Annotated in this window: 101 protein-coding genes and 1 tRNA gene (2 of these 102 cut by a window edge); 35 read left to right on the top strand and 67 right to left on the bottom strand. The window is 71.7% G+C overall.

The window, feature by feature from the left end; translation table 11 throughout:
- Positions 1–3402, top strand: partial view of a YobI family P-loop NTPase gene (locus FJ657_RS05330; protein WP_181408873.1) — the 3' portion only. 294 nt of this gene lie to the left of the window's left edge; the window shows 3402 of its 3696 coding nt (coding positions 295–3696); its start codon lies off the left edge, out of view; the stop codon is at positions 3400–3402.
- Between the two features lie 145 nt (positions 3403–3547).
- Here FJ657_RS05330 and FJ657_RS05325 read toward each other — a convergent pair whose 3' ends face one another.
- From FJ657_RS05325 to FJ657_RS05290, 8 genes are all read right to left on the bottom strand, one after another.
- The gene (locus FJ657_RS05325; RefSeq protein WP_141162573.1) at positions 3548–4618 is read right to left on the bottom strand and encodes a hypothetical protein; all 1071 of its coding nucleotides are present in this window, start codon (positions 4616–4618) and stop codon (positions 3548–3550) included.
- A 3-nt stretch (positions 4619–4621) separates the two neighbouring features.
- Positions 4622–6070 carry a putative type IV secretion/conjugal transfer ATPase gene (locus tag FJ657_RS05320; protein ID WP_141162572.1) on the bottom strand — a complete coding sequence of 483 codons (1449 nt, stop codon included), beginning with the start codon at positions 6068–6070 and terminating at the stop codon, positions 4622–4624.
- Positions 6067–7524 (bottom strand): hypothetical protein, encoded by a 1458-nt coding sequence (locus FJ657_RS05315; RefSeq protein ID WP_141162571.1) that lies wholly within the window; start codon positions 7522–7524, stop codon positions 6067–6069. Before FJ657_RS05315 ends, FJ657_RS05320 begins: the two co-directional genes overlap by 4 nt.
- A gap of 197 nt (positions 7525–7721) precedes the next feature.
- The gene (locus tag FJ657_RS05310) at positions 7722–9056 is read right to left on the bottom strand and encodes a hypothetical protein (protein ID WP_141162570.1); all 1335 of its coding nucleotides are present in this window, start codon (positions 9054–9056) and stop codon (positions 7722–7724) included.
- Positions 9056–9757: a hypothetical protein gene (locus FJ657_RS05305; protein WP_141162569.1), complete on the bottom strand. Its 702-nt coding sequence runs from the start codon at positions 9755–9757 to the stop codon at positions 9056–9058. Before FJ657_RS05305 ends, FJ657_RS05310 begins: the two co-directional genes overlap by 1 nt.
- Before the next feature lie 4 nt (positions 9758–9761).
- Entirely contained in the window at positions 9762–10064 is a 303-nt protein-coding gene (locus tag FJ657_RS05300; RefSeq protein ID WP_255447152.1) for a hypothetical protein, read from the bottom strand.
- An 11-nt stretch (positions 10065–10075) separates the two neighbouring features.
- Positions 10076–11206, bottom strand: a complete 1131-nt coding sequence (locus tag FJ657_RS05295) for a MinD/ParA family ATP-binding protein (RefSeq protein ID WP_141162568.1) — start codon at positions 11204–11206, stop codon at positions 10076–10078.
- Complete coding sequence (locus tag FJ657_RS05290; RefSeq protein ID WP_141162567.1) at positions 11203–13083, bottom strand: type IV secretory system conjugative DNA transfer family protein; 1881 nt, start codon at positions 13081–13083, stop codon at positions 11203–11205. The genes FJ657_RS05295 and FJ657_RS05290 overlap by 4 nt, the downstream gene beginning before the upstream one ends.
- Positions 13084–13346: 263 nt before the next feature.
- Between FJ657_RS05290 and FJ657_RS05285 the strand changes: the two genes are divergently transcribed.
- Positions 13347–14171 carry a DNA-processing protein DprA gene (locus tag FJ657_RS05285; protein ID WP_141162566.1) on the top strand — a complete coding sequence of 275 codons (825 nt, stop codon included), beginning with the start codon at positions 13347–13349 and terminating at the stop codon, positions 14169–14171.
- 8 nt (positions 14172–14179) lie between these two features.
- On the opposite strand, the gene FJ657_RS05280 is transcribed toward FJ657_RS05285, so the two are convergent.
- The 5 genes from FJ657_RS05280 to FJ657_RS05260 all read right to left on the bottom strand — a co-directional run bounded on the left by FJ657_RS05280 (position 14180) and on the right by FJ657_RS05260 (position 17356).
- Positions 14180–14950, bottom strand: a complete 771-nt coding sequence (locus FJ657_RS05280) for a hypothetical protein (RefSeq protein WP_141162565.1) — start codon at positions 14948–14950, stop codon at positions 14180–14182.
- A gap of 283 nt (positions 14951–15233) precedes the next feature.
- The gene (locus FJ657_RS05275; RefSeq protein ID WP_141162564.1) at positions 15234–15638 is read right to left on the bottom strand and encodes a hypothetical protein; all 405 of its coding nucleotides are present in this window, start codon (positions 15636–15638) and stop codon (positions 15234–15236) included.
- Positions 15638–16279 carry a ParA family protein gene (locus tag FJ657_RS05270; RefSeq protein WP_141162563.1) on the bottom strand — a complete coding sequence of 214 codons (642 nt, stop codon included), beginning with the start codon at positions 16277–16279 and terminating at the stop codon, positions 15638–15640. Before FJ657_RS05270 ends, FJ657_RS05275 begins: the two co-directional genes overlap by 1 nt.
- Positions 16280–16700: 421 nt before the next feature.
- Positions 16701–17156 (bottom strand): hypothetical protein, encoded by a 456-nt coding sequence (locus FJ657_RS05265; protein ID WP_141162562.1) that lies wholly within the window; start codon positions 17154–17156, stop codon positions 16701–16703.
- Positions 17153–17356, bottom strand: coding sequence for a helix-turn-helix transcriptional regulator (locus FJ657_RS05260; RefSeq protein ID WP_255447151.1), 204 nt, complete (start codon positions 17354–17356; stop codon positions 17153–17155). The genes FJ657_RS05265 and FJ657_RS05260 overlap by 4 nt, the downstream gene beginning before the upstream one ends.
- 106 nt (positions 17357–17462) lie before the next feature.
- Between FJ657_RS05260 and FJ657_RS05255 the strand changes: the two genes are divergently transcribed.
- Positions 17463–18029: a hypothetical protein gene (locus FJ657_RS05255; RefSeq protein WP_141162560.1), complete on the top strand. Its 567-nt coding sequence runs from the start codon at positions 17463–17465 to the stop codon at positions 18027–18029.
- Between the two features lie 2 nt (positions 18030–18031).
- On the top strand, positions 18032–19120 hold the full coding sequence (locus FJ657_RS05250; protein WP_141162559.1) for a site-specific integrase: 1089 nt from the start codon (positions 18032–18034) through the stop codon (positions 19118–19120).
- A 129-nt stretch (positions 19121–19249) separates the two neighbouring features.
- Here FJ657_RS05250 and FJ657_RS05245 read toward each other — a convergent pair.
- The 3 genes from FJ657_RS05245 to FJ657_RS05235 form a co-directional block, all read right to left on the bottom strand.
- Positions 19250–19337: transfer RNA gene (locus FJ657_RS05245), tRNA-Ser, on the bottom strand.
- Between the two features lie 207 nt (positions 19338–19544).
- Positions 19545–20804, bottom strand: coding sequence for an MFS transporter (locus tag FJ657_RS05240; RefSeq protein ID WP_141162558.1), 1260 nt, complete (start codon positions 20802–20804; stop codon positions 19545–19547).
- Positions 20805–21046: 242 nt separating this feature from the next.
- Positions 21047–21712: a GntR family transcriptional regulator gene (locus tag FJ657_RS05235; RefSeq protein ID WP_181408872.1), complete on the bottom strand. Its 666-nt coding sequence runs from the start codon at positions 21710–21712 to the stop codon at positions 21047–21049.
- A 559-nt stretch (positions 21713–22271) separates the two neighbouring features.
- Between FJ657_RS05235 and FJ657_RS05230 the strand changes: the two genes are divergently transcribed.
- Positions 22272–22628 carry a hypothetical protein gene (locus FJ657_RS05230; protein ID WP_141162556.1) on the top strand — a complete coding sequence of 119 codons (357 nt, stop codon included), beginning with the start codon at positions 22272–22274 and terminating at the stop codon, positions 22626–22628.
- 173 nt (positions 22629–22801) lie between these two features.
- On the opposite strand, the gene FJ657_RS05225 is transcribed toward FJ657_RS05230, so the two are convergent.
- Together FJ657_RS05225 and serS are read right to left on the bottom strand one after the other, a co-directional pair.
- Positions 22802–23680 (bottom strand): HAD family hydrolase, encoded by an 879-nt coding sequence (locus FJ657_RS05225; RefSeq protein WP_141162555.1) that lies wholly within the window; start codon positions 23678–23680, stop codon positions 22802–22804.
- The gene (serS, locus tag FJ657_RS05220; RefSeq protein ID WP_141162554.1) at positions 23677–24942 is read right to left on the bottom strand and encodes a serine--tRNA ligase; all 1266 of its coding nucleotides are present in this window, start codon (positions 24940–24942) and stop codon (positions 23677–23679) included. The genes FJ657_RS05225 and serS overlap by 4 nt, the downstream gene beginning before the upstream one ends.
- Positions 24943–25026: 84 nt before the next feature.
- Between serS and FJ657_RS05215 the strand changes: the two genes are divergently transcribed.
- Positions 25027–26055 (top strand): diacylglycerol/lipid kinase family protein, encoded by a 1029-nt coding sequence (locus FJ657_RS05215; RefSeq protein WP_141162553.1) that lies wholly within the window; start codon positions 25027–25029, stop codon positions 26053–26055.
- 6 nt (positions 26056–26061) lie between these two features.
- On the opposite strand, the gene FJ657_RS05210 is transcribed toward FJ657_RS05215, so the two are convergent.
- The 4 genes from FJ657_RS05210 to FJ657_RS05195 are packed head-to-tail and all read right to left on the bottom strand — an operon-like array spanning position 26062 to position 28899.
- Positions 26062–26394 carry a hypothetical protein gene (locus FJ657_RS05210; protein WP_141162552.1) on the bottom strand — a complete coding sequence of 111 codons (333 nt, stop codon included), beginning with the start codon at positions 26392–26394 and terminating at the stop codon, positions 26062–26064.
- Positions 26391–27173 (bottom strand): hypothetical protein, encoded by a 783-nt coding sequence (locus FJ657_RS05205; RefSeq protein WP_141162551.1) that lies wholly within the window; start codon positions 27171–27173, stop codon positions 26391–26393. The genes FJ657_RS05210 and FJ657_RS05205 overlap by 4 nt, the downstream gene beginning before the upstream one ends.
- A gap of 4 nt (positions 27174–27177) precedes the next feature.
- Positions 27178–28239: a prephenate dehydratase gene (gene pheA, locus FJ657_RS05200; protein ID WP_141162550.1), complete on the bottom strand. Its 1062-nt coding sequence runs from the start codon at positions 28237–28239 to the stop codon at positions 27178–27180.
- Between the two features lie 33 nt (positions 28240–28272).
- Positions 28273–28899 (bottom strand): DUF2510 domain-containing protein, encoded by a 627-nt coding sequence (locus FJ657_RS05195; protein WP_141162549.1) that lies wholly within the window; start codon positions 28897–28899, stop codon positions 28273–28275.
- Positions 28900–29061: 162 nt separating this feature from the next.
- Here FJ657_RS05195 and pgm point away from each other — a divergent pair, with 162 nt between their 5' ends.
- Both pgm and FJ657_RS05185 read left to right on the top strand, forming a co-directional pair.
- Positions 29062–30702: a phosphoglucomutase (alpha-D-glucose-1,6-bisphosphate-dependent) gene (gene pgm / locus FJ657_RS05190; protein WP_141162548.1), complete on the top strand. Its 1641-nt coding sequence runs from the start codon at positions 29062–29064 to the stop codon at positions 30700–30702.
- Positions 30699–31355, top strand: coding sequence for a GNAT family N-acetyltransferase (locus FJ657_RS05185; protein ID WP_141162547.1), 657 nt, complete (start codon positions 30699–30701; stop codon positions 31353–31355). The genes pgm and FJ657_RS05185 overlap by 4 nt, the downstream gene beginning before the upstream one ends.
- A gap of 23 nt (positions 31356–31378) precedes the next feature.
- Here the strand turns inward: FJ657_RS05185 and FJ657_RS05180 are convergent, their stop codons facing one another.
- Entirely contained in the window at positions 31379–32278 is a 900-nt protein-coding gene (locus tag FJ657_RS05180; protein ID WP_255447150.1) for a M15 family metallopeptidase, read from the bottom strand.
- An 89-nt stretch (positions 32279–32367) separates the two neighbouring features.
- Here FJ657_RS05180 and FJ657_RS05175 point away from each other — a divergent pair, with 89 nt between their 5' ends.
- Entirely contained in the window at positions 32368–32655 is a 288-nt protein-coding gene (locus tag FJ657_RS05175; RefSeq protein ID WP_255447149.1) for a GNAT family N-acetyltransferase, read from the top strand.
- A gap of 21 nt (positions 32656–32676) precedes the next feature.
- Here FJ657_RS05175 and FJ657_RS05170 read toward each other — a convergent pair whose 3' ends face one another.
- The 4 genes from FJ657_RS05170 to FJ657_RS05155 all read right to left on the bottom strand — a co-directional run bounded on the left by FJ657_RS05170 (position 32677) and on the right by FJ657_RS05155 (position 35674).
- On the bottom strand, positions 32677–32934 hold the full coding sequence (locus tag FJ657_RS05170) for a glutaredoxin domain-containing protein (protein ID WP_141162546.1): 258 nt from the start codon (positions 32932–32934) through the stop codon (positions 32677–32679).
- A 188-nt stretch (positions 32935–33122) separates the two neighbouring features.
- Entirely contained in the window at positions 33123–33581 is a 459-nt protein-coding gene (locus FJ657_RS05165) for a hypothetical protein (RefSeq protein ID WP_141162545.1), read from the bottom strand.
- Between the two features lie 80 nt (positions 33582–33661).
- Positions 33662–34711 carry a lipoate-protein ligase LplAB gene (gene lplAB, locus FJ657_RS05160; RefSeq protein WP_141162544.1) on the bottom strand — a complete coding sequence of 350 codons (1050 nt, stop codon included), beginning with the start codon at positions 34709–34711 and terminating at the stop codon, positions 33662–33664.
- Positions 34712–34786: 75 nt separating this feature from the next.
- A complete protein-coding gene (locus FJ657_RS05155; RefSeq protein WP_141162543.1) occupies positions 34787–35674 on the bottom strand; it encodes an alpha/beta fold hydrolase in 888 nt (295 codons plus the stop codon).
- 95 nt (positions 35675–35769) lie between these two features.
- On the opposite strand from FJ657_RS05155, the gene FJ657_RS05150 reads away from it, so the two are divergent.
- From FJ657_RS05150 to FJ657_RS05140, 3 genes are all read left to right on the top strand, one after another.
- Positions 35770–36207: a MarR family winged helix-turn-helix transcriptional regulator gene (locus FJ657_RS05150; protein WP_141162542.1), complete on the top strand. Its 438-nt coding sequence runs from the start codon at positions 35770–35772 to the stop codon at positions 36205–36207.
- The gene (locus tag FJ657_RS05145; RefSeq protein ID WP_141162541.1) at positions 36204–37532 is read left to right on the top strand and encodes an MFS transporter; all 1329 of its coding nucleotides are present in this window, start codon (positions 36204–36206) and stop codon (positions 37530–37532) included. Before FJ657_RS05150 ends, FJ657_RS05145 begins: the two co-directional genes overlap by 4 nt.
- A gap of 247 nt (positions 37533–37779) precedes the next feature.
- The gene (locus FJ657_RS05140) at positions 37780–38733 is read left to right on the top strand and encodes an aldo/keto reductase (protein ID WP_141162742.1); all 954 of its coding nucleotides are present in this window, start codon (positions 37780–37782) and stop codon (positions 38731–38733) included.
- A gap of 187 nt (positions 38734–38920) precedes the next feature.
- Here the strand turns inward: FJ657_RS05140 and FJ657_RS05135 are convergent, their stop codons facing one another.
- The 6 genes from FJ657_RS05135 to FJ657_RS05110 form a co-directional block, all read right to left on the bottom strand.
- A complete protein-coding gene (locus FJ657_RS05135) occupies positions 38921–39328 on the bottom strand; it encodes a VOC family protein (RefSeq protein WP_141162540.1) in 408 nt (135 codons plus the stop codon).
- Between the two features lie 146 nt (positions 39329–39474).
- The gene (locus FJ657_RS05130; RefSeq protein ID WP_141162741.1) at positions 39475–39864 is read right to left on the bottom strand and encodes a GNAT family N-acetyltransferase; all 390 of its coding nucleotides are present in this window, start codon (positions 39862–39864) and stop codon (positions 39475–39477) included.
- Entirely contained in the window at positions 39864–40709 is an 846-nt protein-coding gene (locus FJ657_RS05125) for a transglutaminase family protein (RefSeq protein ID WP_141162539.1), read from the bottom strand. Before FJ657_RS05125 ends, FJ657_RS05130 begins: the two co-directional genes overlap by 1 nt.
- Positions 40706–41635, bottom strand: coding sequence for an alpha-E domain-containing protein (locus FJ657_RS05120; protein WP_141162740.1), 930 nt, complete (start codon positions 41633–41635; stop codon positions 40706–40708). The genes FJ657_RS05125 and FJ657_RS05120 overlap by 4 nt, the downstream gene beginning before the upstream one ends.
- The gene (locus FJ657_RS05115) at positions 41635–43362 is read right to left on the bottom strand and encodes a circularly permuted type 2 ATP-grasp protein (protein WP_141162538.1); all 1728 of its coding nucleotides are present in this window, start codon (positions 43360–43362) and stop codon (positions 41635–41637) included. Before FJ657_RS05115 ends, FJ657_RS05120 begins: the two co-directional genes overlap by 1 nt.
- Positions 43363–43453: 91 nt before the next feature.
- Positions 43454–43843, bottom strand: coding sequence for a tautomerase family protein (locus FJ657_RS05110; protein WP_141162537.1), 390 nt, complete (start codon positions 43841–43843; stop codon positions 43454–43456).
- A 217-nt stretch (positions 43844–44060) separates the two neighbouring features.
- On the opposite strand from FJ657_RS05110, the gene FJ657_RS05105 reads away from it, so the two are divergent.
- Positions 44061–44492 (top strand): hypothetical protein, encoded by a 432-nt coding sequence (locus FJ657_RS05105; RefSeq protein WP_141162536.1) that lies wholly within the window; start codon positions 44061–44063, stop codon positions 44490–44492.
- A 151-nt stretch (positions 44493–44643) separates the two neighbouring features.
- Here FJ657_RS05105 and FJ657_RS05100 read toward each other — a convergent pair whose 3' ends face one another.
- Positions 44644–45378 carry a FadR/GntR family transcriptional regulator gene (locus FJ657_RS05100; RefSeq protein WP_141162535.1) on the bottom strand — a complete coding sequence of 245 codons (735 nt, stop codon included), beginning with the start codon at positions 45376–45378 and terminating at the stop codon, positions 44644–44646.
- Positions 45379–45576: 198 nt separating this feature from the next.
- Between FJ657_RS05100 and FJ657_RS05095 the strand changes: the two genes are divergently transcribed.
- The gene (locus FJ657_RS05095; RefSeq protein ID WP_141162534.1) at positions 45577–47583 is read left to right on the top strand and encodes a 2-isopropylmalate synthase; all 2007 of its coding nucleotides are present in this window, start codon (positions 45577–45579) and stop codon (positions 47581–47583) included.
- Positions 47584–47670: 87 nt separating this feature from the next.
- On the opposite strand, the gene FJ657_RS05090 is transcribed toward FJ657_RS05095, so the two are convergent.
- The 3 genes from FJ657_RS05090 to FJ657_RS05080 all read right to left on the bottom strand — a co-directional run bounded on the left by FJ657_RS05090 (position 47671) and on the right by FJ657_RS05080 (position 51571).
- Positions 47671–48204, bottom strand: coding sequence for a GNAT family N-acetyltransferase (locus FJ657_RS05090; RefSeq protein ID WP_141162533.1), 534 nt, complete (start codon positions 48202–48204; stop codon positions 47671–47673).
- A 323-nt stretch (positions 48205–48527) separates the two neighbouring features.
- Positions 48528–49895 carry an aminotransferase class III-fold pyridoxal phosphate-dependent enzyme gene (locus FJ657_RS05085; protein WP_141162532.1) on the bottom strand — a complete coding sequence of 456 codons (1368 nt, stop codon included), beginning with the start codon at positions 49893–49895 and terminating at the stop codon, positions 48528–48530.
- Positions 49892–51571: an aminotransferase class I/II-fold pyridoxal phosphate-dependent enzyme gene (locus tag FJ657_RS05080; protein WP_181408871.1), complete on the bottom strand. Its 1680-nt coding sequence runs from the start codon at positions 51569–51571 to the stop codon at positions 49892–49894. Before FJ657_RS05080 ends, FJ657_RS05085 begins: the two co-directional genes overlap by 4 nt.
- A 211-nt stretch (positions 51572–51782) precedes the next feature.
- Here FJ657_RS05080 and FJ657_RS05075 point away from each other — a divergent pair, with 211 nt between their 5' ends.
- The gene (locus tag FJ657_RS05075; protein WP_255447148.1) at positions 51783–52607 is read left to right on the top strand and encodes a glutamine amidotransferase-related protein; all 825 of its coding nucleotides are present in this window, start codon (positions 51783–51785) and stop codon (positions 52605–52607) included.
- A 206-nt stretch (positions 52608–52813) separates the two neighbouring features.
- On the opposite strand, the gene FJ657_RS05070 is transcribed toward FJ657_RS05075, so the two are convergent.
- The 4 genes from FJ657_RS05070 to FJ657_RS05055 form a co-directional block, all read right to left on the bottom strand.
- A complete protein-coding gene (locus FJ657_RS05070; protein ID WP_141162531.1) occupies positions 52814–54367 on the bottom strand; it encodes a DUF6716 putative glycosyltransferase in 1554 nt (517 codons plus the stop codon).
- A gap of 26 nt (positions 54368–54393) precedes the next feature.
- Positions 54394–55266, bottom strand: a complete 873-nt coding sequence (locus tag FJ657_RS05065; RefSeq protein WP_141162530.1) for an N-acetylneuraminate synthase family protein — start codon at positions 55264–55266, stop codon at positions 54394–54396.
- Positions 55232–56695, bottom strand: coding sequence for an acylneuraminate cytidylyltransferase (locus tag FJ657_RS05060; protein ID WP_141162529.1), 1464 nt, complete (start codon positions 56693–56695; stop codon positions 55232–55234). Before FJ657_RS05060 ends, FJ657_RS05065 begins: the two co-directional genes overlap by 35 nt.
- Positions 56696–56895: 200 nt before the next feature.
- Positions 56896–63057, bottom strand: coding sequence for an Ig-like domain-containing protein (locus FJ657_RS05055; RefSeq protein ID WP_141162528.1), 6162 nt, complete (start codon positions 63055–63057; stop codon positions 56896–56898).
- Between the two features lie 374 nt (positions 63058–63431).
- Between FJ657_RS05055 and FJ657_RS05050 the strand changes: the two genes are divergently transcribed.
- From FJ657_RS05050 to FJ657_RS05040, 3 genes are all read left to right on the top strand, one after another.
- Positions 63432–63806 carry a glyoxalase superfamily protein gene (locus FJ657_RS05050; protein ID WP_141162527.1) on the top strand — a complete coding sequence of 125 codons (375 nt, stop codon included), beginning with the start codon at positions 63432–63434 and terminating at the stop codon, positions 63804–63806.
- 115 nt (positions 63807–63921) lie between these two features.
- A complete protein-coding gene (locus tag FJ657_RS05045) occupies positions 63922–64953 on the top strand; it encodes an ATP-binding cassette domain-containing protein (protein ID WP_141162526.1) in 1032 nt (343 codons plus the stop codon).
- Positions 64953–65720 carry an ABC transporter permease gene (locus FJ657_RS05040; protein WP_141162525.1) on the top strand — a complete coding sequence of 256 codons (768 nt, stop codon included), beginning with the start codon at positions 64953–64955 and terminating at the stop codon, positions 65718–65720. Before FJ657_RS05045 ends, FJ657_RS05040 begins: the two co-directional genes overlap by 1 nt.
- A gap of 138 nt (positions 65721–65858) precedes the next feature.
- Here FJ657_RS05040 and FJ657_RS05035 read toward each other — a convergent pair whose 3' ends face one another.
- Complete coding sequence (locus FJ657_RS05035) at positions 65859–69083, bottom strand: AfsR/SARP family transcriptional regulator (protein WP_141162524.1); 3225 nt, start codon at positions 69081–69083, stop codon at positions 65859–65861.
- Positions 69084–69378: 295 nt separating this feature from the next.
- Positions 69379–70002, bottom strand: a complete 624-nt coding sequence (locus tag FJ657_RS05030) for an SGNH/GDSL hydrolase family protein (RefSeq protein WP_141162523.1) — start codon at positions 70000–70002, stop codon at positions 69379–69381.
- Positions 70003–70279: 277 nt separating this feature from the next.
- Here FJ657_RS05030 and FJ657_RS05025 point away from each other — a divergent pair, with 277 nt between their 5' ends.
- Positions 70280–70969 carry an alpha/beta hydrolase gene (locus tag FJ657_RS05025; protein ID WP_141162522.1) on the top strand — a complete coding sequence of 230 codons (690 nt, stop codon included), beginning with the start codon at positions 70280–70282 and terminating at the stop codon, positions 70967–70969.
- Positions 70970–71401: 432 nt separating this feature from the next.
- Complete coding sequence (locus tag FJ657_RS05020; protein WP_255447147.1) at positions 71402–72031, top strand: nitroreductase family deazaflavin-dependent oxidoreductase; 630 nt, start codon at positions 71402–71404, stop codon at positions 72029–72031.
- Positions 72032–72318: 287 nt separating this feature from the next.
- Here the strand turns inward: FJ657_RS05020 and FJ657_RS05015 are convergent, their stop codons facing one another.
- The 3 genes from FJ657_RS05015 to FJ657_RS05005 form a co-directional block, all read right to left on the bottom strand.
- A complete protein-coding gene (locus FJ657_RS05015; RefSeq protein WP_141162520.1) occupies positions 72319–73596 on the bottom strand; it encodes an acyl-CoA dehydrogenase family protein in 1278 nt (425 codons plus the stop codon).
- A gap of 133 nt (positions 73597–73729) precedes the next feature.
- A complete protein-coding gene (locus FJ657_RS05010) occupies positions 73730–74095 on the bottom strand; it encodes a DoxX family protein (protein WP_141162519.1) in 366 nt (121 codons plus the stop codon).
- 210 nt (positions 74096–74305) lie between these two features.
- A complete protein-coding gene (locus tag FJ657_RS05005; RefSeq protein ID WP_141162518.1) occupies positions 74306–75484 on the bottom strand; it encodes a glycoside hydrolase family 1 protein in 1179 nt (392 codons plus the stop codon).
- 96 nt (positions 75485–75580) lie between these two features.
- On the opposite strand from FJ657_RS05005, the gene FJ657_RS05000 reads away from it, so the two are divergent.
- From FJ657_RS05000 to FJ657_RS04990, 3 genes are all read left to right on the top strand, one after another.
- Complete coding sequence (locus FJ657_RS05000) at positions 75581–76231, top strand: TetR/AcrR family transcriptional regulator (protein ID WP_141162517.1); 651 nt, start codon at positions 75581–75583, stop codon at positions 76229–76231.
- 152 nt (positions 76232–76383) lie between these two features.
- Positions 76384–77292, top strand: a complete 909-nt coding sequence (locus tag FJ657_RS04995; RefSeq protein WP_255447145.1) for an ABC transporter ATP-binding protein — start codon at positions 76384–76386, stop codon at positions 77290–77292.
- Positions 77293–77381: 89 nt separating this feature from the next.
- A complete protein-coding gene (locus FJ657_RS04990; protein WP_141162516.1) occupies positions 77382–77819 on the top strand; it encodes an Lrp/AsnC family transcriptional regulator in 438 nt (145 codons plus the stop codon).
- A 66-nt stretch (positions 77820–77885) separates the two neighbouring features.
- On the opposite strand, the gene FJ657_RS04985 is transcribed toward FJ657_RS04990, so the two are convergent.
- Positions 77886–78545, bottom strand: a complete 660-nt coding sequence (locus FJ657_RS04985; protein WP_141162515.1) for an FMN-dependent NADH-azoreductase — start codon at positions 78543–78545, stop codon at positions 77886–77888.
- 136 nt (positions 78546–78681) lie between these two features.
- On the opposite strand from FJ657_RS04985, the gene FJ657_RS04980 reads away from it, so the two are divergent.
- Positions 78682–79104: a winged helix-turn-helix transcriptional regulator gene (locus FJ657_RS04980; RefSeq protein WP_141162514.1), complete on the top strand. Its 423-nt coding sequence runs from the start codon at positions 78682–78684 to the stop codon at positions 79102–79104.
- Positions 79105–79114: 10 nt separating this feature from the next.
- Complete coding sequence (locus tag FJ657_RS04975; RefSeq protein ID WP_141162513.1) at positions 79115–79627, top strand: hypothetical protein; 513 nt, start codon at positions 79115–79117, stop codon at positions 79625–79627.
- 31 nt (positions 79628–79658) lie between these two features.
- Here FJ657_RS04975 and FJ657_RS04970 read toward each other — a convergent pair whose 3' ends face one another.
- Complete coding sequence (locus FJ657_RS04970) at positions 79659–81023, bottom strand: MFS transporter (protein ID WP_219995863.1); 1365 nt, start codon at positions 81021–81023, stop codon at positions 79659–79661.
- A gap of 95 nt (positions 81024–81118) precedes the next feature.
- On the opposite strand from FJ657_RS04970, the gene FJ657_RS04965 reads away from it, so the two are divergent.
- On the top strand, positions 81119–82015 hold the full coding sequence (locus FJ657_RS04965; RefSeq protein WP_141162512.1) for a LysR family transcriptional regulator: 897 nt from the start codon (positions 81119–81121) through the stop codon (positions 82013–82015).
- Positions 82016–82229: 214 nt separating this feature from the next.
- A complete protein-coding gene (locus tag FJ657_RS04960; protein WP_141162511.1) occupies positions 82230–82862 on the top strand; it encodes a hypothetical protein in 633 nt (210 codons plus the stop codon).
- A 160-nt stretch (positions 82863–83022) separates the two neighbouring features.
- Here FJ657_RS04960 and FJ657_RS04955 read toward each other — a convergent pair whose 3' ends face one another.
- From FJ657_RS04955 to aceA, 3 genes are read right to left on the bottom strand one after another with little or no spacing between them, the layout of a single operon-like run.
- Positions 83023–83580, bottom strand: a complete 558-nt coding sequence (locus FJ657_RS04955; protein WP_255447178.1) for an adenylate kinase family protein — start codon at positions 83578–83580, stop codon at positions 83023–83025.
- Entirely contained in the window at positions 83580–85310 is a 1731-nt protein-coding gene (gene aceB / locus FJ657_RS04950) for a malate synthase A (protein ID WP_219995862.1), read from the bottom strand. Before aceB ends, FJ657_RS04955 begins: the two co-directional genes overlap by 1 nt.
- A 44-nt stretch (positions 85311–85354) precedes the next feature.
- Complete coding sequence (aceA, locus tag FJ657_RS04945) at positions 85355–86683, bottom strand: isocitrate lyase (protein WP_141162509.1); 1329 nt, start codon at positions 86681–86683, stop codon at positions 85355–85357.
- Between the two features lie 160 nt (positions 86684–86843).
- Here aceA and FJ657_RS04940 point away from each other — a divergent pair, with 160 nt between their 5' ends.
- The 3 genes from FJ657_RS04940 to FJ657_RS04930 all read left to right on the top strand — a co-directional run bounded on the left by FJ657_RS04940 (position 86844) and on the right by FJ657_RS04930 (position 90273).
- Entirely contained in the window at positions 86844–88304 is a 1461-nt protein-coding gene (locus FJ657_RS04940) for a helix-turn-helix domain-containing protein (RefSeq protein ID WP_141162508.1), read from the top strand.
- 524 nt (positions 88305–88828) lie between these two features.
- A complete protein-coding gene (locus FJ657_RS04935) occupies positions 88829–89917 on the top strand; it encodes a hypothetical protein (RefSeq protein WP_141162507.1) in 1089 nt (362 codons plus the stop codon).
- The gene (locus tag FJ657_RS04930) at positions 89917–90273 is read left to right on the top strand and encodes a GntR family transcriptional regulator (protein WP_141162506.1); all 357 of its coding nucleotides are present in this window, start codon (positions 89917–89919) and stop codon (positions 90271–90273) included. The genes FJ657_RS04935 and FJ657_RS04930 overlap by 1 nt, the downstream gene beginning before the upstream one ends.
- 163 nt (positions 90274–90436) lie before the next feature.
- Here FJ657_RS04930 and FJ657_RS04925 read toward each other — a convergent pair whose 3' ends face one another.
- From FJ657_RS04925 to FJ657_RS04905, 5 genes are all read right to left on the bottom strand, one after another.
- On the bottom strand, positions 90437–94513 hold the full coding sequence (locus FJ657_RS04925; protein ID WP_255447144.1) for a bifunctional proline dehydrogenase/L-glutamate gamma-semialdehyde dehydrogenase: 4077 nt from the start codon (positions 94511–94513) through the stop codon (positions 90437–90439).
- A gap of 98 nt (positions 94514–94611) precedes the next feature.
- Positions 94612–95403, bottom strand: a complete 792-nt coding sequence (locus FJ657_RS04920) for an amino acid ABC transporter ATP-binding protein (protein ID WP_141162505.1) — start codon at positions 95401–95403, stop codon at positions 94612–94614.
- Complete coding sequence (locus FJ657_RS04915) at positions 95387–96049, bottom strand: amino acid ABC transporter permease (RefSeq protein WP_141162504.1); 663 nt, start codon at positions 96047–96049, stop codon at positions 95387–95389. The genes FJ657_RS04920 and FJ657_RS04915 overlap by 17 nt, the downstream gene beginning before the upstream one ends.
- A gap of 168 nt (positions 96050–96217) precedes the next feature.
- Complete coding sequence (locus FJ657_RS04910) at positions 96218–97057, bottom strand: amino acid ABC transporter substrate-binding protein (RefSeq protein ID WP_141162503.1); 840 nt, start codon at positions 97055–97057, stop codon at positions 96218–96220.
- Positions 97058–97240: 183 nt separating this feature from the next.
- Positions 97241–97789, bottom strand: coding sequence for an acyl-CoA thioesterase (locus tag FJ657_RS04905; RefSeq protein ID WP_255447143.1), 549 nt, complete (start codon positions 97787–97789; stop codon positions 97241–97243).
- A gap of 202 nt (positions 97790–97991) precedes the next feature.
- On the opposite strand from FJ657_RS04905, the gene FJ657_RS04900 reads away from it, so the two are divergent.
- On the top strand, positions 97992–98558 hold the full coding sequence (locus FJ657_RS04900; RefSeq protein ID WP_141162502.1) for an RBBP9/YdeN family alpha/beta hydrolase: 567 nt from the start codon (positions 97992–97994) through the stop codon (positions 98556–98558).
- Between the two features lie 52 nt (positions 98559–98610).
- Here the strand turns inward: FJ657_RS04900 and FJ657_RS04895 are convergent, their stop codons facing one another.
- On the bottom strand, positions 98611–99606 hold the full coding sequence (locus tag FJ657_RS04895; RefSeq protein WP_255447142.1) for a DNA-3-methyladenine glycosylase family protein: 996 nt from the start codon (positions 99604–99606) through the stop codon (positions 98611–98613).
- 140 nt (positions 99607–99746) lie between these two features.
- Here FJ657_RS04895 and FJ657_RS04890 point away from each other — a divergent pair, with 140 nt between their 5' ends.
- From FJ657_RS04890 to FJ657_RS04875, 4 genes are all read left to right on the top strand, one after another.
- A complete protein-coding gene (locus tag FJ657_RS04890; RefSeq protein WP_141162501.1) occupies positions 99747–100772 on the top strand; it encodes a 6-phosphofructokinase in 1026 nt (341 codons plus the stop codon).
- A gap of 29 nt (positions 100773–100801) precedes the next feature.
- The gene (locus tag FJ657_RS04885; protein WP_141162500.1) at positions 100802–101857 is read left to right on the top strand and encodes an acrylyl-CoA reductase family protein; all 1056 of its coding nucleotides are present in this window, start codon (positions 100802–100804) and stop codon (positions 101855–101857) included.
- Positions 101854–102255 carry a DUF1304 domain-containing protein gene (locus tag FJ657_RS04880; RefSeq protein WP_141162499.1) on the top strand — a complete coding sequence of 134 codons (402 nt, stop codon included), beginning with the start codon at positions 101854–101856 and terminating at the stop codon, positions 102253–102255. The genes FJ657_RS04885 and FJ657_RS04880 overlap by 4 nt, the downstream gene beginning before the upstream one ends.
- Before the next feature lie 295 nt (positions 102256–102550).
- Entirely contained in the window at positions 102551–104830 is a 2280-nt protein-coding gene (locus FJ657_RS04875) for an FG-GAP-like repeat-containing protein (protein WP_141162498.1), read from the top strand.
- 39 nt (positions 104831–104869) lie between these two features.
- Here FJ657_RS04875 and hemL read toward each other — a convergent pair whose 3' ends face one another.
- The 10 genes from hemL to FJ657_RS04825 all read right to left on the bottom strand — a co-directional run.
- Positions 104870–106210, bottom strand: coding sequence for a glutamate-1-semialdehyde 2,1-aminomutase (hemL, locus tag FJ657_RS04870; RefSeq protein ID WP_141162497.1), 1341 nt, complete (start codon positions 106208–106210; stop codon positions 104870–104872).
- A gap of 71 nt (positions 106211–106281) precedes the next feature.
- The gene (hemB, locus tag FJ657_RS04865; RefSeq protein ID WP_141162496.1) at positions 106282–107307 is read right to left on the bottom strand and encodes a porphobilinogen synthase; all 1026 of its coding nucleotides are present in this window, start codon (positions 107305–107307) and stop codon (positions 106282–106284) included.
- Complete coding sequence (locus FJ657_RS04860) at positions 107304–108059, bottom strand: uroporphyrinogen-III synthase (protein ID WP_141162495.1); 756 nt, start codon at positions 108057–108059, stop codon at positions 107304–107306. The genes hemB and FJ657_RS04860 overlap by 4 nt, the downstream gene beginning before the upstream one ends.
- Complete coding sequence (gene hemC, locus FJ657_RS04855) at positions 108056–109069, bottom strand: hydroxymethylbilane synthase (RefSeq protein ID WP_141162494.1); 1014 nt, start codon at positions 109067–109069, stop codon at positions 108056–108058. The genes FJ657_RS04860 and hemC overlap by 4 nt, the downstream gene beginning before the upstream one ends.
- A complete protein-coding gene (locus FJ657_RS04850; RefSeq protein ID WP_141162733.1) occupies positions 109066–110217 on the bottom strand; it encodes a ferrochelatase in 1152 nt (383 codons plus the stop codon). The genes hemC and FJ657_RS04850 overlap by 4 nt, the downstream gene beginning before the upstream one ends.
- Positions 110218–110267: 50 nt before the next feature.
- The gene (gene hemQ / locus FJ657_RS04845) at positions 110268–110933 is read right to left on the bottom strand and encodes a hydrogen peroxide-dependent heme synthase (protein ID WP_255447141.1); all 666 of its coding nucleotides are present in this window, start codon (positions 110931–110933) and stop codon (positions 110268–110270) included.
- Positions 110934–111015: 82 nt separating this feature from the next.
- Positions 111016–111252 (bottom strand): DUF3618 domain-containing protein, encoded by a 237-nt coding sequence (locus FJ657_RS04840; protein WP_141162492.1) that lies wholly within the window; start codon positions 111250–111252, stop codon positions 111016–111018.
- Positions 111253–111301: 49 nt separating this feature from the next.
- A complete protein-coding gene (locus tag FJ657_RS04835; protein ID WP_141162491.1) occupies positions 111302–111766 on the bottom strand; it encodes a phage holin family protein in 465 nt (154 codons plus the stop codon).
- Positions 111759–112082 carry a YtxH domain-containing protein gene (locus tag FJ657_RS04830; RefSeq protein WP_141162490.1) on the bottom strand — a complete coding sequence of 108 codons (324 nt, stop codon included), beginning with the start codon at positions 112080–112082 and terminating at the stop codon, positions 111759–111761. Before FJ657_RS04830 ends, FJ657_RS04835 begins: the two co-directional genes overlap by 8 nt.
- 74 nt (positions 112083–112156) lie before the next feature.
- Positions 112157–112936 carry the 3' portion of a protoporphyrinogen/coproporphyrinogen oxidase gene (locus FJ657_RS04825; protein ID WP_255447140.1) on the bottom strand. The gene runs 615 nt beyond the window's last position, so 780 of the gene's 1395 nt are visible here — the last part of the coding sequence; its start codon lies beyond the right edge, outside the window; its stop codon occupies positions 112157–112159.

Here is a 112936-nt window from a genome sequence, read left to right as displayed (position 1 = left end):
CGCATCCAGAAAGAGATCGTCAAACAGCTTCTATATGGTCAAGACCCGGTCAAAATGCCCGGTTCGCGCTACCGACGCATCACGCGCTTCCGTTTTTGGCGAGAGTTCGGGCTCGCTGCCTTGGTATCGGTGCCACTCGCACTCGTGTTTTTTCTATCGGGCTGGGCAAGCGCGCTCACCAAGTTCATCCACCTGCCGAGCGACTGGGCCTGGATGGCGGCGCCTGGTATCTATGTCGCGGGCGTTCTCTTCATCATCGGCGTGCGTAAAGTCGTTCACAACCGCATTTATATCGACAAGATCACGGCCGCGGGAACGACCTTCGCACTGTCCTCACGATCCGAAACTTTCTTCGACGAGTATCTAGACGAAATAGTATATTTCTTCGAGCGCAACAAAGTCGACCTTGTGATCTTCGAAGATATCGATCGATTCGACGATGCTCACATCTTTGAGGCGCTCCGGTCCCTCAACACTTTGCTGAATAGCGCGAAGCAGCTGCAAGGCCGACGGATCCGCTTCATTTACGCGATTAAGGACAGCATCTTCGAGGAGCTTGGCGACCGCGCCGCTGCGGAGGAGCTGTCCGGGGATGAGCGAGACACTAGCGAATCAGAGCGGACACCCCGAGATCACGTGATTGAGGGGCTAGCTCGCGCAAATCGTACGAAGTTCTTCGATCTGGTTGTCCCCGTGGTGCCCTTCGTCACCCACCGAAGTGCCCGCAATCTGTTGAAGTCAGCGCTCGGGCAAGTTCCCGATCATGGCGTCACAGACTCATTCATCTATCGCGTCGGACGACATCTCGCAGACATGCGCCTGATCCGAAACATAGTAAACGAATACGCCATCTTTCACGATCGCGTGATTAAGCCGAGGAAGCTGGATCTCTCGTCGGATCAAATGCTGGCGATGGTCCTGTACAAAAATACCCATCTGTCAGATTTCGAGAAGATCAAGCACGCAAGTAGCAATCTCGACGACCTATATGCTGTCAGCCGCAGGTTGGTGAACGAAAATATTGCTCGCCGACAACAAGGCATTCGGGAAAAGCGAAGAGCATTGCAAACGCTGCACCCTGCATCTGCGCGCAGCAAGGAGCTTGGCGCCGATCTCGATACGTATTTAAACGCTCACGTCCAGCACATCGGCGGCACCTTGGTGTCCAGAGGTTTCCCTAATACGGCACTATCGGACGAAGCGTTGAGATCAGCCCCCACGTGGACGCGAATTGCGGCGGGCGAAGATATTCAAGTGACCTTCACGCACCCCGTCTCGAACCAGCCTTATTCAGGTGTCCGGAACGAAACTTTCGTCTCCACATTTTCCCGCGAGCAGCTCGCGCACGCACTCAGGGACTCCCTGAGCCCGGACGACTGGGCCAGATCAGAGCGGGATCGGCTAAGCAGAGAAATTGATGAGGCGCGGGCCGAAATCGACTTCCTAAGATTCGCCACGATGGCCGAGCTTTGCGATCGTCCAGGCTTCAAGGTCGAGCACGGAGGCAGATCGCGTTCGTTCGAGGAAGCACTGAGGTCGATTATTGAATCGGAACTTGGCCAGGTTCTGGTCCGTTTCGGTTATATCGATCAGCATTTCACCCTGTATACCGCAACTTTTGCGGACGGCCTCCTCACCAAGGAAGCTATCAATTTTATCATTAAGTGCGTAGAACCCAATGAAGTTGACTTCAACTTCGCGCTCGAAAGCAAGGATGTGAGGGCGCTATTGAGCGACCGAGGGCGAACCATGCTGGAGGAGAGATCCGCCTACAACGTCTCGGTTCTGGACTACCTCCTCGCGAATGACCCCGAGGGAGCTGAGGCACTGGTCCGAAACTTCGTGCGTTACGGTGACGACGAGAAGGCGTTTCTGTTGTCATACCTTTCTTCAGGTAAAGCGTCCTCCGACCTGATACGAACGCTGACCCCGCTATGGCCGGGCGTCTTCGAATTTATGATCAACGATGCCGACCTCGCGGAAGATGAACGCGACCGCTTGGTCGATGTGGCTCTTGGAGCGCTCGGGCAGGAGCTGTCCTACGACACGTCCCCTGCGCTTCGCTCATATTTGGAAAGCGCCGCCGAACGACTACCAGCATTCGTGTCCGAGGGCGCGCGTGAGCTCGCTCGACTTATCGCGCGCTTCGCCTCGCAATCGGGTGCCGAGCTCCCTTCGCTGCACAGTCTCGGCACTCACCTCCGAGAGGCAATCGCGGCGCGAGGTGCCTACGCCGTCACTCGCGAAAATCTTCTACTTGCGATCGGCGGACGAATCGAGGGACTTGCTCTAGACGAGCTTCGGGGCGAGGTGAAATTCGTATACTCCCGCGTCCTCGACGATCTCGGTGCCTACCTCAGGTCCTTGGAAGCTGAAGAGGTCTCGATCGCTTCATCCGAAGGCCTCCTGCAGACCGTCAAAGACATCCTGGCAATCAAGCCCTTCAGCCTCAGCCATCTCAGCGCGGTGTTGCAGAAGGCAGCCAGCGGAGTTGAGCTCGCCGACATAGGAGAAACGAGCGACTCGGCGTGGCCGGCGCTTGCAGCGTCTCGGCGCGTCCCAGCGACGATCTCGAACGTGAAGCGCTACATCGACACATTCGGGCTTGACGAGAGCCTCGCGGCATTGCTTGATGCAGCCGAGGAGATCGAGCTTGACAGCGAAACAGACGAAGCGACGAAGCTGGCACTTGCCCTCGACGTACTCGGTGCTCGCGAACAGATCTCCTCCCCGACGACGAGATCTTCGCTGGTCGCGTCGCTATCGCTCGCGGACTACATCCCCGCCGGATCCGTCCCAGTGGAAGCCGGCGACCTCATCGCGCGACTCATTGCAGACGATGTGATCGATGACACGGAGGGAAGTTTCAGCCTGATCGGAGCGGCTGACTGGGCGGGTCGCGAAGCTACGATCATCGCCTCGAGCGCTTTCAGCAGCATCGTCACACCAGTCGTTCTCCCAGCGGCTGATCTCGGTCGCTTCTTCGCGAGCAACGCCATCCCGACCGAGCGTAAGTCGGCGGTCATTGGGCGCCTTACAGAGTTGAGCGCCGGTGCTTCCCCCGACTCCTTGTCGAAGGCCGCCGACTTTGCGATTGCAACCGACCTGCCGGTGGGCCTGGCTCACATCACGATGATGGCAGGGCTCGTTAGCTCTGACCGAGTCCTAGAGCTCTTGCAACCGCATCTTGCTTCGATCGGCCTTACTGAACTCGCAACGGTCTTGTCCGCGATGCGCGGCGAATTCGCGAAGCTCGCCGGCCCGACCGGTCTCAAGCCACTGTTCTCAACGGTCACGCCCGCACTAGCGGAGGTCGTCGCTCGGCTCAGGCAGCTCGGGGTGGTTGGCAAGACGACTCAGGACGCGATGGGACTTCGGGTGAACATGCGGCGCAGCGCCTGAGTCAGCCGGTCTTCCAGTTTCTCGACGTGCACGTGCGCCGGAAGCCGTACGGTTCGTCGGCCTAGCGCTCATACTGCGTTTACCCGGCGCTGCGGCTTCGAGGTCGTAGTTCGAGATCCACGCGAGCGGCATCGAACGAAGCAGCTCAATCATGCAAGCCAGCGACACTCGTGTACGCCACATCCACGTGGAGATGGTTGCAGGTGTCGCTGAATTCGGTGAAGTGCTCAGGCGCGAGCTCGACCCCGATCTTGCTGCGGCACTGCTTCTGACCGATGCGCGCCTTGGCTGCGACCACGGGATCGAGTGCACCGATGAGGCGGATGGCGTTGCCGTCGGCGCCGGTGGTGGGTGTGCCGGCGAGGCTGTAGAAGTCGACGGCGCCTCCGCCACCGTTGATCCAGTGGGATGACTTGGTGCCGCCGCCGAGGATCTGGCCGGTGCACTTGCGGTTGATGTCGGAGACGCCGATCTTGCCGAAGGTGTCGAGGGCGATGGTGATGATCTGCAGGATCCGGACGTCGATGTCGCAGTCGGGCACGCTCTGGCCTTGCGCGATCCAGCGGATCTCTTCGATGTGGTCGGGGGTGAGACCACGGAGTCGGCCTTCGTCGGCGGCTTTGACGAGGTTCTGGGCGAGCTCGAGCTTGTCGTCGGAGACGGTGCAACCGGGCCCGCCGGAGGTGGTGGCGAGGGCTTGGACGACCGCTGCGGCGGACTGGTAGTAGCGGGTGTAGTGGTCGGGGTCGGCGTTGTTCTGGACCTTATGCGCCGCGAGCGAGGGCGCGAGCTGCTCCCATCCGGTGATGGTCTTGAGCTTGGTGAAGAACAGGGTGGCGGACTGTTCGGGGTCCATCCTCTGGGCGAGGGTGCCCCAGTTGTCGCGTTGCTGGAAGAGACCCCGGGAGTCGGGGCCGGCGGTGTCGCCGTGGTCGAGGATCCGGAGGGAGGATTCGCCCATGGCGGTCATGACGCCGATGGTCTGTCCGGCGGTGTCGAGGCCGAGGGCAGTGGCGGCGTTCATGATGTGCGCGGCGTTGGTCAGCTGCGCCCCCTGATACCCGGACACCGCCGCCGCTTTCCCGGCGGCGTCGGGGTCGATGGTGTTGGTGGTGCAGGTGGAGGCTTGGCCGGTTCCGGAGGAGAGGGCGAAGCTCGAGCCGAGGAGGGCGAGGATCGCGGTGCCGGCGATGACGGTCTTGGTGATCAGGTTCATCGGTCAGGCCCGGGCGACAGCTTCGAAGGCTTCATCGGTGTTGGTGAGCTGGATCTCCCAGGGTGAGCGGATGTGCTCGACCCAGATCTCGGGCCGGGAGCCGATCTTGTCGTAGCGCTGCCCGTCGCGGAGTTGAGTGATGCGCTCGGCGGCGTCGGGGGCGAAGCCGAACACGCGCTGGCACCAGGCGGCGTCTTCATGGAGCGACTGCCGGTAGACGTGGACGGTCTGCGCTTCCTGGAGCATCGCGATCGACGGGGACCCGTCAGGGATGTCGGTGCCCTTGTGGAAGACGAACACGTTCGACAGCGCCAGGCCACGGGAGAGCTTCTGGTTGGAGCGCGCGAGCGCGGCGGAGGGGCCGGCGGCGATGTGCCAGCCCTCTTCGTAGATGCAGTTCGTCGCCCACCCTCGGTCGTTGCGGAGCCGCCCGAGGAGCCACATGTGCCCGATCGCCATCACGGCCGGGACAGCGGGGCCGTCTTCGTCGAGCTGCGAGATATCGAACGAGGTGAGCTTCCCGGTGAGGTCGACGCTCTTCGAGGTCTCGCCGTCGAAGAGCCCGGCGTAGTCCTGCAGGAGCGAGTTCAGGGTGAACCGGACCGAGAGGCCGGCGTGGTGGAGGGCGTCGATCGCCGCGGGCGACAGGTCCGAGTATTCGGGCAGGTCGGTGACACGGGACAGGTTCGGCAGCACGTCCGCGAGCACCGGCACCCGGTGGTCGCCGTGGTCGGCGCGGGTGCGGTTGAGGGCTGCGCGGAGGGCTTCTTCTTCCCATTCGGTGAGCGCGACGCCGTCGCGGGCGAGGCGGACGACGACGTTCAGCAGTCGCATCTGGCCTTGCCCTCCGGTCCCGTGGGCGATGAGGGGGTCGAGGAGGTTGAGGCGGGTGCCGGTGCCGTCGGTGGTGAACCGGATCGGTTCGGCGCCGAACCGGCGCGCGAGCTCGGAATATTCGCCCTCTCCCCCGCGGTCCTTGCGGTCGAAGACGACCGCGCGCCGCTTGTTCAGCAGCAGCGGCCGAAGAACGTAGGAGGTCTTGGTGTGGGCGGACTTGCCGGAGCCGACGTCGCCGACGATGACGACGTTCGGCGACGACACCGTCCGCGGGATCGAGTTGTAGGCGGTGACCGGGTCGTGGGCGATCGAGGTCTGCGAGAGCACGTCCCGACCGGTGACGATCCCGGACGTTCCGGTGGGTGCGCCGATGGTGGCGGTGTTGAGGATCTCCGCCTGCCGGGTCGTCGTCGGCGCCCCCGACAGCGCCGGCCCGTAGTGCCCGCGCCGAGCCCGCCCGACGGCGGTGCGCAGCTGACTGCCGGGACGGTTCCACGGAGTCTGCTCGACCAGCGCCGGGCCGGCCTCGCCGTCGGGCGCGGGCTCGGTGGGCGGCGCGAAGTTCCGCAGGACGGGGAGGTCCCAGACGGTGCGGCGGGTGGTGGTGTCGGTCATGAGAGTGCGTCCTTCTCGCTGCGGCCGGCCATCCGGTTCATCGCCCGGCCGGCGATCGAGGTTCGGCCCGGGGCGAGGCCTCGGGCGAGGGGCCAGGTGGTGCCGGAGGCGGCGGCTTGGTAGGAGTCGAGCCAGTCGAGGCGGTTCACGCCGAGCTGGGTCGCGGAGGTGTCCTCGAGGATCCGTGACGCGCGCATGAGGTCATCGCGGGTGCGTTCGGAGATGGTGACGAACCCGACCCACTCGGCGCCCTGGTGAGCGGTGCCGTGCGCGAGATCCGACGCGCGGCGCTTCGCCGCGGACATGTTCGACCCGGTCTCGTCCGCGACCAGCCGCCCCTTTTCTTGGGCGGAACGGATCTCAGCGGCATCGCGGACGACGTCCGCCCGCGCCGCGGTCGAGGCTTCGCCCTTGGGGATGAGGCGGATGTGGAACGAGAGGGTCCGCACGGTCTGGGTCTCGTTGCCGAGGAGCATCGGCAGCGCCCAGAGCGGGGTGCGGGAGCCCATGGCCATGTTCTCCGAGGTGATCGCCGCGGTGCGGTGCCACCAGGTCACCGGTTCTCCGGTGACTGGGTCGAGGTCGTCGATGACGGTTGCGGAGAACTCGTCGTGCGAGGTCAGCCCGATGCGGGTGGGGTCGACGTCGGCGACGTAGTCGATCGGGCGGGACGGGTTCTGCTGGTGCAGGATCATCGCCGCCAGCCGTCGTGCGGAGAGGACCTCGACCTCGCCCAGGCGGGCGTCGGTGAGGCCGGTGATCGTGGAGGCGATCTCCTGCCGCATGAGGCCGCGCCAGCCGTCGCGGCCTGCACCGTATTTCGCGGCCGCGTCGCGGAACTGCTCGGTCAGGTGCCAGCGGACGACGATGTAGTGCCGCTGCACCATCGCGTTCTCCCCCGTCAGGCGCAGTACGTCCTCGTAGGACGAGATCGCCTCCGCGGGGGCGGCGTCGTCGAGGGCGGACAGGACCCAGAACTCCTGCATTGCCGAATCCGGCGGCAACACCCGGGTGATCGTCTGCACGCTTGTGGCGAGGTTCGACGCGGACGCCTTCGACTCCAGGAACACACCCCATGCCGATGCCGCGCGGCGCATCGCCGCCGGCGACTCCAGACCGGCCGCCTGCCCGGTCACGGCGAACCCGACCGAGAGGTACTCCGGTTCTCCCGCCGGCGCGTGCCAGGCGATGCCCGGCTCCCGCGGCGTGAGCTGCAGCCAGCCGAGCCCGTCGGCGCCGTCCGGGACGGCGCGCATCGCCGCGACCTTCCGCGCCGCGGAAGCGCGGGCCTTCCGGCCTCGGGAGTTCCGGTGTTCGGCAGTACGGAGCTCCCACCCCCCCTCGTCGTAGGGGTCGAAGCGATCCGTGCCCGTGGCGAGGCGGCGGCGCCAGCGAGCGCGCTTGACGCGCCGGTCGGCGAACGAACCGCGGTGGGTGCGGGTGGTCAGCAGCACCGCCGCGACGCCGCCGGCGACGGGGATGATCACGCCCCACACGCCGAACAGTGGGGTGAGGATGAGCATCGCGATGAAGCAGACGCTGAGGGCGAGGATGCGGCCCTTGGGCTGTGTGCCGCCGAAGAAGCCGCGGTGCGCGGCCTCCCCGCCGATGTAGCGGTCGCTGTCGACGGTCGAGCTGATCGGCTGCGACATCACTCGCCCTCCCCGGCATCCATCGCCGCAGTGGCCTGCTGGCCCGCGGCCTCGGTCGCCTCGGCGACCTTCGCGCTCCCTGCGGCGACGCCGGCGAGCACGAGCGTCGGGACACCTATCGCCGCACCCGCACCGGTGGCGGTCTCCGCCGTCCCGGCGGCGGCGCCGGCCGCGGCGACGCCTTCGGCCGCGCTCGCTGCGCCAGCCGCCTCTCCGCTGGCCGCAGCGCCCGCGCCAGCACGTGCCGCGGCCGCATCGCCGAGTCCACCGCCGGCCGAGCGCGCCGCGGCAGGCGCTTCCTCGCTCGCCGACGAGAACGATCGCGACGGCATCGGCGCGTTGGACTGGCCGCCGCGCTGGTTGCGCGACGCGGCGTCGCTCAGGCTCGACGGGCCCCACGATCCCGGCGCGAGCGAGGGCCCGTTGGTGCCGCCGAGTCCGGAGGGGACGAGGGGTGCGAACTTCATAAGCAGCAGTGGTGAGAACGCGGCCATGAACATGGCGATCACCGCGACCAGGAGCTCGACGACCTTCTTCAGGGATGCGTTGTTGCCGAGCACGTCCATGCTCCCGGCGAGCATCGTGAACGCGACACCGAGCAGGAAGAACAGCAGCGGGTGTGCGGCCAGGATCCCGACCCAGACCGCGACGAGCTTCATGCCGAAACTGCGCCGCTGGGGGTCGAGGATCCACACCAGCGACAGCGGCACGAGGACGCCGACGAAGTAGAGCGTGACCAGCTGCACCACGAGGACCAGGAGGACGCAGATCAGGCCGAGGAGCATGAGTAGCATCAGCACCACTGCGACCGGGACGCCGCCGGCGATCGCCAGCGGGTCGGTCTCGTCGATCATCCGGGTGAACTGCTTGTTGACCTCGTCGACCGAGCTCGTGATCCCCCATGTCGATAGCGACGTCGAGAGCGCGTGGAAGAACTCCACCAGCAGGCGGCCGAACGCTGGCCCGAAGATCGCGCCGATCAGGAACAGCGGGAAGTAGAGGAACAACGACTCGAGCGTGTCCTTGCCCGACTGCAGGCCGCGAGCGGTTCGGATGATCTGCGGGATCATCAACGCGACTGCGGCGAAGATCGCCATAGCGAATGAGATCTTGTACGCGTCCAGGAACCACTGCAGGGACAGGTCCGGCAGCGTCGCGCTCGTCACCGTCGGCAGCAGCTCCGTCGACAGGCTCTTCGCCGCATCCTGCAGCGCCTTGAAGGTGTTGCCCCACGGATCCGACCAGTAGCTCGCCGCTCCCGCGATGCCTTTCGCCACGTCGGTCGCGCCGCCGACTGCGCAGCTGATCGGGTCGGTGCACGGATTGTCCGCCATCAGCAACCTCCGGTGAACGTGGTTCCGATCGAGTAGAGGTCGTCGACCGCGCGCTTGAATTCGCCGGACTCGAGGCGCCAGCTTCCGTCTTCCCACTTCCAGGTGGACGTCGTCGCGAATCGCAGCTGCGGGCTCAGCTCACCGTCGACGACGTAGCCTCCGCCGACCGACACCGTCGCGGTGGTGTCGGTGTACGACTCGAGATGCCAGACGCCCGGGATCGTTGAGATGTAGAAGGTCTTGCCGTTCTCGACGACGCCGGCGGACGGGTTGCTCGTCTTGGCGTAGGCCGCACTCAAGTCACGGAACTGAGCGCTGGCGGACGATGCGAAGAGCTTGGGCGAGGCACTGGCGATTTGATCGTCGCTGGGGACGGGGTACTGGTACATCCAGCGCATCGCTGCGGCGGCGACCTCGACGGCGCCATTGCTGGTGTGCGGAGCTGCCTTCTGCGCGGCGAGCAGCATGTCGGCGTCGCGGGTGTCGCCGCCGAGGCAGCCGGTCGGCTCCGCGTCGGCGGTTGCTGACGCGCTCGGCTTGGGGCTGGCGCTGGTGTCGGTGGGTGCGATGGTGGGGTCGCTTTCGCTGGCACGGATGGTGCCGGCGATGACCGCTGCGGCGATTGCGAGGGCGATGATCGCGACGGCCGCGATGAGGATCCAGAGGATGCGGCGGCGCGGGCGGGGACTCGTGGCGGTCATGGTCCTAGCCCACCACGGCAAGGACGCCGCCGACGATGACGGCGAGGGCTGAAAGCAGGACGAGTGCGATCGCGCACCAGATCGCCTGGGTACGACCGGTCTGGTAGGCCATCGGGTTGCTGTTCGCGGAGGCGGTCGCCATCGAGGCGAGGGCGACGATGAGGAACACGATCGCCATGACGATGGCGAGTCCCCAGATGCCGGCGAGGAGCTTCTGCCAGAGCTCGGTGAACTCGGTTCCGAAGATGGTGAAGTTCGGCAGGACTCCGTCGAGGGGGTTGTCGATGGTGCGGATGATGTTCGGCATTCCGGGGGTCCTTACTCGTTCTCGGTGATCTGCTGGTTCTGGAGGGTGGCGATGATCGCGGCCGTCGCGGTAACGAACGCGATGCGTGTCGTCGCCTGGAGCTTGGCGAGGGTGATCGGTCCTCGTTCAGCGATGTGGGCGTCGTAGGGGATCTCGTAGATCCGGGTCAGACGGTGCTGGCCGAGGACGGTGGTGATGTTCTCGGTCAGGGCCGGGTTCTCGGTGCGTCCGTCGGTGAGGCGGAGGATCGTCGCCTGGTCGGCGAGGTCGGCGTGGTGGCCGCCGAGGGTGCGGAGGTGGTCGATCAGCGCGATCGCTTCGCCGACGGCTTCGGCGGAGTTCAGGACCGGGATGACGAGCGCGTCGGTGACGGCGAGGGCTCCTTCGAAGGCGTCGGAGGAGGGTTGGTTGCCGGAGTCCATGACGCGGATGCCGTAGTAGTTGTCGACCACGCGGGCGGTTCCGGTGACGGCGTCGCGGTCGAGGCGAGGCCGGGGTCCGGTGGTGCCGATGATCGACGCGAACGAGGTCTGCGGCGCGGTGTAGGAGGCGAGCTGTCCGGCGGAGCGGATGCTGCCGGCGTCGGTGACGAGTTCGCCGATGCCGCGGGTCGGGGTGCCTTCGGCGCGGAAGGTGAGGGTGCCGGGGTCGTCGGAGACCTCGAGGATCGCGACGGAGCCGCCGCGGATGGAGGCGAGGACGCCGCCGAGGATGACCGAGGTGGGGGTCTTTCCGACGCCGCCCTTGCGGTTGGCGACGAGGATCCCGACGGCGCGGGGGAAGGTCGCCTGGCGGATGGTCGCTTCGTGCTGCTCGAGCTGCGCCGCCGCGGCGCGGTGGGCGAGCTCGCGGGCGCTCGGCTGCAGTCGCAGCCCGACCTTCCCGAGCAGCCCGCGGACGCCTTCGGCGGCCGGGGCGACCTGCTCGGGTCCGATGAGGTCGGCGAGGTCGACACTCACCGGTTCCGGGGCCGCTTCGACGCTCTCGGCCTCGAGCTCGACCGGCGCCGGCTCGGGCGCCGATGCCTCGTCGAACTCCGAAGCCTCGTCGACGATCTCCGGCTGGAACGGGGGTGGGGGTGCGTCGGTTTCGGTGTAGCCCGCGGCGCGGGCGGATCCTCGGAACGGGGCGGTGGTGCTCATTCGCTTCCTTCTTCCTGATCGGTCTCGATGTCTGAATTCCCCGGCTCGATCTCCGGCTCCTGCTCGTCGGCAGTTGCAGGCTCGGGTTCCGGGGTGACGGGTTTGGCTTGCGGGAGCGCCCGGAAGGGGGCGATGGCTCCGGCTTGGACGAGCCAGAAGGCGCCGTCGGCGGCTTCGCGGACGTCCTGGGGTGGAATGACCCAGGTGTGCTGGGCGCGGGCGGAGCGGAGCTCGTCGCCTTGGGCGCTGCCGGCGGCTTCCATCTGCATGACCGTGCCCGCGTACTGGACCACGTCCTCCGGGTCTTTGGAGCGGCCGAAGATCAGCGCCGCACCCGAGGTCAGCGCACGTCGGCGTCGGGTCTCGTCGTTCGACAGGCCCGCCGGCGACTGCGTCGCCAGCACGAGCCCGACGCCGGCGGAGCGGGCGGTCTCGAAGAGGGAGCCGGCGGTGTCGCCGGGGTCGGAGGTGTCGGTGACCAGCTGCGGGAACTCGTCGACAACGACGAGGACCGGGGTCTTGTCGCCACGGCGAAGCCGGGTGCCGAGGAAGTTCCGCAGATCCAGCAGGAGCAGGTCGCCGAGGCGGGCTTGAGCGTCGTCGACCGGGGAGAGGGGGACGATGGTGATGTCGCCCGCGGGCTGGTCGTAGGTCCACCCGGTCTCGCTGAGCCACGGCTCGAGCGGTCGGAGCGCGACGAGGAGCGCCTGGAGGGCGCGTTCGCCGGCGGTGGTGCCGTCGCGGTCGACGGGGTGGTTGACCATCTGCAGGTCGTACTGATCCCGGACATGTCCGCCGGGGTTGAGGAGGCGGTCGCGGAGGTCGTCGATGCCGGCCACGGGGGTCTGGTCTTGGACGGCTTGAAGGACGCCGCGGATCTCGTCGAGGTAGTGCTGGTTCGCGCCGTCCGGTGAGGGCATGAGGCGCATGAGCTTCGCGGTGATCTGGTCGGCGGTGCCGTTGAAGAGGTTCCACTCCCCCGCGACGCCGGCGGTCTTGCCCTGGGCGCGGGCGAGGGCGGCGAGGTGGGTGGCGTCTGCGGGGTCGCCCTTGGCGTCGAGGAAGAACACCGGCCAGCCGTAGTCGAGGGCGCAGAGGATCATCCCGTTCAGAAGCACCGTCTTCCCCGACCCGGACTCCGCGATCACCAGGGCACGGACGGCGGAGGAGGTGTCGGGGAGGACGATCATCCGGGCGGGGTCGTTGATCCAGTCGCGGACGGTGCGGATGTCACGGAACCGGTCCGCGGCGGTCGTCACCGTCGGGGCGACGGTGACCGCGAACGCGGCCTGATCGCCGAGCCGGTGAGGTGCGGTGAGAACGCGGTCGGTGGCGCCGGTGATCTTCCCGGTGACCGTGTTCAACCGGATGCCGATCCGGTGGGCGGCGGTAGCGTCGGCGGCGACCTTGCGGGCGGTCTCGATGCGGGCCTGGTTCATGACATCTGAGATTCGCCGCGTGCGAACCAGGCGGGCGATCTGCGTGCGGCGCAGCATCCACGCCGCCGGCAGCAGCAGCGCCCCGGCGAAGAAGTTCACCACCAGCCACGGGACCACCGCGTTCACGGTGTCCCAGGACTTGGTGACCGTCCCGTCCTCGACCCCGTGTACCACCAGCACCACCTCGACTGCGGTGAGGCCGACCACGGCGATCACGCCGGCGAGAGCGGTGGGGAGCTGCCAGCGGGGACGGATCCAGAACCAGGCCCGGGTCGCGATCCCCTCCCCCGCGATGCGGGTCGCAGCGACGGGGATGAGCAGCGGGAGGACGGTGAGGATCGCGGCCGCGGCGATCACGATCGCAGCGAGGCGTTCGATGCCGCCGCCGACAGGGTCGGCGTCGGTGCCCTGCCGGGCGGGCGCGGCGGTGCCGGTCATACCGTCACCGCGCTGACGGACGCACGGCCTTCGGCCGGTCGGCGCCTGACGGAGCAGGCGCGGGTGTTGATGCCGGCCCGGTGGGCCGGGGTTTGACCTTTCCGGCGGTCGATCGTAGCTCGGTCCTTGACTGCGCTCCTTGCGTTACGGGCGCGCCCTGCGGGCTTATTTCCCCCGAACGCGGCGGCGCTTCGCGGCGTCCCGTCGCACTCGATCTCGGTGCCGGAAGGCAAACAAAAAAGTTGATCCGAGAGGAGCGCGTGATGATCTCCCTTCACGCTCACGCCCGTCTGCCCGAACCCGATACCAGCGCCCGTGTCGCGCTCGCCTGCGCCGGGCTGAGCGGCAACCGCCACATCGGCCACGCCCTCAAAGCGGCGCCCGCTGACGAGGTGATCGGCCGCTGCCTCGACGGCACTGACACCGGTCTCCCGGACGAGGTCGCCTTCCGGGTGCGGACCCTGGTGAACCCGGGTCTCGTCGCCTCGGTACTCACCTCCACCGCCCACGACGGACTCACCCTCCTGACGCCGGTCGATGCCCGCTATCCGGCGGGGCTGGGTCGGCTCGGCGCTGCCGCGCCGCTGATCCTCTGGGTCGCGGGCGACGCAGGTCTGCTCGGCGAGGAACCGGTGGTGATCACCGGTGGGACGCGCCCGGATGCGCAGCTGCGACACGAGATCGTCGAGACCGCGACGAAGACCGCCCAGTCCGGCCGGACGGTCGCCGCCGCAGCGCGACGTGGTGTCGACGAGCTCGCCGCCGAATCCATCCGCGCCGTCGAGGGTCGTCTGGTGAGCGTCGCGACAACGCTCCGTCAGCTCGAGCCACGACCCGGCGAGGTGGTGGTGAGTGAGAACCCGCCCTACCTGCCGGCGGTCATCGCCGCACAGGTCCGCACCCCGGTGCTGCTCGCCGCGATCGCCGAGAAGGTCATCGTCGCCGACGCCCGCCCCGGCACATCCGCCTACCGCACCGCCGTCGCCGCGCACGCCCTCGACCGTCCTCTTGGTGTGCTCGGGAACCCCGAGCACGGGGTGCGCGGTGATCGGGTGTCGACGCTGGTCGATGTGGAGCGTCTGGTCTGAGGTAGCCATCAGGCGATCCCCTCCCAGAGCGCCGGCGTCCCCGCATCGTCCGGGGGCGCCGGCGGCATCAGATTCTCGGCCCACGGCGCATCCGGCTCGCCGCTCCAGGCGCCGCGGGCGTCCATCACGGGCGCCGCGACGACGCGGGGGCGGACGTCGCGGAACAGCCACCGGTCGGCTTCCTTCATCGCTAACCGGCACGCCCCCGGCGTCGCGAGATAGACCACCCGGGTGTAGCCCTCGCGGGTGAGGCGTTCGCCGTGGTTGGAGTGGATGGCCTTGTAGCGGATCGGGGTCTTCGGCGTCAGCTCCACCTCGACCAGCTCCGCCTGCCCGCCCAGGATCGCGACGCCGTCCGCCTGGTGATCGCGGCGGGTGATCGGGCGGCGGTCGCGACGCCATTCGTAGCCGCGGGCGAGGTACCGGGCCGACACCGCCGAGACCGCGAGATCGTGCCGCGCGGTCTGACGGAACAGGTCCGGAACCCGACCCGACGTCGTGTCCTTCGGCCACACCACCGACCCCTGCCGGAACGCCGGCCGGGCCCGATCGATCAGCCCCACCTGCAGCATCCGTGACACCCACAGCTGCGCCGCCCGCACGCCGACCGGGGCGCGCTCGACGGTGTCGAGACTCATCCCCACCAGAGCCCACCGGACGGCCTCCATGTCGGCCATCCGAACCACCCGCAGCCAGTCGAGCATCGCCTCATCGCGACTCGTCACCTGAACCATCGAGCTCACTCCGTTCGCCAGTTTTTTCTCTTCCATCGCTTGCATTTGTCTGTGTTCCCGGCCACCTGACCGGTCCAACCTCTGTCCCGAATCAACTTGTTGCTGAGGGGCGGAGGTTGGACCGCGAGCGCAGCGAGAGGTGGCCGGGAACACAGGCAAGTGCGCCCCGAAACCCTTCGTTCACCCCTTCGCACCCGGCGAACGACCAAACGAAGAAGCCCGGCACACCCGAGACACCCAATCGGTTCACCCCCATACGGGGGTAGACCGACACGCGCACCGTCCGACATGTGTCGCGAATTGACCTCAACTTCGGGTCGAAGGTTGCTCATGCCCAGATCCGCTTCGACCCCGTGCTGCCAGGCTGGTCGCGCTCGTACTGGTCGAGCGCGAGGTCGACACCGATGCGGATGATCGTGTTCTCGGTGATCCGCGGCCCCTCGGTCTTCGCCCGATTCAGGCGCCGGGCCAGGATCGTCAGCCGCTCGATCTGGTCCTCCCGCAGCCGAGTGTCCTTCCGGATGAGCGTGGCGTAATACGCGACCGAATCCGGCGCCGTCGGCGAGCTCTTCGCGGGCTTCGCCGTGGCCTTCTTCGGCTTCCCCTCGGCAGCCTCAGAGGCCACCTCGCCGGGTGCCTCCGGAGCCACCTCGGCGGGCTCCACCGGCGTCGCCGACGCGGGCTCTCGGGTGGGGAGGTTGCCGACGAGGTCGCCGAGGTTGCGGCGGGCCATCAGGGCGCCTCGTGGGCCCAGATCGACATCAGCTCGAGCGCGACCGCACGGTAGTCGTCGATCGCTTTCGCGGTCTGCCGGGACTCCGGGTACTGGGTGACGACGGTGCCGTCGATGGGAGCGTCCGCGTGGATCTTGTAGCGGCGGATCGCCCTCGTGAAGCGCGGCAGCCCGATGGTCTCGATCAGCTCCTCGGCGCCCTCGAGCTGCCCGGCCGTGCGCATGTCGACCTTGCTCAGCAGCACCCGGAACGGCGTCCCGGCCGGTTCGATCAGCTGCTGGATCGTGCGCACCATCGGCGGCACGCACAGCGCCTCCGCCTCAGTCGGGACGATCACGAAGTCCGCCACCTCGAGCACCGATTCCAGGATCGCGGAGTCGGTGAGATTGCCCGGGGTATCGACGAAGATCACGTCGTAAGGCAGGTCCCGCATCCGCGCCAGATGTGCGGCGTCGACCTCGGCGGCGAAGTCGAACGGCAGAGCGTCGCCGGCGGTGTCGGCCCACCAGGTCGTCGACTGCTGCGGATCGACATCGACCACCAGCACCCTCGAATGCTCCGCCGCGACCGCGGCGAGGTTCATCGTCGTGGTGGTCTTCCCCGCGCCGCCCTTCTGGTTCGCAACCGCGACGATCCTCATCGCAGCACCCCCGCGATCACCAAGAACCGACCTCCCGCACTTCGGGAGTTCCGCACCTCCGCACTTCGGGAGTTCCGCACCTCCGCGCTTCGCGACTTCGGGGCTCCCGCACGTCGCTCCTTCGCGACTGCGGAAGTCCGCGACTCCGCGACTCCCGCACTCCGGCCCATCGCGCCTCCGGTAGTTCGGGTCTTCGGCTCTTCGTGACTACGGGAGTTCCGAAGTTCCTCACTTCGGAAGACCCGGAGAGCGGAAGATCCGCTCCCGGCTCGTGCGCGTCCTGCTTCGTAACTGCTCATTGCTGTTTCCTGTCCTGTTGAGGGGGTCGCTGCGCGTACCCCTGGCAAGTACGCCTGGCGTACTCCTGCGCGGTACGGCACGCGTACCCCTGCGCAGTACGCAGCGCGTACTTCAACCCGCGTCAGAAGCGGGCGTCGTCGACGTGCCATTCGGTGGCTCCTTCGTGCGCGAGGAACGGCAGCGGGATCGGCTTCTTCGGATCCCGGCGCATGTGCCGCACATCCAGCAGCAGCTCGTACTCCGCAGCACGCCCGTTCCCTCCGACTCGGAGTCGGCGGATCGCCCCGTGTGCGATGAGCTCGGCCGTGGCCCGCTTCACCGCCTGGTGCGCGGCCTTCGTGCCGTTCTCCGGCGCGAGGTAGCCCAGCGCGATCGCCGACAGCTCACGTCTACCGAAGTAGCGCAGCGGATCGGCGCCGGCGGGGTTGTCGTCGAAGTCCCAGCACTCCAGCGCCATGTGGAGGAGCAGACGCGTCGCCGGATGGCCGAGCCCGAGCTGAGCCGCCACCATGACGGACTTCTTCGCAGCGAACAGCCCCACGACATCCACGCTCCGTCCCGCCAGCGGCGGGATCACGCGATCGCAGCCTCGCCGGTGCGGCTCTGCGCGCTCGCCTCGACCCACGCGAGAACCTCCGACCGCTTGTAGAGCACCGTCCGCGGAGTCGGCTTGTAGAACCGCGGCCCCTCTCCGCGGTAGCGCAGCTGCGCCAGCGCCGGCGTCCTGATACCGGTCAGCTCCTCGACCACGTCCGGCTTGATGAAGTCCTCATCCATCATTCACTCCCGCTGTTTCGACAATCACAACGCTCCTGCGTTGTCATATCGACGGTAACTACTATCCAGTCGTTTTGACAACCCCAAGCTCACGTACTCTGTTGAAATGGCGGAATACGCGGCGGAACGCAGCATCGGAGCACGGATCGCCGCCGCGCGCCGCGCTCGCGGCTACCGCAGCCCCACCGCCCTCGCCGAAGCACTTGAAGGAACCGGCATCACGACCGCGATCCTCGAGAACATCGAGGCCGGCCGACGCTCCAAACTCGACGTCAGCATCGTGCTCAACATCGCCCGCGTTCTCGGCGTCCCCCTCAGCGCACTGCTCGCCCCCATCGCCCGACCAGACGACCCGCTCGACCTCGCCAACCTCGGCCCCGCCTTCGACGGAATGTCCGCCGGCGAGTTCGACGCCTGGATCGGAGTAAGCCCCAACTCCGACCACCTCGCATCAAGCGCCGCCGAACGGAACGATCGCGCCGAGTTGCGTGCGCTCCGAGAACTGCAACTGCAGCGCCGCGAGCTCGACCGGCTCCGCAAAGCCGACGCGATCGAAGACGCAGCAGGACGCCCGGAAGCACTCGCCGCCGCAAGCCGCAGCCGCATCGCCGGAATCGAGAACGACATCACCGAACTTCGGAAGTACCTGACTTCCGCGGGTTGGGAGTTGTAGCAGTGGCCACGATCGAGCCCTACGAGACGAAGCAGGGGCGTCGATACCGCGTTCGATACCGCACCCCAGACCGACGCCAGACCGACAAACGAGGGTTCAAGACCAAGCGGGAGGCGGAGCTCCACCTGGCCTCGGTCGAGGTCTCGAAGGCTCGCGGCGAATTCGTCGACGTCAGCGCATCTCGCGCTCGAGTCGAGACGCTCGGCGCCGACTGGCTCGAAACCCAGACTCATCTCAAGCCGTCCGCGTTCCGCTCGATAGAGATCGCCTGGCGCGTTCATGTCGAACCCCGCTGGGGCCGGGTGTCCGTCGCGGATGTCCAGCACAGCGAAGTCCAGCGATGGGTTTCGGAACTGTCGAAGTCTCGAAGCGCTACGACGGTCATCCGCGCATTTGGCGTGTTAGCAGCCATCCTGGATGTGGCTATCCGCGATCGGCGACTGGCGGCGAATCCCGCCCGCGGAGTGAAGCTGCCGCGCAAGCGGAAGCGTGCGCATATTTACCTCTCCGCCGAACAGGTCGCCAAGCTGGCCGAGCAGGTCGGCGACCAGAAGCTGTTCATTCTGACGCTGAGCTACTGCGGGCTGCGGTGGGGAGAAGCCACCGCTCTGCGACGCTGCGACATCGACCTCGCGCGGAGGCGTCTCGAAGTGCGTCTCAACGCTGTCGAGGTGGGAAGCGAGATCGTGATCGGGACCCCCAAGTCGCATGAGCAGCGTTCGGTCCCGTTCCCACCGTCTCTGGCTGAACAGTTCGCCGCAGCTTGCGACGGCAAGACGGCGAACGACTTGGTCTTCACGGGTAGCAAGGGACAACGCCTACTTCGACCGAAGACGGACGCCGGTTGGTTCGGCACCTCAGTTAAGCGGGCGGGTCTTGAACGAATGACACCCCACGACCTCAGGCACACCGCAGCTAGCCTCGCGGTCAGCGCCGGCGCCAACGTCAAAGCGGTGCAGCGGATGCTTGGGCACGCGTCGGCGACGATGACGCTCGATGTCTATGCGGATCTCTTCGAAGACGACCTCGATGAGGTCGCGATCCGTCTCGATGAGAAGTTGCTCGCGAGCGGGGCCGCGGCGCTTGTCTGATGGGTACGGCGCGATCCATCTCGCCCTGATCGCCTTCGAATGTGGGCAGAGTGTGGGCATCCACACCGATCGGCAGCCGAGGTAATCGCCTCGAGGCCTGTGAAGTCGGGGCAGACTGCTCGTTCAGGTTGGCGGAGGGCGGGGGATTCGAACCCCCGAGACATTTCTGTCTGCCGGTTTTCAAGACCGGATCCTTCGGCCGCTCGGACAGCCCTCCAGGTGAGTCCGAGGCTACCCGACCGGCCCGCGCATCCTCAGACGCAATCGATCGGTCGCGAACTGTCGCTCAGAACGACCGATGGCGACAGTTGGCGACCGATCGATTCGAGTGGATGCACGCCGAGCCTCGGGGCCCGCAGCGGACCCCGGCTCGCCTCGACATCACGCGTCGCGCCCCGCGCTGGGCCGAACTCGGCCGGCAGCCTCACCCCTCCGGCAGGTGCCGCCGCGACGAGAGGCGCACGACGACGATCGCGAGCGCCGCCAGCGCGACGACGGCGACGAGCAGGTCGATCGCCGGGATGACGAGGGCGAGCGCCGAAATGGCCGTCGGCAGCAGGAAGCCCGCGTAGGCGAGGGCGTAGAAGACGCCCGTCAGGCCGGCGAGATCGCGGGCGCCCGCGATGCGCTGCACCTCGAGCAGTCCGCTGACGAGCGAGATGCCGAAGCCGCATCCCAGCACCGCGTTCGCGACGAGGCCGAGCACGGGCGAGCCGATGACGATCGCGATCGTCACGAGCACCAGGCCGGCGGCGATGCCGAGGGTGCCGACGCCGAGTCCGCGCGCCGACTCGAGGGAGTGCACGCGGCGGGCGACCGGCTGGATGAGGCTCGACGCCCCCAGCGCGATGACCGTCGCGGCGGTCGCGTAGGCGATTCCGAACGGCGCCGTCTGGTCGGCGAGGCGCGTCGGCAGGTAGCCGTAGCCCATCGCCGCGGCCGCGAAGATCCACGGCGCCGCGACGGCGACGACACGCACGAAGCGCTTGTGCGACGCGGCCGGGATGCGCAGCTGAGCCCACCACGGGCCGCCGACACCGCGTACGTCCGACCCGACACCGGTGGTGTCGGTCGCGCCGACGCCGACCGCACCTCGCGCATCCGCGCCCGCATCCGCTTGGCCAGCACGGGCAGCACCGACGGCCCCCAGCGCCGTCTCCGGCAGCCGCGTCACGAGCACCACGAACGGCACCGCGACGACGAGGTGGATGGCGAAGGGCAGCACCGTCGGGATCGGCCCCCACTGGGCCAGAACTCCGGCGACGAGCGCGCCCGCGGCCGACCCGAGCGTGAAGGCGAGCGAGCCGCGGCGGGCACCAGACGCCGCATCCGCACCCGGATCGTGGGGCGCCTGCGAGAGCTCCTTCATCCAGCTGATGCCCGCCGACATCGCCACGCCGACCGTCACACCGCTGAGCAGCCGCCCGGCCATGAGCCAGCCGAAGCCGAGTCCGCCAAGGGCGAGCAGTCCGCTGCCGATCAGCGCCGCGATCACGCCGACGATCACGACCGGACGCCGCCCGTGCCGGTCGCTCAGCGACCCGGCCAGCAGCAGCGCGGGGATCAGCCCGAGCACGTAGACGCCGAGCAGCACCGTCACGGCGACCTCGCTGAAGTGCTGCTCGTGCACGTAGAGCAGCAGCAGCGGGCTGAACTGGTTGCCGCCCCACGAGCAGGCGAACATCGCTCCCCAGAGCAGCGGCCAGGCGCGACGCGGCGGGCGGGCCGGGCGCGACGAGCGAGCGGGATGCGCGGACCGCCGGATCGAGTCGGCGGGAGTTGACGCGGACGCGGCGCCCGCAGGGGCTCCGCGATCAGTGGCGAGGCCCGCGGTGATCGCAGTCGGACCGTCACCGGCGTTCGGACTCGCACCCGCACCCGCCTCGGTCGTCAGATCGTTCCCGTCGATCGGCGTCAGCAGCCCGCTCACAGCACGCCGCGGTTCCGGTTGACGTGGGTGCGCAGGGTCTCGGCGTAGGCGGCCGCGTCCCGCTTCTCGATCGCGCGCACGAGCTTCGTGTGGTCCTTGAGCGCGGCGGCCATCTGACCCGACTTCACCCGGATCAGCAGGTTGCGCATCCGATGCTGTCGATCGCGCAGCAGTCCCGCGAACTGGGATGCGACCGGATTGCGCGCCGCCGCGATCACCGCGGCGTGCAGTCGGTCGTCGGCGTCGATGAAGCGGTCGAGATCGTCGGAGTCGACCGCGGCCTGCTGCTCGGCGAGCAACGCCTTCAGCTCGGGCAGCACCTCGGCGACGCGGTCACCCGCGATCACCCGGGCCGCGCAGCTCGCCTCGATCGCCTCCCGCATCTCGAGCACGTCATCGGCCTCGCTCGGCGACAGCGGGCGCACGACGGCGCCACGACGGGAGGCGAGGATGAGCAGCCCCTCCGCCGCGAGTCGCAGGAACGCCTCGTGCACGGGGGTGCGCGAGATGCCGAGCTCGCCGGCGATCACGGCCTCGCTGAGCAGGGCACCCGACTCCAGCTCGCCGCGGATGATCGCGTCTTTCGTCGCCGCGTAGGCGCGGTCGGCGGCGCTGCCCTCCGTCTCCGACACGGGCGGGGATGCGGTCTTCGGCTCGGCCATGCGCCCGACTCTACGCCTTGCATGCAAGCTTGCGCGCATCCATCCGCTGGAGCGGCGTCAGCACCGGAAGTCGCGCGACGCGCCGCGCAGGGGTTGCGCCACCTCCCGACCCTGGCTACGGTGGGCAACCGATACCGACTCACGAAAGGAGCCAGCCATGTTCGTTCTCATGCCGAACCGCACTGCAATCGCAGCACAGCGCGCTGGCTTCGTCGGCGTCCTCATCGCCGGATAGCACCGGGGCACCTTCCGCCCCGCTCTCCGCGGTGGCGATGCCCACGAAGCCGACGCCCCGTCGATCCTGACGATCGACGCCGACCGTCCGTCCGCACTCCCGCGCGACGCCCGGCCGGCGATGACCCTCGCGATCACGGCGCACCTCGCCCCGCCTCCCGACCCGGGATCGAGCATCCGCTCGCCCGTGGTCGGTCCCCCGTCGCCGCTCCGGCTTCACCCCGGCGCACGCGGCATCCCGCGGCACCACGCCGCGACATCCGACCCGACGACCGCGGATCCCACGAGGATGCGCGCCGCCGGGCCGAACCGTGAGGACACACTCGTGCATACCGCCCTGTCCGCGTCGACCACCGACCGCGACACCACCACCGAGCACTCGAGCGCCGCGGCGCACGATGCTCAGACCACCGCCCACCCGCCGCAACCGCTCGCCTCGCCCGTCTCGGCCGAGCAGCACACGGCCCAGCGCCCGACGCTCACCGCGCCGGAGCTGCGCCGCCACCGCGGCCTGATCGACCGCCTCGCCCTGCGCCTCGGTCTCGCGCTGATCACCTGGAGCCGTCGGCCCCTCGTGCTGCGCGACCGCACGCCGTGGCGGGCGAACCCCATCGAGCTGCGTCAGTCGCAGCTCGAGCGCGCCGAGGCCGACCGCCTGCGGTACGCGCTCTACACCCGCTGATCGGTCGCATCCCATGACCGTCCAGCCGAACCCCGGGCACGAGCTGCCCGGAACCGCGGCGGCGCGAGCGCTCCTCGCGCCGCCGCCCCGGCATCCGCGCTGACCCAGCCGCCGCGAGCGCCCGCTCTGCGCCACGTCGGATGCGCGGGCCGCGAGACCGCGCTACGAGGAGCTCAGCCCGGGAAGTGCGCCGCAAGGGCGCGCGCGAGGCCGTGCTGCTCGACCGGGTAGGTGATCTCGGTCGCCGCGTCCTTGACCTCTTCGGGCGCCTGGCCCATCGCGACGGCGACGGCGCCGCGGGCTGCCGCCCACTCGAGCATGTCGATGTCGTTGCGTCCGTCGCCGGCGACGAGCAGGTTCGTCGTCACCGGGAACGGCGTCGCCGCGATCACGTGCTCGAGCCCGGTCGCCTTGTTGACACCCTCGGGCGCGATGTCGAGCCACGCCGTCCAGCCGATGTTGTAGCTGACCTGGTGCAGGCCCATGCTGTCGACGACCCGCAGGAAGTCCTCGGTGTCGTGACCCGGCGAGAGCACGACGACGCGCGTCGACTCGAGGTCGAGCAGTCCCTCGAACGGCGTCTCGATGCTCGACGGCAGCAGCACGCCCTCGGGGAACGCTCCCGTGTAGTGGAACACCCCGTCGGAGCCCTCCACCGCGTAGCTCGCGTTCTCGAGGTTCTCGCCGATCGTCGTCAGCACCTGCCGCGGGGCGAAGGTCTCGACGTGCATGCGGCTGTAGCCGACCGGCGCCGTCGGATCGCGGCGCAGCACGAGCGCGCCGTTCGCGCACACCAGGAACTCGGGCGCGATGCCCAGCCGCTCGACGATCGGCAGGGTCATGGATGCGCTGCGCCCGGTCGCGAGCATGACCTCGTGTCCGGCGGCGACGACGCGGGCGACCTCCGCCACGACCTCGGGCGCGAGCGAGCCGTCTTCGCCGAGGATCGTGCCGTCGACGTCGAGCGCGACGAGCCAGCGCTCCGCCCCGGCGGCCCCGGCGGCGCCGGCCGCGGCGTCGGCGGCGTCAGCCGAGCCCGCCGCCGAGCTCATCGGACGGGCTCGAGGATCTCGAGTCCGCCGAGCCACGGCCGCAGCGGCTCCGGCACCCACACCGAGCCGTCTTCGCGCTGGTGCGTCTCGAGCAGCGCGACGAGCCAGCGGGTCGTCGCGAGGGTTCCGTTGAGCGTCGCCACGGGCGCCGTCTTGCCGTCCTCGCCGCGCTGGCGGATGTCGAGGCGACGCGCCTGGAACGTCGTGCAGTTCGAGGTCGAGGTGAGCTCGCGGTACTTGTCCTGCGTGGGAACCCACGCCTCGACGTCGTACTTGCGCGCGGCGCTCGAGCCGAGGTCGCCCGCGGCCGTGTCGATCACGCGGTAGCTGAGGCCGAGCGACTGCAGCATCCGCTCCTGCGCGGCGACGAGGCGCGCGTGCTCGGCCTCCGCATCCTCGGGCGTGATGTAGACGAACATCTCGAGCTTCTGGAACTGGTGCACGCGGATGATGCCGCGGTTGTCCTTGCCGTGCGACCCGGCCTCGCGGCGGTAGCAGGTCGACCATCCGGCATAGCGCAGCGGGCCGTCGGTCAGATCGAGGATCTCGTCTTTGTGGTACCCGGCGAGGGCGACCTCGCTGGTACCGGTGAGGTAGAGGTCGTCGGCCTCGAGGCGGTAGATCTCGTCGGCGTGAGCGCCGAGGAAGCCGGTGCCCTGCATGATCTCGGGCCGCACGAGCGTCGGCGGGATCATCGGGATGAAGCCCTCGTCGAGCGCGGTCTGCAGGCCGTAGCTGAGCAGCGCGTACTCGAGGCGCGCGCCGACGCCCTTGAGGAAGTAGAAGCGGGCGCCCGACACCTTGACGCCGCGGTCCATGTCGATCGCGTCGAGCTTCTCGCCGATCTCGAGGTGGTCGCGCACCGGGAAGTCGAAGGTCGGGATCGCGCCGACCTCCCGCAGCACCGTGTAGTCGTCTTCGCCGCCGGCGGGCACGCCCGCGATGGGGATGTTGCCGAGCGAGCCGACGATGCGGGTGAAGTCGGCCTCGGCCTCGGTGACCCGCGCCTGCGCGGCCTTGACCTGCGCGGCCAGCTCCTGGGCCTGCGCGACGAGCGCGGCCTTCTCGTCCTTGGGCGCCTTCGCGACGGTCTTGCCGAAGGCGTTCTGCTCGGCGCGCAGCGACTCGAAGGAGGTGATCGCGGCGCGGCGGGCGGCATCCGCCTCGACGGCCTGGTCGACGAGCTCGACGCTGGCGCCGCGAGAGCGCTGCGACTCCTTCACCAGCTCGGGGTCGTCACGCAGCAGCTGGGGATCGATCACGCGCTCAGTCTATTCACGCCGCATTAGCTGAGCCTCCGCCTCGTGCGCATGCCCGGCGCGGCATGCGTGCCCTACTTTTGAGCCATGCCGGCCCCCTCCGACGCCCCGAAGCCCCGCCGCGCCGCCATCGTCTTCAACCCGATCAAGGTCGACGAGCAGCGCCTGCGCACCGCGATCGCCGCCGCCGAGGCCGAGCACGGCTGGGCCGAGACGCTCTGGCTCGAGACGAGCGTCGAGGATCCGGGGCAGGGTCCCACCCGCCAGGCTGTGTCCGAGGGCGTCGAGGTCGTGATCGCGGCGGGCGGCGACGGAACGGTGCGCGCGGTCGCCGAGGCGCTGCGCGACACCGACACAGCGCTCGCCCTGCTGCCGAGCGGCACCGGCAACCTGCTCGCCCGCAACCTCGATCTGAACCTGGCGCACGTCGAGGGCTCGATCGAGACGGCCTTCACCGGAGAAGACCGCAAGATCGACCTCGGCATCGCCCGCCTCGAGCGCGAGGACGGCTCGCGCGAAGAGCACGCCTTCCTCGTCATGGCCGGCATCGGCATCGACGCCCAGATGGTCGTCAACACGAACGCCGAGCTCAAGAAGAAAGTCGGCTGGATCGCCTACGTGGATGCGATCGTGCGCTCCCTGCGCGACCGCGACCGGCTGCGCATCCGCTACGAGCTCGACGACGGCCCCGCCGGCGCGATGAGCGTGCACACCCTGCTCGTCGGAAACTGCGGATCGCTGCCCGGCAACATCCTGCTGCTGCCCGAGGCGGCCGTCGACGACGGCGAGTTCGACATCGTCGCCCTGCGGCCCGAGGGCTTCTTCGGCTGGCTGCAGATCTGGACGAAGATCGTGTGGGAGAACGGCGTGCTGCGCCGCAGCCAGGCCGGCCGCAAGCTCATGTCGCTCACCAAGGAGGTGCGCACGCTGCGCTACCTCAAGGGCAAGCAGTTCACGGTGCGCATCGAGAAGCCCGACGAGTTCGAACTCGACGGGGATGTGTTCGGCGAGGTGGTCGCGTTCCGCACCACGGTCGATCCGCTCGCGCTCGAGGTGCGGCTGCCCGCCGGGCACCGGCTCAGCACCGATCAGCCGGAGGCGGCCGTCAGCGCCTGAGGCCAGCTAATCGGACGCGACGTCCGACCCGCCCGGCGAGACCGACGGTCGGACGACCTGCGCCCGGTGCCAGCGCAGCGCGTGTCCGGCGAGCAACGCGACGAGCAGCAGCGGCGCGAGCGTCATCGCGGCCTTGATCGCCGGATCGATCGCTGACGAGAGCGCCCAGAAGCGCTGGCTGTCGGCGAAGGCGTTCGGATCGACTGCCGCCTCAACCGCCCAGTAGGAGCTCTGCCACACGAACGAGAGCCCGGAGAGCATCACGACGGTGGCGACCGCGAAGGCGATCCAGCCGACGACGAATGCGCCACGCAGCGAGGGCCGCGGTGACGACGTCATCGTCGCCTCCGCAAGACCACCAGGAGCACGATCGTCACGGCGCTGCCGAGAACGCCGACGAAATACAGCGGTTCGGCGAGCGTCTGACCCGCCTGCTGCAGGAAGAAGACCCACGTCTGATCGGCCGCATCGCGATCCGAGTCGAATCCGTAACCGGAGTCGGCCTGCATCTCATAGGTGCTCATCGAGAGCGCGACGGCGAGGACGAGAGCGACGAGCGAGACCACGGCGAGCGCGACGGTCCACGGATTGATGCGATGACGTGGAATGAGCCCCAGCTCGCCGAGTTCGTCGTCGGTCAGCTCGTCGGCGACCTCGGCGTAGCGCGTCGCGTGATCGGCGATCGGATCGTCGACGCGAGCCGGCTCGACGCGTTCGCCATTCGGCCCCAGACGCACAGGCCGGGTCGCGCGCGGCGTGGCCGAGGCGGGACCGATCGTCGCGGGTTCGCTCGCGCTCGGCGGGATCGACGGAGGCGCCGACGCTCGCGAGTCTGAGCCGGCCGAGTCGGGCGGCGCCGCACCGGCCGCGGTCCCGAGCGACGCGGCGCCGTCTCGGGAATACGGCGACGGGGCCGCGCCCACCGGCGGTTCGCCGATCCGCGCGGCGCCGGGGCGAGTGAACGGGTTCGACGCGTGATCAGCCGCGCCGGAACCGGATGACGACGCGCTGCGCGTGTCACCCGCCGCGGGCGCGGCCCCCGCCGCATCCCCCGCTCCGTGCTCGCTCGGGTCGAATCCGCGCTGGAATCGCGCGGCGTAGCGGGGGTCGACGCTCATCCGGTCAGCCTGCCTGAGGCCCCTGGTCGTCGGCTCCGTGCTGGCCCGGGGCGGCGTCGTCGAGTTCGCGCACGACCAGACCCGGAAGCGCCTCCCCCGCGTCCTCCACCGCATCCTCACCGTCGGGCTCGCCCGAGAGGATGCCGCGCAGCCAATCGCGCGCCTCGATGAAGACCTCGTCGCGGTAGCGGCTCTCGAGCACGACCGGTCGGCGGTCGGCGCGCGGGTACGAGCCGAGGAAGGTGACGCGCGGGCTGAAGCGCTTGAGGCCGAGCAGCGCATCCGCGACCCGCTCGTCGTGCACGTGGCCGTCGAGGTCGATGACGAAGCGGTAGCGGCCGAGCTCGTCGCCGATCGGACGCGACTCGAGCAGGCTCATGTTCACTCCGCGGGTCGCGAACTGCTCGAGCATGTCGAGGAGGCTTCCGGCGGCGTCGCTCGGCAGCTCGACGATGATGCTCGTCTTGTCGGCGCCGGTGCGCTCGGGGATGCGGCCGGACCGGCTGACCATGACGAAGCGGGTGACCGCGTTCTGGTTGTCGCCGATGTGCTCGGCGAGGGTGTCGAGCGCGAGGTGCTGGGTGATGCCGTGCGGCGCGACGGCGGCGTCGGCGGGCGACCCGTTCAGCAGCGCGGTCGGCGCGGCGACGTTCGACGTCGCGGGCAGGTGCGCGTGCGTCGGCACGGCCTTGTCGAGCCAGAGGTGCGTCTGCGCGTAGGCGACGGGATGCGCGGCGACGGTCGTCACGTCGGCGAGCGCCGTCCCGGGTCGGGCGACGAGGTCGAAGTCGACCCGCACCAGGTACTCGCCCGTGATGCGCAGCCCGGGGATCGACGCCAGCGCATCCTGCGTCGCGCTCACACCGCCCTCGACGCTGTTCTCGATCGCGATCATCGCGCCGATGCTGCGGCCGCTGATCACGTCGTCCAGCGCCTCGCCGACGTTGTTGACGCTGCGCCATTCGCCGCCGACGGCTTCGGGCGCCTGGTTCAGCGCCGTCCAGGTGAAGGTGCCGACCGGGCCCAGGTAGCTGTAGACCGGGGACGCGTCGGGCTGGGCGGGCATGACCCGAAGCCTAGCGACGCGGCGCGGTCGGGTTCAGCGACGGCGCGTTCCGCCGAGCAGCTGGGCGATCTCCTCGTCGAGGGTGAGGGCCCCGGCGGCAGATGCCGAGCCGAAGCTCGCGTCGAAGACCGCGTCGAGGTCGGCGCCGGCGAAAGCGGGTGCGGCCGGCGCCGCGGGCGCTTCGTGGTGCGCGGACGCGATGGTCGGCTCGGGCGCGACCGGCGCCTCGGCCGAGAAGTCGGCGGCGAGCTGCGCCTCGAAGTCGGCGAGCGCGGCGGTGTCGAGGGTGTCGAGCAGTCCGCCGCCGATGCGCTCGGACGCGGCCGGTGCGGGCAGGTCGAGGTCGAGAGGCAGCGGCATGGGCTCGAGGGGCATCGGCTCGAGCGGCATCTCGGGGGCGCGGAAGGTCGACGCGGCGGACGGGGCCGCGGCAGGCGTGGCCGGCGCAACCGGCGCCGACGCGATGGGCGCCGTCGCGATCGGCTCCGCGATCACGGGCTCGACCGGGGCCGGGATGAGCAGCGCATCCGCGACCTCGTTCTGCTCCTCGTCTTCGGCATCCGAGACCAGGTCGGTGAAGGCGTGACCGTTCCACCAGCGCAGCTGGCGCGCTCCGCTCGGGTCCGGATACCAGCCGGCCTGCTGACGCTCGTCGCTCATCGAAGACTCCCTCGCGAGTCCCCCCGGACTCACGCGTTCGAGGCTAAGTGGACCCGCTGAGCCGCCGCGCCTCCGCTTTCGGGGGACGAATCCTTGAGTCTCTGCTGGATTTCCACCCCTGCCCGGGGTACACCGACCGGGTGCCGATGCCAGACTGACCCCATGACGGACCGCGCCGGCTCCCCCGCCCAGGAATCCGACCTCATCGACGTGCGCGAGCTCGTGGATGCCTACTACCAGCGGGTGCCCGACGTCGCCGACCCGGCGCAGAAGGTCGCCTTCGGCACGAGCGGTCACCGCGGTTCGAGCCTCGACACGGCCTTCAACGAGACCCACATCGCCGCGATCACGCAGGCGATCGTCGACTACCGCACCGAGCAGGGCATCGACGGTCCGCTGTTCATCGGCAGCGACACCCACGGCCTCTCCCGGCCCGCCGAGAAGACCGCGCTCGAGGTGCTCGCGGCGAACGGCGTGCACGCTCTCGCCGACGCGGAGGACGGCTGGGTGCCGACGCCCGCGCTGAGCCGCGCGATCATCCGCTACAACCGCGCCCTCGGCTCGAACGGCACCACGATCACCCCGGGTCTCGCCGACGGCATCGTCATCACCCCGAGCCACAACCCGCCCCGCGACGGCGGCTTCAAGTACAACCCGCCGCACGGCGGGCCGGCCGACTCGGATGCGACAGGCTGGATCGCCGGCCGGGCCAACGAGCACATCGCGAACGGCCTGCGCGATGTGAAGCGCACGGAGCCGAGCTCGGTCGACGGCTACGACTTCCGCGGCGAGTACGTCGCCGACCTGGCGAACATCATCGACCTCGCCGCGATCCGCAATGCGGGTCTGCACATCGGCGCCGACCCGCTCGGCGGCGCGAGCGTCGACTACTGGGCGCTCATCGCCGAGAAGCACGGCCTCGACCTCACGGTCGTCAACCCGGTCGTCGACCCGACCTGGCGCTTCATGACGCTCGACTGGGACGGCAAGATCCGCATGGATCCGTCGTCCCCCTCGGCCATGGCCTCCGTGCTGCAGCACCGCGCCGACTACGCGGTGCTCACGGGCAACGACGCCGACGCCGATCGCCACGGCATCGTCACGCCCGACGCCGGCCTGATGAATCCGAACCACTACCTCGCCGTCGCGATCCAGTACCTCTACGCGCACCGCCCCGACTGGCGCGCGGATGCCGCGATCGGCAAGACCCTCGTCTCCAGCTCGATGATCGACCGGGTCGCCGCGTCGCTCGGGCGCCGCCTCTGGGAGGTTCCGGTCGGCTTCAAGTGGTTCGTACCCGGCCTCGTCGACGGCAGCGTCGGCTTCGGCGGCGAGGAGAGCGCCGGCGCCAGCTTCCTCGAGTTCGACGGATCGGCGTGGACGACCGACAAGGACGGCATCCTGCTCGCCCTGCTCGCCAGCGAGATCACCGCCGTCACCGGCAAGTCGCCCTCGCAGCTGTACGCCGAGCTGACCGACGAGTTCGGGGCGCCCGCCTACGCGCGCGTGGATGCCGCCGCATCCAAGGAGCAGAAGGCGCGCCTCGGCAAGCTCAGCGGCGCCGACATCACGGCCGACACGCTCGCCGGCGACCCGATCACGGCACGCCTCTCGGAGGCGCCCGGCAACGGCGCCGCGATCGGCGGCGTCAAGGTGCAGACCGAGCACGCCTGGTTCGCCGCGCGCCCCTCGGGCACCGAAGACGTCTACAAGATCTACGCCGAGTCGTTCCGCGGGCCGGAGCACCTGGCCGAGGTGCAGGCCGAGGCGAAGACGATCGTCGATCGGGCGCTCGGGGCGTGAGCTCGGGCTACGGCGCTGCTGACGGCGCCGGCTTCGTGAGTCATGACGGCGTGATCCACGAGCGGCTGCCGGACGCCGGCGGCGGCGCCGTGCCGCTGCGCTGGGTTGTCCGCTGGGAGACGCAGCTCGACGACGCCGAGCTCGCCCGCATCCACGCGTTCCTGGTGCGGGTGTTCCCGGATCACCCCGGCGGAGTGCAGGCGGCGTGGGCCGGCTCACGGCCCGAGCTGCGGCTGCTCGGCTTCGCCGACGACGCCGACGACTCGACCGAAGGTGAGCTACTCGCCCACATCGGCATTGCCCGCCGTTTCATCCGCGCCCGCGAGAGCGGCGCATCCGTGCTGGTCGGCGACGTCGGCCTGGTCGGAGTCTCCCCCGATCGCCAGGGTGCGGGCCTCGGCCGCCGACTGATGCACCAGACGGATGCGGTGCTCGCCGACCTCGGCGTCGACTTCGGCACGCTGACGACGGGCGACAGCAAGATCCCGTTCTACGAGGCCGTCGGCTGGCACCTCGCGTCGAACCGTCTGCACGCCATCGATCTGTGGAACCGGCGCGAGACCTTCGACGGCCCGTTCTTCATCCGCCCGGTCCGCGCCCCGCTCAGCGCGTGGCCGACCGGCGACCTCGAGCGCAACGCCCGCGAGATCTAGCCCGGAGCCTGCCCGGGCTCCAACTACGGCGCGTAGTCGGGGGCGGCGGGGAGGCCGAAGAACTGCTCGAGGGTCTGCACGCCGGTGTCGTGCATCTCGGTCGCCAGCTCGACGCCGACGTAGCGGAAGTGCCAGGGCTCGTACTCGAAGCCGGTGACCGGGGTGAGATCCTTCGGGTAGCGCAGGATGAAGCCCCACTTGTAGGCGTTCGTCGCCAGCCAGATGCCCTGCGGGGTGTCGCCGAAGCAGGCGTTGAGCCCGCACTTCGCGGGGTTGCCGACGAGGTCGACGGCGAGTCCGGTCTGGTGCTCGCTGAAGCCCGGGCGGGCGCTCGTCAGGTCGGCCGCGGCCTGACCCTTCGATGCGACCCAGCCGTTGTAGACCTTCACCTGCGACTGGTAGCTGCGGTAATCGCTCTGGATCTGGATGTTCAGCCCCGTCTCCGCCGTGTACTGCTGCGTCATCGCCGTCAACGCATCCGCGGCCGGCTTGCGCAGGTACGGCACCGCACCCCACGTCGTCGGGATCGGCATCGCCGTCAGGTCGGCGGGCGCGTAGTCGACCGGGTTGAGCGGACGCAGCTTGTCGCTGACGACCCAGATGCTCGCCGGGTCGTCGATCGAGAACTGCGTCTTGTCGAAGCCGGGCGGACTCGGCGGGGTGGATGCGTTGGGCGAGCCGCTCGGCGTCGTGCTCGCGGTCGCCGACGCGGTCGGCTTCGGCGACCCCGATCCGTTCGCCGCAGTGCGGTCGTCGTGCGGCGCGAGCGCCTGCACGAGTCCGGCGACGAGCGCCACGACGACGACCACGGCGCCCGCGATCACGAGGATGCGGCGTCGGCGGATCACCTTCGCCGACGGCCGCGGGGTGCGGTTCCGCGGACGGCGCGGCGGCTCCTCGGGCTGCGACAGCACGTTGCTCACCGAGTCATCGTAGTGACGGGGCGGACGCGCATCCTCCACGTTGGCCCCTCACCCTCACCCCCAGGTCGGGGCGGGCGTAGCGTCGCCCCGTGACCGACTACCAGGTGATCCGCCGCCCCGACGACGACCGTTTCGCGCTCACACAGGACGGCGACGACATCGGCTTCGTCGCCTACCGCCAGACCGGCGACGTGATCACGCTGACGCACACCGAGATCGACCCCGACATCCAGGAGCACGGCCTCGGATCGCTCCTCGTGCGCGGCACGCTCGACGCGATCCGCGACGGGTCGAGCGATCGCGTCGTCGCGCAGTGCCCCTTCGTCGCGGCGTGGATCGGCAAGCACCCCGACTACGCGGAGCTGCTCGAGCGCTGACGCAGCCCGCGGCCCCGCGCGTCAGACGGCGGCGAGCTCGTCGAGCTTCGCCTGCAGGTCCTTGTCGCTCGGCTCGACCTGGTGCGAGCCGTCGGGGAAGAGCAGCACGGGGATGTTCATGCGCCCGCTGATCTCCTGCGCTCGCTCGGGTCCGCCGTCCACCTTCTCGATGTCGATGTACTCGTAGTCGGCCCCGACGCGGTCGAGCAGCGCCTTCGAGCGGCGGCAGTCGCTGCACCAGTCGGCGCCGTACATCTGGATCTTCGTGGTCTCGGCCATGCGGCAAGAGTAGATCGCGGCGAGCGGCGGCGCTGGCTCGCGGGGTGCGGACGGCGGCCGAGGTGGACGCGACGTCCATTGCCCGGCGTTCGCACGATCGCGGCAGTGGTGTTCGGGAGCGCATCGCCGCGCAATCTGGGGGGATTCGGCGACGCGCTCCCGAAGCGGGGCCCGGCGGGACGACCGGGTCAGGCCGCGTGCCGCCCGATGGGACGAGTCGGGGGCGACGGCAGGTCGAGCTGGATGCGCACCGCGCCGGTGAGCAGAGGCTCGGGGCGCCGACGCGGTGCGGCAGCGGGGACAGCGGAGGGGATGAGCTCGCCGGGGGCGAGCACGGTCGCCGACGCGGGGAGCGTGGCAGAGGCCGGCGACGGGAAGACAGGGATGTCGAGGTCGCGCGGCAGTCGTGCGGCGAGCCGCGGCGGGTCGCCGGCGACCGGGGCGGGGGCTCCGATGCGGGTCTGCGCCTCGAGGGCGGCGGCCGACTCGGTGCGGGTCGGGGCGAAGAGCTCGTCGGCGACGGCGAAGACGCCGGTCGAGCCGCTCGGGCGGTCGACGCCCCGCAGCTCGATCCAGCCGCGGCGCTGCGCGACGACGAGCACGGGCACCGCGACGGCGACGATGCCGAAGAAGATCACCCAGTCCATGCAGTGACAGTAGGTCGGGCGTTCCACCCCGGGCATCCTCCTTCCGGAGGAGAACGCTCAGTGCTCGCCCTGAACGTGCGTCAGGGCACGCGGTTCAGCCACTCGTCGGTGGAGAACTTCTCATCGACGAGCTTCGCCGCGGCGGCGTACTCCTCGGGCGTGATCTCACCCTCGGTGAGACCGTGCTGGCCGCGGAAGGTGTCGATCATCCGCTCGATGACTTGCTCGCGCGGCAGGCCGGTCTGGCTGCGCAGCGGGTCGACGCGCTTCGCGGCGCTCGCGATGCCCTTGTCGCTGAGCTTCTCGCGGCCGATGCGCAGCACGCGCGCCATCTTCTCGCCGTCCATGTCGTAGCTCATGGTCACGTGGTGCAGCACGCCGCCGGCCCCGAGGCGCTTCTGCGCGGCGCCGCCGATCTTGCCCGAGGGCGAGGTGATGTCGTTGAGGGGCTGGTAGCTCGCATCCACCCCCAGGCTCTGCAGGGCCTGGATGACCCACTCGTCGAGGAAGGCGTAGCTGTCGGCGAAGGTCATGCCCGAGACGAGCTCGGCGGGCGCGTAGATCGAGTAGGTGATCGCGTTGCCCGGCTCGACGAACATGGCGCCGCCGCCCGAGATGCGACGCACGACGTGGAATCCCTCGGCCTGCGCCTGCTCGGGGTCGACCTCGTTGCGCACCGACTGGAAGCTGCCGATGATCACCGCGTTCTCCGCCCACTCCCAGAAGCGCAGCGTCGGCTTGCGACGACCGGCGGCGACCTCCTCGGTGAGCACCTGGTCGAGCGCGAGGTGGGTGTTCGCGTCCAGCGGGCCGGGGTAGACGAGCTCCCACTCGTAGTCGTCCCAGCCGGTGGCGGTCTGCAGGGCGCGACGCACGGCGGTGGCGACCGACTCCGGCTGGAAGCCGAGCAGGATCGCGCCCTCGGGCAGCGCCGCGCGCACGGCCGCGGCGATCGTCTTCTGGTCGCTCGTCGCGGGCAGCCCGTTCACCGCGGCGTCGATCGCGTGGATCGCGTCGTCCGGTTCGAGGAAGAAGTCGCCCGCGAGGCGGAAGTCGGCGATCTTCTCGTCGACCACCTCCAGGTCGACCACCACGAGCTTGCCGCCAGGGACCTTGAACTCACCGTGCACGCGACGAGCTTATTTCGCGGGCGGGCGGATGCGCCGGGGTCGGCCGGTCCGACTGGGCCGTCAGCGCCAGCCGGGTCAACGGCGGCGGCGCGCGGGCGGCTGGTAGCGCAGGCGCGCGTTCATCCACTGCGCCAGATCGGCGATGACGTCGAGCCGGTTCGTCTCGTTGAGCACCTCGTGGCGGGCGCCGTCCCAGATCTTGACCGTCACATCCGACAGCCCGCCGCGCTCGCGGTAGGCGGCGGCGAGCTTCTCGACGCTGGCAGGGCCGCCGAGGGTGTCGTCGGATCCGATGACGATGAGCAGCGGAACGTCCTTCGGCAGCTTTGCCTTGGGGGTGCCGAGCAGGCGCAGCGCGTCGCGGAAGCCGAAGAGCTTCAGCACGGTCGCGTTCGTCGTGAGCGGGTCGTCGGCGAAGGCCTGCTGCACGGCGCGGTCGCGGCTGAGCCAGCCGTTCGGGCCCTCGCTCGCGAAGCGCTTCGCGAGGTCGCCGCCGTTCATGTCGCGCAGCGTGCGGAACGCGGTGCCGCTGAGGATCACGGCGTCGTAGTCGCCGGCGGTGTCGGCGATGATCATCTGCGCCATGAGCGAGCCCCAGCTGTGCCCGAGCAGCACGAGCGGGATGCCGGGGTTCTGCTCGCGGATGATGCCGGTGAACTGGCGCAGCGCATCCACCGTCGCCCGCAGCCCGCCGACGCCGAGCCGGCCGAGCCGGCCGTGGTCGCCGGCGTGCTGCCTGAGTCCGGTGCGACCGTGGCCGCGGTGGTCGTCGGCGTAGACGGTGAAGCCGGCGTTCACCAGATCCTGGGCGGTCTGCTCGTAGCGCAGGCCGTGCTCGCCGACGCCGTGCGCGAGCTGCACGATCGCGGTGGGCGAGATCGCCTTCCAGACGGAGAAGTGGATGGTGACGCCGCGCTCGTCGACGTAGCTGTCGTCGATCCGGTCGACCGTGAATCGCGGCATGAGGCCTCCCCGTTTCGCTCATCCTAGGAGCGCGGCACATCGGATCGGGAGCGCAGCCAATATTTAGCCAAGCTAATGAGCTAGGCTAACGATCGATGGCAGATATCCCCGATCCGGTCACCGAGACCGACCCCGACGAGCTGCGGATGATCATCCAGCGGCTCTCCCGCCGCATCCGGGTGCACCGCGCCGCCGACGGCATCAGCGACGCGCAGCTGGGCGTGCTGTTCCAGCTCGAGAAGCACGGCGACCGCACCCCCGGCCAGCTCGCCGAGCACGAGGGCGTGACTCCCCCGTCGATCAACCGCACGATCAACGGGCTCGAGGAAGCCGGGTGGATCACCCGCAATCCCGACCCCGACGACGCGCGCCGGGTGCGCATCCGCCTCACCGACTCCGGGTCGGCCATCATCACCGAGACCCGCCGCCTGCGAGCCGCCTGGTTCACGCAGCGACTGGCCATTCTCACCCCCCAGGAACGACGGCTCCTGCAGGAGGTGACCCCCCTCCTGCGCCGCCTCAGCGACTCATGAGCGCGATGTTCCAGTCGCTCGGCGTCGCGAACTACCGCCTGTGGTTCGGCGGCGCGATGGTGTCGAACATCGGCACCTGGATGCAGCGCACGGCCCAGGACTGGATCGTGCTCACCGAGCTGACCCAACACGACGCGGCGGCGGTCGGCGTGACGATGGCGCTGCAGTTCGGCCCGCAGCTGCTGCTCGTGCCCGTCTCCGGCCTGATCGCCGACCGCTTCGACCGCCGCCGCCTGCTCTTCGTGACGCAGGCGCTCATGGGACTGCTCGCGCTGGGCCTCGGCCTCATCACGGTGTTCGGCGTCGCGCAGCTCTGGATGGTCTACGCCTTCGCCTTCGGCCTCGGCGTCGTCGCCGCCTTCGACGCGCCCGCCCGGCAGACCTTCGTGAGCGAGCTCGTCGACGACCGGCAGCTGCCCAACGCGGTCGCCCTGAACTCCGCCTCCTTCAACGGCGCGCGGATGATCGGCCCGGCCGTCGCGGGCGTGCTCATCGCGCTCATCGGCTCGGGCTGGGTGTTCCTGCTCAACGCCGGCACCTTCGCGGCGACCCTGCTCGCGATCGCGCTGCTGCGCACCGACCAGCTGCGTCCGGCCAAGCGGGCGGCGGCGCGACGGGGGCAGATCCGCGACGGCTTCCGCTACGTGCGGGGGCGCCCCGACATCCTCGTCGTGTTCGCGATGATCTTCCTCGTCGGCACCTTCGGCCTGAACTTCCCGATCTTCACCTCGACCATGGCGAGCGTCGAGTTCGGGGCGGGGGCGGATGCCTTCGGCCTGCTCTCGTCGATCCTGGCGATCGGCTCGGTCACCGGCGCGCTGCTCTCGGCTCGCCGCGACCGTCCGCGCCTGCGCTACGCCGTGATCGCCTCACTCGGCTTCGGCGTGACCTGCGCGGTCGCCGCCGTCATGCCCAGCTACTGGGCCTTCGCCGGCGTGCTCATCACGGTCGGCCTCAGCTCGATCACCCTGATGACGAGCGCCAACGCCTACGTGCAGACGACGACCTCGCCGATCATGCGCGGCCGCGTCATGGCGCTCTACATGGCGATCTTCGCCGGCGGCACCCCGATCGGCGCCCCGCTCGTCGGCTGGGTCGCGAACGCCTTCGGGCCGCGCTGGGCGCTCGGCGTCGCCGCCGCGTCCGGGTTCGCCGCCGTGCTCGTCGCGCTGGTGTGGATGCGCCGGGCGAAGGGTCTGCGGGTGAACTGGGATCGCGCATCCCGCTTCAACCTCGCCGTGCGCTGGCGCGGTGACGGGCGCGACGTCGAGACGGCGACGACCGAGATCGCGGTCGTGGAGGCGGAGTCGACGCGGTCGAGCTGATCGGCCCGCCCGGCCCGACCGGCGCCGAGCGCGGGGTTCCGTGCCGAGCGCGGGGCGACGACACCGCGCGCTCGGAACACGGACCCGCGCTCGGCCCCGTTACTGCTGGGTGATCGCTGTCATCTCGCGCAATGCGGCGGTCGCGGCCAGCGCGACGGCGGCCGAGGCGAGCAAGCTCGAGGCGATGGGATGCGCGCCGCGCGGGTGCCGCATCCGCCTGACCAGCGTCTTCGAAAGGACCGCATCCATGACCCGTCTCGGCAGCAGCGACCTCGACGTCTTCCCCCTCGCCCTCGGCGGCAACGTGTTCGGCTGGACGGCCGACGAGAGCACCTCGCACGACGTGCTCGACGCCTACGTCGCCGGCGGCGGGAACTTCATCGACACGGCCGACGTCTACTCGGCCTGGGGTGACGGCAACTCGGGCGGCGAGTCGGAGACGATCATCGGCACCTGGCTCGCGAAGCGCGGACGCCGCGACGACGTCGTGATCGGCACCAAGGTGTCGCAGCATCCCGAGTTCCGCGGGCTCTCGTCCGCCAACGTGGCCGCCGCCGCACGCGCCTCGCTGCAGCGCCTCGGCACCGACGTGATCGACCTCTACTGGGCGCACTACGACGACGAGTCGACGCCGCTCGAGGAGACCGTGCGCGCCTTCGACCAGCTCGTCAGCGAGGGCCTGGTGCGCTACACCGCGGTGTCGAACTACAGCGCCGACCGCGTGCGCGAGTGGGTGCGCATCGCGCAGGAGAACGGCCTCGCCGCGCCCGTCGCGCTGCAGCCGCACTACAACCTCGTGACCCGCGAGCCCTACGAGTCGCAGCTCGCCCCGGTCGCCCGCGAGGCCGACCTCGGCGTGACGCCCTACTGGTCGCTCGCCGCCGGGTTCCTCACCGGCAAGTACCGCTCGAAGGACGACTTCGCCGGCCAGCAGCGCGAGGGCCAGGTCGCCGGTTACTTCTCGGACGCCGGACTCGCCGTCGTCGACGAGGTCGCCGCGATCGCCGCCGACCACGGCGCCGAGCTCGCCACCGTCGCGCTCGCCTGGCTGCGCGCCAAGCCCGAGATCACGGCGCCGATCGCCTCGGCCCGCGTGGTCGAGCAGCTGCCCGCACTGCTCGCGTCGGCGTCCCTCGACCTCAGCGCCGACGAGGTCGCGCGCCTCGACGCCGTCTCGGCGAAGGTGCCCGCCGCGAGCTGATCCCGCCCGCGCCGTTCTCGGCGCTCGGGAGTCATCGATCGGTCGCCAACTGTCGCCAACCGCGAGGTTTGGCGACAGTTAGCGACCGATCACCTCGTGGAGACGGGTCGTCGGTTCGAGGGGGGCGACCCGTCCGAGGTGGGCATCCCGAGGTGAGCAGCCGGCCGGGATGCCGATCGGCGGACCGTCAGGACTGCTCGAGGGCTGCCGGGTCCATCCAGACGACCTCCCAGTGGTGGCCGTCGAGGTCGTTGAAGCTGCGGCCGTACATGAAGCCGTGGTCCTGCGCTTCCTTGGGCTCGGCCACGCCCTGCGCGAGGGCGGCGTCGGCGATGCGGTCGACCTCCTCGCGGCTGTCGGCCGAGAGGGCGAGGGTCGCGGCGGTCTCGGCACGCGCATCCGCGATCGGCTTCGCCGAGAAGGTCGCGAAGTAGTCGTGCGTCAGCAGCATGGCGAAGACGTTCTCGCCGAAGACGATGCTGCTGGCGTTCTCGTCGCTGAACTGCGGGTTCTTCTCGAAGCCGAGCTTCTCGAAGAAGGCCGTCGAGGCGGGCAGGTCGCGCACGGGAAGGTTGACGAAGATGCTGCGGCTCATGCGGCCATCCTGACGGCCGGATGCGCGGCTGTCAGCCCCGGCGTCACTCCCCGAGCCAGCGCGGGCAGAGCGCCGCACGATCTCGGCCGCGCCGCACGATATGGCGCGGCGAAGCCAGGATCGCCGCGCGATCCCGCAGAACCCGGTCAGGTGAGGGCGATCAGGCCCGCGTGGGTGGGGCCGAACCCGGCCTGGCGGTAGAAGCCCTCGAGGTGCGGCTCGTAGTCGACGTGCAGCCAGGCCGCCCCGGTCGCGCGGGTCTCGGCGACGGCGAGCGCGACGAGCTGGCGGCCGATGCCGCCGCCCTGCAGCGCCGGCGCGACGACCGTGTCGACGAGGAAGGCGTGCGCTCCCCCGTCACCGACGACGTTGACGAAGCCGACGAGCGCCCCGTTCTGCCGAGCCGTCGCCCAGCCGATCGAATGCCGGTCGAGGCGGTCGGCCCACGGCTCGACCCCGGCGGGATGCGCGAAAGCCTCCGCGTGGAGCCGCGACAGCTCCGCGTCGTCGACCGGTGCTCGCCAGGAGAGCAGCATCACGCCTCCCGCGTGATCTCGACCGTTACGAACATCGCGCTCGACGAGGGTCCGGCGAACACGCCGCGCAGCGGCGGCACGTCCCCGTAGTCGCGGCCGCGCGCGACGGTCACGTGCCGGTCGCCGATGTCGATCAGGTTCGTCGGGTCGAAGCCGCGCCATCCGCCGCACCACCACTCGACCCAGGCGTGCGACTCGCCCGTGACGGTCTCGCCGACCTGCGCGTCGGGCACCGGGTGCAGGTAGCCGCTGACGTAGCGGGCGGGGATGCCGACCGAGCGCAGGGCGCCGATCGCGAGCTGCGCGATGTCCTGGCAGACGCCCTTCTGCTCGCTCCACGCCTCTTCGGCCGTGGTCGTGACCGCCGTCACTCCGGGCACGTACTCGATGCGCTCGCCGATCGCCCGGGCGATCGCGAGGGCGGCCTCGCCGGGCGCCGACGCGGCATCCGCCAGACCCCGCGCCAGCGCGACGACCTCCGCCGGCGGACGCGTGCGGTCGGTCTGGCCCAGCTGCTCCACGTACTCGATGCGCGACTCGGCCGCGCCGGCGAGCTCATCCCAGTCGAGGTCGCGGTGCGGGTGCTCGCGCGGCCGCACCTCGACGAGGCTCGTCGCCGTCAGGGTCAGCTCGCGATGCGCCGCGAGCACCTCGAACGACGTGACCCGCGAACCCCAGTAGTCGGTATACGTGTTCGACGACGAGAGCGGCGTGATCTCGAGGTGCGACGACAGCACGAGCTGGTCGCCGCCCGCGGCGGGCAGCATACGCGCCTCGTTGTACGACGCCGACGCCTCGCCGGCGTAGCGGAAGCCGGTCTGATGCCGGATGCGGTGTCGCTTCACGTGTTCTCTCCCACCCACACCGGCGCCGCGTTCGTCGGGAAGTAGCGCTGACGCACCGCCTCGCTCGCCGCGCTCGTCGCCGACTGCACGTCATCCATGTGCCGCGGCAGGTCGGCGATGATGTCGCTGATCGGCCGGAACTCGAGCTCGCTGCGGATCTGCCCCAGCAGCCGCTGCGCCGAGTCGGGCACGCCGACACGGCGCACCTCCGGCTCGAGCTCGCGCAGGCACTGCTCGGCCCGGCTGACCGAGAACAGGATGCTGCGCGGGAACAGCCGGTCGAGCAGCAGGAACTCGGCCGCGTTGCGCGCGCTCGGCACGCCGCGGTAGGTGCGCAGGTAGGCCTCATAGGCGCCGACGGACCGCAGGATGGTCGTCCACGACGGGCCGGACGCCTCGGTCAGACTGCGGGTCGCCAGCAGCCGGGCGGTCATGTCGGCGCGCTCGATCGAGCGGCCCAGGGTGAACACGCTCCACGCCTCGTCGCGGCTCGTGCCGGTCTCGACGATGCCGACCGCGAGGGCGCTGCGCTCGCGCACCCAGGCGAAGAACTCGTGCACCTTGTCGCCGGGGATGCGCCGCGGCATCCGCGCCCTGGTCGTGTTCAGCACCTCCCACAGCTCGGTCGAGACGACCTCGCGAGCACGGCGGGCGTTCTCGCGCGCGGCCTGCAGCGAGTAGGCGATCGCGGCCGGCTGGCTGCGGTCCACGGCGAGGATCGAGAGCACGTCGCCGCGGGTGACCGGCACCGCCGGGTCGACGGCGACGCCCATGACGCTGAGCAGCGAGCGGCAGGCGGTGTCCTCTTCGATCCACGGGTCCTCGAGCAGCAGCTGCAGGTGCACGTCGAGGATGCGGGCGGTGCCGTCGGCGCGCTCGATGTAGCGGCCGATCCAGAACAGGCTCTCGGCGATGCGGGAGAGCATCATGATGCGCTCACCTCCTCGGCGGCGGCGGCCTGCTGCTGTTGCTGCTGCTGGTCGCGGCGGGGCGCGTCTTCGGGGTTCTGGTCGTGCGGATGCTCGGCCACGTGATCGGGCAGCGGCTGCGCGCCGTGCGCGGCGGCCAGCTCCGCCGTGATCACCGGGATCGCCTGCGTGACCGACGCCTGCTCGGCGACGAGGGCCTGCACGTCGCGATCGCGCGGGTCGGCCGACGCGGACTGGTGCCAGGCCGCATCCGGCCCCACCACCCAGGTGTCCTTCGAACCGCCGCCCTGCGAGCTGTTGACCACGAGCTGACCCTCGGGCAGCGCGACGCGGGTGAGGCCGCCGGGCAGCACCCACACATCCGAGCCGTCGTTGACCGCGAAGGGGCGCAGGTCGGCGTGCCGCGGGCGCATCCCGTCGTCGACGAGCGTCGGGATGGTCGAGAGCTGCACGACCGGCTGCGCGATCCAGCCGCGCGGATCGGCGCGCAGCCGCGTCGCGAGGGTGTCGAGCTCGGCGCGGCTCGCGTCCGGCCCGACGACGAGTCCCTTGCCGCCGGAGCCGTCGACCGGCTTCACGACCAGCTCGTCGAGGCGGTCGAGCACCTCCTCGAGGGCGCCCGGCTCCTCGAGCCGCCAGGTCTGCACGTTCTCGATCTTCGGATCCTCGCCCAGGTAGTAGCGGATGAGGTCGGGCATGTAGGTGTAGACGAGCTTGTCGTCGGCGACGCCGTTGCCGACCGCGTTCGCGATCGTCACGTTGCCGAGGCGCGCCGCCAGCATGAGCCCGGGCGAGCCGAGCATCGAGTCGGCGCGGAACTGCAGCGGGTCGAGGAACTCGTCATCCACCCGCCGGTAGATCACGTCGACGCGGGTCGGCCCGGCGGTCGTGCGCATGAACACGCGCCCGCCCGAGCAGAAGAGGTCGCGGCCCTCGACGAGCTCGACGCCCATCAGGCGCGCGAGCAGCGTGTGCTCGAAGTAGGCCGAGTTGAAGACACCCGGCGTGAGCACCACGATCGTCGGATCGTCGACGCCCTCCGGCGCCGCCGCCCGCAGCGCGTGCAGCAGCTTCTGCGGGTAGTCGCCCACGGGCCGCACCCGCATCGACACGAACAGCTCGGGCAGCGTCTGCGCCATCACCCGCCGGTTCGAGATCACGTAGCTGACGCCCGAGGGCACCCGCACGTTGTCTTCGAGCACCCGCCAGGTGCCCTGCTCGTCGCGGATGAGGTCGACGCCCGAGACCTGGATGCGCACGCCGTTCGCCGCCACCACCCCGGCCGCCTCGCGATGGAAGTGACTCGACGAGCTGATCAGGCGAGCCGGGATGACGCCGTCGCGCACCGCATCCTGCGCCCCGTAGACGTCGGCGAGGAAGGCCTCGAGCGCGCGGACGCGCTGCTTCACCCCGGCCTCGACGCCCGCCCACTCGGACTGGTCGATCACGCGCGGCACCGCATCCAGCGGGAACGGCCGCTCCTCGCCGGCGAAGTCGAAGGTCACGCCCTGCGCGAGGTAGGAGGAGGCGAGGGCGCTCGTGCGTCCGCGCAGCTCCTCCTGCGTCATGCGCGCGAGCGCGTCGTGGATGTCGCGGTAGGCCTCGCGAGCGCCGCCACCGGGAGCGAACATCTCGTCGAAGGCGACGGCGCCGCTGCCCCCGCGTCGTCGCGTGCCGGTGACGCCGGCCGTGCTGGCTCCGTAGCCGTCGAACAGGTCGCCCATGACCCGACACTACGCAGGGGCGTATTGCGAGGGTGTTTCGGATCGGCGTCGGGGCGGGTTCCGGGGGTGCGGGCCGAGCCGCCGGGCCCGGTCAGACGTCGACGCGGTAGCCGAGCTCGAGCTCGTCGGCGACACGCCCGCGGATCCCCCAGTTGACCTTCGGCGTCTCGGTCAGCGTGATCTCGACGCTGTGCGGGTCGATGCCGACCTCGTCCCGGATGCGCGCGAACAGCTCGCGGATCAGCATCCGCTTCGCCGCCTCCGAACGCCCCTCGAACAGCGAGATCTCGATGATCGTGTAGTCGAGGCCGCGGTCCCCCGGGTGGATGAAGTCGCCGGCATCCAGCCCGACGAAGCGATGGAACCGCTTCTCTTCCGGGTAGTCGAGCGCCGCCATGACGGCGCCGTGGATCGCGTCGGAGAGGGCCGCGCGGCGGGCGGCGATCTGCTCGCGGTGACCGGAGACCACGACCTGCGCCATGGGGCCAGAGTAGCGATCGCGGCCGACGCTCCCCGGCCGGGGCACCGCATCCGCCGCTCCCGCTCGGGCGAGACGCCGCACGCCGTCTCGCCCGGAATCGCAGTCGAGAGACCCTCGCGGATACCCGTTCTGTCGAGACCCCGACGACCACCCCGCGTCAGGGTGAACCCCGAGCTGGGGACTGGGCGCAGCGGTCTGTCCTCCGTAGCTTGTGAGCGTGACCATGACCGCCCCCGTCTCCGTGCTCGAGCTCTCCGAGTTCGCACTCGAGCAGGGGCTCGGCGAGGCGCTCGCCGCCTCCGGCTCCGCCGTCGCCGCCAAGGCCGGCATCGCCCCGTTCGTCATCACCGAGCGCGCCGGCGAGCGCACCGTGCACCGCTTCGACAGCCCCACCGTCGGCCAGAGCGCCTCGGCCGCCCGCTACTTCCTGCGCGCCACCGCCGGCGGCTTCGACCGCGCCGTGCTCGTCTGGGACGGCTACGTCACCGTGCTCGGCAAGCGGGTGGATGCGGTCGTCGCCGAATACTCCGAGGCCGGCGCCGACGCCTCCACCGTCACGGCCCGCCGCTACCGCCCGAAGTCGCTGCTGCGCGGCGCCGCGGCGCTCGGCCCCACCATCCAGGTCGGCGCGGGTCACCCGCTGTTCTGAGCTGGGCTGGGCTGGGCTGCGGCTCCCGTGGCTTCGCTGACCGCTCCCTCCTCTGCTCCCGATCCGCAGTGATCGATCGGTCGCAAACTGTCGCCTGATGCGCACTCCAGGCGACAGTTTGCGACCGATCGGTGCTGGGGCGGGGCCAGCGTCAGCTGAGGGCGTCGCGCAGGGCGAGCAGGTGCGCGCGCACGAGGGTCGCGGCCCGCGTGGCGGCGCCGTCGGCGACGGCCTGCGCGATCACGGCGTGCACGTCGTGATCGGCGTCGTCGCCGAAGCGGCCCGGGCCGCGCAGCACCAGCAGGTCGACCATCGCCTGCCGACTGCGCGGCACGAAGGCGTCGAAGAGCTGGTTCAGCACCGGGTTGTGCGCCGCCGCGACGATCGCGCGGTGGAAGACGATGTCGGCATCCACGTGCGCCTCGAGCACCGAGCGCATCGGAAGCGCATCACGGGCGGCGGCCCGCACGACCTCGGGCCGGGTCGCGTCGCGACCCGCGAGCGCCGAGCGGATGCCGCGCAGATCGGCCGCCGTTCGACGCTCCGCGGCGAGCGCGGCCGACTCGGCCTCGATCGCGATGCGACCCTCGATCACCGCGGCGATGTCGGCGCGACGCAGGGCCGCATCCCGTTCGTCGCTCGGCTCGACGGCGGCGACGAACACGCCGGATCCCTGCCGTGTCATCAGGATGCCGCGCCCCGCGAGCTGGCGGATCGCCTCGCGAACGGTCGAGCGCCCGACGCCGAGCTCGGGAGCGAGCGTCGTCTCTCCGGGCAGCTTCTGCCCGAGCTCCCACTCCCCTGACCGCACGCGGTCGAGCAGAGCGGATGCCGCCTGATCCGCGAGAGGGATGCGCGGCTCGCGCGCGCGGGACGTCGGAGGCATAGGGGCGAGCCTAGCCAGAGCCGACCTCGCGGCCCGGCCCGGGCGTGCAACTTGTCTGAGGAGTTGTGCTAGCTTCGGCGCATGCTGCTCTCGCGCTCGCTTCTCTTTCTCTGCCACGGCGGGGTGTAGCCAGACCGGCTCCCCGACGTGGAGCCGAAGCGCGCCGGTCACCCCTTATCGAACGAGGACACGACCGACATGACCAGCACCGCACCCGCCTCTTCCGCGGCTCCCACCGCCGCTGCACCCGCTTCTTCCGCCGCGCCGGGAGCTCCCGTCGCCGCGCGTCCCGCCCCGGCCTGGAATCGCCAGCGCCCCTCGGGCATGCCGTCGCACCGCTACCGCAGCGTCGTCGACCGCGTCGAGGTGCCGCTCGCCGCGGCGAGCGCCGCGCCGCGCACCTGGCCCGACCGGCACACGACGGTCGCGCCGCTCTGGGTTCCGGTCGATCTGCGCGACGGCAACCAGGCGCTCGCCGAACCCATGGATCCCGCCCGCAAGCGCGCCCTCTTCGAGCTCATGGTGCGCATCGGCTACACCGAGATCGAGGTCGGGTACCCGAGCGCATCCCAGACCGACTTCGACTTCGTGCGACTGCTCGCCGAGAGCGGAGAGCGCGCGGTGAACGGCGGCGGGTCGACCTCGACCCCGGATCCCGCCCCGATCGCACCCGAGCACGTCACGATCGTCGTCTTCACGGCCGCGCGGCGCGACCTCATCGAGCGCACCGTCGAGTCGATCCGGGGGCTGCGCAACGAGGTCGTCGTCCACCTCTACACCGCCACCGCGCCGACCTGGCGCGACGTCGTGCTCGGTCGGGATCGTGCCGAGCTGAAGGCCCTCATCCTCGCCGCCGCCGACGACGTGCTTCGCGCCGCCGGCGACCTGCCGAACGTGCGATTCGAGTTCTCGCCCGAGGTGTTCAACCTGACCGAGCCCGGCTACGTGCTCGAGGTCTGCGACGCGGTGACCGAGCGGTGGGATGCGCGCCCCGAGCGCCCGGTGATCCTCAATCTGCCCGCGACCGTCGAGATCGCGACCCCGAACGTCTACGCCGACCAGATCGAGTGGATGCACCGCAACCTCGCCCGGCGCGACGGCGTCATCCTCTCGGTGCACCCGCACAACGACCGTGGAACCGGCGTCGCCTGCGCCGAGCTCGCCGTGCTCGCCGGGGCCCAGCGCGTCGAGGGCTGCCTGTTCGGCAACGGCGAGCGCACCGGCAACGTCGACCTCGTCACGCTCGCGCTCAACCTGCACGCGCAGGGCGTCGACCCGATGATCGACTTCTCGCAGATCGACGAGGTGCGCCGCGTCGTCGAGCACGCGAACCGCATCGAGGTGCACCCGCGGCATCCCTACGTCGGCGACCTCGTGCACACGGCGTTCAGCGGAACCCACCAGGACGCCATCAGCAAGGGCCTGGCCGAGCACCGCGCCCGCGCGATCGCCTCGGGCGTTCCGTCGTCGCAGCTCGACTGGCGCGTGCCCTACCTGCCGATCGACCCGGCCGACCTCGGACGCAGCTACGACGCCGTGATCCGCGTCAACTCGCAGTCGGGCAAGGGCGGCATGGCCTACCTGCTCGCCGACGCCTACGGGATCGAGCTGCCGCGGCGGGCGCAGATCGATTTCGCCCGGCACGTGCAGCGCGCGACCGACGCGAGCGGGCTCGAGGTGGATGCGGCGGGGCTGTGGAGCGTGTTCGAGCGGGCGTACCTGGGGGTTCCGGGGGGCGGCGCCGGGGAGGCCGGCCCCGGTGCTGGTCGCCCGGGCGCGGTCACGGCGGGTGCGGATGCTGGCGCTGGCACTGGTGCTCGTGCTGCGGCACCGGGCGCGCGGGTCGAGCTGACGCTCCTGACGACGGACTCGGGATCGGCCGGGCGCATCCGGGTCGCCGTACGCGTCGACGGGGTCGAGCACGCTGCCGAACTCGACGGCGTCGGCCCGGTCGAAGCGGTGACCTCGGTGCTGGGCGCGGCGGGCATCCACGTCGAGGTGCTGTCGCTGCACACGACCTCGCTCACCGCGGGCAGCGACAGCGAGGCGCTGACGCTGATCGAGTTCCGGGACGGGGCGGCGGATGGGGGCGGCGACGGTGTCGGCGGCGCGGCGAGCTGGGCGGCCGGACGCGACCGTTCGGTGCTGACGGCATCCGCGCGCGCCGTGACCGCCGCGGCCGAACGCGTGCTCGCACGACGCTGACTCCCCCGCCCCGAGCTCGATTCTTCAGTTCGCGTCCCTCAGGGTCATCGAGAGCGACGCGAACTGAAGAATCGCGGGGGTTCCGGGTCAGCGCGCGGGGATCGCGATCTTGAAGCCGGCGTGCGAGCGCTCGAAGCCGAGGCGCTCGTAGAAGCGGTGCGCATCCACCCGGTCGACGTGCGAGGTCAGCTGCACCAGCGCGACGCCGAGTTCGGGCGCCGCCCGCTCAACGACCCAGCGCATCAGCGCGCCGCCGATGCCCGACGAGCGGCGGTCGCTGCGCACCCGTATGGCCTCGACGGTCAGGCGGGTCGCACCGCGGCGGGCCATTCCGGGGATGCGCGTGAGCTGCAGCGTGCCGACGATGTCACCCTGAGGGTCAGCGCCGGTGCTGCGCTCGACCGCCACGACGAGGTCGTTGGCCGGGTCGGCGAGGATCTGCTCGAGCGCGGCGAGGTACGCGGGCGCGTCCTCGTCGGCGGCCACGTCGCCGCGCGAGGCGCTGATCGCGTCGTCGGCGAGCAGGCCGATGATCGCGGGCGCATCGGCGGGCGTCGCGCGCCGCACCTCGACCTCGGTGTCGCGGGCCGTCAGGGTCACGGGAAGGGTGAGCTCGAGCATCCACCCCAGTCTGCCGCTCGGTCGCCGAAGCGCGCCGAATCGCCCACTTCTGACGGCATAGGAGGCCCCAACCCGACCGAAGCGGGCAACTCACGGACGTGCCCAGCCTGCCCCGGCACGACCCGAGCCCGACACCGCGAGTTGCCCGCATCCGCGGCATGCCCGCGACGACACACCGCCGAAGCGGGCAACTCGGGAACTCCCCGAGCCAGCACTCCGCGAGTTGCCCGCTTCTGCCGGGATAGGAGGCCCCAACCCGACCGAAGTGGGCAACTCACGCCCTTGGTGAGCGCGAGCGGGAACGGCTGCGCATCCGGCCCGGGTCAGAGCAGCGCGGCGAGCGCCTCGTCGATGACCTCGAGGGCGTAGGCGAGCTGGCCGTCGGTGACGGCGAGCGGGGGAAGGAAGCGGATGACGTTGCCGTCGCTTCCGGCGGTCAGCAGCAGCACGCCGCGCTCCCCCGCGAACTGCGAGATGCGACCGGCGAGACCCGGGATGGGGATGGTCGTGCCCGGCTCGGTCAGCTCGAACGCGATCATCGCGCCGTGCCCGCGCACGTCGCCGATGACGTCGTGCTTCGCAGCCAGCGCGCGCAGCCCCGCCGTGAGCACCTCGCCGATGCGGTTCGCCGCCGCGAGAGGTTCGCCGGTCGCCAGCTGCTCGAACACCGACAGCGCCGCGGCGATCGAGACCGGGTTGCCGCCGAAGGTGCCGCCGAGTCCGCCCGGGTCGGCGGCGTCCATGATCTCGGCGCGTCCCGTGACGCCGGCGAGCGGGAGGCCGCCGGCGATCCCCTTCGCGGTCGTGACGAGGTCGGGCTCGAGACCGAACAGCTCGCTCGCGAACCAGGTGCCGGTGCGGCCCATGCCCGACTGCACCTCGTCGGCGACGAAGACGACGCCGTTCGCGGTCGCCCACTCCTGCAGCGCCGTGAGGTAGCCCTCGGCGGGCACGATGAAGCCGCCCTCGCCCTGGATCGGCTCGGCGACGACGGCCGCGAGGTCGCGCGTTCCGATGCGCTGCTCGAGGTAGGCGATCGTGCGGGCCGCCGCCTCGGCGCCGGTGAGCCCGTCGCGGAAGGGGTAGCTGTTCGGAACCCGGTGGATGTCGGGCGCGAGCGGCCCGAACCCGCTCGCGTAGGGCGCGGCCTTGTGGTTCATTGCGCTGGTCAGGTTCGTGCGTCCGTGGAAGGCGTGGTCGAGCGCGGCGACGGCGCGGCGTCCGGTGTGGCGGCGCGCGATCTTGACGGCGTTCTCGACCGCCTCGGCGCCCGAGTTCACGAGCAGCGTCTTCTTCGCGAAGCCGCCGGGCGTGCGCTCGGCGAGCAGCTCGGCGAGGCGCACGTAGCCCTCGTAGGGGGTGATCGTGAAGAGCGTGTGGGTGACCTTGCGCAGCTGTTCACTCGCCGCATCCGCCACCCCGGAGTTCGCGTGGCCGATCGTGGTGACGCCGATGCCGGCGCCGAGGTCGAGCAGGCGGTTGCCGTCGACGTCCACGATCCACGCGCCATCGGCGTGGTCGATGTAGACGGGCAGCGTCCAGGCGGCGCCGCGCGGCACGACGGCGAGGCGGCGCTCGTGCAGCTCGCGGCTGCGCGGGCCGGGAATCTCGGTGCGCAGCAGGGGGCGGTCGTCGGCGGGGGTGCTGCCGGCGGTGCTCGTGGTCGAGCTGACGGGGTCGGTGAGCGTCATGCGACGTCTCCTCTCGAAGGGGTGGTCGAGCCGCGGGGCGCGGTGGTCGTGGATGGCGGGGTCGCACCGCTCGCCGCACGCACGGCCTCGACCAGGTCGGCGGCGAGCGCCGCCAGCTGGGTGTCGTCGAGCTCGTGGATGGTGAGGCGGATCGCGTGGATGCCGGTGGCCGCGTCCAGGGCGAAGTCGGCGCCGAGGCGGGCGCGCCACCCGCGCTCGTGCAGGGCCGCGGTGACGGCGGCGCCGGTCGGCGGGGTGGGCGCGCCACCGGTCCCCGTGACGATCTCGCGGAGTCGCTGTGACTCGTGGGACGGACGAGGCTCATCCGCCTCATCCGTCACAGCAGCTCCGTGAGATGGTCTCTCGCCCGGGGCCGGGGCCAGATCCACCCAGACGTTGAGCCCGTCACCGGCCTGGACGCGCGCGCCGGGCACGATCTCGCGCAGCTCCGGCGAGGCCAGCGCCGAGGTCAGCACCTCGGCCGCACGCCGGTTTCGCGCCCGGTAGTGCTCGCGGGCGGCGGCGACCTGCCAGCGCACGCCGGCATCCGTCGCGAGGGATGCCGCGAGCCGCTGCAGCAGGTGACTCACCCAGGTGGTGCCGCCGCTGAGACGGGAGGCGAGGCGCTCGCCCGACGCGGGATCGGAGGCGATGACCGCGAGGCGCAGGTCGGGTCCGAGGAACTTCGACACCGAGCGCACGAGCGCCCAACGCCGGTGCCCGCGCGGCACGACCGTGCGGTACGGCGCGGTCGCGAGCTCGGAGAAGTGATCGTCTTCGATCACGAGCACACGCGGATGCCCGGCGAGGATGCCGCGCAGCGCGTCGGCCCGGGCGGCGCTGAGACTCGCGCCGGTGGGGTTGTGCGCGCGCGGCGTGAGCACGACCGCGCGCACCCCCGCGGCGAGCGCGCGCTCGAGACCGTCAGGCGTCATCCCCTCGGCGTCGACCGGCACGGGCACGATGCGGTGGCCGAGCTGCCGCGAGGTGGCGATGCTCGCGAGGAAGCAGGGATCCTCGAGCGCGATCGCGTCCCCGTGCGTGAGGTGCTGGGCGAGCAGGCGCTCGACCGCATCCACGGCGCCGCTCGCGACCGTGAGGGCGAGATCCGGCTCGTCGGGGCGGCCGGCGGCGATCCACGGGCGGGCCCAGGCGGCGAGGGCGGGATCGAGCGCCGGGGCGCCGTAGACGACGGGGGTGGATGCGGCGGGCTCGGACGCGGTGGCTGCCACGCCCGCGGATGCGGCGGGCCAGACCGGCTCGACCGGCTCGGCAGTCACGGCGGGCCCGGCGGCGAGACGCGCCGCGGCGGCCAGCAGGTCGGGCAGCAGGCGCGGGTCGGGGTTGCCGTGCCCGATGTCGCGCACGTCAGCCGGAGCAGCGTGGATGCGCTGGGTCCCTTCTTCCGGGAGGGCGAAGGAATGCGCGACCGACGTGCCGCCGCGTCCGGCCGTGACGACGGCGCCGGCCAGCGCGAGTCGTCGGTAGGCGGCGACGACGGTGTTGCGATTCACGCCGAGCGTCTCGGCCAGCGCGCGCACGGGCGGGAGCGCCGCTCCGGGAAGCAGGTCACCGATGTCGATGAGGTCGCGGATGCTGTCGGAGATCTCCTCGGCGGTCGCGCCGCGGATCGCGGCGCGCAAGGGCGGCAGGGCGACGTCGCTGCCTGCGCTCATGCTCACCTCCTGTCGTCGTGCGATCCGATCCCTGCCGGTCGTGCTGTCTCACGGCCGTGCCGCCGTCGACCGATCGCGGGTCTGTCTCGCCGCGGTCTGCGCGGCGACGGGCTTGATGCTCGCAGCCTGCAGAATCGCGGTCAGCGACTCGCGGGCCAGTCCGTCACGACCGGCCCGCGCGGCGCAGACTCCGGCATCGTAACATTGGCCTATGCCAATCATGCCGAGCATCCGACCGAGCGTCCGACGCACCGCCGTCGCGCTCCGTCACGTCGCCTTCGAAGACCTCGGGCTGCTCGAGCCGCTGCTCGTCGACCGCGGCTACGACGTCACCGTGCTCGACGTCGGGGTCGACGACCTGGCACCCGCTGCGGATGCCGACCTGCTGGTCGTGCTCGGCGGCCCGGTCGGAGTCGGCGACGTCGCGGCCTACCCGGTGCTCGGCGAGGAGATCGCGCTGCTGCGCGAGCGGCTCGGCGCCGACCGATCCGTGTCGAGCGCGGGGCGCCGTTCCGAGCGCGGCGCGACGACGTCCCGCGCTCGGAACCCGATCGCGCGCTCGGCGACCGCATCCGCCGCTCCCCGTCCGACGCTCGGCATCTGCCTCGGCGCGCAGCTCATCGCCGCCGCGCTGGATGCCGAGGTGCGCCCGACCGGGCGCGTCGAGATCGGCTACAGCCCGCTGACGCTCACGACCGAGGGCGCGGCCGGGCCGCTCGCCGAGGTCGCCGACGTGCCGGTGCTGCACTGGCACGGTGACGCCTTCGCGATCCCCGCCGGCGCCGCGCACCTCGCCGCGACACCCGGCTTCCCGAATCAGGCCTTCGCACTCGGCGCGACCGTGCTCGGGCTGCAGTTCCACCTCGAGACGGATCCCGCGCGCCTCGAGCAGTGGCTGATCGGGCACAGTGGCGAGCTCGCGGCGCACGGCCTCGACCCGCACGAGCTGCGCGCGCAGGCCCGCGAGCACGGTGCGGCGCTGGCCGACGCGGCCCGACGCGCGTTCACCCGCTGGCTCGACGCCCTGCCCGGGTAGCGCGAGTCGGCCAGTTCGGCTGGGTTGCGGGCCCCGAACCCGGCAGAACCGGGCAACTCGCGATCGCAGACCGCAGGGAACTCGCGCGGCGACACCGAGATGCCCGCTTCCGCGGCATCCGTGAGGCGACAGGCCGCGGAAGCGGGCAACTCACGTACTCGGAGACGCCGGGTCGCGGCGGAACGCGCGAGCGGAGTTCAGCGCACTCAGGCGGTGCGGCGCTCCGCGTCGTCGACGGGATGCGCAGCTGCCGCGATCGGCGCCACGTCGGCGACGGGCGCCGAGGTGAGCGCGATGCGCGGCTCGCGCGCGGGCGGCAGCTCCACCGCGACCAGCACGGGCTGACCCGCGGTCGCACTCGAGTCAGCGCCGGCACCAGCACCAGCACCAGCCAGCACCACCGGAACCGCCGCAGTCACGCCGTTCGGCCGCAGCATCCGCCGCAGCGCCTTCAGCGCGCGCTTCGCCCGGCGCCGGCCCCAGCCGAGGCAACGCAGCGCGAACGCGAAGGGCGAGCCGATCAGCAGCGCGACGTAGCCCGAGAGCGTGCGGTCGTAGCTGCCGAGCGCGCGCTTGCGATCCCAGGCCTCGCGCAGGCTGCCGCCGGTCGTACCGGCGTGCTGCGTGTGCACCTTGAGCTTCTCGTTGTCGCGCTTGCGGATGAGCTTGAGCAGCCGCTTCTCCCAGTCGTCGCTCGACGCGGGGTGGAAGTAGTTGTCGTCGAGCCACTCCGGGTGCGGGCGGCGGAAGCGTCCGGCGATCATCTCGCTGGCCGGCGCGAGCACGCCCGAGCCGACGAAGACCTTGTTGATCAGCTTCTTGCTGACGCCGAAGTCGTCGAGCAGCAGCACCGGAACGCCGAGTCCGATGGCCTCGATCGCGGCCGTCGAGCTGACGGTGACGAGTCCGGATGCGGTGGCGAGGTGCTTCGACATCGCCCCGCCCTCGACGACCAGGTTCGCGGGAGCTCCCCCGGGCAGCTCGGCGAGCAGCGCGCTGTAGTCCCACTGCTCGGCGTGGGTCTGCGCTTCGCCCGCGGCGGCGCGCACCTTGATGACGACCTTCTGACCGGGGTTGCGGCGCGCGGTCTCGGCGAGCCATCCCAGCAGCTGCACCCGGTCTTCGCGGTCGGCGGGCACCTTGGCCTGCGAGGCGAAGACGATCGGGCCGCCGGGCACGCCCGCCTCGACGATGTCGTCGGCCGGCGGGAAGAACGGCAGGCTCGCGAGGCCGAAGCGCTGCGGCACCGTCATCTTGTCGGCGAGCTTGCCGAAGTCGCGGATCTCGCGGGCGCTGTGCAGCACCATCAGATCGCTTTGCGAGCGGTAGGCGATGGCCTTGCGCGTCGCGGGGATCGAGATGCCGGGCAGTCCCGTCACGAAGATCGGGCGCCGGCGGGCGACCGCGAGGGCGGCGCGCAGCATGACCTTGACGACGGGACCGCGGGTGGCGAGCAGGACCGCATCCGGGTCGACGTCGGCGACGCGCTGGGCGAAGTCGGCGAAGTCGATCACCTCGGGCGGGGTCGCCGCCCAACGGGTGTCGGCGACGGCTGCGACGAGCTGGGTCGCGCTGGGCTGCAGCGGCGAACGCAGCACGAGGAAGTCGATGTCCCAGGTGTCGTCGGAGAGGCGGTCGACGAGCGACGCGCCCCACTTCACGTAGGAGTCGGAGTCGGCGATCGCGAGCAGGCGGCGGCGCGCCGGCGCATCCTTCCCGGTGGGGACGGATGCGCCGGCGCCGCCGGCAGCGTCGCTCACGCGACTGTCCTCACCGACAGCGTCGCTCACGCGCCGACGCGACGCAGCTTCGCCTGCGGCGCGAACTCGCCCCGCATGACGCGCTTGACGCCGTCGCCCAGCGCCTCCTCGATGACGCGGATGTCGCGCACGAGGCGCTCGAGGCCCTGCGGCTCGAGCGACGCGGCGTGGTCGCTGCCCCACATAGCGCGGTCGAGGGTGATGTGACGCTCGACCACGACGGCGCCCATGGCGACCGCGGCGAGCGAGATCTGCAGGCCGGTCTCGTGACCCGAGTAGCCGATCGGCACACCGGGGTAGCGGTGCTTGAGCGTGGTGATCATGCGCAGGTTCGCCTCCTCCGCCGGCAGCGGGTAGGTCGAGGTCGCGTGCAGGATGATCAAGTTGTCGATGCCGAGGGTCGCGACCGCGCGGTCGATCTGATCGAGCGTCGACATGCCCGTCGACAGGATGATCGGCTTGCCGGTCTCGCGCAGGCGCTGCAGCATCCCGAGGTCGGTGACCGACGCCGAGGCGACCTTGTGGGCGACGACGTTGATGTCCTCGAGGAAGTCGACCGAGGGCTCGTCCCACGGCGACGCGAACCAGTCGAGTCCGCGCATCGTGGCGTAGTCGCCGATCTCGATGTACTGCTCGCGGTCGAACTCGACCTTGTAGCGGTACTCGAGGTAGGTCATGGTGCCCCACGGCGTCTCGCGCGGGGTCGACTTCATGTGCTCGGGGGTGCTGATCTCGGGCGTGCGCTTCTGGAACTTCACGGCCTGCGCGCCGGCGTGGGCGGCGACGTCGATGAGCTTCTTGGCGTTCTCGACCGAGCCGTTGTGGTTGAGTCCGATCTCGGCGATGACGTAGACGGGAGCTCCGTCACCGATGGGCTGCGATCCGATTTCGACGGTCATGCGATTCCTGCCTCTCAGGGGGGTTGCGGGACTCATGCGTGTCGGGGTGACGCGGGTCCCGCCCTGCGTCGCCCCGTGAAGGGGTGGATGTGCGCCGCGCTTCGAGCACGCGGTCGGCGAGTTCGCGCACGGCGCCCTGGCCCTGCGGCGCGTCGAGCACGACGCACGCGACGGCGAGCACCTCGGGCGCGGCGTCGGCAGTCGCGACGGGCCAGCCGACGAGGCGGAGACACTCGAGGTCGGCGATCGTGGTGCCGAGGTAGGCGACCCGGTCGAGCTCGACCCGGTTCTGCTCGGCCCACCAGAGCAGGGCCGCGGCGGGGTCGTCGCTGCCGTGGATGAGGTCGACGTGCGTGCGCTCGGCGCGGGCCTCGGTGACGCGGCGCACCTGCTCGGAGAGCAGCAGCATCGGAACGCCGGCGTCGCGCAGCTGCTGCACTCCGCGGCCGTCGGCGCGGTCGGCGGGCACGTAGTCGTCGAGGTCGTCGCAGAGCACGACGCGCGCGTCGACGGCGACCTCGCCGAAGTCGGCGACGACGGCGTCGACGGGGATGGGCGTGACGGGCGGCGCGAAGCGGCTGGCGGTCGGCGCGGCAGCGGGCTCGGCCGCATGCGTCGTGGGAGCGGCCGCGAGGGCGGAGGTGGACGGGGTGCCGCCGTCGGCGCGGACCGAGTCGTCGAGGTCGGCATCGACGGCGGCCGCCCGCCCCCGCAGCGCCGCCGACCGCAGCGCCGCGCCGGCCTCGCCGGGGGCGTCGGCGTCGAGCACGGCGGCGAGCGCCTCCGCCATCTCGAGCTCGTCTTCGGTGTCGATCTCGATCGCCGTGCGCGGGTCGACGAGCGCGAGGCCGACCCGGCCGAAGAAGCGGTGGCGGGCGTCGCGGAATCCGGGCGCGCGCATGACGTAGAAGGCGCCGGTCTCGGCGTAGGCGGCCTCGCGATCCTGGCGGCGGGGCCGCACGGCGGCGTCATGGCCGAGGCCTTCGGCGCCGGCGGGCCCGACCCGCCAGAGGAAGGTCCAGTCCTCGACGGCCGAGAACACTGCATCCTCGTCGCCGTCGGCCACACGGCGCACGGCCTCGGCGAGCGCGACCGTGTCGATGAATGGCGAGGTGGCCTGGATGAAGACGAGGATGTGCGCACGCTCGCGCGGGTCGACCTCGCCGAGCGCGTGCAGCAGCGCCGACTCGCTGCCGGCCGTGTCGCCGGAGATCTCGGCGGGGCGCTCGACGATCGAGGCGCCGGCCTCGCGGGCGACGTCGGCGATCTCGACGGAGTCGGTGGAGACGACGACCTGGTCGATCGCCTCGACGCCGAGCGCGGCGATGACGCTGCGTGCGACGAGCGGCACGCCGCCGACCGGGCGGAGGTTCTTGCCCGGCACGCCCTTGGAGCCCCCGCGCGCGGGAATGACCGCGATGACCGTCATCGTGCGCACCTCCCCCGGGGCCTGTTCGGGCCAAGGTAGGAAGCCGACGAGACGCCGCGGCGGGCGACGGGTGAACGCGCGGTTGCGGTCGGATGACGGAGTGGTGGGACCGCTCGGGGTTCACGGGACGCGACGACGAAGGGGGTGCGACCGGATCATCCGGCCGCACCCCCTCACGTCATCTCGACGTCACCTGCGACTCAGGCGGTCGCCGTCCGGCGGCGCGCCACGAGCAGCGCGCACGCCCCGCTGAGCAGCAGGAGCAGGGCCACGAGCCCGCCGACGACGCCCTCGACACCGGTCGACGCGAGCGCCTGCGCAACCGGCGGCGGCACCGGCGCGTACTGGATGCTCAGGGTCGCGCTGGTCGTGTTGCCCTCGAGGTCGGTCACCTCGTAGGTGATCGGCGCCGGGGTGCCGGTGAATCCGACCGCCGGGGTGAAGGTGATGGCGCCCGTGGTCGGGTCGACCGACCAGATGCCCTCGCCGAGCACGCCGTAGCTGGTCACCCGCTGGCCGGTCTTCGGGTCGACGATGCGCACCGAGGTCGGGTCGAAGGCGCCGCCGTCGTTGCCGAGCACGTTCACCGTGACCGGCTGACCGGGCTTGTTGTTCTTCGACACGTCGGCCGCGGCGACCGGCTTGTAGGTGACGGTGACGGATGCGGTCGCGGTGTCGCCGTCCACGTCGGTGACCGTGTACTTCACCGGGGTCGGGTTGCCGGTGTAGCCGGCAGCCGGGGTGAAGGTGACGGCGCCGGTCACGGCATCGACCGTCCAGGTGCCCTGCCCGTCGACCACGAGGGTCTTGCCGTCACCGGGGGCGCCGACGATGACGACCGAGGCGGCGACGAACGCGCCCTTGTCGTTGGCGAGCACATCCACGGTGAAGGGCGTGCCGAGCTTGCCGCCGTTCTTCACGTCGTCGACGGCGACCGGGGCGTAGTTCACGCCGACCGATCCGCTGATCACGGTGCCGTGGTTGCCGATGGCCTCGTACGTGATCGAGGTCGGGTCGGAGGCGAAGCCCTCGGCCGGCTCGAACGTGATGACGCCGTCCTCGTCCACGGTCCAGGTGCCCTGGCCGTCGACCACGAGGGTCTTGCCGTCACCGGGAGCGCCCACGATCGTGACCGAGGCGGGGTCGATCACGCCGCGGTCGTTCGCGAGCACGTCGACCTTGGTCTTGAGGCCCAGACCCGGCGCGTCGGCCGTGTCGGCGACCGCGACGGGCTTGTAGGTGACGGTGACCGTGGCGTCGGAGGTCAGGCCGCTCGTGTCCGTGACGCGATAGGTCACGGAGCTCGGGTCGCCCTCGAAGCCGTCGACCGGCGTGAAGACGACCTGACCGGCCGAGTTCACCGTCCACGTGCCCTGGTTCGGCACCTGCAGCGAGGTGACGAGCGCGCCCTCGGCGCCGATCAGCTTCACGTCGGGGGTCGAGCCGAAGCTGCCCGCGTCGTTGGCGACGACGTCGACCGTGACCGGCTTGCCGACCTCCTGGTCGGCCTTGGTGTCGTTCGCGGCCTGCGCCTGGAACGTCACCGTGACCGTGGTCGCCGGGATGCTCTGACCGGTGCCGTCGCCCGCCACGTAGCTGATCGGGGTCGGGTTGCCGACATAGCCGTCGACCGGAGCGAAGGTGATCTTGCCGTCCGACAGGGAGACCGTCCAGGTGCCCTGGTCGTCGACCACGAGGGTCGTGACCGGGCTGCCCGGGTGAGCGGGGTCGACGATCTTGACCGTCGCCGGCTTCAGGTTCTTCGAGTCGTTCGCGAGCACATCCACCGTCACGGGCTTGCGCAGCTCGTTGGCGGGGCTGGAGTCGGCGGCGGCCTTGACCACGTAGGTCACGACGACGCCGGCCGACGCGGTGACGCCGAAGCCGTCACCGGCCGTGTACTTGATCGCGGTCGGGTTGCCGGAGTAGCCGTCCTCGGGCTTGAAGGAGATCGCCCCGGTCGTCTCGTCGACGGTCCAGGTGCCCTCGCCGGTGACCTCGAGGGTGCGGCCGTCGCCGGTCGCGCCGTCGATCACGACCGTGTCGGCCTCGAGGTTCTTCGAGTCGTTCGCGAGAACGTCGACGGTCACGGTCGCGCCCTGAGCCTGACCGCGCTTCTCGTCGGCCTTCGCCGCGACGGTGAAGCGCACGGCGACGGTCGCGGTGACGGCCTCGCCGCTCGCGGTCTTCGCCTGGTAGGTGATCGGAGCCGGGTTGCCGGTGTAGTCGGCGTCGGGGGTGAAGGTGATCTCGCCGGAGGCCGGGTCGATCGTCCACTTTCCGCCGGTCACGGTCAGCGTGTCGACCGCGTTCGTCGTGTTCGACGGGTCGGGCAGGATGCGCACCGAGCCGGGCAGCAGGTTCTGCGTGTCGTTGCCGAGCACATCCACCTTCACCGGCAGGCCGGGGGCCTTGCCGTCGGCGACGTCGTTCTCGGCGTCCGGCTGGTAGGTCACGGTGACCGCGGTCGCCGGGATGCTCTGGCCGGTGCCGTCGTCGGCGACGTAGCTGATCGGGGCGGGATCGCCGGTGTAGCCGTCGACCGGGGTGAAGGTGATCTTGCCCGTGGCGGGGTCGACCGTCCACTGGCCGCCGGTCACGTCGAGGGTCGTCACGGGGACGCCGGGCGCGGCCGGGTCGACGATCTTGACCGAACCGGGCAGCAGGTTCTTCGAGTCGTTGGCGAGCACATCCACGGTCACCGGCTTGGTGACGGCCTGGTCTTCGGCCTTGTCGGCGACGGCCTTCACCACGTAGGTGATGGCGACCTCCGCCGTGTCGGCGGCGCCGAAGCCGTCGCCCGCCACGTAGGTGATCGGGGTCGGGTTGCCGGTGTAGCCGTCCTCGGGCTTGAAGCTGATCGCGCCGGTGCCGGGGGCGACGGTCCAGACGCCCTGGCCGTCGACCGTGAGGGTCGTGACGGTCGTGGCGCCCGAGGCGTCGGCCGGGTCGACGATCTTGACCGAGCTCGGCACGATGTTCGCCGAGTCGTTGGCGAGCACGTCGACCTCGACGGTCGAGCCCTGCGCCTGGGCGGGCTTGCTGTCATCGGCCGCGGTCACGGAGAAGCGCACCGTGACGGTCGCCTGCTTCGTGTTCCCGTGGTCGTCGCTCGCCTGGTAGGTGATCGCGGCGGGGTTCGCCGTGTTGCCGGGCTTGGGCGTGTAGGTGATGTGGCCGTTCGAGGTGCCGACGGTCCACTCGCCGTCGGCGACGGCCAGCGTCGTGACCGGGGTGCCGGGGTTCGCCGGGTCGACGATCTTCACCGACGCGGGGTTCAGGTTGGCGGAGTCGTTCGACAGCACCGCGACCTCGACCGGCTGCTTCGGGGTGGCGCCCTCGACGAGGTCGTTCACCGCGTTGGGCACGTAGCCGATCGTCACCGAGGTGGCGGGGATGCTCTGGCCGGTTCCGTCGTCCGCCGTGTACTTGATGGCGGCGGGGTTGCCGGTGAAGCCGGTCTCGGGCTTGAACGAGATCTCGCCGGTGGTCGCGTCGACCGTCCAGACGCCCTGGCCGTCGACGGTCAGCGAGGTCCCGGCGCCGGGGGCGCCGACGATCTTCACACTCGACGCGAGCAGGTTCTTCGAGTCGTTCGCGAGCACATCCACCGTCACGGTGGTCTTGGGCTCGTTGTTCAGCTTCTCATCGGCGGCCGCCTTCACCTCGTAGGTGACGGTGACCTTCGCGGTGGCGGTGGCGCCGTGGCCGTCGGTCACCGCGTAGGTGATCGGAGTCGGATTGCCGGTGTAGCCGCTGTTCGGCGCGAAGGTGATCTCGCCGGTCGTCGCGCTGACGGTCCAGGTGCCCTGGTTCGCCACGATCAGCGTGGTGACCGGGGCACCGGAGTTCGCCGGGTCGACGATCGTGACCTTGGTCTTGTCGACGTTCTGCGAGTCGTTCGCGAGCACATCCACGACCGCGTTCGTGTTCTGCGCGACACCGGTCGTGCTGTCGGCCTTCGCTGCGACGACGTAGCGCACCGTGACGGTCGCGCTGACCTTGTTGCCGAGCGTGTCGAGCACCGAGTAGGTGATCGGGGCCGGGTCGCCGGTGTAGCCGTCGGCCGGGGTGAAGGTGATCGCGCCCGAGTCCGGGTTCACGGTCCACTGGCCGCCGGTCACGTCGAGGGTGCGTCCGTCGCCGAGGGCGGTGTCGATCGTGACCTTCGTCTTGTCGACGTTCTGCGAGTCGTTCGCGACGACATCCACCGTGACCGCGGTCGTGAGCGCCTTGCCGTCGACGAGGTCGTTCTTGGCGGATGCGGAATAGCCGACCGTCACGGTGGCGGGCTGCGTCGTCGTGCCGGCCGCGTTCGCCGCGGTGTACTTCACCGGCGTCGGGTTGCCGGTGTAGTCGGCGATGGGCGTGAAGACGACCTTGCCGGCGGAGACCGACCAGGTGCCCTGGTTCGCGACGACGATCTTGCCGTCCGCGTCGGCGCCGACCAGCTTGACGCTGGCGGCGGTGAGGTTGGTGGAGTCGTTCGCGAGCACGTCCACGCTCACGGCCTGGCCGGGAGTCTTGCCGGTGACGGTGTCACCGGCCGAGGCCACCTCGTAGCCGACCGTGACGGTGGCGGCGGGCGACTTCTGCCCGTTCGTGTCGGTGACGGTGTAGCTCACCGGGGCCGGGTCGCCCGAGTAGTCGGGGCTCGTCGGCGTGAAGGTGATCTGGTTGTTCGACACCGTCCAGGTGCCGCCGGTGACCTCGAGCGTCGTCACCTCGGCGCCGCCCGTGCCGACCAGCTTGACGGCGTTCGCGCCGAAGGAGCCCTTGTCGTTCGCGAGCGGGCTGACCGTCGCGGGCTGGCCCTTCTGGGCCGGCGTGACCAGGTTGTCGGCGGTCGCGACCGGGGTGACCGTGATGGTGACCTTCGCGGTCGCCGTCGCTCCCGTCGCATCCTTGACCGTGTAGTAGAAGACATCGGTGCCCGAGAAGTCGGATGCCGGCGTGTAGCTGTACGAGCCGTCGGCGGCGACCGTGACGGTCGACGTCGCGTGGGCCGGCTGCGTGTTGCTGACGATCGTGACGCCGGGGGCGTCGTTCTTCAGCACGCCGTTCGCGGCCGCGACGTCGAGCTTCGTGCCGGAGGGCGTGCTGCCGGTGTCGTCGCCGGCGGCCGCCTTCGGAGCGACCGTGTACTTGACGCTGACGTCGGTGCCGTCGCCGTTCGCGGCGCCGGCGGGATAGGTGTAGGTCGCGGTCGGGCCGGTTCCGGTCTGGACGACCGTGCCGTCGGCCTTCGTGGCGGTCCAGGTGACGTTGTAGTCGTCGAGATTCGTGGTGCCGTTGCCTGCGGTGAGGGTCGAGGTGTAATCGTCGCCCTTCACGGCGAGCACGGGGCCCGCGGTGACGCTCGTGCCCGAGGTCGACGTGGTGGCCGGCGAGGTGGCGGTGCCCTGGTTGGTGTTGCCGGGCGTCGACAGGGTCAGCGTGAACTGGTCGCCCGCCTTCGCCGGCGTGCTCACGGTCGCGGTGGCCTGCGTGGTGTTGGCGTAGTTGCACGACGCGAGGTCGTTGGGCGAGTACGCGGTGGAACCGATCTTGAGGGCGACAGTCGGGCCGACCTGGGCGCCCGTCGCCGGGTTGATCTTGTACAGGTTGCTGCCCGAGGTCAGGTAGAGGTAGCCGTCGCTCGAGAATGCGATGCCGGGCGTGCTCGTGACGCCCGAGAGCGTGGTCACGAGCGCCGTGCCGATCGTGCCGGTCGGGTTGCTCGCATCCGTCGGGATCGCCGTCGTGGTGCGGTAGATGCTTCCGCCCGCGACGATGAAGAGAACACCCGAGGAGTTGAACGCGAAGTCGCCGGTGGTGGCGATGGAGCCGCCGTTCGGCCCGGTGATCCGGCCGACGATGCCGAGCTCGGCCGTCGCAGCCGGCTTCGTGGTGTCGTAGGCCACGAGCGTCGCCGGGCTGTTGTTCGACGAGAAGTAGAAGATGCCGTTCGCCGGGTTGAGCGCGCCGCGGATGATGCTGCCGGTCGCATCCTTGGTGCGCGTGATCGTCTCGGGCGTGCCGTTCGCCATGTTGAGGTGCACGATCGCGTTGCCGGCGCCGGAGCTCGTGTTGATCGCCCAGGCGTCGGTTCCTCCGGGCGTCACGCCGAAGCCGTTGTTGCCGGCGTAGTCGGTGACCTTCGTGATCTCGGCGTTGTTCGCGAGGTTGACCGCGTAGAGACCCGACGTCGCGGTCGACACCGCGTAGAGCGTGTTCTGATCGCACTGCAGGTTCGGCAGCGGCGCGGCCGAGGCGGGCGAGGCCGCGCCGACGACGACGAGCGCGCTCGCGGCGAGGGCGCCGGTGACGAGCGCGGCGGTCGCGGTGCGCAGGGGGCGGATGAGCTTCCGGGCAGACGGCATGGCAGCAGAGTCCTCAGACGTGTTCGGGTCAGTCAGACGCGGACCCGCTGTCGAGGCAGGCTTCCCGCCCGCTGCCGGCTCTCGATTCGAGGCGAGACCCGGCAGGCACAGGGCGTCGGGGAGCCGTTCGGAGTGCGGTCCCCCACCGCGCAGTTCGAGCCTATTCGTGCGCGGCGTCGGTTTCGAGCACTCGTCACCCCTCGGCGTGCCCCCAGTGTCGGGGGTACGGACGCCGTCCTCCGTTCGGAGGACCCGGCGGGCCCGTGTCCGCCGAGGTCTCCGAGGCGCCCGGCGGACGGGCGAGGCCTGTCGGTGGTCGCGCGTAGCGTTCCCAGCACGAGACACCACGAAGCAGGTACGACGAGGAGGTCGTCATGGTCGAGTACCGCATCGAGCTGATCCAGGTCCCGGTCGCCGATCTGAACCGCTCGCGCGAGTTCTACGGCGAGACGCTCGGCTGGAGCGTCGACTGGGATGTCGAAGTGGATGAGAAGACCCACTTCATCCAGGTCACCCCGCCCGGCTCGGCGGCGTCGATCGCCTTCGGCCGCGGCGTGAGCGAGATGCCGCCGGGGTCGCTGCACGCGCTCCAGGTCGTCGTCGACTCAGCCGATCAGGCGCTCGCCGACCTGACCGCCCGCGGTGTCGAGGCGCGCGGCGTCGAGGATCTCGGCTGGGGCCGCTTCGTCTTCTTCAGCGACCCCGACGGCAACTCGTGGGCCGTGCAGGAGCTGCCGAAACACGAGTGACGGCGGGTGCTGGGTCTGCCGGCCGACGGCCCTTGCTGCGGCCGTCGGCTGTCGGTGACAGCGGCTGACAGCGCGTGACAGCGGGGTGACAGAGCCGCCGGAGCACGCTGTCGCCATGACCAAGGCAATCGAGGCTCACGGCCTCACCAAGCGCTTCGGAAAGACGCAGGCCCTCGCCGGCATCGACCTGGAGGTCGACGAGGGGCGCGTGCTCGGTGTGCTCGGACCGAACGGCGCCGGCAAGACCACCGCCGTCCGCATCCTCGCGACCCTCCTGCGCCCCGACGAGGGCACCGCGCGCGTCGCCGGCCACGACGTCGTGCGCGAGCCGAAGGAGGTGCGCCGCGCGATCGGCCTCACCGGCCAGTACGCGAGCGTGGACGAGGACCTCACAGGACTGCAGAACCTCGTGATGATCGGCCGGCTGCTCGGCCTCGACCGCCGCGCCGCGCGCGCCCGCGCCGACGAGCTGCTGACCGAGTTCGACCTCGTGGATGCGGGCGGCCGCACCTCGAAGACCTACTCCGGCGGCATGCGGCGCCGCCTCGACCTCGCCGCATCCCTGATCGGCCGCCCCAGCGTCGTCTACCTCGACGAGCCCACGACCGGACTCGACCCGGCCAAGCGCGACGACGTGTGGGACATGGTGCGCGTGCTCGTGAAGCAGGGCACCACCGTGCTGCTCACGACCCAGTACCTCGAGGAGGCCGACGCCCTCGCCGAGGAGATCACCGTGATCGACCACGGCCGCGTCATCGCCCACGACACCCCGCAGGGACTCAAGCGCCAGGTCGGCGGGCAGACGCTCGAGGTACGGGTCGCCCATCCGGCCGACCTCGCGACCGCGCAGCAGGTGCTCGCGCGCGTCGGCACCCGCGAGCCCGAGGTGATCGGCGGCGACCTCGTGTCGGTTCCGGTCAGCGGGGATGCGGTGCTGCCGGCGACCGTGCAGGCGCTCGCCTCCGAGGGGGTGCCGGTCGTCGAGTTCTCGCTGCGGCTGCCGAGCCTCGACGAGGTCTTCTACTCGCTCACCGGGCAGCGCGGGCAGGGCGGCGCGTCCGGCCCCGCCTCCGGGTCCGCATCCGCGGGATCCGCATCCACCAGCTCGCTCGAATCGGCCAGCTCGAACGAAGGGGAGGCCGTCTGATGCGCGACTCGCTCATCCTGGCGCAGCGCTCGGTCACGAAGATGTTCCGCAAGCCGGAGCAGTTCCTCGACGTGACGCTGCAGCCGATCATCATGACGGTGCTGTTCGTGTTCATCTTCGGCGGCGCGATCGCCGGCGACACGAGCAACTACCTGCCCTTCGTGCTGCCGGGCATCATCGTGCAGACGGTCATGTTCACGTCGCTCACGATCGGCGTGAACCTCAACACCGACATCGAGAAGGGCGTCTTCGACCGCTTCCGCTCGCTGCCGATCGCCCGATCCGCACCCCTGTTCGGCGCCGTGCTCGGCGACATCGTGCGGCACGCGATCGCCGTCGGCGTGACGCTGCTGTTCGGCGTGCTGATCGGATTCCGCTTCCACACCGATCCGCTGTCGGCGGTGGGCGGCATCCTGCTGATGGTGCTCTTCGCGGTGTGCCTGTGCTGGGTTTCAGTGTTCATCGGCATGGTCGCCCGCACCTCGGGCGCCGTGCAGGGCCTGTCGTTCCTCATCACCTTCCCGCTGACCTTCGGCTCGTCGACCTTCGTGCCGGCCTCCACGCTGCCGAGCTGGCTGCAGGGCTGGGTGGCGATCAACCCCGTCACCCACGTGATCGAGGCGCTGCGCGGGCTGCTGTCGGGACAGCACTACATGGCCGCCGGCTCCTCGCTCGGAACCGAGCTGCTCTGGGTGCTCGGCTGGTGCGTCGCGCTCGTCGCGATCTTCTTCCCGCTCGCGATGTGGGCCTACCGCCGGAAGGTGTGAGCCGGCGTCGCCCGTCAGCCCCCGTGAGGGGTCGCAGAGGCCCCGAGAGGACCCGGAATCCGGGACTTCTCGGGGCCTTTGCGACCCTTCAGCGCTCCGCGGCAGCGCGCTCGCGCGTCTCGCGCGTCTCGCGCGAGGTCAGGGGGCGAGCAGCTCGGGGAGGCGGGTGAGCTCGCGGGCGGCAGCAGCCCGCAGGTCGCCAGCCACGTCGCCGGGCGGCGCGATGCCGCGCTCGCGCAGGCCCGCGCGCACCTCGCGCACCCAGGGGTCGAGCTCGTCGGGGATGCCGCGGGCCGCATCCGCCGCCAGCAGCAGCCGCGCCGCGAGCTCCGCGTCGCCGCGCGCCAGACAGACCCGCGCGACCGCGACGGCGGTCTGGGCGATCACGGGCAGGTCGTGGCTGTCGAGGGCCGAGCGGAGCGCATCCCGCGCCTGCTCATCGGCGGCGGCGACATCGCCCTGCAGCAGCGCGAGGTGGGTGCGCGCGACCGACTTCGCCGCCGCGAGCTGCGCGAACGGAGCCAGCGTCTCGTCGCTCTCGTCGAGGTGCGCGGCGAAGGCGGCGGCCGCGACCGCATCCCCCTGCTGCGCCGCCGCGATCGTCGCCGACGCGGCGGCCTGCGTGATCGCGCGCCGCACCCCGCTCGACAGCGTCTCGTCGAGCACCTGCTCGGCGCGGGCGCGCGCCGCGTCGGGCTTGCCCTGGCGGGCGAGGATGCGCACGGCCAGATCCTGCTGCTGCGCCAGATCCGCTTCGGAGGTGATGCGGCGCAGGTTCTCGGTCGACGCATCCGTGACCTCGAGCGCCTCGTCGAGGCGCCCGACGAGCGCCAGCCATTCGGCGCGCATCTGCTGCGCCACCGCGATCGACCACAGGTCGCCGATCTCGCTGAGCATGCCGAGGGCGCGCTCGGTCACCCGGCCGAGCTGCTCGACGTCGCCGCGGTTGTGCGCGAGCGAGGCGTCGACCACGAGCAGCAGCGCCGTCGGCCAGGGGTCGAGGCCCAGTTCGGCTCCGTCGACGCCGCGCAGCTCGGTGCGCCAGTCCGACCCGGGCTCGATGCGGCTGAGCATGAGGATGAACGACGCCACCACCTGCACGACCGGCGCCTGCCCCGCGTGCGGGCGCAGCTCGGCCGACGGACCGAGCGCCCCGAGCAGCGCGGCGATCACGTCCGGCTCCTCCGTCGGGCCGAGCCGCAGGAACACCTCGATCACCCGACCGGCCGCGGCGACGACCGTCGCCAGCTCGCCCTCGACGCGCGCGGCGAGCGGGGCGACCGACGTCATCCACTCGGCCGCTTCGGCGTTGCGGTCGCGCATCATCCAGTACCAGCTGCACGCGCCGAGCAGCTCGACCGCCGCGTCGGCCTGCTCGGTCGCGACCAGGTGCCGCAGCGCGCCGATGAGATTGTCGTGCTCGGCGTCGAACCAGGCGATGGTCTCGAGGATGCGCGGACCCCGCAGCAGGACATCGTGCGCCGCGGCCGCGCCGAGGGCGAAGACCGCCTGCGCGTCGCGCGCCTCCCGCTCACGTCCGGCGTCGATCAGGTGCGCGAGGCCGTACTCGCGGATCGTCTCGAGCGTGCGGAACCGCCCCCGCGCCCGCTGCACGAGCGACTTGTCGACCAGGGCGTCGAAGACGGCCGGGTCGGGGATGCCGAGCGCGGCGATCGGGGACGCGGGCGCGGCCGTGGGGGCGGCGGCGGATGTGGCTGGCGCGGGCGGCGCAGGCGCGGCCGACACGGGCGCGCCTGCGTCGGTCGCCGACCCGACAGCCGACGCCGTGGAGGTCGGCGAGGCCGCGCGCGTCGACGACACAGCCCGCGCATCCACCACTGCGAGCCCCGCCGGGAACACCGCCAGAACCGACAGGGCCGTGCGCTCGCTCTCGTCGAGCAGGCTCCAGCTCCAGTCGATCGCGGCGCGGAGCGTCTGGTGGCGCGGCAGGGTACCGCGGCCGGGGCCGGCGAGCAGCGCGAAACGGTCTTCGAGTCCGACCAGCACCTCGTCGACGGTCAGGGTGCGCAGCTTCGCCGCGGCCAGCTCGAGCGCGAGCGGCAGCCCGTCGAGGTGCAGGCAGATGCGCGCCGCGACGGCGAGCTCCGCGTCGTCGAGGTCGACACCGCGGGCGGCGCGAGCGCGCTGGCGGAACAGGTCGATCGCCGGGAAGGCGCGCAGCCGCTCGGCGTCCGACGCGAGTCCGCCGTCGAGTCGCGCGGCGTCGGGATGCGCGAGCGGACCCAGCGACACGAACGCCTCGCCGGGCGCGCCGAGCGGCTCCCGACTCGTGGCGAGGATGCGCAGCTCGGGCAGCGCCGACAGCAGCGTGATCGCGACCTCGGCCGCCGCATCCAGCAGATGCTCGGTGTTGTCGAGCACGAGCAGGGCGCGCCGCCCGGCGAGGGCCTGCCGGGCGCGCTCGCGCGGCGGCGTCGTGTCGGGCTGGTTCTCGGCGTTGCGCAGCTCGCGTCCGGTGGCGGCGAGCACCGCCGACCAGATCTCGGCCGCCGCGACCGACGCCAGTTCGACCACCAGCGCCGGCTCGCCCGTCGCCGCGACGCGGGCGCGCGCAGCCTCGATCGCGAGGCGCGTCTTGCCGGCGCCGCCGGGGCCGAGGATCGTGACGAGCCGGTTCGCGTCCAGCTGCGCGGCGACGTTCACCAGCTCGGCGGCGCGCCCGACCAGCGGCGTGAGCGGGACGGGGATGAGCGGGAACGGATGGGCCGGCGGCGTCGCGGCGGGCGCATCCGACGACGGCGGCAGCGGCTCCGGCTGGTCAGCGGGACGAGACGACGCGGTCTGCGCCACGGGCGCGGTCGGCGCCGCGGCAGTGACCGACGAGCCGGACTCGCGCGCCGCATCCACCTCGGCCGGGATCGCGCCCGGCATCCGTCCGCCCAGCTCGAGCGCCGTCGTGCGGTCGGCGAGCAGGTCGCGCGCGAACCAGTCGAAATCGGGCGACGGCAGCCACGGCTCGCCACGCCAGAGTGCGAGCGCGGCGGATGCGAGCCGCACGGTGTCGGCGGGATCGGGCGTCGCGACCGCGGCGGCGACGAGATCCTGGAACACGAGCGCGTCGACATCCGCTCGGGCGAGCGCGAGACGGTACCCGCCGGTCGTCGACTCGATGGATGCGGCCGGCAGCTGCGTGCGCAGGCGCGACACGATCGACTGCAGGGCGCCGCGCGGATTCTCGGGGGTGTCGATCGGCCACAGGTCCTCGGCGAGCGCGCGGTAGCTGACCGCCGTGCCGGCATCCGCCGCCAACCGGAACAGCAGCGCGAGCTGCATCGCCCCCGACACGGCCACCGCGGCGCCGGCGTGCTCGATGCGCCACCCGCCGAGCACCGTGATCTTCACGCGTGAAGCCTATTCAGGCGGGGATGCGCGGACGCGGTGCGCGCGCGTTGCGCGCGGCAGTGATGCGCGGGGTGGTGCACACGGCGGGAGTGCGGGAGGGGGAGCGCGCGGGACTGGCTGAGCCGGGCGGGATACTGGCGAGCCGGCGCTCCGACCCGCCCCGCGACGGCGACACCGCGGCCGGCCAGTATCCGCGCTGAGGTCTGACGTCGGCCGGGAACGCTTCCGCATCCCATCCGCGCAGCGTGAAGCGGCGCGAGAGCCGCTCGCACCTCAGCCCGGCGTCAGTTGGGCGTCAGTCCGCCGCGCGCGGCCCCACGCCGACCGCGGCGAGCCACGCCTCGGCGATCAGCTCGGCGCCGAGCGGAGTCGGGTGCACGCCATCGGCCGCGATCGCCTCCGGCCCGTGCACGCGCGCCGCCAGGCCGAGCACCGTCTGCAGCGGAACGAACACCGCATCGAACTCGCCGGCGAGCCGGTCGACGGCCGCGCGCTTGCCGTCGAGGTCGGGCATCCACCCCTCCTGCTCGGGCGTGACCGGCACGAGGAAGGGCTCGACGAGCACCAGCGCGGGATGCCCGTGGGCGAGCGAGTCGCGCAGCAGCCCCGCGTAGACCGACTCGAACTCGCCGGCGGAGGTCTCGAGTCCGCTGTCGAAGCGACGCCAGGTGTCGTTGACCCCGACGTACACGGTGAGCAGCTCGGGGTCGAGGTCGATCGCGTCGGACTGCCAGCGGCGCGCGAGATCGACGGCACGGTCGCCGCTGATGCCGCGGTTGAGGATCGGCCGCTCGTCGCCGCGCTCGCGCAGCACGTCGTGCACGAGCCGCACCCATCCCGATCCGAGCCCCTCCGGGTCGTCGCGGCGCCCCGCATCGGTGATGCTGTCGCCGAGGAACAGGACGGGCCGGGGGCTCATGCGCTCACCCTCCCACGCGCGCGGGCGCGGGCGGCAGGGTTCGGAGGGATGTTCACCCCCGCGTCGTCCGCCGCGCTGATGCGTCGACGTGGTCGCGATCCTCATCACCGCGGTCGTCCGGCCCGGGCGCCCCGACGTCACCGCTCGCGCCGCGCGCCCCTGCTCGCTGCGCGCCCCGGCTCCCGCGCCCCGCCGCCGACAGCCCGCGCCGCGTCGGCATCCGCCCCGAGGCTCCGCATCCCGCCCGCCGTCAGCCCGCCGCGGCCAGACTGGACGCATGACCCCCTCGACCCACGTCATCGTGCTGCCCGGCGGCGGCTACTCGCACCACGCCCCGCACGAGGGCGAGCCGGTCGTCGATTGGCTCGCGGGCATCGGCATGCCGGCGTCGGTGCTGCTCTATCCGGTGTCGACGCGGCATCCGGGCGTGCTGGATGCGGTGCGCGCCGAGGTCCGCCGCGTGCGCGAGTCGGGTGTCGAGCGGGTCGGGGTGCTCGGCTTCTCGGCCGGCGGTCACGCCGCGGGTCACGCGGCGTACGCGCCGCTCGACGGACCCGGCGCCGGCTCCGATCCGTCGCCGCTCGGGCGCCCCGACTTCGCGATCCTCAGCTACCCGGTCGTGTCGATGGTCACGAAGACCCACGCCGGGTCGCGCCGCGAGCTGCTGGGGCCGGATGCGTCGGACGAGCTGCGCGCATCCACCTCGCTCGAGAAGCTCGTGACGCCGGGCGCCCCGCCCGCGTTCGTCTGGCATACCGCCGAGGACGCGGTGGTTCCGGTCGGTCACGCGTACCGCCTCGGCCGCGCGCTCGCGGCCGCCGGGGTGCCGCACGCGCTGCACGTCTACCCGCACGGCCCGCACGGCATCGGGCTCGGCACGGGCGAGCGCTTCGCCGGCGATGCCGTGCACTGGACGGAGGCGTGCGAGCGGTGGATGCGCGAAGCGGGCTGGCTGCCGGAGCGCTGACGGCCGGCCGCGGCGGCTGAGGTCCGCGGATACTGCTGCTCGATCATGCGGATACTGGCGAGCGCTGCCGGCAGACCCGCCCGCCGCCTCGACCTGACGTCTGGGCAGTATCCGCGAGCCGAACGCGCTTCGTCGGGTGGGGCCGCGTCGGGTCCGGGATGGGGCCGGGCCGGGCCGTGCCGGGTCGGGCCGGGCCGGGCCGGGGATACTGGCGAGCGCTGCCGGCAGACCCGCCCGCCGCCTCGACCTGCCGCCTGAGCAGTATCCGCGAACCGAACGCGCTTCGTCGGGTGGGGCCGCGTCGGGTCGGGGATGGGGTCGGGTCGGGTCGGGCCGGGTCGTGCCGGGCTGCGGATACTGGCGAGCGCTGCCGGCAGACCCGCCCGCCGCCTCGACGTGCCGCCTGAGCAGTATCCGCGAACCCGTCGAGCCGTGGAACGCTGCCGATCGCGCGACGCGGGCCCGTGTGCCGAGCCGGCACCGCGCGACCGCGCGACCGAGCTCGCGACCGAGCCCGCGACCGAGCTCGCGCTCGCGCTCGCGTTCGCGCTCGCGCCCAGCGGCGCGCGCATCCGCGGTGCCAGAGTGGCTGTCGTGAGCTTCAACGACGGCATCATCGACGAGTTCCGCGCGAACGGCGGGCACGTCTCCACCTACGGCTTCGGCGACGGACTCGTGCTGCTGCACACCGTCGGCGCCCGCTCGGGCGAGGCCCGGGTGCATCCGGTCGCGGCGTTCCCGGCCGACTCCTTCGACGCGACGGCCGGCGGCAGGACCACCGCCAGCAGCCCGGAAGCCGCCGGCTGGCTCGTCGTGGCCTCCGCGGCGGGGGCCGACGCGCATCCCGCCTGGTTCCACAACCTCACCGCGAACCCCGAGGTGCGCGTCGAGTTCGGCCGCGACGGGGAGGTGCACACGGTGGAGGCGCGGGCGACCGTGCTCGACCGCGCCGAGCGGGATGCCGCCTACGCCGAGATCGTGCGCCGCTCCCCCGGCTTCGGCGAGTACGAGAAGAAGACGGATCGGGTGATCCCGGTCGTGCGCGTCACCCGGATCGGCTGACCCGCCCGAACCGGTCACGAGTCGAGTGATCGGTCGCCAACTGTCGCCATCTGGATGGCATAGCGACAGTTGGCGACCGATCACCTCATCGTCACGACGACGGGGGCCGCGCCAGGGCAGCAGCGGGAGCACGGGCGGCGCGGATCAGGTGCCGTTGCCGCTGCCACAGCGCTGCGCGGCCACGCTGCCGCACCGCTGCGCTGCCACGCCGCCACGCTGCGGCGCTGCGAGCACCGCGCGCTCCGCGAGCACCGCACGCACCGCGAGCACCGCACACACCGACCCGCCTACGACTCCAGCGGCCCGAGCAGGTTCGCGGCGACGGTCTGGTGCACCGACTCCGGGTCGCTCGGGTGGTAGATGCCGGCGAGCACATCCCGCTGCAGCCGCGCCAGCTCGCCGCCGGCCGCGTAGCCCGAGCCGCCCGCGACGCGCAGCGCGTGATCGACGACGACGCGCGCCGTCTCGGTCGCGCGGTGCTTCGCCCCGGTCAGCCGCCGGAACCACTGCGTCCCGTTGTCGATGAGTCCGTCGACGTCGGCGGCGAGGGTCTCGAGGTCGGGGCCCAGCGCGTCGAGGGCGAGCGCCGCGTCCGCCAGCCGCCAGCGCAGGTCGGGATCCTGCGAGAGCGGGAGTCCGGTGCGGCGGCTCGTGCGCCGCTGCACGGCCTCGACGCCGAGTTCGAGCGCGCGGTCGGCGATCCCCGCGTAGACCGAGCCGATCGAGAGCAGGAAGCTCGCGAACACGGCGAAGACGAAGGGGTCGGGGTTCGGCCCGACCGGAAGGATGCGCGACACGCGCCCGGCGGGCACGACCGCGCCCTCGAGCACGGTCGTCCGGCTCTGCGTCGCGCGCATGCCGAGCGTGTCCCAGTCGTCGAGGTGCCGCCAGCCGGGGGTGTCGCGGGTGAGGAAGCCGTGCACCAGGCGCGGGCCGGTCCCGCCGTCGGGCCACAGGCCGCCGGTCTCGCCGGACTCGCCCGGCCCGCCCGGCGCCTGCTCGGCGCGGCCGAACACGCCGAGCCGCGTCCACGCCGGGGCGAGCGAAGTGAAGACCTTCGTGCCCGTGAACGCCCAGGCGACGCCGGCCGGCCCGGCGCCGCTCGCTGCCGCCGACGCGCTCGCCGCCGCCGACGCGCCCGCCGCATCCACCGTCGCTCCGCGCTCCGCGCCTACGCCGCCCACCGGCTCCGCCCGCGTCGCCGAATCCCACAGCACGAGGTCGTTTCCGGGCTCGCTGATCGCGAAGGCGAACAGCTCGCCGGCCTCGGCGTCGGCGAGAACCCAGTCGAGGCTGCGGTCTCCGCGGGCGGCGAGGATGCGGGCGACCCCCGTCCACACGAGGTGCATGTTGATCGCGAGCGCCGTCGCCGGGGCGTGCGCGCCGAGCCGGCGCTGGTCGCGGATCGTCGCCAGCAGCGAGCGCGGACGCAGGTAGCCGACATCCCGCAGCTCGTCGAGGTCCTCGGCGAAGAAGACGTTGTCGCGGTCGTAGCCGGCGGCTCGCGAGCGGATGCGCTGCAGCAGCTCGTCGGTCAGAACGGAGGTCTCGGCATCCCGCGTCATGCCCTCACGCTAGGCGCAGCGAGGCGAGAGCACGCGGTTCGCGCCGCCGGCAGCCGCTTCAGCGCGACGTAGTGCGTGCTTTCGCCGAGAACGGATCCGGCGGAGAACGGATCGCATGAGACTCGGGACCGGATCAGTACCCGAGGAACCGCAGCACCGCGACGACCGCCGCGAGCACGAGCATGACGACGTTGATCGGCAGCGCCGAGTACTCGCGGCGCTGGATGTGGAACGTCATCGCCGCGATCTGCACGGCGACGAGTCCGAGCGCGGCGATCGGCGTCAGGATCGTCGCCATGTTCAGCAGCACCGGCAGGATCAGGCCGAGCGCCCCGAGCAGCTCGAGCGCCCCGATGATGCGGGTGCTGGCGATGCCGACCTGCTTCGACCAGGGGAAGGCGGCGTACAGCCGCGCGTCGGGTCCGAAGGTCTTGAAGCCGCCGGCGGCGAGGTAGGCGAGGCACAGGAGTCCGGAGATGACCCAGACGAAGATCGACATGTGTTGCGCATCCCTCTCGGATAGAAGCCCGAGCAACCCTATCGGGCGCGCGCGTCGCCGCAGTTCCGGGCCGCCATACGCGGTCGGATGTGCACGGAAGCCGCCGAGGAGGGTCACCGAGCCGGAATGCGGCTCGACCGCGCCCCTGAGCGGCTTCCGTGCACGCTCCCGCACATCGCCGCGACGGGGGTCGGGCTCCGCCGACGAGGGTCAGTCGACCGGCAGCGCCTGCGCCTTCGCGACCTCGCCGAGCCACGCGAGCGACGGCTTCGGCGTGCGCTCGAAGGTCTCGCGGTCCCAGCCGATGAGGCCGAACGTGGCCGTGTAGGTGCCCCACTCGTAGTTGTCGAGGGCGCTCCAGTGCAGGTACCCGCGCACCTCGCTGCCGGCATCCATCTGCTCGCGCACCGCGGTGAGGGCGCCGCGCGTGTAGTCGATGCGGCGGCTGTCGTCGGCCGTGGCGATGCCGTTCTCGGTGATGTAGACGGGCACCCCGGGCGCCCAGCGGCGGGAGTTGGCGATGCCGTCGCCGATCGCGGGCGGGTAGTACTCCCAGCCGGTGAGGGTCTTCTCGACCTCGGCCGGCCACGGAACGGGTCCGTCGGCGGCGATGCGGGTGCGGGTGTAGGCCTGGATGCCGATCCAGTCGTCGTTCTTGGCGGCGTCGATGAAGACGTCCTCGCGCGACCAGGCGTACTCGTCGCGCACGGCCTCGGCGCCGGGATCGGGCTGGTAGGCCTGGGTGGCGACCGTCCAGCCGACCTTCGCGCCCACGCCGCGCAGGATCTCGACCGCGCGGTGGTGGCCCTCGATGAGCTTCTCGGTCACGCCGGGGACGCCCGGCGGCAGACCCGCGCCCGGGAAGGCGACGGTGGGATCGGCCAGCACCGACACCATGTTCGGCTCGTTGATCGTGCACACCAGGGTGACGTCGTCGAGCACCGGCAGCACGGCCTCGACGTAGCGGGTGAAGCGATCGACGGCGTCGTCGGCGGCCCATCCGCCGTTGCGTCCGTGCCAGATCGGGTTGGTGAAGTGGTGCAGCGTGACCATCGGCTCGAGACCGAGCTCGCGGGCGGTGCCGACCATGCGGCGGTAGTGGTCGATCTCGGCGCGGCTGATCACGCCGGGCTCGGGCTCGATGCGGGCCCACTCGACGCTGAAGCGGTACGAGGTGAGGCCCGCATCCGCCAGCAGGCGCATGTCTTCGGGGTAGCGGTGGTAGCTGTCGGCGGCGTCGAGGCTCGGCTCGGCGACGGGGGCGCCGAAGTGCCCGTGCTCGCGGTACCACCAGTCGGAGTTGAGGTTGTTGCCCTCGACCTGGTGGGCGGCGGTGGATGCGCCCCAGAGGAAGCCGGGAGGGAAGGTGACGGCGCCGTCGGTGTTCATGGCTCGACCCTAGCGCGAATACCTGACACCCTGTAGGGATTCAGCGCGGGCACAGGATGCGCGGGGGTGAGCGGCGCGCGAGGGATGCGTCATCATATGGGCGTGGACGACGCGGAGAAGAGCGGAGCGGAGGGCGCGAGCAGCGCGCCCGCATCCGCCCACCCCCGCGGCCCGCGCGGCCCGTACCGCAAGACCGAGGAGCGCCGGCGGCAGATCCTCGACCAGGCCGTGCACGTCTTCGCCCGGCGCGGCTTCCACTCCGGCTCGCTGCGCGAGATCGCGCGCGGCGTCGGGATGACGGTGCCCGGCATCCTGCACCACTTCGGCGACAAGGAGTCGCTGTTTCAGGCCGTGCTCGACGAGCGCGACGAGCGGGTGCGCACCGCCGCCGGCGACGTGAGCGAGCGCAATCTGATCGAGCAGTTCCGCGCCGTGATGGGCGCCGTGCGCGCCGAGCCGGGCCTCTCGTCGCTCTACACGATCGTGTCGGCCGAGGCCACCGACGACGAGCATCCCGCGCACGCCGCGTTCCGACTGCGCTACGCCGACAACGCGCGCGGCGTGATCCCCGCCCTCGTCGCCGGGCAGGAGGACGGCACCATCCGCGCCGACCTGGATGTCGTGCAGGCCTCGCGCGTGATCCCCGCCGTCATGGACGGCCTGCAGCAGCAGTGGCTGCTCGATCCCGAGTTCGACCTCGAGACGGCGTTCGACGACTTCCTGCGCGGGTACCTGCTGCCGCGCTGAGCGCGGGCCGCTGAGCGGCGGCCGCCGGGTGGCGGCGTCACGCTGAAGCCGCACCGAGGTCACGACGCCACGGGCGCGGAGGCGCGCACGGATGCGGACCGGGCAGCCGACGCACGGTCGAGCCGCAGGTAAGGGTTGGCTAACCTCGACGGGTGACCTCCTCGAGCCCGACCATGCGCACCGCATCCGCCGACCCGGTCGGGCCGGCCGACACGGGTGGCGCCACCGGCCGCACCGGCGCCGGCCTCGGCGTCGACGCGAGCGGCCTGCGCCTCGGCTACGGACGCACCGAGATCGTGCACGATGTCGCCCTGCGCCTCGAAGCCGGGCAGGTCACGGCGCTCATCGGCCCGAACGGCAGCGGCAAGTCGACCGTGCTGCGCGCCCTCGCCCGTCTGCACGCGCCGACGCACGGCGCCATGACCCTCGACGACGGCCGCGCTCTCGACACGCTCGCCCGCCGCGAGTTCGCCCGCACGCTCACGCTGCTCTCGCAGTCGCGTCCGGCGCCGTCGGGGCTGAGCGTGCGCGAGGTGGTCGAGTTCGGGCGGCATCCGCACCGCGGGCGCTTCCGCTCGGCCGATCCCGACGGAGCCGCCGCCGTGCAGGAGGCGCTCGAGCTGACCGGACTGACCGACATCGCGGATGCGGGCGTCGACGAGCTCTCGGGCGGGCAGCTGCAGCGCGTCTGGCTCGCGACGAGCCTCGCCCAGCGCACCGGCGTGCTGCTGCTCGACGAGCCCACCAATCACCTCGACCTGCGCTACCAGGTGGAGACGATCGACCTCGTGCGCGAGCTCGCCGACGAGCACGGCATCACCGTCGGCATCGTGCTGCACGACCTCGACCAGGCCGCGGTGGTCGCGGATCGGCTCGTGCTGCTCAGCGAAGGCCGGGTCGTCGCCGACGGGCCGGCCGACGAGGTGCTGCGCGGCGAGCTGCTGAGCGAGGTCTACGGAATCCGCATCGACGTGGATGCCGACCCCGCGACCGGCGCCCTGCGCACGAAGGCCTTCGGCCACCGCCGGCGTTCCCGCGCCGCCGCATCCGCCTCCGCCTGACGCCACGGCGCGCGGCCCCGGCGGCACGCGGAACGGTCGTGCGCGCCGGAGCGGGCGGCCCCGCACGGGGCGCGACGTAGGGTGTCCCGGTGGATAACCTCGACTACGGGATCATCGATCTGCTGCGACAGAACGCCCGCGCCGGGTACGGCGACATCGGCCAGAAGGTGGGCCTGTCGGCGTCGGCGGTGAAGCGCCGCGTCGATCGGCTCGTGGCTGACGGCGTCATCCAGTCGTTCACGATCCAGGTCGACCCGGCCGTCGACGGTCTCGGAACCGAGGCCTACGTCGAGCTGTTCTGCCGCGGCACCGTCGCGCCGGCCGAGCTGCGGCGCATCCTCTCGGCCGTGCCCGAGGTGGTGGATGCCGCCACCGTCAGCGGCGACGCCGACGCGATCGTGCGCATCCGCTCGCGCGACATCGCCTCGCTCGAGGACGCCCTCGAGAAGGTGCGTATCGCCCCGACCGTCGACCACACCCGCTCGGCGATCGTCATGTCGCGACTGGTGCACCGCGAGGTGGACTGACCCGCCGGAAACGCCTCGCGCCCGGCACTCAGACGAGCACCGGGCGCGAGCAGACGGATGCGCGGCTCAGGCCGCGAGGCGCTCCGCGGTGCGCGCCGCGAGGAAGCGGCCGTGCTCGGCGGCCTTCGCCTCGGCGCGATCGGCGAGGTCCTTGGCGAGCTCGGTGAACTGATCGAGCGCCGGGTTCACGCCGACGAGAGTGAACTCGCGCTGCACGACCTTCAGGTCGAGGCCCCAGACGTCGCCGAGCACGCGCTCGATCCAGCCGGTCGAGTGGTCCCATCCGGCGCGCGGGGTGCCCTCGCTGTAGTTGCCGCCGAGCACGGTGGCGACCACGGCGGGCTTGCCCTTGAGCAGCTCGCTGCCCGGCCCGAGACGCGGGTCGGCGATGGCCAGGTCGACCCAGGTCTTGAAGTGCTGCGAGGGCCCGAAGTTGTAGAGCGGCACGGCGAAGAGCAGCGCCTCGGCGTCGACGAGCTCGTCGACCACCTCCGCGGCGAGCGCGACGGCGGCGTTCTGCGCGTCGGTGCGGGCATCGGCGGGGGTCCATGATGCGGTGACCGCGTCCGACCAGGCGGTGGCCGGGATCGGGTCCACGCCGATGTGGCGGGTGGTCACGGTCGCGTCGGGGTGCTCGCGGCGCCACTCGGCCTCGACGATGTCGCCGAGCGCGCGGCTCGCCGAGCCCTCGGTGCGGATGCTGGCGTCCAGTCGGAACAGGGACATGGGGTGATCTCCTCGATCGGATGGGGTTCGTTCCGTCCGGTGCCGGGTCGAGCCCCGCACCGCATCGCTACATTTCCTCTGGTGACTTCTAAAAAACTAGCGACTCGCGGAACGGTAGCACAGGTACACTCGGCGCATGGCCACCACGTCGACGACCCGATCCGCGAGCGCGCGCAGCGCCGCGGAGGCGGGCGCCGACGACACCGCCATCGCCGCGCCGCTGCGCGAGAGCGGCGACGTCCACCGCTGCGACGCCGCCCTCGTGAGCGCCTTCGGGGTTCTCGGCAAGCGCTGGAACGGCATGATCCTCGCGGTGCTCGGCCACCAGACCCTCGGCTTCGCCGAGCTGCGCCGCGGCATCGGCGCGATCTCCGACTCGATGCTCAGCGACCGACTCGGCGACCTCACCGGCCTCGGACTCATCGAGCGCCAGGTGGATGCGGGTCCGCCGGTGTCAGTGACCTACCGCCTGACCGAGGCCGGCTGCCGTCTCGTGCCCGTGCTCGACCAGCTCGGCGACTGGGCCCGCGACAACCTCCCGCGCCCCGAGGGCCACTGATCCGGATCCAATGGAGATCGAACCGACCCCGCCCGATTCCGAGATGCCGGCGACTCTGACCGACGTCGAGGCGTTCACGACCGCGCTCCATATGGTGCAGATCTATGGCGACGTCGAAGATTGGGCGTCGACGGACATCCGTCGCATCTACGACTTCCTGCGCAGCGGAGATGCCCGATGGGATGCGTGGCAGGCGGCCGTCGCTGCGGCGATCGCAGATCCATCCCCGACTGTCGAAGACAGCGTGCTGAGGCACTGCGGGGAGCTGCAGACCCGGAGCGCTTTCGAGGAAGCCGTACGTCGATCGGAGCTGCCGGACGAGCTGACCCTGGAAGCGGCATTCGCCGCGACGCTGGTGCTCGTCGCCGACTTCGGTGAGGACCACGGATGGGGAGACGAGGCGGACCTGGTCCTGTTCCATGAATACCTGCGGTCTGACCCCGCGCGCTGGAGCGACTGGAAGTGCGCCGTGGCCCGTACGGCGAGATATCCCCAGGCTGCGACCAACGCGCCGTCGAGCTGATTCGGCAGCCCGAGGCGCGCGTCCGGACACGTCAGCCGCGAGCGCGGGCGGCCCGACCCAGCGCCACGACCAGGGGTACGCCAGTCGCGAGTGCGATCACGCTGATGACGGTCGCGAAGCCGGTGAGCGCCGCGACGAGCGACACCGAGAGCGTGGCGACCCCGAGACCGACGACCGGGATCGTCAGGCCGATGTAGCCGAGCAGGAAGATGCCGGCCAGCACCTCGCCGCGGTGCGCCGCATCCGCCAGCGATCCGGCCACGGCGAGCGCCGACTTGAACAGCACGCCCGAGCCGGCCCCGCCGATCACGCCGCCGACGAGGAACGCGACGAGCGAGCCGCCGGTCGCGACGACCGTCGTGAGCACCACGAGCCCGACGACGAACAGCGCGACGCCGAGACCGACCTGCGCGCGCAGGCCGAGCGGACGCACGGCGACCTGCGCGAGCGCCGCCGCGGCGAAGGCCACGAACACGACCGCGCCGGAGGCCGCCCGCGAGGCGATGTGCAGCTCACCGCCGACGAACGAGGGCACGAGCGAGGTGAACAGGCCGAGCACGGCGAAGCCCGCGAAGGCGATGCCGCCCGCGAGCAGGAATCGTCCGCGGGTGCCGACCGGAACGCGCACCCGCTGCGGGCGGTAGGGCTCACGGATGCGCGGAATGCGCGCCGTTTCGGGCACGACGGCCACGGCGACCAGGGCGAGTAGCAGCAGCACGACGAAGACGACGAACGGCGTGACGAGTGCGCCCGGCGCCCACTCGGCCAGCATCCCGGCCACGACCGCGCCGACGCCGAAGCCGCCGAGGTTCGCGACGCCGGAGACGATCTGTCCGCGCACGGGGCTCGCGTCGGGACGCGACCCGAGGTGCAGGTCGAGCAGGTGCGCGGTCAGGGTCGCGGTCGCCATGCCGATGCCGAGTCCGGAGATGACGCGGGCCGTGATGAGCCCGGCGAGGTCGGGCCAGACGAGGAAGATTCCCGCCGAGACGAGCTCGAGCACGATCGCCGGGATGAGCAGCCGACGGCGGCCCAGGGTGTCGCCCAGGTGCCCGGCGAGGAAGAGGCTCACGACCACGCCGGCCGCGTAGGCGGCGAAGGCGATCGTGATCGAGAACGTCGTGAAGCCGTCGCGCTGCTGGTAGAGCGACCAGAGGGTCGTCGGCACGGTCGTGTACGCCATGATCACGAGGAACGTGACGGCGCCGAGCCAGAAGCCCGTGCCGTGCGAGACGCGGCCGGGGCGGGGCGCGCGGAAGGCCGACGCGGGGGCAGTAGAGGCAGCGTGCGCGGCGGAGTCGGCGGCAGCGGCCGGCGCGGGCGCGGCGAAGTCGTCCGGCGCGAGGGTCGCTCCGTCGGGGAGCGGGCGGGTGAGATCGAGGGACTCGGTGGGCACGAAGCCAAGATCCTCTCCTCGATTGCGCAAGTCCAACGCTCAGTTCCGATCTGATTCAGCGGCTTCAACGATCAATTGCTGCGAGACTCACCGGCATGGATCGCCGTCAGCTCGAGGTCTTCGCCGCCGTCGCGCGCACCGGCAGCTTCACGCGGGCCGCCGCCGAGCTGCATCTCGTGCAGTCCGCCGTCTCGGCCACCGTCGCCGCCCTCGAGACCGACCTCGGCGAGCGCCTGTTCGAGCGCACGACCCGCCGCGTGCAGCCCACGGCTGCGGGCCGGGCGCTGCTGCCGCACGCGACCGGCATCCTCGACTCGTTCCAGAGCGCGCGGGATGTGGTCGAGGCCGTCGGCGGCGGGCTCTCGGGCACCGTGCGCATCGGCTACATGACCAACGTGACGCTCTTCGACATCCCGGCGCTGCTCGGCCGCTTCACCGCCGACCACCCGGGCGTCGCGCTGCGGCTGACCCCGGCGCCGACCGGCACGGCGGGCCTCGCCGAGGGACTGCTCGCCGGCGACTTCGACGTCGCCTTCCTCTCGGCGACGGCCGCCGATCATCCGCGGCTCGACGTGCACGTGCTCGCCGAGTCGCCGCTCGGGCTCGCGGTGCCGCGCGGGCACGAGCTCGACGGGCGGCGGCGCATCCGCTTCGCCGACACGGTCGGCCTGCGCTCGGTCGACTTCATCCGCGGCTTCGGATCGCGGGAGCTGGTCGAGGTCGAGCTGCGACGCCGTGGCCTGCGGCGCGAGGTGCAGTTCGAGACGAGCGACATGAACGACGTGCTGGCGCTCATCCGCAACGGGCTCGGCGTCGGCTTCGTGCCGCGCTATCTCGTCGACGACGACGCGGCGGTGCACTGGATCGCGCTGCAGGATGCGAGCTTCGCCCTGCGGGTGAGCGTCGCGACGGCACGCGAACGCCCGCTCGGCGCCGCGGCCGCGCGCCTCGCCGAACTGGCGCAGACCTCGGCGCCGACCGTCGGGATCTGAAGGATCGGGCGGCGCGAGGCGCCGATGACGGTGCGGCGGCGGCGCGGGCGCGGGCGCGGCCCAGCCGAGTGCCCGATTCGGTCCGGATGCGCCCGAGTGCGAGGGGGACATCCGCCGACAGACCGCGAAGTCCTCCCCAGGGCTGGGGATTCACGTTGTACGTACATCCGGGTGAGGGTTATCCCGGAGGGGCCGAGAGATAGGGGACTCGACCATGGACGTCACCAACCGCCCAGACGACCGCAGCAAGGCCAGCACGACCGGGGTTCGGGGGAACCACGCCGCGCACCGCACGACCAGCACCGCCAGCACCATCCGCAGCACCGCCGAGAGCGATTCGGGCGCCCTCGTCGAGCACCACGACGCCGTTCGGGATGACGTCGCGCACGACACAGCCGCCTTCGACGGCGCGCTGACCGAGGCCGATCTGGCCTTCCTCGCGGGCGCCGAGATCGGCGCGGCCGTGGCGCAGGGCGCGCAGCGCGCCTCCGCCCCCGCCGTCGACATCGTGGTGCTGCCGCCGGCGCCGCCCGTGCCGCCCGTGCGCTACGGCCACCTGGTGTGGTCGATCCTCGTCGCGGCGCTCGTCTGGTGCTTCGCCTACATCCACGCCTTCGACCCGGGCTGCGCCCCGGATGCGCTCGGCTGCACGACCGGCGCCGCGCCGAGCCTGCTCGACGTGCCCGCCGTCGCGATGGTCGTCGCCAGCGCGATCGGCGCCGGCGCCATCGGGATCGCCCCGTGGAGCCGCCACCGCGGTCTGCGCGCCGTCGTCGCGATCTCGCTCGGCGCGCTCATGCTCGGCGCCGGACTGCTCGCGCTCGGCCAGCTCGGTCAGCTCGGCTGACCCGCCGCGACACAGCGCAGCGCGCCGGCGCGGCGGCGCCGCGGCGCGACCATCACCGCACGCGAACGCGGCCGCCGACCCTCCGGGGGCTCTCCGGATGCGGGTCGACGGCCGCGGTTCAGGATGACACGCGCGCCGGAGCGGGCTGCCGCGCCGGACGTCAGGCCGCGATCGTCGCGTGCTCGCGCAGCGCGTCGGCGGCGCGATCGAAGACCTCGTCGGGGCTGCCCGACGCATCCAGCTCGACGATGGATCCGCGGTAATGCTCCACCAGCTCCGCCTCGTGAGCGGACCAGACGGCCAGCCGAGCGCGCACCGTGTCGGGTGCGTCGTCGGCGCGACCGCGGCTGAGCAGCCGGTCGACCAGCTGGGCCTCGGGGATGCGGAACCGCAGCACCGCGTCCACGCTCGCCGCCCGTCGTTCGAGGAACTCGTCGAGGATGCGCGCCTGCGCGATCGTGCGCGGGTAGCCGTCGAGCACGAAGCCGCCGAGCGAGGCGCGCAGGGCGCCCGTGACGAGCGGAGTGATCAGCTCGTCGGGCACCAGCTCGCCGCGGCCCATGATCTGGGCGAGGTGGGCGCCCATCCCGGTTCCCGTCGACGCCTCCACCCGCAGCAGATCGCCGAGCGCGACGTGCGGAGCGCCGAGGAGGCGCGCGAGGCGCGCCCCCTGGGTGCCCTTGCCCGAGCCCGGGGCTCCGAGCAGCAGCACGCGCATCACGCCGCCGCCTCCGCTCCGACGAGCTCCTCGGCCGACGCCGCGCGCTGCACCGCGGCCGAGTCGGAGGAACGCGGCCCGCGCGCCTCCGGCTCGATGAGGAACTGCGTGTAGGCGGGGATCGTCAGGAACGTCGGGAAGTCGTCGCTCAGCGTGACCTCGCGCACGACCTGCGCGGCCTCGGCCCAGCGCGAGCCGTCCGTCGAGCTGCCCGAGCCGCCCGCCGCCGATGCCGCGGCCTGGTGCTCCGCGAGCGCCGCATCCAGCAGCCCGCTCACGTGCTCCCGCGTCACCCGGGTGCCCTCCGCGGTCACGATGCCCTGGCGGATCCACTGCCACAGCTGCGAGCGGCTGATCTCGGCCGTGGCCGCGTCTTCCATGAGGCCGTCGATCGCCGCGGCGCCGACGCCGCGCAGCCACGACTCGAGGTAACGCAGCGCGATCGACACGTTCGCGGCGACGCCGGCGTCGGTCACGGCCGCGTCGAGCGAGCGCACATCGGTCAGATCGGCGGCGGTCACCCGCACGTCGGGGCGCTGCCGGTCGAGCTGGTTCGGGCGCTCGCCCAGCACCGCATCGAACTCGGCCTGCGCCGTCGCCACGAGGTCGGGATGCGCGACCCAGGTGCCGTCGAAGCCGTCGCCGGCCTCGCGGCGCTTGTCGGCCGCGACCGCGTCGAGCGCACGTGTCGTCGCCTCGGCGTCCCGTCGGTTGGGGATGAAGGCGCTCATGCCGCCGATCGCGTGCGCCCCGCGCCGGTGGCAGGTCGCGACGAGCAGCTCGGTGTAGGCGCGCATGAACGGCACCGTCATCGTGACCTTCGAGCGGTCGGGCAGCGTGAACGTCGCCCCGCGGCCGCGGAAGTTCTTGATGATCGAGAAGATGTAGTCCCAGCGGCCGGCGTTGAGCCCGGCGCAGTGGTCGCGCAGCTCGTAGAGGATCTCCTCCATCTCGAACGCCGCCGTGATCGTCTCGATCAGCACGGTCGCGCGGATCGTGCCGTGCTCGATGCCGAGCTCGCCCTCGGCGAGAGTGAACACGTCATCCCACAGCCGCGCCTCGAGGTGGTTCTCGGTCTTCGCGAGGTAGAAGTAGGGCCCGCGACCCCGGGCGATCAGCTCGGCGGCGTTGTGGAAGAAGTACAGCCCGAAGTCGACGAGCGAGCCGGATGCCGGCGAGGCCTGCCCGGTGCGGTCGATGTAGCGGAGGTGCTTCTCGGCCAGGTGCCAGCCGCGCGGACGCATCACGATCGTCGGCGTCTCCTCGTCGGGGCGCAGCGCGTAGTTCTTGCCCTCGGCCGAGGTGAAGTCGATCTGGCGGCGGATCGCGTCGCGCAGGCTCAGCTGGCCGTTGACCACGTTGAACCAGGTGGGGCTCGTGGCGTCCTCCTGGTCGGCGAGCCAGACCTTCGCGCCCGAGTTGAGCGCGTTGATGGTCATCTTGCGGTCGGTGGGCCCGGTGATCTCGACGCGGCGGTCGTGCAGGCGCGGGCCGGCTCCGGCGACGCGCCAGGTCGGGTCCTCCCGGATCGCCCGGGTCGACTCGAGGAAGCGCAGGTCGCGGCCGTTGTCGATGTCGCTGCGGGTGCGCATCCGCTCGGCCAGGCGCTCGTGGCGGCGGCCGGCGAAGGCGTCGTGCAGCAGGGTCAGGAAGGCCAGGGCCTCCGGGGTCAGGATCTCGTCGAAGCGCTCGTGCTGCGGCCCGAGCACCTCCATGCGCGAGGTGGTCATGATCGTCTCCTTGACGTGATGGATGCGCGGCCGGTGTCGGCGGCTCAGTGGAACTGCGCGGTCTCGGTGGAGCCGACGAGGGCGAGGGTGGCCGAGTCGGGGTTGAGGGCGGTCGACACGCGGTCGAAGTAGCCGGTGCCCACCTCCCGCTGGTGCTTGGTCGCGGTGTACCCGCGAGCCTCGGCTTCGAACTCGGCCTCCTGCAGCTCCACGTACGCGCTCATCTGGCGGTCGCGGTAGCCGGAGGCGAGCTCGAACATCCCGTGGTTGAGGGAGTGGAAGCCGGCCAGGGTGATGAACTGGAAGGCGTAGCCCATCGCCGACAGCTCGCGCTGGAACTTCGCGATGGTGTCGTCGTCGAGGTGGCGCTTCCAGTTGAAGCTGGGCGAGCAGTTGTACGCGAGCTTCTTGCCCGGGAACTCGGCGTGGATGCTCTCGGCGAAGGTGCGCGCGAGCTCGAGGTCGGGCTCGGCCGACTCGACCCAGAGCAGGTCGGCGTAGGGCGCGTAGGCGTGGCCGCGGGCGAGCACCGGTCCGATGCCGTTCTCGACCTCGTAGAAGCCCTCGGCGGTGCGGGTTCCGGTGAGGAACGGACGGTCGCGCTCGTCGTGGTCGCTGGTCAGCAGCGTCGCGGCGAGCGAGTCGGTGCGGGCGATCACGATCGTCGGGGTGCCGGCGACATCGGCCGCGAGGCGGGCCGCGTTGAGGGTGCGGATGTGCTGGCTGGTCGGCACGAGCACCTTGCCGCCCATGTGCCCGCACTTCTTCTCGCTGGCGAGCTGGTCCTCCCAGTGCACGCCGGCGGCGCCGGCCTCGATCATCTGGTGCATGAGCTCGTAGGCGTTGAGCGGGCCGCCGAAGCCGGCCTCGGCGTCGGCGACGATCGGCGCCATCCAGTCGCGCGTCGCATCCGGACCGGTTCCGCCCTGCTCGACCTGCGCGGCCCGCAGCAGCGCGTTGTTGATCCGGCGCACGACCGCGGGAACCGAGTTCGCCGGGTAGAGGCTCTGGTCGGGGTAGGTCTGGCCGCTGAGGTTGGCGTCGGCGGCGACCTGCCAGCCGGAGAGGTAGATGGCCTTGAGCCCGGCGCGCACCTGCTGCACGGCCTGGTTGCCGGTCAGGGCGCCGAGGGCGTAGGTCCACTCCTCCGGGTCGGCGCCGTTGGCCTGGATCTGCTCCCACAGCTTCTCGGCGCCGCGCTGGGCGAGCGTGCGCTGCTCGCGCACCGGGCCGCGCAGCTCGATGACGTCTTCGGCGGAGTAGTCGCGCTGGATGCCGCTCCAGCGCGCATCCGTCTTCCACTGCGTCTCGAGCTCGGCCGCGGTCTGGGTCTGGTCGCCGGGGCGGATGCTGGTGTCGCCGGTGCTGCTCATGGTCGCTTCTCCTTGCTGCCCGGCGTCGGCGCCGGGGTGGTCTGGTGTGCTGCTGACCTCGACTCTGCGACCCGCGCAACCGGTCTTCGCCGCATCCACCGGCAGAAAAAGGATGCGATTTCTGATTGCGAGAAGAAGCCGCCGGTGGCAGGGTCGCGGCATGACCTCGACGACGAGTTCATCGACGCACGATGACGACATGCTCGATTCGCTGACGATCGGCCGCCGCATCCGCGACACCCGCCTCGCGCGCGGGATGACGCTGGAGCAGCTCGCGACCGCGATCGACCGCGCCCCCTCGCAGCTCTCGGTCATCGAGAACGGCAAGCGCGAGCTGCGGCTCGCCGAGCTGCAGCGGCTGGCCCGCGCGCTCGGCGCCTCACTCGACGAGCTGCTCAGTCCCGAGCCGCCGACCCGTCGCGCGGCCCTCGAGATCGCGCTCGAGCGGGCGCAGCGCGGACCGCTGTTCGGCTCGCTCGGGCTCGCCGCGCTGCCGATCCGCAAGTCGCTCAGCGATGCCGCGATCGAGACGATCCTCGGCCTCCACGACGAGCTGCAGCGCGTGCACGAGCAGCGCGCCGCCACCCCCGAGGAGGCGCGGCGGGCCAACGGCGAGCTGCGGGCCGAGCAGCGCAGGCTCGGCAACCACTTCCCCGAGCTGGAGGCGCGCGCCGCCGAGCTGCTCGCGGCCGTCGGGCACGCCGGCGGGCCGCTGTCGCAGCGCACGGCCGGCGAGCTGGCCGCCCACCTCGGCTTCACGCTGCACCATGTGAGCGATCTGCCCGCATCCACCCGCAGCGTCACCGATCTCGAGAACCACCGCATCTACCTCGGCACCCGGCAGAGCGCCGACCCGCGCACGACCCTGCTGCAGGCGCTCGCCGCGCACGTGCTCGGCAAGCCCGAGCCGCGCGACTACGCCGAGCTGCTGCGGCAGCGAGTCGAGACGAACTACCTGGCGGGCGCGCTGCTCATCCCCGAGGCGAGCGCCGTGCCGCTGCTGACCGCGGCGAAGGAGGCGCGCTCCCTCTCGGTCGAGGATCTACGGGATGCCTTCGCCACCAGCTACGAGACGGCTGCGCACCGCTTCACGAACCTCGCGACGCGGCACCTCGGCATCCCCGTGCACTTCCTCAAGGTGCACTCCTCGGGTGCGATCTCGAAGGCCTACGAGAACGACGGCGCCGCCTTCCCGACGGATGCGCTCGGCGCGGTCGAAGGACAGTACGTCTGCCGCTTCTGGAGCGCACGGCAGGTGTTCGACGTCGAGGACCGCTTCAGCCCGTACCACCAGTACACCGACAAGCCGAACGGCACGTACTGGTGCACCTCGAGCATCCAGTCGGGCTCGGCCGGGGCGTTCTCGGTGAGCGTCGGCACGCCCTTCGCGCACGTGAAGTGGTTCCGCGGGCGCGACACGAGCGTGCGCAAGACGAGCGGATGCCCCGACCCGTCGTGCTGCCGCCAGCCGCCGGCGGAGCTCACCTCGCGGTGGGAGTCGAAAGCCTGGCCGAGCGCGCGGCTCAACAGCTCGCTGCTCGCGGCGATGCCGACCGGCACCTTCACGGGCGTCGACACGACCGAGGTCTACCGCTTCCTCGAGTCGCACTCCCCCGCCTGACCGCCGGGGCGGCGGGTCTCCGCGGGGCGGGATGCGCGGGAACGCGTGCGCGGGCGCCCGAGCGAGCTGCCGGGCCGGGGTGTCGGGGTCACCCTGGCTTCTCAGCGCAGCTCGTCGAGCCGGGCGCGCGCCAGGGGCGCGGCCGGTCACGGAGCTCGCGGGATGCTGGGACGTGCACCCCGCGAGTCGCTCGACGTGATCGGAAGGATCTCCGCGGTGCTCGGGCCACCTCGGCTTCCATGCACAAGTATGCAATGTCCTCCTTATGGAGGACACGACCCCCTTCGGGGGGCGATTGCGCACGGTTCTCGCCGAGAATCACTCGCGGAGCGATCAATCCGTGCGCGAAAGGGTGACGAGACGACGGAATCGGTTGTATCGCCACAAAGCCTTGTCGTTGGACTTTTGTAGCAGTACGTTGATACAGACGCGAGACAAACGCTCTCGCGTCGGTCCGGATCCCGCCTCTCCCGCTCGATCCGCATCCCCATCCATCCGCCGTCGATGTCACCACGGAGCCTCCGATGTTCTGGATCCTCGCCTTCTCGATCGCCCTCGCCGTCGCCGGCGTCGTCCTCCTCCTGCGCATCGCCACCGCGACCGGGCGAGCCCGCCGGGCCGACGCGCTCGCCCGCCGCCTCGGCCTCGCGATCCCGCCCCAGCTGCAGGGCGTGATCGAGTCGCGCATCGCCCGCTTCACCCGGGCCAACGCGATCGGGATGCTGCTCGCCGCGATCGTGTCCGCTCCGATCGGCTACGCGATCGCCCGCGCGACCGGCGACGACCTCTGGGCGAGTCGAGGCTTCGGCAACGCGAGCGGCAGCGCCGTCAACATCTGGCCCGGCGCGGGCGCCGCTCTCGTGGTGGTCGGCGTCTTCATCGCGGCCTCCGCGATCACCCTGCGCGACGACACCGGAGACGAGGTGCGTTTCGCGCGCTCCACCGCCGTGGGGCTCGACGATTACATCCCGCGCGCCCAGCTCGTGCTGCTGCGCATCGGGACGATCGGCAGCGGCGTGCTCGCCGCGCTCCTCGCCGCCGTCGCTGTCGCAGCCCCCGCGACGCTGCCCGCGGCGCTGCCGCTGATCGGTACCGGCGCGATCGGCGTCATCGCGCTCATCGTCTTCGAGGTCTTCGGCCGCCGCATCGTCGCCGCACGCCAGCCCTCCGGCTCGCCCGCCGAGCTCGCCTGGAACGACGCGCTGCGGTCCACCCAGCTCACCCAGCTCGCCTCCGCTCCCGGCCTGCTCGGCTACTACTCCCTGCTCGGCTGCGCCTTCGTCGTGCCGCGGATGGTCGAGCTCGGCGGCGCACCCGGCTGGATCGGCGGCGCGATCGGACTGATCGTCGTGGTGCTGATCGCCGCGGTCGGCGTGCTCGTGCTCACTCTCGTCTGGGGTCGCGGCAACCCGCAGACGCACTTCCTGCGACGCCTCTGGCCCGAGGTCGCGGCGCAGAACGCGGCGCTCGCGACGGCGACGACGCTCGCCCAGGCGCGAGTGGATGAGGGGCTCGCGCCCGCGAGCGGGATCGACTCCGAGCCTGGCGCGGCGGCGCTAGGCTCAGGCGCTCCCGTGACCGATTCGGGCGAGCGCAGCGAAGGAGGACGGTGATGTTGGGTATCGACCCGCGATCGGCCGTTCCGCCCTTCGAGCAGCTGCGGGTGCAGCTCATGGCGCAGATCACGTCGGGCGAGCTGACCGCCGGGGCCCGACTGCCCACCGTTCGGCGACTGGCCGAAGATCTCGGTATCGCCCCGAACACCGTCGCCCGCTGCTACCGCGAACTCGAGGCCTCAGGCGTGATCGAGACCCGCGGACGCAACGGCACCGTCGTCGCCTGGTCGCCCGACAGCGCCGACCGCGAGATCGAGCAGGCAGCCCGCGGCTTCGCCGACCGGGTGCGCGCCCTCGGCGGCGACCCGGCGCGCGCCCTCGAACTGGCCCGCGCCGCACTTGGCACCGTCTGACCGCATCCGCGGCTCGACTCGCGTAGCCGAACCCGCGCATCGACCAAGCCTCCACCAGGGCGACCCGCCACCCGGCGACCGATCACCCGGGTTCTGCGGGTCGCCGGTGCGAGTCGCGAGCGGCGGCTCGTGGGTCGCGAGCTCGACCGGACGACGCCGCGAATCAGAGCTGCAGGGCGGCCATGCTCGGAGCGGGGTTGCCGAAGCGGTGGGCCGTGATCGAGACGGCCTGCTCGAGCAGGAAGGGCAGCAGCTCGATGCGTCCGGCGGTCGTCACCGCACCCGACCAGATCGCCACATCGGGCGAGCCGCCGAGCGCCGTGCCGAGCGCGTTCGCGACCGCGGTGCGGGATGCGGGACTCGGCGCAGCGGGACGGGCCGGGCTGCCGACACCAGAACCGGCACCAGCACGCGCGGCGGCGTCGAGCGCGGCGGCGCCGTCGGTCCCGGCGACGAGGCGGATGCGCATCCCCCGCACTTGCTCGACCTGCGCGGCGAGGCGACTCGCGAACGCGGCATCCGTCTCGGCGATCACCTGGTCGACGCGCAGCAGCGGCGCCTCGCCCGTGATGAGCGGACGCAGTCCGCTCGGCAGGGGCACCGCCGAGCTGATCGTGAGACGCGAGCGCGCACGCACGCCGGCGACGATCACGCGCACCGCCTCGGCGAGCGAGCCACCCTCGGCGAGGCGGATGACGACGGGCGTCGGGCGGTAGCGCAGCACATTGCGCTCGACGCCGAGACGGGCCGAATCGCGGGCACCGCCGAACTCGGCGTCCCATGCGGCCTGATCGCTCAGCGCCGCGCGCCGCACGAGCGCGAAGCCGTCGTAGTCGAGACCCGACTGGGCGCCCTCGATCGCGGCGCGGACGCGCTCGTCGAGTCCGTCGAGCGACAGCGAGTCGTCGATGCGGTTGCGGCGCACGGCGGTCGGACCGCCGATCGGCGTCGCGAGGCTCTCGCCGCGGGCGGGCGTCGGCACGTCGCCTTCGCCGAGCGCACCCGCGCCGGCACCAGCACCGGCACCAGCACCAGCACCAGCACCAGCACCAGCACCAGCACCAGCACGCTCGCCATCAGCCGCGCCGGCACCGACGCCGACGCCGGATCGAGCGTCTGAGGCCGCATACGCGGAATCCGCGGCCGGCACGACGCCGCCGCCCGCGCTCCCCCGCGTCAGCCGGCTGTTGACGATCAGAGTCAGCGCACCCGGCTCACGCGAGCCGGGCGTCGCACCCGACGCGCCATCCGCCCCGGCCGCACCGCCGCTCGCCGCGCGACTCGTCGCATCCATTCCTTCGCTGTCGGCACCGTCCGCGCGAGCCGCCGCGCCCGACCCTGCGGCACCACCCGTGCTCGCCGCGGCTCCATCACGGTCCGCCGGCACCCACGACCCCAGCCCCAGCAGCATGTTCGGCCCGCCGGCCTTCGCCCCGGTGCCGACGCGCGAGCGCTTCCAGCCGCCGAAGGGCTGACGCCGCACGATCGCGCCGGTGATGCCGCGGTTCACGTAGAGGTTTCCGGCCTGCACGCCCTCGAGCCAGGCATCCACCTCGGCCGGTTCGAGCGAGTGGATGCCCGCCGTCAGCCCGTAGTCGGTCGCGTTCTGCCAGGCGATCGCCTCGTCGAGCGACGACGCGGCCATGAGCCCGAGCACGGGCCCGAAGTACTCGGTGAGGTGGAACTCGCTGCCGGGCTTCACGCCGGTGCGCACGCCGGGCGACCAGAGGCGGCCCTCGTCATCCAGCTGCTTCGGCTCGACCAGCCACGACTCCCCCGGCGCGAGCGTCGTGAGCGCGCGCTCGAGCTTGCCCGACACCGGCTCGATGACCGGGCCGACCGTCGTCGACGGGTCGGTGGCGGGGCCGACGACGAGGCTGCGCACCGCATCCTCGAGCTGGCGCAGGAACCGCGGCGAGGTCGCGACCGAGCCGACGAGGATGCCGAGCGACGCCGCCGAGCACTTCTGCCCGGCGTGCCCGAAGGCGCTCTTCACGAGGTCGCCGACCGCGAGGTCGAGGTCAGCCGAGGGAGTGACGACGATCGCGTTCTTGCCGCTCGTCTCGGCGACGATCGGCAGGTTGGGCCGCCACGAGCGGAACAGCGCCGCGGTCTCGATCGAGCCGGTGAGGATGACGCGGTCGATCTCGGGGGCGGTCACGAGCGAGCGGCCGAAGCGCTCCTCATCCAGGTCGACGAGGCTCACCAGGTCGCGCGGGATGCCCGCCTCCCAGATCGCCTCGGCGAGCACGGCCCCCGTGCGGCGGGCCTGCGGAGCGGGCTTCAGCACGACCGCGCTGCCGGCGGCGAGCGGCGCGAGCACCGAGCCGGTCGGGATCGCGAGCGGGAAGTTCCACGGCGGCGCCGCGAGCGTCACCACGTCAGGCACGTGCCGGGCTCCGTCGACCGCGCCGAGCTCGCGAGCCCGGGCCGCGTACCAGCGGGCGAAATCGACCGCCTCGCTGACCTCGACATCCGCCTCGGCGATCGTCTTGCCGGTCTCGCTCGCCATGACCTCGATCAGGCGGCCGCGCATCGCGACGAGCACCTCGCCGATGCGCTCGAGGGCGTCGGCGCGGGTGGATGCCGGGGTCGCGCCCCAGCGGTGGCCGGCCGATCGGGCGGCGACGAGCATCTCCTCGAGCTGCTGCGACCCGGTCAGGCGGGCAGCCTCGATCGTGTCGACGCCGAGCCGGGAGTCGCGGGCGCGGGCGAGCACCGAGCGGCCCCAGTCGCGGTTCGCGGCGAGCGCCGGGTCGGTGTCGGCCTCGTTGCGGAACGCCTCGGGCGTCGACGGGATGACGGGGTGCGCCCGGTCCTGCGTCCGGCTCGGGCCGGGCACGGCATCCAGCGTCGGATGCAGCGCCGCGAGCGAGGTGCGGAAGCGGGTCTCCTCCCGCCCGAAGGCCTCGGCCGAGCTGTCGAGCTCGAACACCGAGGCCATGAAGTTCTCGGGCGAGGCGTTCTCCTCGAGGCGGCGCACGAGATAGCTGATCGCCGAGTCGAACTGGCTCGGATCGACGACGGGCGTGTAGAGCAGCAGGTCGCCGACGTCCTGGCGCACGGCCTGCGCCTGCGCGGTCGCCATGCCGAGCAGCATCTCGAAGTCGACGCGGTCGCTCACCCCGCGGCGCTCCGCCAGCAGGTGCGCGAAGGCGACGTCGAAGAGGTTGTGGCCGGCGACGCCGATGCGCACGGCGGCGGTGCGCTCGGGCGTGAGAGCCCAGGCGAGCATCCGCTTGTAGTGGGTGTCGGTGTGCTGCTTCGAGCCCCAGGTGGCCTGCTGCCAGCCGTGGATGCGCGCATCCACCTGCTCCATCGCCAGGTTCGCGCCCTTGACGATGCGCACCTTGATCGGCGCCCCGCCGGCCGCGACGCGGGCCCGCGCCCAGGCGCTCAGCTGCTGCAGCGCGGCGAGCGAGTCGGGCAGGTACGCCTGCAGCACGATGCCCGCCTCGAAGCCCTGCATGCCGGGCTGCTCGAGCAGCCGTGTGAACACGGCGATCGTCAGGTCGAGATCGCGGTACTCCTCCATGTCGAGGTTGATGAACTTCTTCGTCGAACTGCGCAGCGCGGCGCCGTAGAGCGGAGTGAGGCGGTGGACGACGCGGTCGACGGTCTCGTCGAAACCCCACATCGAGAGCTGGCTGGCGACGGCCGAGACCTTGACCGAGACGTAGTCGACGTCGTCGCGGCCGAGCAGGTCGATCGTGCCGGTGAGGCGCGCATCCGCCTCCTTCTCGCCCAGCACGGCCTCGCCGAGCAGGTTGATGTTGAGGCGGGTGCCGTCGGCGCGTAGCTCGTGGATGACCTTGTCGAGCGATTTCGGCGTCGCGTCGATCACGAGGTGCCCGACCATGCCGCGCAGCACCCGGCGCGCGATCGGGATGATCGGCCACGGCAGCAGCGGGGCGAAGGCGCCGCCCACGCTCACGGCGGCGCGCTGATACCAGGGCAGGAACGCGGGGATGTCGCGCGAGAGCGTCTCGAGCTCGCGGCCGGCGACGCGCAGATCCTCGGGACGCACGACCCGGTCGACGAAGCCGAGCGTGAAGCCGAGCCCGTCCGGATCCTTCAGCAGCCCGGCGAGGCGGGCCGCGTGCTTGTCGTTCTTCGGATCGGCGGCAGCGTCACGGCTGGCATCGAGCCAGCGCTGCACGAGGGCGACGACCTCGTCGGCGGTCGGCAGAGCCTGGTTCGCCGGATCGGGGGCGACTCCCTGGGGGGCGGGACTCGACATGGATTCGAGGGTATCCCGCGGGCCCGCGCATCCCCCGGCGCCGGCGTCGCGGAGCGGCGGATGCTCGGCTCGCGGCCAGGCGGGGGGGATGCGGCGGGTCAGTCGAGCGGGCGCAGCAGCCGGTCGAGGAAGGCGCGGGTGCGGGGCTGCCGCGGGTCGCGCAGCAGCTGCTGGGGCGCGCCGCGCTCGACGATCACGCCTCCGTCGAGGAACAGCACCTCATCCGCCACCTCGCGGGCGAAGCCGAGCTCGTGCGTGACGACGACCATGGTCCAGCCCTCCTCGGCGAGCTGCTTCATGATCGTCAGCACGTCGCCCACGATCTCGGGGTCGAGCGCGCTGGTCGGCTCGTCGAAGAGCAGCAGCTTCGGCTTGAGCGCGAGCGCGCGCACGATGCCGACGCGCTGCTGCTGACCGCCCGAGAGCTGGAAGGGGTAGACGTCGCGCTTGTCGCCGAGTCCGACGCGCTCGAGCAGCGAGGTCGCCTCCGCCTCGGCCTCCGCGCGCGGGCGCCCCTGCACGACGATCGGACCCTCGGTCACGTTCTGCAGCACCGTGCGGTGCGGGAACAGGTTGTAGTGCTGGAACACCATCCCCGACGCGTCGCGCAGGGTCTCGCGCTGCCGCTGGCGCTCCTTCTTGGATGCCGGGGCCGCGAAGTCGAGAGCCTCACCCTCCAACTCGATCACACCGGCATCCGGCACCTCGAGCGCGTTCAGCGAGCGCAGCACGGTCGTCTTGCCCGAGCCGGACGGCCCGATCAGCACGAGCACGCGGCCGCGCGGCACGGCCAGGTCGATGCCCTTGAGCACCTCGAGCGACCCGAACGACTTGCGCAGGCCGGTCGTGCGCAGCAGCGGAGCGGAGGCGGACTCAGGCGTGGGCGACATAGCGATCCAGCCTCTTCTCGATGCGGCCCTGCGCGGTCGACAGCACGAGGCAGATGATCCAGTAGATCGCGGCGGCCTCGATGTAGATCAGCATGAACTCGTTGCTGAACGCGGCGATGCGCTGCGCCTCGCGGAACAGCTCCGTCACCAGGATCGTCGCCGCGAGCGAGGTGTCCTTCACGAGGCTGATGAAGGTGTTCGACAGCGGCGGCACCGACACGCGCGCCGCCTGCGGCAGGATCACCCGGCGCAGGGTCGTGACCCGCGACATCCCGACCGTGTACCCGGCCTCCCACTGCCCGGCCGGAACCGACAGGATCGCGGCCCGGATCACCTCGGCCGCGTAGCCGCCCACGTTGATCGACAGGGCGATGATCGCGCTCGGCCACGGCGGCAGCACGACGCCGATCGACGGCAGGCCGTAGAAGATCACGAACAGCTGCACGAGCATCGGGGTGCCGCGCACGATCGAGATGATCAGCCGGGCGAGGGCCGCGAGGGGCACGATGCTCGACATGCGCGCGAGGGCGAGCAGCAGCGCGAGCACGAGTCCCAGCGCGAACGACGCGAGCGAGAGCGGGATCGTGCCGAGCAGCGCGCCGCCCCAGAGCGGGCCGAGGGAGCTGATGACCAGGTTCCAGTCCATGGATGCTCCCTTCGGTTCGCGGCGTCGGTTCGGATGAGTCGTGCCGGGCCGGTGCCGGGGGCAGGGCGCGGCGGTCGAGGTCTCGACGACGGGCCGCCTCGGTCGGCGGTGTGGTCAGACTAACGAGGCCCGGCTCATCCTCTCGGAGAAGCCGGGCCTCGCGGGGCCTTACTTGCTGATGTCCTGCCCGAAGTACTTCTCGCCGAGCTTCGCGAGCGTGCCGTCGGCGGCCAGCTCGGCCAGCGCCTTGTCGATCGCGGCGGTCAGGGTGTCGCTGCCCTTGCGCAGCGTGATCGCGCTCTTCGAGACGTCGTCGGTGTCGGCGGCGATCTTCAGCCCATCCGTCTCGCCGTTCTTCTTCGCGTCGAGGAAGGTCAGCTTGTCGTTGACGGTCGCGTCGACGCGGCTCTGCTTGAGCAGCTCGAGCGCCTGGGCCCAGCCCTCGACCTGCTCGACGTTCGCGCCGGCATCCTGGGCGACCTGGTACCAGTTGCTCGTCAGCGACTGCGCGGTCGTCTTGCCCTTGAGGTCGGCGAGGCCGGTGATGTCGCTGTCGCTGCGCACGATGACCGCGCCGGGCGACACCGAGTAGGGCGTGCTGAAGTCGTACTTCTTCTCGCGCTCGGCGTTGACCGAGATCTGGTTCGCGATCACGTCGAAGCGGCCCGCACCCAGTCCGGCGAAGATCGCGTCGAACTGGGTCTCCTGGAACTTCGCCTTCACGCCGAGCTTCTTCGCGACCGCCGTGGCGACCTCGACGTCGTAGCCGGTCAGCGGGCCCGATCCGCTCTCGTGGTAGCTGAAGGGACGGTAGGTGCCCTCGGTGGCGATGACCAGCTCGCCGGCCTTCTGCACCTGCTCGAGCGAGCGGCCCGCCTTCGGCGAGGCGGAGGCGCCGGCGCTGTCGCCGCCCGAGCCGGATCCGGCGGTCGAGCAGCCCGCGAGCAGCAGGGCGGCGGTCGCCGTGGCGGCGACGAGCAGGTGGCGGACGCGGATGCGGGTGCGCATGGGGAACTCCGGAGATCGTGGATGCGCTCGGACCCTGAACCCGGACGGCCGGGGCGAGCGCGGTGTGGTGTGACGGCCGGCTTCGTGCTGTGCGCCGACCTCCGGAGGGTAACCACCGGCGGGTGATCAGGCATTCCCTGTGACGCCGGGTTACTCGCCGGCGAGCATCCTCTCGTCGGCGGGTCAGGCCCAGACGCTCGGTGCGGGGCGGCGGTTCGACGGCAGCGCCGTGTCGGCCGCCCAGCGGATCGCCCACTCGGGGGCGGGCAGGCTGTGCACGTCCTCGCCGAGAGCCGCGCCCAGCTCATCCATGCTGACCGTGCCGCCGGTGCGCTTGAGGAAGCGCGCCCGCACGACCGCCTGCGCGCAGATCTCGCCATCCACGACGAAGCGCTGCTCGCAGTAGACGCTGCGGTCGTCGAAGCCGATCAGCTTCGTCTCGAGATCGAACAGCTGCCACGGCTTGAGCGAGCGGCGGTAGGTGATGGTCTGCGCGCCGACGACCGGGTAGATGCCGGCCTTCATGAGCGCCGGCCACAGGCCCGAGCGCAGGTTCAGGTCGTAGCGGCCGAGATCCATGATCGTCAGGTAGACGCCGTTGTTCATGTGCCCGAGCTGGTCGAGGTCGCGCGGCCAGACGCGCATCCGGATGCGCCCCACATCGAACGCGGTCAGTCGGGAGCGACGCTTCATCGTGAGCCGCAGACGCAGCAGCCGGAACCACAGATTCACCCGGCGACGGTATCCCCTCCACGACGGATCGGCGATCCCGTTGTCGATCCGCGACAAGGGCGAGGTGGATGCGCGCGGCCTGGTGCGCGGGAGCGGCCAGACGCGAGGGCAGGCGCGGAGCGCGCGGAGGCACGGAACAGGGAGATGACGCGCGGCGACGCGGTGCGGGCACGCGGGTGGCGGGCGTCGCTAGCGTCGAGGGGTGACCTTCCCCGAGCGCATCGTCATCGTCCACGGCTACCAGGCGCACCCCGGCGCCCACTGGTTCCCCTGGCTCGCGGAGCGGGCGGCGCAGCTCGGCGGCCGCGTCGACGTGGTCGCGCTGCCCGACTCGCAGAACCCGGTGCGCGCCGCGTGGGAAGCGGCGGTCGCCGACACGATCGGCGCCGTCGACGAGGGCACCTGGGTCATCGGCCACAGCCTCGGCTCGATCACCGCCCTGCGCTGGGCTGCGAGCCTGCCCGGCGATGCGCGCCTCGGCGGCATCCTGCTCGTCGCGGGCTTCGGCGAGCAGCTCCACACGATCCCCGAGCTCGACGACTACCTCGCCGAGGCGCCGACGGATGCCGACATCGCCCGCATCCGCGAGGTCGCCGGAGCGATCCGCAGCATCCACTCCGACGACGACGCGATCGTGCCGCCGCCCTACAGCGAGCGCATCGCCGCGCGCCTCGGCGTGGAGTCGATCGTGGTGCCCGGCGGCGGCCACTTCCTCGATCGCGAGGGCTGGCTCGAAGCGCCCGAGGTGCTCGCGGCGCTGCACGTCTGACCGCGACGCGGCCGCCGCCGGCCGTCGCGCCCCGATCGGGATCGGCCCTCGTTCAGCGGGCGCGGTGGTCGGGGATCGTGAGGCGCGGTCCGCGGCGCTCGTAGCCGATGCCGGATCCCTCGATGAGACGCACGACGCGCTGCCGGTGGCCGCGCCACGGCTCGAGCAGTTCGCGCATCCCGTCGTCGTCGACGCGCGCGCCGGTGAGCGCCCAGCCGACGTTCTTGCAGGTGTGGAAGTCGCCGAAGCTCACCGCGTCGGGGGCGCCGTGACTGCGCTGCACCGTCTCGGCGGTCGTCCACACGCCGATGCCCGCAACCGTGCGCAGCCGGCGCTGCGCCTCGGCGACGGGCTGGTCGCCGCCGCGCTCGAGCCCGGCCGCGACAGCGAGCGCCCGCTGGATCGTGTCGCGACGCTGCGGGGTGACGCCGGCGCGATGCCACTCCCACGACGGGATGCGACGCCACGCCGCGACGGTCGGCAGCACGTGCATGCCGCGCGGCGCCGGACCCGGAGCGGCCTCGCCGTGCCGGGCGACGAGCGTGCGCCACGAGCGCGACGCCTCCTGCCCGGTCACCTTCTGGAAGAAGACCGCGGGCAGCAGCGCCGCCATGATCTGACCGGTGCGCGCGAGTCGCAGCCCCGGTGCACGTCGGTGCAGCTCGGCGATCAGCGGATGCCGCTCGGCGTCGAAGCCGTCGAGGTCGTCATCCGCGCCCAGCAGCGACGGAACCCGCTCGATCGCCCACGCGGCGCCGGGACCCCAGGCGTCGGCGTGCACGGTCGCGGCGGCGGCATCCACCCGCAGGCGGAGGGTCGCGGGGGCGCCGGCGTCGGCCATCGGAGCCGTGGCTCGCTCCGCGGGCGCGCGGAACACGAGCCAGTGCGCCTCGCCTTCCCGCCGCGACGCAGGGTCGCTGCCGAACTGGGCGATCGTGCCGAGCGTGCGCCGCAGATCGATCGGATGCGGCGGGGCGTACCGCGTCGAGAGCGGAACCGCGGATGCGGGCGTGGGTGTGGGCGCACCCGGCACCTCGACGGCGCTCACGCGACCCGCCCCATCCACTCGCTCACGCGGCGACCCTAACCCCGCCCGCCGACGCCGGCCGCGACCCTGCCGGCCCGCGCCGCCCGCAACCACCCGCCCCCGGAATCGCACGAACGTGCACGAGACGGCAGGATGTACCCGTGAGCATCGGCATCCTGACCAGCGGCGGCGACTGCCCCGGCCTCAACGCGGTCATCCGCGGCGCTGTCCTCAAGGGGATCACCCAGCACGACCTCGAGTTCGTCGGCTTCAAGAACGGCTGGAAGGGCGTCGTCGACGGCGACACCGTCCCCCTCGGCCGCCCCCAGGTGATGGGCATCTCGAAGCAGGGAGGCACCATCATCGGCACCTCGCGCACGAACCCCTTCGAGGGCGACGGCGGCCCCGAGAACATCGCCGCGATGATGGCCGACCAGGGCATCGACTCGCTCATCGCGATCGGCGGCGAGGGCACCCTGGCCGCGGCGAAGCGGCTGACGGATGCCGGCATCAACATCGTGGGTGTGCCCAAGACGGTCGACAACGACCTCAGCGCCACCGACTACACCTTCGGCTTCGACACCGCCGTGCAGATCGCGACCGAGGCGATGGACCGTCTGCGCACGACCGGCGACTCGCACGGGCGCTGCATGGTCGCCGAGGTCATGGGCCGTCACGTCGGCTGGATCGCCCTGCACTCGGGCATGGCCGCGGGCGCGCACGCGATCCTCATCCCCGAGCGCAAGACGAGCATGGACGAGATCACCGAGTGGGTGCGCGCCGCCGCCGACCGCGGCCGCGCGCCGCTGATCGTCGTCGCCGAGGGCTTCAAGCTCGACAGCATGGATGACGCGCACTCCGAGCGCGGACTCGACGCCTTCGGCCGCCCGCGCCTGGGCGGCATCGGCGACATCCTCGCCCCCGAGATAGAGGCCCGTACCGGCATCGAGACCCGCTCGACGACGCTGGGCCACATCCAGCGCGGAGGGACGCCCTCGGCGTACGACCGCGTGCTCGCGACCCGCTACGGCATGGCGGCGGTGGATGCGGTGCTCGAGCAGCGCTGGGGCCGCATGGTGGCGCTGCGCGGCACCCAGATCGTGCACGTGCCCTTCGAGGATGCGCTCGGCCGTCTCAAGACGGTGCCGCAGTCGCGCTACGACGAGGCCGCCGTCCTCTTCGGCTGAGCGGCGCCGGCGCGCGTAGGGTCGGGCGCATGGTGCGCGCGATCCAGGTGACCAAGGCCGGCCGTAGCGGCGAGGACGTCGGCGACCCCGCCGGACCCCGATTCGTCGAGCTGAGCGACGACGAGCTGGGCGAGGGCGACACCCTCGTCGAAGTGCTCTTCTCGAGCCTCAACTTCAAAGACGGTCTCGCGCTCGCCGGCAACCCCGGCGTCGTGCGCGTGTCGCCTCTCGTGCCCGGGATCGACGTCGTCGGCCGGGTGCTCGAGTCGGCGGATGCGCGCCTCGCTCCCGGCACGGAGGTCGTGCTGACGGGGGCTGGTCTCGGCGAGACCCGCAACGGTGGGTACGCGGAACGCGCCCTCATCGACGGCTCGCTCGCCGTGCCGATCCCGGCGGCGTTCGCACCGCAGGCCGCCCGCCGCGCGGCCGCGATCGGCACCGCCGGTTTCACCGCGGCGCAGGCGGTGCTCGCGCTCGAGGATCGCGGAATCCCCGACGGACCCGTCGCCGTGACCGGGGCGAGCGGAGGCGCCGGCTCGATCGCGGTCGCGCTGCTGGCCGCCGCCGGCCGCGAGGTCGTCGCCGTCACCGGCAGTCCGGATGCGCACGACTGGCTGCGCGAGCTCGGCGCCACGGACTTCGTCGACCGGTCCGAGCTCGCCGAGGCGGGCAAGCCGCTGCAGAAGGAGCGCTGGGCCGGTGCGGTCGACGGCGTGGGCGGAGCGACACTGCACAACCTGCTCGCGCAGACCCGGCACGGCGGCGCCGTGGCCGCCTACGGCCTCGTGCAGAGCGCCGAGCTGCAGACGAGCGTGCACCCCTTCATCCTGCGCGGCGTCGGCCTGCTCGGCATCAACTCGGTCGAGGCGGGCGCCGCCGAGCGCGCCCGGGTCTGGGATCGCCTCGCGCGCGACCTCGATCCGGCGCTGATCGACGGGCTGACGACCGAGATCACGCTCGACGAGGTCGTGGATGCGGGCGGGCGCATCCTCGCCGGGGGCACGCGCGGGCGTACGGTGGTCGCCGTGAACGCCACCACCGCATCCCCGACGACGTCCGCAACCGAGAGCGGAGCGGACGCGTGACCGGCCTGCTCGTCGCCAGCGCGGCGTTCGCGGGGATCGCGGCGCTCATCCACGTCTACATCTTCTTCCTCGAGAGCGTCGCCTGGTCGGGCGAGAAGACGTGGCGGCTGTTCGGCCTCGGCAGCCAGGCGGAAGCCGACACGGTCAAGCCGATGGCGTTCAATCAAGGCTTCTACAACCTGTTCCTCGCGATCGGCGTCGGCGTCGGCCTGGTGCTGATCATGTCGAGCTCGGCCGCGCAGGCGGGCTTCGGCGTGCTGATCGCCGCGCTCGCGAGCATGGTGCTCGCGGCGGTCGTGCTGATCACCTCGAACCCGAAGCTGGCCAGATCGGCGGCGATCCAGGGGGTCGCGCCGCTGATCGCCCTCGCGCTCGCGCTGATCGCGATCATTCCCTGACGCACAGATCCGTCGAGCAAGGGCGCTTATACGCCGGAATCCGCAGGTGTCAACGCGCGACACGCACGCAAGCTCCGAATACCCCGAACGGGGGGACGACCGCGTCGACGGCCGCTCGATACTGTCGACAACGACGCAGAGCGGGTCGGGGGGATCCGCGAGGCACGGAAGTGGCGCGCGTCATCCGGGGGGATTTCGCGTGAACGTCGACGCCATCGCACTTTCGGGGAACGCGTCGCGTTCTCCTCGACGAGTCGAAGCGGGCGGTCGCCGTACGGCGCGACCGACTTCCCGGATGTGGAGCAGGATCGGCGTCGTCGCCGTCGCCTCCGCTCTCGCCGTCGTCGCCGGCCTGCTGACCGCTCCGCCGTCGACGGCCGCGACTCTTCCGGCGTCGAAGACGCAGATCATCCAGACGATCCTGCGCGAGACGAACGACATCCGCCGCGGCGTCGGGCTCGCGCCGCTCATCCACAACACGGCCATCGACACGGTCGCCGCGAACTGGTCGCAGAAGCAGGCCGACGCGAAGACCATGTCGCACAACCCGAACTACGCGCAGCAGATCCCCTCGGGATGGAGCCGCGCTGCCGAGAATGTCGCCTACGGCTACCGCTACACCGAGGTGACCACGGCGTGGAAGAACTCGCCCGGCCACTACAAGAACATGGTGGGCGACTACACCGACATCGGCATCGGCTTCGCGCAGACCTCCGACGGCACGATCTACTACACGCAGAACTTCGGCAAGTACGCCGGTCGCTCCCTGAGCGGCCCGCCCACCCCGGTCGTCGTCGGCAACACGCTGCAGGATTCGCGCACCGGCGCATCGTGGTCGGCGAAGGCCGTCAACTGGCCCAGCTTCGAGTACGCCTGCCAGCAGGGCTGGGGATACTCCTCCGCCGGCGCGTCCGCGGCCGCCGCGAAGGCGATGACGAGCTGGGGCATCACCGCCGTGCGCATCCCGCTCAACCAGGATTGCTGGCTCGGCGTCGACGGCCAGCCGAAGTACGGCAGCTCGTCGGGGTACCGCAGCGCCATCGCGAGCTTCGTGAGCACGCTGAACGCGGCCGGTCTGGTCGCGATCCTCGATCTGCACTGGAGCGGTCCCGCCGGCACCGTCGCCGACGGCCAGCGCGCCATGCCCGACGCGCAGTCGTCCACGTTCTGGTCGCAGGTGGCGTCGGCCTACCGCGGCAACGGCGCGGTGACGTTCGATCTGTTCAACGAGCCGTACTCGCGCGATTCGTTCCAGCTCGGCTGGGACTGCTGGAAGAACGGCGGATGCCAGGCTCCGGTCGAGGCCGACACCAGCGCCGGCCTGTCGGGTTCCACGTACCCGGTCACCGGCATGGCCTCGCTCGTGTCGACCGTGCGGGCGGCCGGCGCGGCGCAGCCCATCCTGCTCGGCGGTCTCGACTACTCCAACGACCTGCGCGGCTGGCTCGCGAACCGCCCCAACGACGACCAGCTGATCGCGTCGTGGCACAACTACCCCGGCCAGCGCTGCAGCACCGTCAGCTGCTGGAACAGCGAGATCACACCGGTCGCGGCGACCGTTCCCGTGATCGCCACCGAGTTCGGTCAGAGCGACGGCGGCTCGAAGTTCCTCGACGCCTTCCTCGACTGGGCTGACGGCGCGGGCATCGGCTACGCCCCGTGGGCCTGGTGGTCGGTCTCGTCTGACGACTCGGCCGAGAGCGCCGCTTACGCGCTGATCACGGACACGAACACGTTCACCCCGAAGGCCCCGTCGGGTGTCGCGTACAAGAACCACCTGGCGGATGCCGGCCGCGCGAAGGCCGAGGCCACCGGATCCGACCGCTCCGACTTCAACGGCGACGGGATCGCCGACCTGCTCGCCCGCAACTCGGCGGGCACGCTGCTGCTCTATCGCGGCAACGGCGCCGGCTCGGTTCTGCCGGGTCTCGCGATCAACGCCGGGTGGAACACCGTGAGCGGCATCTTCATGATCAGCGACTTCAACGGCGACCACACGACCGACATCGCGGCCCGCGACGGATCCGGCCAGCTGCGCCTGTACCGCGGCGACGGCAAGGGCGGGTTCGGCTCGGTGAGCAGTCTCGGCGTCGGCTGGGACGGCATGAACTCGATCCTCAGCCCCGGTGACGTGGATGGCGACGGCAACGCCGATCTGGTCGCCCGCGATCACAACGGCAACCTGTGGTTCTACCGCGGCGACGGCAAGGGCGGCATCGTCGGCAACCGCATCTGGGCGGGCTCGGGCTGGAACACCCTCGCCGAGATCGTCTCGGTCGGCGACTGGAACCGAGACGGCCGCGCCGAGCTGCTGGGCCGCGACTACAGCGGCAACCTGTGGATGTACACGGCCGACTCGACCGGAGCGTGGACGAAGCGCACCCTCTACAACCAGGGCTGGGGCGGCTACACGAAGCTGATCGCCCCCGGTGACCTGAACGAAGACGGCCGCCCCGACATCCTCGCCCTCGACAGCGCCGGCCAGCTCTGGTTCTACGCGACCAACGCGCAGGGCGCGCTCGTGCCGCGCGTGCTCTCCAGCTACGGCTGGAACGGGGTCGAGATCGTCAATTGACGACAGCCGTCTCGCTGCCGAGTCAGCCGGGCGGGATCCTCAGGCCTCCGGCGCGGTCGCCGCGGCGGCCGCACGGGCGGCGGCCGGAAGCGCGGTGAGGATGCGGTCGAGCGCCGCGTCGTCGTGCGCGGCCGAGAGGAACCAGGCCTCGAACACGCTCGGCGGCAGGTTGACGCCCTGCTCGAGCATCGACGAGAAGAACGGACCGTAGCGCCAGCCCTCCTGCGCGCGGGCGTCGTCGTAGTCGCGCACGGCATCCGGGCGGAACGCGACCGAGAACAGGCTGCCGGCGCGCGAGAGCACATGCTCGACACCGGCCGACGAGAGCTCGGCGGTGAGGGCCGAGGCGACCGTGTCGGCGGCCGCATCCACCCGCTCGTAGACGGCGGCGTCGGCGGCGCGCAGGGTCGCGATGCCCGCGGCGACGGCGACCGGGTTCCCGCTCAGCGTGCCGGCCTGGTAGACCGGGCCCAGCGGCGCGAGCAGGTCCATGACCTCGGCGCGGCCGGCGACCGCGGCGAGCGGCATGCCGCCGCCGATGACCTTGCCGAAGGTGACGAGGTCGGGCGTCCAGCCGGCGCCGTCGGGAACGACGCGCGCGGCCTCGAGGCCCCACCAGCCGGCCGGGCCGACGCGGAACCCGGTGAGCACCTCATCGACGATAATGAGCGCGCCGTTCTCGCGGGCGAGAGCGGCGAGCGCGCGGTTGAAACCGCGCTCGGGGGCGAGCACTCCGGCGTTCGCGCCGGCGGCCTCGGTGATGACACCGGCGATGCGGCCCGGATGCGCCAGGAACGCCGCGCGCACCGCGTCGAGGTCGTTGTAGGGCAGCACGAGCGTGAGCCCGGCGACCTCGGCGGGCACGCCGGCCGAGCCGGGCAGGCCGAGCGTCGCGACGCCCGAGCCGGCATCCGCCAGCAGTCCGTCGGAGTGGCCGTGGTAGTGCCCGGCGAACTTGATGATGACGTCGCGTCCGGTCGCGCCGCGGGCGAGACGGATCGCGGTCATGGTCGCCTCGGTGCCGGTCGAGACCATGCGGATGCGGTCGAACAGCCGGGTGCCGTCGATCGTGGTGCGCTCGCGAACGAGCTCGGCCAGCTCGGTCTCGGCCGGGGTCGAAGCGCCGAACGAGAGGCCGCGGGCGGCCGCATCCTGCACGGCCTTCACGACGCTCGGATGCGCGTGCCCGAGCAGCGCGGGACCCCAGGAGCAGACGAGGTCGACGTACTCGCGACCTTCGACATCCGTCACGAACGGCCCGCGCGCGCCGACGAGGAAGCGCGGCGTGCCGCCGACCGAGCGGAACGCCCGCACCGGCGAGTTCACGCCCCCGGGGATGACGCCCTTCGCGCGGGAGAACTGCTGGCTGTTGTCGCCCATCTCGGGCTCCTTCCGATCCGTGCCACGGCATCGCCGGGCAGCGCGCGAGGCATCGCCCGCGGCGGGGAGTTCTAGTACGCGCCGACCGGGAGCACCCCGGATGCGCTCGGGCGCCCGCGCAGCCAGCCGGCCACCTCGATCGCCCAGTAGGTGAGCAGCCCCTCGGCGCCCGCACGACGCAGGCCGACGAGGCTCTCGAGGATCGCGCGCTCGCGGTCGATCCAGCCGTTCGCGGCGGCGGCCTCGATCATCGCGTACTCGCCGCTGACCTGGTACGCCCACACCGGAACCGGGGATGCCGCGGCCGTGTCGGCGAGCACATCCAGGTAGGACATGGCCGGCTTGACCATGACGATGTCGGCGCCCTCCTCGACGTCGAGCAGCGTCTCGCGCAGACCCTCGCGGCGGTTGGCGGGATCGAGCTGGTAGGTGCGGCGGTCGCCCTGCAGCGACGACTGCACCGCCTCGCGGAAGGGACCGTAGAACGCCGAGGCGTACTTGGCCGTGTAGGCGAGCAGGGCGACGTCGCTGCGGCCCGCGACGTCGAGCGCGTCGCGCGCGGCGGCGACCTGGCCGTCCATCATGGCGCTGAGGCCGAGCATCTGCGATCCGGCCTCGGCCTGGGCGACCGCCATGTCGCGGTAGCGCTCGAGGCTGGCGTCGTTGTCGACGCGGCCGTCGGCATCCAGAACGCCGCAGTGGCCGTGGTCGGTGAACTCGTCGAGGCAGAGGTCGGTCTGCACGACGAGCGCGTCGCCGGCCTCGACGACCGCGAGGCGCGTCGCGATGTTGAGGATGCCGTCGGGGTCGGTCGCGCCGGAACCCTCGGCGTCCTTGTGCTCGGGGATGCCGAAGAGCATCACGCCGCCGATGCCGGCCTCGGCGGCGCGCGCGATCTCGGCGCGCAGCGAGTCGAGGCTGTGCTGCACGACACCGGGCATCGAGCTGATCGGCTTCGGCGCGGTCAGCCCCTCGCCGACGAACAACGGCAGGGTCAGCTGCGCCGGGTGCAGACGGGCCTCGGCCGTCGCGCGACGCAGGGCCGGGGTGGAGCGCAGACGCCGGGGGCGCACGCGCGGGAAGGCGGGCTCGGTCATCCGTTCTCCGCATAGTCGAGAAGGGCGTCGATGAGCGAGCGGGCGCTGCGCTCCTCGGCGATGATGTGCACCGGCAGGCCGGCGGCGCGGGCGTCGAACGCCGTGCGCGGGCCGATGCAGGCGACGATGACGCTGTCGGGCAGCGGGGTCAGCTGCTCGGCCACCTGGCGGGCGACCGAGCCGGAGCTCACGAGCACGGCCTGGATGCCGCCCGCGGCGACCTCCTGCTTGACCGCATCCGCGACGGGGATGCCGACCGTGCGGTACGCGCTGACGAACTCGACCGCGAAGCCCAGCTTCGACAGCCCGGCGACGAGGGTCGGCTCGGCGATGTCGGACTGCGGGATGAGCACGCGGCCGTGGATGTCGCTGGCCGGCCACTCCTTGACCAGCCCGCGCGCGGAGTTGTCGCTGTCGGGCACGAAGTCGACCGTGTAGCCGGCGAGCGCGAGCGCGGCGGCGGTCGTCTCGCCGACGGCCGCGACCCGCGTGATCTCGGGCACCCGGATGCGCTGGCTCACCAGCACATCCACGGTCGTCGCGCTCGTGACGACGAGCCAGTCGAAACGGCCGAGCTCGAGCTCGCCGAGGGCGGCCGAGAGGCGGTCGGGGTCGTCGGTGCTGGCGAAGTTGATGAGCGGGGCGATCACCGGGATCGCGCCGTGGGTGCGCAGCTCGGCCGAGACGCCGTCGCCCCACTTGCCGCCGCGCGGCACGAGCACGCGCCAGCCGCTGAGCACCTTGTCGGTCACGACGCGGAACCTCCGTCGGCGGAGTCGGCCGCTCCGTCGCCGTGCAGCGCGCCCGACGCCCCCAGCGGCGCGAGGTCGGCGGCTCCCTGCCTCAGCAGGTCCTCGGCGACGAGGCGGCCGAGCACGGCGGCCGGATCCTTCTCGTCTTCGGGGTAGGCGGCGTGGGAGGCCGTCAGGTGCTGCGTTCCGTCGAGCGAGTAGACGCGCGCCGAGAGGAAGAGCAGTCCGTCTTCGAGGATGGCGTGCGCGCCGACGGGCGCCGCGCATCCGGCTTCGAGAACCGCGAGCACGGTGCGCTCGGCCTCGACGGCCAGGCGCGAGGGGCGGTGGTCGAGCTTGGCGACCTTGTGGCCCTCGCCCGCGCGCACCTCGACGGCGAGCGCGCCCTGCCCGGGCGCGGTCGGCCAGTCGCTGATGCTGAGCAGCTCGCTCACCGGGTGCAGGCGGTCGAGGCGCTCGAGCCCGGCGACCGCGAGCACGATCGCGTCGAGCCGGCGGTCGGAACCGGTCTCGGCTCCTGCGCCGTCAGCTGCGGCTGCCACGGCAGTCCCGGCCACGCGGCCCAGCCGGGTGTCGATGTTGCCGCGGATGTCGACGACCTCGATATCGGGTCGCACGGAGGCCAGCTGCGCGCGACGCCGCGGCGAGCCGGTGCCCACGCGAGCCCCGGCCGGCAGACCGGCGAGCTTCAGGCCGTCGCGGCCGATGACCGCGTCCCGCGCGTCGGCGCGCTTCGGGATCGCCGCGATCTCGAGACCCTCGGCCGGCGCGGTCGGCAGGTCCTTCAGCGAGTGGACGATCGCATCCACCTCGCCCGCCAGCAGCGCGGTGCGCAGATTCGTGACGAAGACGCCGGTTCCGCCGAGCTGCGCCAGCGGCGTGCCCGCGGCCTGGCTGCGGTCGCCCTCCGAGGCGATCGGCACCAGCTGCGCGTCGCCGAGACGCGTCGCCACCTGACCCGACTGGGCCAGGGCGAGAGCGCTGCCGCGCGTTCCGATGCGCAGGGTCACGGGGCGATCCCCGCCGCGGCCGGCTTGAAGCCCGCGCGCACGTTCTCGCAGCAGCCCGGGCGGCACACGTCGAACCACGGTCCGAGCTCGGTGACCGAGGGGCGCTCGGCGACCGGGGTTCCGTTGACCCGCTCCATGACCAGGTCGACCAGACCGCTCACGTAGGCGGGATCGACGCCCGGCGTCGGCGTGCGCAGCGCGACCATCCCGTGCTCCTCGGCGGTCTCCATGGCCTCGGTGTCGAGATCCCAGAGCACCTCCATGTGGTCGCTGACGAAGCCGAGCGGCACGACCACGACCGCCTTCGCATCCTCGCCCGCGGCCTGCTCGATCGCGTCGTTGATGTCGGGCTCGAGCCACGGCTGCGTGGGCGGGCCCGAGCGCGACTGGTAGACGAGCGACCACGGCACGTCAGGCTCGCCGACCTGCTGCATCACGTACTCCGCGACCGCGAGGTGCTGCGCCGCGTAGGCGCCGCCCTCGCCGAAGTCGCGGTCGCGCGGGCCCGAGCGCACGGCGTCGTCGGTCGGGATGCTGTGGGTCGAGAACATGACCCGGATCTGCTCGCGGGCGATGCCGCGCCCGAGCAGATCGGTCAGCGCATCCCGCACGCCCTCCTCGAAGGGGGCGACGAAGCCGGGGTGGTCGAAGAACTGACGCACCTTGTCGATCTGGATGCGGTCGCCCAGCCCGGTCTCATCGAGCGTGCGGGCGAAGTCCTCGCGGTACTGGCGGCAGCTCGAGAACGAGCTGTAGGCGCTCGTCGCGACGGCGATGAGCTTGCTGAAGCCGCGGTCGGCGGCCTCGGTCACCGCGTCCGCCATGTAGGGGTCCCAGTTGCGGTTGCCCCAGATGACCGGCAGGGCGATGCCGCGCCGGTCCAGCTCCTCCTCGAGCGCCGACTTGAGCGCGCGGTTCTGGTCGTTGATCGGGCTCACGCCGCCGAAGTGGCGGTAGTGGTGCGCGACCTCCTCCAGGCGCTCGTCGGGGATGCCGCGGCCGCGGGTGACGTTGCGCAGGAAGGGGATGACGTCATCCTGCCCCTCCGGTCCGCCGAAGCCGGCGAGCAGGATCGCGTCGTAGGCGACCGGCTCGACCACGTGCTCGGGGCCGCAGGCCGCCGCCTCGGTGGCGTAGGGGACGGGCAGCCCGTCGCTCGCGCCGGTGGGCTCAGCCGCGACGCCGTTGTTCGTGATGCTCACGCGAACACCGCCAGGATCTCGCTCGGGGCGATGAGGCGGCCCGTGTAGAACGGCACCTCTTCCCGCACGTGGCGGCGCGCCTCCGTCTGGCGCAGGTGGCGCATCAGGTCGACCAGCGAGACGAGCTCCTCGGCTTCGAGACCGAGGATCCACTCGTAGTCGCCGAGCGCGAAGCTCGCGACCGTGTTCGGCTGCACCTCGGGGTACTCCGAGCCCTTGCGGCCGTGATCGCCGAGCATCTGGCGGCGCTCGTCGTCGGGCAGCAGGTACCACTCGAAGCTGCGCACGAAGGGGTAGACGGTGAGCCACTGCTTCGGCGGCAGGCCCTTCATGAACGCTGGCGAGTGGTTGCGGGTGAACTCGGCTTCGCGGTGCACGCCGAGGGCGTTCCAGACGGGCACGAGTGCCGAGATGGGGTCGGTGCGGCGCAGAGCGCGCAGCGCCTCCTGCACGTTCTCGGGCTTGTCGCCGGTCAGCCAGACGATGAGGTCGGAGTCGGCGCGGATGCCGGAGGCGTCGTAGAGGCCGCGGAGCTCGACCCCGAGGCGGTCGAGGTGCGGGAGCGCCTCCTCGACGGTGGAGCGGGTGGGGAGGGATGCGTCTCCCCGGCGGAACACGGCCCAGAGGGCGTAGCCGAGCCGTTCGGGAGCGTCAGTCGACATGGCCCCCATCATCCCACGCTGAACAGGGTGGAACCTGCGCCGGGGTCAGCCCGACGCGGACCGGTCGACGGCGGAGTGCCACTCAGTCGCGCTTGCCGCCGAAGATGCCCCAGGCGATGAGCCCGACCGTCGTGATCGCCGCGACGGCGCCGCCGATCACGAACGGCAGCGGGTTGTCGCGGTAGGCGACCTCCGCCTTCTTGGTGACCTCGCCGATGCGCTTGGGCACGTTGAGCTTGTCTTCGATCGCGTCGAGGGTCTGCTCGAGGTCGGCGCGGGCCTGGGCGGCGGCGGCGCGGGCGTCGTCGGTGCTGCTCATGGGGTCCTCCTGATGTCGTGGATGTCGGTGGGCGCGCGACTCGCGTGGGTCAGGCGCGCTGGTCGGGTCGGCCGATGCCCTTCACGACACGGAGGTCGCGCTGCAGGCTGTCGATCGCCTCGGTCGGGATGGGCGGGATGCCGCCCTTGAGCTTGCGCCAGCCGATGAGCGCGACGAGCGCGGCGGCGATCAGCAGCACGCCGGCGATGATGAGCGCGGAAGCCCATCCCGGCAGCCCGGTCTCGCTGAGCCCGAGCACGGCCGCCGTGAGCAGCACGCCGAGCATGAAGAGCAGGATGCCGACGGCGCCGAGGAGGAGGCCGCCGCCGATGCCGAGCGCCTTGAGCTTGCCGATCATCTCGGCCTTGACGAGCTCGATCTCGTGGTGGACGAGGTCGGTCACCTGGCCGGGGAGGCCGCTGACGAGCTCGACGAGCGAGGGCTTGCGCGGCGGCTTCGGCAGCTTGCCGGCGCGGACGTCGGCGTCGCTGCGCGGGATGCCGGGGTCAGTCATCGCTCTGGCTGCGCGCGGCGTTGGCTCGGCGGGTCGCCGCGGCCTTCTTCGCGGCGGCCGAGCGCTTGGCGGCGGTCGATCCGCGGCCGGTGGCGGCGCCGACGACCTTCTTCACGGTCTCGCCGGCGAACTCCGCGACGTCGGGGGCCTTGTCGCGCACGAAGCCCTCGACGGTGTCGACCTGCTTCTGCACGAGGGGGCTGCCCCAGAATCGGCCCGCGACGGCGGCGATCTGCTCGTAGCGCTCGCGCCCGGCCTTGGTGCCGAGCACGTAGCCCACGCCGAGACCGGCGATGAACAGGATCTTGCCCTTCATGCGGTGCTCTCCGTTCCCTCCGGTGCGACCCGGAAATCGGTGGTTCGGGTTCGGCTCGAAGCCGGTTTCCCAGCCTAGGCAGGGGTGCTGTCGCCCCCGGACGATCCCAGGAGGCGCCCAGCCTGCTCCCGGGCTCCGGCCACGACCGCGGCCAGTCCGGTGCCGGATCCAGCCTCTCCCACCAAGTGCATTCCGTCAACGGCATGAACCGCGCGTGACGCCCGGTTCCAGGTCGCGACGGCGATGCCCACCGGCTCGGAGAGCGGCACTCCGGTCAGCGCGCTCGCGTCGGCGAGCGCCTGCGCGACGGGGTCGGCGGGGCGCTCGTCGTAGCTGAGCCGCAGCACGTGGCGGTGACGACCGGGGGCGGATGCGGCGGCCGCCTCCGCCAGCCAAGTCCACTTCGCGGTCGCGTGCGTGAGAGCGCGGGCGACCACCCCGGGGGCCTCGGCGGCGACGAGCACTCCGGTGCCGCGCGGGGCCGCGTCGAGTGCGGGCGCGTCGACCACGAGCGTGACGAGCGTGATCGCGCGGCTGTCCGGGCGGGCCTCCGCGGGCAGCAGCGCCGGCGTCGCCAGCACCACCCGCCCCTCGAAGCGCTCCCCCGCCTCCGTCGTGAGACGCGAGTTGCCGACTTCGGTCGCGTTTCGCGCGTCGAACCCGGCAGAACCGGGCGACTCGGCGTCCGGATCGAGCGGCTCGACGCTCGTGACGTGCACGCCGGTGCGCACCTCGCCGCCGAAGCGCTCGATCTCGGCGACCAGCGCATCCACGATCCGGTGCACTCCGCCGCGCAGACCCGCGACCTGCGAGCCGGCCGGGGCGCTCGCGCGCAGACTGCGCACCGCCCGGGC

This window comes from Schumannella soli, from assembly GCF_006517435.1.
Classification (GTDB): Bacteria; Actinomycetota; Actinomycetes; order Actinomycetales; family Microbacteriaceae; genus Schumannella; species Schumannella soli.
Note: the sequence above shows the minus strand (reverse complement) of the source record. Positions and strands in the feature narration are given on the sequence as shown.

Coding starts and splice junctions, on each gene's coding strand:
- FJ657_RS05325 (WP_141162573.1), bottom strand. CDS start 4,618: ATGAACCTGATCACCAAGACCGTCATCGCCGGCACCGCGATCCTCGCC.
- FJ657_RS05320 (WP_141162572.1), bottom strand. CDS start 6,070: ATGACCGACACCACCACCCGCCGCACCGTCTGGGACCTCCCCGTCCTG.
- FJ657_RS05310 (WP_141162570.1), bottom strand. CDS start 9,056: ATGGCGGACAATCCGTGCACCGACCCGATCAGCTGCGCAGTCGGCGGC.
- FJ657_RS05305 (WP_141162569.1), bottom strand. CDS start 9,757: ATGACCGCCACGAGTCCCCGCCCGCGCCGCCGCATCCTCTGGATCCTC.
- FJ657_RS05300 (WP_255447152.1), bottom strand. CDS start 10,064: ATGCCGAACATCATCCGCACCATCGACAACCCCCTCGACGGAGTCCTG.
- FJ657_RS05295 (WP_141162568.1), bottom strand. CDS start 11,206: ATGAGCACCACCGCCCCGTTCCGAGGATCCGCCCGCGCCGCGGGCTAC.
- FJ657_RS05290 (WP_141162567.1), bottom strand. CDS start 13,083: ATGACCGGCACCGCCGCGCCCGCCCGGCAGGGCACCGACGCCGACCCT.
- FJ657_RS05285 (WP_141162566.1), top strand. CDS start 13,347: ATGATCTCCCTTCACGCTCACGCCCGTCTGCCCGAACCCGATACCAGC.
- FJ657_RS05280 (WP_141162565.1), bottom strand. CDS start 14,950: ATGCAAGCGATGGAAGAGAAAAAACTGGCGAACGGAGTGAGCTCGATG.
- FJ657_RS05275 (WP_141162564.1), bottom strand. CDS start 15,638: ATGGCCCGCCGCAACCTCGGCGACCTCGTCGGCAACCTCCCCACCCGA.
- FJ657_RS05270 (WP_141162563.1), bottom strand. CDS start 16,279: ATGAGGATCGTCGCGGTTGCGAACCAGAAGGGCGGCGCGGGGAAGACC.
- FJ657_RS05260 (WP_255447151.1), bottom strand. CDS start 17,356: ATGGATGAGGACTTCATCAAGCCGGACGTGGTCGAGGAGCTGACCGGT.
- FJ657_RS05255 (WP_141162560.1), top strand. CDS start 17,463: ATGGCGGAATACGCGGCGGAACGCAGCATCGGAGCACGGATCGCCGCC.
- FJ657_RS05240 (WP_141162558.1), bottom strand. CDS start 20,804: ATGTTCGCCTGCTCGTGGGGCGGCAACCAGTTCAGCCCGCTGCTGCTG.
- FJ657_RS05235 (WP_181408872.1), bottom strand. CDS start 21,712: ATGGCCGAGCCGAAGACCGCATCCCCGCCCGTGTCGGAGACGGAGGGC.
- FJ657_RS05225 (WP_141162555.1), bottom strand. CDS start 23,680: ATGAGCTCGGCGGCGGGCTCGGCTGACGCCGCCGACGCCGCGGCCGGC.
- FJ657_RS05215 (WP_141162553.1), top strand. CDS start 25,027: ATGCCGGCCCCCTCCGACGCCCCGAAGCCCCGCCGCGCCGCCATCGTC.
- FJ657_RS05210 (WP_141162552.1), bottom strand. CDS start 26,394: ATGACGTCGTCACCGCGGCCCTCGCTGCGTGGCGCATTCGTCGTCGGC.
- FJ657_RS05205 (WP_141162551.1), bottom strand. CDS start 27,173: ATGAGCGTCGACCCCCGCTACGCCGCGCGATTCCAGCGCGGATTCGAC.
- pheA (WP_141162550.1), bottom strand. CDS start 28,239: ATGCCCGCCCAGCCCGACGCGTCCCCGGTCTACAGCTACCTGGGCCCG.
- FJ657_RS05195 (WP_141162549.1), bottom strand. CDS start 28,899: ATGAGCGACGAGCGTCAGCAGGCCGGCTGGTATCCGGACCCGAGCGGA.
- pgm (WP_141162548.1), top strand. CDS start 29,062: ATGACGGACCGCGCCGGCTCCCCCGCCCAGGAATCCGACCTCATCGAC.
- FJ657_RS05170 (WP_141162546.1), bottom strand. CDS start 32,934: ATGGCCGAGACCACGAAGATCCAGATGTACGGCGCCGACTGGTGCAGC.
- FJ657_RS05165 (WP_141162545.1), bottom strand. CDS start 33,581: ATGGACTGGGTGATCTTCTTCGGCATCGTCGCCGTCGCGGTGCCCGTG.
- FJ657_RS05155 (WP_141162543.1), bottom strand. CDS start 35,674: ATGCCGCGATTCACGGTCGACCGGATCGACGACAGCTACGTCGACGAG.
- FJ657_RS05150 (WP_141162542.1), top strand. CDS start 35,770: ATGGCAGATATCCCCGATCCGGTCACCGAGACCGACCCCGACGAGCTG.
- FJ657_RS05145 (WP_141162541.1), top strand. CDS start 36,204: ATGAGCGCGATGTTCCAGTCGCTCGGCGTCGCGAACTACCGCCTGTGG.
- FJ657_RS05140 (WP_141162742.1), top strand. CDS start 37,780: ATGACCCGTCTCGGCAGCAGCGACCTCGACGTCTTCCCCCTCGCCCTC.
- FJ657_RS05135 (WP_141162540.1), bottom strand. CDS start 39,328: ATGAGCCGCAGCATCTTCGTCAACCTTCCCGTGCGCGACCTGCCCGCC.
- FJ657_RS05130 (WP_141162741.1), bottom strand. CDS start 39,864: ATGCTGCTCTCCTGGCGAGCACCGGTCGACGACGCGGAGCTGTCGCGG.
- FJ657_RS05120 (WP_141162740.1), bottom strand. CDS start 41,635: ATGCTCTCCCGCATCGCCGAGAGCCTGTTCTGGATCGGCCGCTACATC.
- FJ657_RS05115 (WP_141162538.1), bottom strand. CDS start 43,362: ATGGGCGACCTGTTCGACGGCTACGGAGCCAGCACGGCCGGCGTCACC.
- FJ657_RS05110 (WP_141162537.1), bottom strand. CDS start 43,843: ATGGCGCAGGTCGTGGTCTCCGGTCACCGCGAGCAGATCGCCGCCCGC.
- FJ657_RS05100 (WP_141162535.1), bottom strand. CDS start 45,378: ATGCCTCCGACGTCCCGCGCGCGCGAGCCGCGCATCCCTCTCGCGGAT.
- FJ657_RS05095 (WP_141162534.1), top strand. CDS start 45,577: ATGACCAGCACCGCACCCGCCTCTTCCGCGGCTCCCACCGCCGCTGCA.
- FJ657_RS05090 (WP_141162533.1), bottom strand. CDS start 48,204: ATGCTCGAGCTCACCCTTCCCGTGACCCTGACGGCCCGCGACACCGAG.
- FJ657_RS05085 (WP_141162532.1), bottom strand. CDS start 49,895: ATGACGCTCACCGACCCCGTCAGCTCGACCACGAGCACCGCCGGCAGC.
- FJ657_RS05080 (WP_181408871.1), bottom strand. CDS start 51,571: ATGAGCGCAGGCAGCGACGTCGCCCTGCCGCCCTTGCGCGCCGCGATC.
- FJ657_RS05075 (WP_255447148.1), top strand. CDS start 51,783: ATGCCAATCATGCCGAGCATCCGACCGAGCGTCCGACGCACCGCCGTC.
- FJ657_RS05065 (WP_141162530.1), bottom strand. CDS start 55,266: ATGACCGTCGAAATCGGATCGCAGCCCATCGGTGACGGAGCTCCCGTC.
- FJ657_RS05060 (WP_141162529.1), bottom strand. CDS start 56,695: ATGACGGTCATCGCGGTCATTCCCGCGCGCGGGGGCTCCAAGGGCGTG.
- FJ657_RS05055 (WP_141162528.1), bottom strand. CDS start 63,057: ATGCCGTCTGCCCGGAAGCTCATCCGCCCCCTGCGCACCGCGACCGCC.
- FJ657_RS05050 (WP_141162527.1), top strand. CDS start 63,432: ATGGTCGAGTACCGCATCGAGCTGATCCAGGTCCCGGTCGCCGATCTG.
- FJ657_RS05045 (WP_141162526.1), top strand. CDS start 63,922: ATGACCAAGGCAATCGAGGCTCACGGCCTCACCAAGCGCTTCGGAAAG.
- FJ657_RS05040 (WP_141162525.1), top strand. CDS start 64,953: ATGCGCGACTCGCTCATCCTGGCGCAGCGCTCGGTCACGAAGATGTTC.
- FJ657_RS05030 (WP_141162523.1), bottom strand. CDS start 70,002: ATGAGCCCCCGGCCCGTCCTGTTCCTCGGCGACAGCATCACCGATGCG.
- FJ657_RS05025 (WP_141162522.1), top strand. CDS start 70,280: ATGACCCCCTCGACCCACGTCATCGTGCTGCCCGGCGGCGGCTACTCG.
- FJ657_RS05015 (WP_141162520.1), bottom strand. CDS start 73,596: ATGACGCGGGATGCCGAGACCTCCGTTCTGACCGACGAGCTGCTGCAG.
- FJ657_RS05010 (WP_141162519.1), bottom strand. CDS start 74,095: ATGTCGATCTTCGTCTGGGTCATCTCCGGACTCCTGTGCCTCGCCTAC.
- FJ657_RS05005 (WP_141162518.1), bottom strand. CDS start 75,484: ATGAACACCGACGGCGCCGTCACCTTCCCTCCCGGCTTCCTCTGGGGC.
- FJ657_RS05000 (WP_141162517.1), top strand. CDS start 75,581: ATGGGCGTGGACGACGCGGAGAAGAGCGGAGCGGAGGGCGCGAGCAGC.
- FJ657_RS04985 (WP_141162515.1), bottom strand. CDS start 78,545: ATGTCCCTGTTCCGACTGGACGCCAGCATCCGCACCGAGGGCTCGGCG.
- FJ657_RS04980 (WP_141162514.1), top strand. CDS start 78,682: ATGGCCACCACGTCGACGACCCGATCCGCGAGCGCGCGCAGCGCCGCG.
- FJ657_RS04975 (WP_141162513.1), top strand. CDS start 79,115: ATGGAGATCGAACCGACCCCGCCCGATTCCGAGATGCCGGCGACTCTG.
- FJ657_RS04965 (WP_141162512.1), top strand. CDS start 81,119: ATGGATCGCCGTCAGCTCGAGGTCTTCGCCGCCGTCGCGCGCACCGGC.
- FJ657_RS04960 (WP_141162511.1), top strand. CDS start 82,230: ATGGACGTCACCAACCGCCCAGACGACCGCAGCAAGGCCAGCACGACC.
- FJ657_RS04955 (WP_255447178.1), bottom strand. CDS start 83,580: ATGCGCGTGCTGCTGCTCGGAGCCCCGGGCTCGGGCAAGGGCACCCAG.
- aceB (WP_219995862.1), bottom strand. CDS start 85,310: ATGACCACCTCGCGCATGGAGGTGCTCGGGCCGCAGCACGAGCGCTTC.
- aceA (WP_141162509.1), bottom strand. CDS start 86,683: ATGAGCAGCACCGGCGACACCAGCATCCGCCCCGGCGACCAGACCCAG.
- FJ657_RS04940 (WP_141162508.1), top strand. CDS start 86,844: ATGACCTCGACGACGAGTTCATCGACGCACGATGACGACATGCTCGAT.
- FJ657_RS04935 (WP_141162507.1), top strand. CDS start 88,829: ATGTTCTGGATCCTCGCCTTCTCGATCGCCCTCGCCGTCGCCGGCGTC.
- FJ657_RS04930 (WP_141162506.1), top strand. CDS start 89,917: ATGTTGGGTATCGACCCGCGATCGGCCGTTCCGCCCTTCGAGCAGCTG.
- FJ657_RS04925 (WP_255447144.1), bottom strand. CDS start 94,513: ATGTCGAGTCCCGCCCCCCAGGGAGTCGCCCCCGATCCGGCGAACCAG.
- FJ657_RS04920 (WP_141162505.1), bottom strand. CDS start 95,403: ATGTCGCCCACGCCTGAGTCCGCCTCCGCTCCGCTGCTGCGCACGACC.
- FJ657_RS04915 (WP_141162504.1), bottom strand. CDS start 96,049: ATGGACTGGAACCTGGTCATCAGCTCCCTCGGCCCGCTCTGGGGCGGC.
- FJ657_RS04910 (WP_141162503.1), bottom strand. CDS start 97,057: ATGCGCACCCGCATCCGCGTCCGCCACCTGCTCGTCGCCGCCACGGCG.
- FJ657_RS04885 (WP_141162500.1), top strand. CDS start 100,802: ATGGTGCGCGCGATCCAGGTGACCAAGGCCGGCCGTAGCGGCGAGGAC.
- FJ657_RS04875 (WP_141162498.1), top strand. CDS start 102,551: ATGTGGAGCAGGATCGGCGTCGTCGCCGTCGCCTCCGCTCTCGCCGTC.
- hemL (WP_141162497.1), bottom strand. CDS start 106,210: ATGGGCGACAACAGCCAGCAGTTCTCCCGCGCGAAGGGCGTCATCCCC.
- hemB (WP_141162496.1), bottom strand. CDS start 107,307: ATGACCGAGCCCGCCTTCCCGCGCGTGCGCCCCCGGCGTCTGCGCTCC.
- hemQ (WP_255447141.1), bottom strand. CDS start 110,933: ATGTCGACTGACGCTCCCGAACGGCTCGGCTACGCCCTCTGGGCCGTG.
- FJ657_RS04840 (WP_141162492.1), bottom strand. CDS start 111,252: ATGAGCAGCACCGACGACGCCCGCGCCGCCGCCGCCCAGGCCCGCGCC.
- FJ657_RS04835 (WP_141162491.1), bottom strand. CDS start 111,766: ATGACTGACCCCGGCATCCCGCGCAGCGACGCCGACGTCCGCGCCGGC.
- FJ657_RS04830 (WP_141162490.1), bottom strand. CDS start 112,082: ATGAAGGGCAAGATCCTGTTCATCGCCGGTCTCGGCGTGGGCTACGTG.